This window comes from Wolbachia endosymbiont (group B) of Longitarsus flavicornis (genome assembly GCF_964028135.1).
In the GTDB taxonomy this organism is placed as follows: Bacteria; Pseudomonadota; Alphaproteobacteria; order Rickettsiales; family Anaplasmataceae; genus Wolbachia.
This window is the reverse complement of the sequence record NZ_OZ034758.1, coordinates 57,448-172,790: the sequence shown is the minus strand read 5'-3', so window position 1 is coordinate 172,790 and position 115,343 is coordinate 57,448. Positions and strand designations below refer to the sequence as shown.

The window sequence follows — 115,343 nt, the reverse complement described above, 5'->3', positions numbered from 1 at the left end:
CCGGCTTAAACATAGCGTTTATTTCATTGAAAGACGAACTTGAACAGCGAATTATATAATTGATTTTCCTTCCTGTAAGCTCAGCAAGAAATCGATAAGATACGTATCCTCTATCACAGATTAACAAATCGTCTGATTTTATGGATTCAAGCATACCGATTGCTAAATCAACCTCATAGCTGTCACCTCTACTTAGCACAGATTTTATTGCAATATTATTTAGCACATCGTAACAAACTTCAAAGGTTGCACTTGTATAGTCTTCAAATCTCTGGATTCCATTCCATACTGCTCTTGAGCTAAACTCACCTATTATTTTGTCGCTCTTTGGCAGAATCAGTATTGAAGCATCAAATGCAAGTACTCTGAAGCCATGGTGGGTTTTAAATTCCTGATCTTGGTAGTATAGGGAAACTATATCATCATTTAACTCTGAAAACGCAGTATGTTTTAGCTTCTTTCTTGCTTGAGTAAATGCACTTGCCGTAATTGTATAATCTTTTCTTGTATGCAGAACAAACTCATTAAGCATCACTTGTAATGACTTTACACTCTTTCTAAAAATCAGGAGAAATACATTAACGAAGGGCAGCTTTCTTTTTCGTGAGAAGTCTTTTGAGGATGCTCTGTGTGCGTTTATAAAGTTTAAACTCATCAATTTATTTTTTATAAACATGATTATTCTTTTTTTTACTCATGTCATTACTTCTTTTAATTTGTGAATCTTACCTGATTTTATAATACAGTTCATCACTTTTCCTTAACTTAATGGCAGTGGGTCTGATCTTACCCCCTCCGTTAAATTAAGTTGGTCTATTATCTGATTCATGTAGTCGAAAACTAATTGTAACTTTATTCCATACTTAGTATTGCTTTCATAGCCACTGTAGCTAGTACCATAACCTTTATACATCTCTTCCATACTGTTAGGTAGAGTAATATAGCTACTGTCCAATAATTTAACACTATTAAATTGCTGTAAGATTTTGCAATCAACTTGCAAGATATTTTTAAAGAGAATCACAGATTCATTATACATCCTTTTCATAAATTCCACTGCTTCTTCAGTAAATCTAAAATCCAAACCTTGTTTTGTTATATCTATCGAGTCCTCGTTTAGTAATTGACACATTGTTTCTACGCTACAATTATCAACTCCTATATTACCCAAGACCATGGCTTTTACGAATGATGAACCTTTTAGCTTTCTCTTTCTTTTTATAAACCTTGTTGTAATTGAGATTTTCTCTGCTTTTTCATTAAAAAATTCTTTGAGCTTTTTTGATAAGCTAGTTATTTTATTCATTGGTTCTCTCACTAAAAGTATATCTGGGAGAACTTATACCTTATTATTCTATCTCTTTCATACCTTTATTTCCTTAACTTGACGCGTATGATCTCAGTTACAGTCTTAAGCTGACAAAACAGTTTCACCATTGGCACTACATATAGATTCAGTAATAGATTTGGTATATCTTTTTTTAGAGTGATGAGAACTGTAGGGTGGACTCTAAGTTTATCTATAGTTAAAAATATCGCATCAGTACAAAAATCAAGGATTATTAGATTTACAATACGACCTTGATTACAAATATAATAAACTCCTTGTTCCACTTTTTCCCACATAAGTCTTGAATCATTCAACTTTGTTTCAAACCAGTCTATGACCTTTTCTGTATTTAAGTATATGGATAAGAGATGAAATCTCTGTTTTTGATAAGTGTTAGGTAAAATATGACGAGAACAGTTTTCACAAATAGCGTCATCACATGCTTCATCAAAGTCTGAATCAATAAAAATCTCATTACTACAACTTGGATCAACTACATTTGGCCAATCAAGACGATCTTCCTCACGAGAACAAACAATATAATACCTTTCTTGAATTTTTATCCATCCAAGATCAAATAAGTATCTTGCTGCTTTAATATGATTTTGGCTTGGATTTACCCAAGAACTATTTGAACTTAAAAGATCAGCAATTTGCTCGTGAAAGAATTTTAAGACCATAAGATTGTTCCATATGTTTCTTCAGGTCCTCTCTTTCTTTTTTATTGAGTGGATGCTCTGAATAATAAACTTCCCCACTTATTTTGAAAGAAAATGTTACCTTTTTGTTTTGGAACATTACTTTAGCTGATTGAATAGATTGTAGTATGTTGCCAATAGCTGGCTTTAAAATATGTAACTCTGGTGCAATAGGATCATATGGCTTTACACTCAAAGTAAGATATGTATTACTATTTTTAAAATAATCTGACTTAAAATTTAACTCAAATATACAAATGTCAGAGTCAGAACCATCTATACATGCTTGAAGAAATTTGTGCACTTGTAATGGAAAGTTCTTATCTTGTATACTTACAAAAGTACATTCGCAGTCAAAATACCCACTTACAATGCTATTTGCTATTTCCACAGCCTTGTTAGTATTTTTAGCACAGAGATTAACCTGAGTGCCATCAAGAGAAAAGTCTAAAATCATCCACTCAGGTTTATGACCATGAACAACTTTGTTTGAATTAAGCAGTAAATCCATGTCACTTCCTCGACGTACAAACATATATATTCGATCTTGATGATGGAAAAAACCCTGCAACTGGTCATCATCCTTAAGTATCTGCTCTACGGCTTCTCGTGACATAAATTCCTTAAATGAAGTATGTATTTGTCTTGGTGATTTCTGTAAAGCAAATGATACGAAACCTTTCTTTTGTACTTTATCAAAGTGATAGACAGATTTTAGAAGTTCACAATTTATGTGAAATAGTAAAAACAATAAGGATCTTTTATCATACTTGGTATTGTTTTTTACCAGGTACGATCTCATTAACTTCTCAGTCAGAGCAAATCTTGCTACTTCACTAACTGTAGCCTCAAGTTTTGTACGATCAAAGTAGCTAATGAGATAATAGTCAAAAAGAGAGTCAGAGTAACTGGTAAGTATCTTACGTTTTTGTTGAGTGGATCTATCGTCATAATTTCCGTCCTGAAAAAGTTGCCCATTTAAATGATTTTTAAAGCAATGCTGAAAAATGATGCTAAGTTGTTTACCAGAAAGGGAATCTAACCAAGATTGACGTACATTAGAATCCTGAAAACGTTCTAGTAAGAGGTTAACAGGAACTTCTAAATCACTCTCCCAGAATTCATTACTTGGATAAACATTCATGATACTTTAAATAAGCTATATCATATATAATATGATAATTTAAGCAAAGATTTTTTGGACATAATTTTTTCAAATCTTGTATATTTATTAGGGAGAATTTGTGTGAACTAGACAGCTACCTTGAATAAGGTATCCATTGGTTTAGTCTAAAATGGTAAAAGTTTTCTTTTAGCTGTTGATAAGAATTCTCCCAACCTATTAGAAAATTCACAGGAAGAAAAACATGCAAAAAGGGGATTTAACTATTTATTGCCGTTATGAACCTCATAGGTTAGCGGGTACATATTTGGCAGATGCTTATGAACAATTATTGAAATATAGAACTAAGGAGGTGAAAGAAAATGACAACGGTAAGCTTGTATGCAAGAGTTTCATCAAGACAACAAGCACAAGAGAATACGATAGAGAGTCAGATTGTAGAATTGGAGCGTCGCATTAGTAGCGATGAACATGAGTTATTAGATGAGCATAGGTTCATCGATAATGGCTACAGTGGATCAAACTTAGAACGTCCTGGCTTAGAGAGTTTACGTGATAGAGTAGCAGAAGGTAAGATTGATAAGATATACATTCATTCACCTGATCGGCTATCACGGAAATTTTCATATCAAATGATCTTACTCGAAGAGTTTAAAAAGGCTGGATCTGAAATAGTATTTTTGAATCATAAGTTTGATGATAATCCTGATTCCCATTTATTTCTACAGATTCAGGGAGCAATAGCAGAGTATGAACGTGCAAAGATTATGGAACGAAACCGTAGAGGTAAACTTCATGCGGCCAAAGCTGGGTGTATAAGTGTGATGGGTAGGGCGCCTTACGGTTATCGCTACATAGCAAAACACGTAGGTGAAGGAAGTGCTAAATTTGAGGTTGATGAAGAAGAGGCAAATATAGTGCGTAAAATATTTAGTTGGGTTGGCCAAGAAAGAGCAAGTATAGGAGAAGTTGTACATGAACTGAATAAGATACCGGTAATAACACGAACAGGAAAAAGGTATTGGAAAAGGAGCACTATTTGGAACATGTTAAAAAATCCTGCTTATATAGGACAAGCAGCTTATGGTAAAACTAGGACATGCTCAAAACCACAAGTAAAAAAGTCAAAAAAAGGAACTTGTGGTAAACTTAAAAGTGGTCGCTTTAACAGTGATAAAGAGAACTGGACTTATATTCCAGTACCAAAAATAATCAATGAAAATTTATTTGATTCAGTGCAAACACAATTAGCTGAAAATAGACAAAGAGCAAGAGTACGACAAAGAAGAGAAACATATTTATTGCAAGGTTTAATGGTATGTCAACGTTGTCAATATACTTATTGTGGTACAAACCACGTTCATAAAAAGTCGACATATTATTACTATCGTTGCTCTGGTACAAACTCTAGCAAATTCAATGGCAATAAAATCTGCGATAATAAATCAATACGCACTGATGTATTAGATGGAGTGATATGGGAAGAAGTCAAGAGTATCTTGAAAAAGCCAGATAGGATTGCAAATGAATATCAACGTAGATTATCAGAGAACAAAAAACCTTTACATAATCAAACACGTGAAAAGCAAGAAAGTAAGCTAAGATTAAGTATCAAAAAATTTATTGATAGCTATGCCAAAGGGTTTATAAGCCAAGAAGAATTTGAACCAAGAATCACAACAATGAAACAGCATTTGAAAGAAATTGAAGAAGAGAAAGAAAGAACGATTGATCAAAAAAAACTACAACAAGAATTGAGCCTTGTTACAGATAGCTTGAAAAACTTTTCCTCAAGCGTTGAGTCAAAGCTTGATCAAGTGGATTGGCAGACTAAACAAAATATTATTAGAATGTTGATTCATCAAATTGAAATCAATCACAATCACTTGTATATAGTATTTCGCATAAAAAATCTTGCACATTTTGATCAAAATAGCCATAATAGAATTATGCAATGTTGTACTAGTAGTCAATATTGTTGGACTGCCGGATAAAACTGTTGCAGAATCCAGAGAGCGCATCAGAGCAGCGTTAAATTCAATCAATCTTCTGTTACCTCCAAAAAGGATTACGGTTAATCTTTCCCCTGCGGATTTGCTTAAAGAAGGTAGTCATTATGACTTAGCTATTGCTGTTGGATTACTTGTTGTAATGAATGTGATACCAGTTGAAAAAGTTCAGTCTTATATAATTATGGGCGAGCTTGCACTAGACAGCAGAGTCATACCAATCTCAGGAGTACTTCCAACAGCAATCAGTGCAAAACAGGTAAATAAAGGAGTAATTTGCCCAAGGGGAAATGGAGTACTTTATGGGTAAAGAATGTTTCTATTCTGGCTATAGAGAAATTAACCGATATTATCAGACATTTTAAGGGTGAGCAGTTAATTCAGCCGGTAACTTTTAACTATAGCGCTGCACCCAAAGAAAAAAATTCAGTTCCAGATATAAAGGATATTAAAGGTCAAGTTGTTGCAAAAAGAGCAGCTGAAATTGCAGCAGCAGGTGGACACAATATGCTTCTTGTTGGACCTCCTGGTACTGGAAAATCAATGCTTGCTAAGCGATTTATAGGGCTATTACCCGATTTGACTGAACAAGAGATGATTGATGTTAATATTATCTCTAGCATAACAAAAGCCGGTAACGAAACATTTAAAGTAACTCGTCCCTTTCGTGAACCTCATCACTCATGCTCGATGTCAGCGATGATAGGAGGAGGGAAAAATGCAAAGCCTGGGGAAATCACCATGGCTCACAATGGTGTGTTATTTCTTGATGAGCTACCTGAATTTCCAAGGCTTGTGCTTGATTCTCTACGTCAACCACTTGAAGATAGAAAAGTTACTATTGCACGTGCAAATGCTCACATTACTTATCCAGCTAATTTTCAACTTATAGCTGCAATGAATCCCTGCAGGTGCGGTTACTTAGGTGATGCAAGTAGATCGTGCAACAAAGCTCCAAAATGCGGCACAGATTATAGAAATAAAATATCAGGACCTTTGCTTGATAGAATAGACATATGCATTGAAATGCCAAACGTTAGCATACTTTCTCCTGAAATCTCTGTGGAGGGAGAAAGTACCGAGGTTATAAGAGGAAGGGTGATAGCAGCGAGAAAAATTCAAACTGAGCGTTATAGTAAATTTAATATTCGTTGCAATGCAGAAGTCAGTGGTGAAGCATTAAATAAATTCACTGAACCAGATCAGGAAGGGTTAGAATTGCTAAAATACGTACTGAAAGAAAATTACATTTCCAATCGAGGCTATACACGTGTATTAAGAGTCGCAAGAACCATTGCAGATCTTGCGAAAAGTGAAGAGGTAAAGAAAGCACACATTGCAGAAGCGCTGAATTACAGAATAAGAATGTATAAATAAATTAATTTACTTGACAGGTAACTCTTTTTTGCCACATACTATCCCCTTAGTGAAATTTTAATATTTTAGGAGTATAGTTATGCCGATAGTAGAAAAAATCAAAAGTAAAGCTCAAGACGTTTATGGTAAGGGTCGTGATTTTGTAAAAGAACATCCGTATAAAACAGCTGCTACTTTTGCAGCAATTGCAGCAGTAGCTTCGCTTACGGCTGCTTATTTCTTAAGTCCAGCTTATGCAACTTTTGTTGGTACAGTTGGAACAAAGGCTGCAACACTTGTTAGTCCTGCTATTACTGCAATGTCTGCATTTGCAGTTGCTCATCCACTTGTTGCTAGTTTGGTAGTTCTTGCTGCATTAGCAGCTTTAATAACTGCACCTGTGTATGCATATAAAAACAGTAATAAGGCAAGTCAAATTGAGGAAGTAAAGCAAAGTGTACTTAATGCTTGTGAAAAAAATAGTGATGGTAATCCTATAATGAGTAATGAGGGTAATCTAACACTTGTTAGTAATAAAGATCCATCAACAATATTGAACGAAGTTGCGAAAGCAGTTAGATTGGTAACAGCACCAGCAAGATAAGTAATTTCAACAAAGAAAAAGGGATAGGCTTCTATCACTGCCATTAAGTTAAGGAAAAGTGATGAACTGTATTATAAAATCAGGTAAGATTCACAAATTAAAAGAAGTAATGACATGAGTAAAAAAAAGAATAATCATGTTTATAAAAAATAAATTGATGAGTTTAAACTTTATAAACGCACACAGAGCATCCTCAAAAGACTTCTCACGAAAAAGAAAGCTGCCCTTCGTTAATGTATTTCTCCTGATTTTTAGAAAGAGTGTAAAGTCATTACAAGTGATGCTTAATGAGTTTGTTCTGCATACAAGAAAAGATTATACAATTACGGCAAGTGCATTTACTCAAGCAAGAAAGAAGCTAAAACATACTGCGTTTTCAGAGTTAAATGATGATATAGTTTCCCTATACTACCAAGATCAGGAATTTAAAACCCACCATGGCTTCAGAGTACTTGCATTTGATGCTTCAATACTGATTCTGCCAAAGAGCGACAAAATAATAGGTGAGTTTAGCTCAAGAGCAGTATGGAATGGAATCCAGAGATTTGAAGACTATACAAGTGCAACCTTTGAAGTTTGCTACGATATGCTAAATAATATTGCAATAAAATCTGTGCTAAGTAGAGGTGACAGCTATGAGGTTGATTTAGCAATCGGTATGCTTGAATCCATAAAATCAGACGATTTGTTAATCTGTGATAGAGGATACGTATCTTATCGATTTCTTGCTGAGCTTACAGGAAGGAAAATCAATTATATAATTCGCTGTTCAAGTTCGTCTTTCAATGAAATAAACGCTATGTTTAAGCCGGAAAGCCCATCTAGTACGGTGGTAGTGTCTACCGCACCTATTAAAGTAGCAAGACAGCTACGAAAGCTAGGATTACCTGATGAGATGAAATTCAGGTTAGTCAAAATAATACTTTCTTCTGGCGAAGTTGAAGTGTTAGTAACATCTCTGTTAGATGAGAAACGTTTTACAGTTGAAGAGTTTGAGAGATTATATTACTTGCGCTGGGGAGTAGAAACATTTTTTTCTAGGCTGAAGGGAAGATTAAATTTAGAGAATTTCACAGGAAAAAGTATTGAAACTATCAAGCAGGATTTTTGGTCAACTATCTTCATCAGTAATCTAGAAAGTATCATGATAGAAGATGATGAAGAGACATTGAGCTCACAGAATAGTAAACTAAAAAAAAGCATCAATAAATCTGTCTCATTTAATGCGATTAAAAACTTAGCCTTTGATATTTTTTCTACAGAGTCAGACATAGACTGCATTATGGATCGACTATCACAGTTATTTTTGATGAACACTTTAGTGGTGAGAAAAGGGAGAAGAGTTGATCGTCATAAGATATCTGATATTCGTTCACTCAACTACCAGAAAAGAGCTAGAAAACATGTGTTTTAAATTCAAGATATCTTTTCAGTATCATTGCATTAGTACATTCTTTGCAAAATAACCTGCAATTATTACTTTTTTAAATAACTTGCACTTTTCAGACTCCCTTTTCTTAAAAATTCACCCTAGTATTTACCATAATTATCAATCACTTCAAATTTTTTGTCCAATCTTAACTTCTCTTTCCCTTAACTTAATGGCAGTGGGTCTGATCTTACCCCCTCCGTTAAATTAAGTTGGTCTATTATCTGATTCATGTAGTCGAAAACTAATTGTAACTTTATTCCATACTTAGTATTGCTTTCATAGCCACTGTAGCTAGTACCATAACCTTTATACATCTCTTCCATACTGTTAGGTAGAGTAATATAGCTACTGTCCAATAATTTAACACTATTAAATTGCTGTAAGATTTTGCAATCAACTTGCAAGATATTTTTAAAGAGAATCACAGATTCATTATACATCCTTTTCATAAATTCCACTGCTTCTTCAGTAAATCTAAAATCCAAACCTTGTTTTGTTATATCTATCGAGTCCTCGTTTAGTAATTGACACATTGTTTCTACGCTACAATTATCAACTCCTATATTACCCAAGACCATGGCTTTTACGAATGATGAACCTTTTAGCTTTCTCTTTCTTTTTATAAACCTTGTTGTAATTGAGATTTTCTCTGCTTTTTCATTAAAAAATTCTTTGAGCTTTTTTGATAAGCTAGTTATTTTATTCATTGGTTCTCTCACTAAAAGTATATCTGGGAGAACTTATACCTTATTATTCTATCTCTTTCATACCTTTATTTCCTTAACTTGACGCGTATGGTTTTCCTTACTGTGGCCAGGAGTGTTACTGTAAATTTGTTCTATCTATGATAATTTCAATATTTTCCATGTTGCTTTTATCAATCCTGCAATCATTTATCTTAATATTAAGTTTTTTTTGATGCTTGTGAATAGCTGCAAATTTTTTCCTATTTGTTGCAGATATCCTTTTACAAACCCTACCGTTTGTCTTAAGCCAATTCTAAAAAGATTAACGATTATATGCACCAAAATCACAACTTTATCACTATAAATATAGTTGCCGCCCTGCATTTTTGGACTATTTTCATACCAATTTTCGATAGCTTCATCGATGTAACAAAAAATATTCCCCCTTTTTTCAAGGAATTTGTTATATTCGTTTTGGTTACTGACTTTCATTTTCTGTGGCATATTTTTTCTTCAACAGTTAAAAAGCCCACTGGGATCCAACTAAGTTACTTTACAACGTTTTTCGCACAAAAGGACTGGATTCTAGCGTCACGCGCTAGAATGACATCAACTTTTGAATTCCAGTTATGCAAGAAATCTATTCATTTGAAACTTGTTTGAGAAACGTAGCTATAAAAACCGCAGGTACCAGTTGGTTTTTATTAGCTAAAGTAAAGGTCAAATATCTGGAATTCTGGACATAAAATCCCCCTGTAAAAAAGATTAGAAAAAAATGCAGTGCACATATGACAGAAATTAAGTATACACTGAAGAGGATACGCTACATTTTTTATGAGTTTAATAAAAAAGGTCTGCAGACGGAGATAGATTTTTGAGCTCAATAAATATCTCTAATTGTAATTATAATTGGATTCAAAATACGCGGAAGTAATTTTTTTAGCTATAAAATAATTCTGTCTTGTAAAAGTTTAACAAGAGAACCAAAAAGTTAGTGTCGTAAATATTTTTATCAAAAACTATTTTAAAAAAATTTAAATAGAGTTGAAAAATTTTAAAGATGAGATACCCTACCTGAAATGCAATCCATGTAAAATAAAGAAATATGAAAGGTGAAATAAACACTGCAGCAAATTTTCAAGCAGAAGACCTTGAGTCTAAAAATGCTACAGATCTTGATTGTTTAGCTAACTCTCTAAATTCTTTGAATGCAAAGAGTGCTGAGATTAAAGATAAAAAGAACGATGTGCCTTTTTCCAGTAGAAGAAGCAGCTCGCATGTTTTAGAACTTTTTTCTAGTGAAAATGTTGAGATTAACATTCCAGATGAAACACCTTGTGCCACTCGGAGTGAATCAGGTATAGCTGAACTGTTTAGAGGTATAGCTGGGTTGTTTAAAGGCAGGGGTAGTATGAACATAAACCTTTATCAATCTAAAGTGAAACGTAGCTCTGCAATTGATTACAGTACTACAGAAAGTATAGGGTCACGGCTATTAAATATCTGTGAAGGAGAAGAAGAAGAAGATATCTATTTTGACCAAGAGATTGATTCTCTATATAAAGAGGGCTGTTTGTATGATGCCTTATTGTTGCAAGATAAGAAAAATCAGGACACACCTTTACATTTGGCCATAAAAAAAAATCGTGCTGATTTTGTAAAAAAGCTTTTGTCTATTCTTAAGGAACCATACTGTTCAAATGAGTTTTACAAGCACAAATATTTTGAACGTAAGCAAGAGAATGAAAAGCCGCTTTCTAAAGTTATTAATACTAAGAACAAAGACGAAAAAGATGTAATTACTCTGGCTATTGAAGGTAATAATTCAAAATGCGTTTCAGTTCTTTTCGACTACTTAACTCGTGAACATATTAACAGAAGGAAAGATGTTGAAAGTGAGTACACACCTCTACACGAAGCTGTGCTTCTTGGCAAGAATGAAGTAATCAAAGAGCTTCTAAAATCAAGAGATATAGATACTGAATTTATGGATAAGGAATCTTACAAAGCATATAATTATGCTAATAACAAAGAGTCAATAGAATTGTTTATTAAGCACTATAGTAGTAAAATTAGTGAGTTGCGTATAAAATTAGAAGATAATAATAAAAAACTAGCGCGAATTAAGTGCGTCCTAAACAAAACAAAACTTACTTGCGTATGCTTAGCAGCCTTCGGCTCTTGTTTTAGAATGTATAGAAATTCTCATGACATAATAAATGAAGAAGTGAGTGAAGATATGTTATATTATTCTCTTGCATTGCTCTCCAACACTACAGGTCTAATATTATTTTTTAATTATTTGATAGATACAATACTTTCCAAGTATGAAGAAAAAAATTCTAGTTTGAATAAAGAATCGGACAGTTATGTGGAAGAAAGAAATATGTTGAAAAATAAATTACGTCATTTTCAAAAAGGAAGTACCGTAGTAACTACGCAAATGTGTGAGATAACTTCAGTTATACCTGAATCAGAGTTAGGTTACAGTAGATTGTAATTACATTAATTTTTTCAAGACAGTTCTAAAAAAAAGTGGGAAATCTTTTTCATAGCCAATCAAACTAAGCTTTCTTTACGAAAGGTTTGATGTTATCATTTTATAAGCTATATCCTGAATTTGTTAAATGAACATTAATATAAAGAATTTAGTTCATGCTTTTTCTAAATTGCCAAGTTTAGGGCCATCGTCATCAAGAAGGTTAGTTATACATTTGCTCCAAAATAAAGAGAAAGTCATGCTACCACTTGCATCTTTGATTAGAGAGCTAGCAGATCTTATAATAGAGTGTAAGATTTGTGGAAACCTAGATACTAAATCACCATGTTCTATTTGTATTAACCCCAAACGTGATACCAAATTAATGTGTGTAGTAGAAGAATTGGGTGATTTATGGGCATTTGAAAAAGGAAATATATATTCAGGTATGTATCATGTTTTGGGTGGAAGGCTATCAGCAATAAATGGCATAGGTCCAAAAGAACTCAATCTTGATAACATTCTCAAAAGAGTTACAGAATTTAAAATTGAAGAAGTCATTGTTGCAATTAATCCGACATTAGAAGGCCAAGTTACTGCGCAATATATAATTGAATTGCTAAAAAACTTGAATGTCAAAATATCGCGCCTTGCTTGCGGCATACCGATAGGTGGAGAAATTGACTACCTAGATGAAGGGACGCTGAGGATAGCACTTACTTCAAGACAGGATATTAAATAATATTCCATTTCTTTTTAGCAACATACTTTAAAAATACTGCAACATACTTCAGCCTAGAAACTTGCTTACTAATTGAAAATATTATACATTTAAATATGGTATTTTAAAATGAGGGGTTATGTTAACTTTTGTACTAGATGAAGTACGTAATAATTATAATTGGTTAATTACAAAATTAAGATCAACAGCTCTTGATTTCATTGCGCTATTTAACAAAGAATACGCAGATAGTAAACGAATTGGATATATAATAGAAGATCATCCGGAGATTGAGCCTAAATTTGAAATTAAAAATAACTTAATATTATTAGACCTAAAAAAAATGATTGAAGTATCTCAACAAAAACAAGAACAAGAACATAGATCTGTTACAAATCTGGAAAATGTGATTCGAGTAAGAATTGATGATCAAATTACGTCGAGGTTTAGTTATTCTTATGATGGCCAAGATCCTTATTTTTATGCAATCGTTCAGGCACGTAAAATAAGGGGGATAACAAAAGGTAATACGGACTTAGTTCTTCTTTTGTGGCTAATGTATGTTGATGTGCCTATAGATGGACATGGAGAACTGTTAGAAAATCTTGTAAAGAATCACTCCGGTAATAGAGCTGAGATGATAGAAAAGTTATATCTACTTCAAGAAGAAGGTAAATTATCAATAAAAAGTCGTAAAAGCCTAGATTTGATAATTAAAATATCCCCACTGATAGAGAAGGAGTATATTTCAAATGGGAAATTTTCTGTTATGGGAATGATAAGTTCTGGCAATGTAGATGGTTTAACACAAAGGTTAACAAAAGATACAGAAGGAAGGGTAAAAGAATTAACCGGCATAGATATTCAATATAGTCCCGAAAGCAGCTTGAAGAACCTTTCCATTTCTGCAGTGATAGAAAATTATGGATTATTTAAGTAAACTGATTCTTAACTTATAAAATACTATAGTAAAATATAGTGTAAGAGTCTTATGTGCTTAAAAAAACTTACATCCCTAATAACCTTCAGAAAAAAAGAAACGGAACATCTACCCAAGGTAACAACTTGGGAAGGTGATTGCTTAGGCTATAAGCAAGTTGCAAGTAAATTTAGTTCTATAATTAAGACAATTGATAAGTCTTTTTCAATCCTATCATTAGAAGGATATGATAAGTGGGGTAAGACATTTTTTTTGAAAGAATGGGTAAAGGATCTAGGGCAGCAAAATGAAATTGCAGCTTATTACAGCGCATGGGATATTAGTGCGCTAGATCAACCATTGCCTTCTTTTTTGCATTTCCTGTTTGAGGATCTATTCGCATCATACAAAGTAAAAAGGAGTGTTATACAGCAGTTCAAAAACATAAACCAAGAACTATTTTCTCTCAATACATTGGGAAAGCTAATCAGTAAATCTCCACTTGCTATGCTTTCAGTATTTCTCGATGCTGCAAAAGAGGCTGATAAGAAAGACATTGGTTTTGTCTTGGGTGAATTAAATCTTCTCCAAAGGAGAAAAGAGAACATTAGAGACTTTAAGATACAACTAGCAGATGTGGTTAATAAAATCAGGAAAGACAAAAACATTTATATAATGGTCGATAATCTTGATATATGCCGTCCTAAATTCATTGTCGATTTTTTAGAATCCATAAAGTACATGCTTGATGTTGAGGGACTGGTTTTCATTATCTCTGTTAGTCAAGATAAAAGTAACGTGCAAAGAGCAATCAGCACAATACTTGGACCAAATTTCAGCCTAAAATCTTTTACTGATCTCTCTTTGCATTTGCCAAAACAGCCAATAGAGAAATTTACAAGAAAGCTGTTTCAAAATATTGAATTGCCGAAAAAATCAAAGAGCTTAATTATAGATAGCTTTATATTTTATGCAGAAAGCTTCTCATTATCATTGCAGGCAATAGAATACTGCGTAAAGAAAATAAAGCTATGTTATGCGAAAATTGATCCGAATTTATTTACATTTTTAGTAATACTACAGTCAGTAAACACTAATTTGTATGAGGAATTATATTCATCACCTCAGAAAGCACTGGAGAAGATTGAGAGCGCTTTGATTCTAAACGGTCAGGAAGAATGGGAAAAGCTTAAAACTTCTCTTGAGACTACTTTTAAAGAAAAAGAATCAAAGACTCACAAATCTTTGAAGCAAATAAGAGATATCTTATTCTAAGAATAAAGAGAATTGTGGAACAGAACCCTCTTCTTATCATTTCAGCTTGCATGACAAATTGGCTCACATAAATTTTAGCATATATGACCTTGAAAGATCGCTGTGCAATACTTAAATTATTAGAATAGCAGGCTAATAATGGAGCTCAAAATGCACAACATACAAGAAACTGAAAGTTTAAAATTTGACGCTGAAGTAGGCAAAGTACTAAATATAGTAATTCATTCACTTTATACTAATAAGGATATTTTCTTGCGTGAGTTAATATCAAATGCATCAGATGCATGTGATAAATTGCGCTATGAATCACAATTAAATGCTGATTTATTAGATTCAAGTGATGAGTTGAAGATTACTATTAGCTCCAGTAAAGATAAGAATGAGCTGTATATAACCGACAATGGAATTGGCATGAACAGGCAAGATTTAATAGATAATCTTGGCACGATTGCAAGTTCTGGTACGCAAAAATTCTTGGATGCAATTAAGAATAATAAAGATTCGAGCCAAGCTGTAGAGCTGATTGGAAAGTTTGGTGTTGGTTTTTATTCAAGCTTCATGGTTGCTTCAGAAGTTATAGTAGAATCAAGGAAAGCCGGAGAAGAAGAGTCTTGGGTGTGGAAATCTAAAGGAGATGGAGAGTATTCAATCAGCAAATTAGATGGTCAAATCTCTCGTGGCACAAAAATTACGCTCATCATGCGTCCTGAAGAAAGCGAATTTTTAGACAAATTCCGTATTGAAAACATTGTTACTACTTACTCTGACCACATAAATTTTCCCGTTGAGTTTGTAAATGAAGAGGGAAAAAGTGAAAAATTAAACAGCAAAGCTGCAATTTGGACTAAGCCAAAAAATGACGTTACTCAAGAAGAGCACAACGACTTCTTCCGCGGTGTTGCGCATGTAGGTGGTGAGCCTTGGATGATACTGCATAATAAAAATGAAGGTGCAATAGAATATACGAATTTGCTTTATATTCCTTCTATCAAGCCTTATGATTTGTTTCATCCAGATAGACGCTGCTCTGTAAAGTTATATGTCAATAAAGTATTTATTACTGAAGATAATGTACAAATTATACCACAATACCTGCGTTTCTTGAAAGGTGTGGTTGATTCACCAGATTTGCCTCTCAATATCAGCAGAGAAACACTGCAAAATAATCGTGTAGTTGAGCAGATTAGGAAATCTTTAACTAAGCGCATAATATCAGAGCTCGGCAAAAAAGCAAAAGAGAATTTAGAGGAATATACAAAATTCTGGGGCAATTTTGGTGCGGTGTTAAAAGAAGGTCTTTGCGAAGCTATGCCAACTGATGAAAGAGAAGCATTGCTTTCCATTTGCAGATTTCATAGCACCAGTGATGGTAAGCTAGTTAGCATTGATGATTATATAAGCAGAATGAAGCCTGAACAGGAACATATCTACTATCTCACAGGTAATAGTCTCGATTCAGTGAAAAACAGTCCACAACTTGAAGGATTTGTCAGTAAGGGATTGGAGGTGCTTCTATTTGTTGATCCAGTTGATGATTTCTGGACTAGCGTAATTCATGAATATAAAGATCAAAAATTTAAGTCTGTAACTCGTGCAGATGTTGATTTAGAAAAATTCTCTTCAGAAGAAGGTAAGAAAGATGAAGAAAATAAATCAGATGAAAACAAAAGCGAAGAAAACGCGGATTCTATACTCGAATACTTCACCAAGGTTCTTGGAAGCTTAGTAAAAAGTGTAAAGATCTCTAAGAAATTAACCGATAGTCCTGTGTGTCTAGCAGTTGATGAAGGAACTATGGATCTCCGTATGGAGCGTTTTTTACGTGAACAGAAGCAGCTAAATTACCGCACGCCAAAAGTACTTGAAATTAACATTAAGCATCCTTTGATAAGAAACATAATGGAATCTCACGCTGAAAATGGTGAAAATCCAACACTTGGAGATATGATTTACTTATTGTTCTATCAAGCTTGTATAGTGGAAGGTGAAGAGATGGAAGACGTAAGTCTGTTTGCTAAAAGACTCAATAATTTGCTTGGCAAAATTTCTGTTTAATGCTATAATTAACTTAGCTAATAATTAGGGGGTAAAACATGGGGTGGAATTTACTTGGTGGGCTCATGCCGCCAGCAGTAGATACTGCAGGAGAAAGTGAGCGACGCCATTCTGGAGATTCAGGCACTGAAGAGGAGTTTGAAATTTTAGGGCGAGAAGAAATTAAGGAGCGTCGCTACTCTGGAGATTCAGGTGATGAGAGTCAAGAAGAAGCTGATGTGAGGGATTCTGATGTTGAACCTAGTGTACCAATTACGTTACAGTTTCAACTAACACAATCTCTGCTAAGTCAAGTAAAGGCAAGTGAGAATAATAGGGATGCAAATTCTGGCAAGCAAGCTTACAAAGACCTACCCAGGATGGATTTTGTAATTAATAGTCAAGTTATAGACAAGAATTTCGTTAGCCAGCTTCGTGATAAATGTAATCAAAATGACCAATGCCAAATCGCAAAACATGTTTTTACAAAAATGTTTGAACATGCTAAAGCAGAAATTCCAAATGATAATCTATTAGAAGAATTAATTACTAGTTGCAATCAGGCTGGTTATGATGGCTCTTTGTTAATGCAGCTCTCTCCTATATTCTCTAAGCATAAACTAAGCTTGCCTCATGCCAACGATAGAAAGATAAGTATTGTATATAATAGCCAAGGTTCTCTCAATATTCAGTATTGTCCAAGTATGCCTGTTAGAGAACTTGATACGAATAAGGAAATATGCAGGGTTGATGCTATTTTAGAGTTCACCCTTAAGTTTCGAGATAGTAAGGTAGAGTATGAAAACGGCAAAGTAACATTTGCCATTCCTGAACAATTAGAGAATTACAAAGCTGATGGCAAAAGTTTGTTAGATGAAATAAATAGGCATTTCGAAGATGAGGATAATAGAATTACAGAGACTCTTGAGAAAAATATGAATGAAGGACCTAAGTCATTTGCTGCTGAAGACTTGTCTATTACTGAGAGTTCATCTGATAGTAGTGAAGTAGCAAACAAAGTAGTTACTGATCCAGGCATTTTAGGTAATGTTGCGAATGTATTGGTAGGTGTTGCAGAAGTTACAGCAGTTGTAGCAACAGAGTTATTTTGGCCTCAAGATCAGGTTAATATAGAACCAAGGCATAATGAAGAAGAATTTACCATTATCCCTGAAAATTTAACCTTTGATGGATTAATAGACGTTATAAATAAAGCAAAAAATTATGGTGATTACACAGGTTTAGATAAAACTATAAATAATATAGAGGAAAGCGATAGATTTATTACTGATTTGAATTGTGGTAATTTGAAGGATTTTTGCTCTCAACAGCTTAATTTGACTGATCATATGCACAATGTGCTGTTGAATAATAGCTATGATGAAACAAATGGTTATTATAATTATTCAGTAAAAGAGCTTTCACTACTAGCCATTGCAGCTGATGACACACTTGTGGAAAGGTATGCAGAAAAGCATAAAAGTATATTATTTACGCAAGATGAAGGTCTCGATAGGCTACTTATTGGTGTTGGTGGACAGCGCTATACTAAGCTTTTATTAGAAGATTTGGAAAAAAATCGAAGTACTATTCTACCTTGGCATAGCATATGTGAAAAACTTCGAAGGGCGTTGTCTATTCGTAATCAAGAATGCGTGAAAGCGGTATTAGATAAATTTAAAGATACTGAAGCCAGGTCTAGAGTTTCTGATATGTCAGAAAAATTTTTGCACTATGCTATACAACAAGATTTTATAGATGTAGCAAAGACTATTATTAATCATAAAATTGCTGATATTAATAGTATAGACAATTCAGGGCATGCACCTTTGCATTGGGCTGTGGAACGTAATAATTTAGAATTAATGGGCTTGCTTATTGGAAATGGCGCTGAGATTGATATTCAAGATGAGAGGCATGGCAGAACAGCTTTACATTGGGCTGCTTACCATGATAAATTTGAAATAGTAAAATTACTTGTAAACAAGGGAGCTGATTGGAACATTCAAGATAGAGATGGCAAAACAGCTTTAGATCTGGTAGGAACAAAAAGTTTATATTTGGTAAGGAAAGAAAACAGGGAAAAATCTTCTAGTGAATCAAAAATCACAAAATTTCTTGAAGGTTTAGATGATAAAACACCTTTGCATTTAAATATTAAAAAAGATCCAGAATCCAAAAATATTGATAATCAACGGCCACAAAGGAGTATTGTTGATAAAGAAGAAAATATTATGAATAATAAAAAGGTTTCAATAGAAGAAACTATAGATAATAATAATTATAGGAGGGGTAAAATGCCTAAAAATATAGAAGAGAAATTGTCTAATGCTATCTTCGCTCTTAATTATGAAGAAGTAATGTCTTTAGTGGAAAAGGTAAGGAAAGAGGACAATAGTGTAGACACAAAGCAAATCTTGAATAAAGCCTTAGAAGACGCTAATAAGAAGGAAGTTGGTAAGAAAGATAAACTATCTCAAAGCAAGCTCGCAAAAATTAAAATATTTCTTGAAAAAGAGTTCGAGCATGTTGCTGCATTATCAGTGAGTGGTAATATAGCTGCTACTGCAAGTAGCCAAGAAATTCCTGTAGTGGAGCGTAAAGAAAGCGAGCCGGATTCACCATCACTGAGTTCTGAAGATGATGATTTTTCTAAACTTGAAAGTGACGATTCTCCTAGAATTTCTTCAGATTCTCCTTCGTTTGATATTATTTCTGAAACAGAAGTACCTGAAACTGCAGCAGAAATGCCTTCAATGGTCACTGAGGGAAAGTCTGATGATCTAAATGACGAAAAAGATAATCAGAATTTGACAATACCTACAGCTGTAGATGAGGGTACATCGCCTATTCCCGAAAGTCAATGTGGTACTGCACACAATGAAGAAGATTTTACTGTTCTACCTCAATCATCATCATTAGGTTTTGCAAATGAAAGTGTTAATACCGTAATATCAATTGATAATAACAGAAAAGAGCAAACTTCTAATAAACCCGCCAAGCATGTAGAACAAGTTGCTAACGAAAATATACAACCAAAATCAGTAGCTAATAAGCAAGCTAGTAATAGCAACAAAATTTACACAAAAGAGAATAGCGTTAAATGGCCTACTGTGGCTACATGGATGTTTGCAGTAACTGGAGTACTTTCATTAGCTGCTGCACCAGTTGCATATTTTGTTCTCGGTACTAGTTTGCTGGTAGCAGGAGTAGCGGCAGGCATTGGAGCTTTCTGTATAGTCGCTGCTATAGCTGTACATTATTATAATAAGGCACCTCCAGGTCCACTTAAAGGACCAGATGTTGAGGAGGTTGTTCGTAATGCTGCTGTAGAAGCAAGTTAAGAAATAGTAGTCTATCATTTAATAATTTATTATAATTATATTGATTGTTAATAGATAAAAACTTGGTAGACTACGAAGAGATGCTTGCTAAGTTGACAAAATTGCCATTTAATGCTACACTTAGCTTAGCTACTAATTAGTGAGGAAAAACATGTTAGGTTCAGATTTTGTATCACAGGAATCAAACAAAATTTTAAAGAAATCAGATTCTAGGGATTCGGGAACTGAAGAAGAGTTTGAAATTTTAGAACGAGAGGAAAAAGAGCGCCGTCGTTCTGAGGATTCAGGTAATGAAAGTCAAGAGGAATCTGGCGTTAATAATTCTGATACTAAATCTAGTGCAGTAACTACGTTAGAATTTCAGCTAACACAATCTCTGCTGGGTCAAGTAAAGGCAGATGAGAATAATGAAGATGTAAAGTCTGGTAACACAGCTTATCAAGACCTATATAGAACGGATTTTTTTGTAATCAATGATCGCACTATAGATAATAGTTTCATTAAAGGGTTATATGATAAATATAATGAGGGAGATGATAAACGTCTGTTTGCAAAGTATGTTTTTACGGAAATTTTTAAACATGCTAAAGTAGAGGTTCCGAATGATTCCCTCATAGAGGAATTAACTACAAGTTGTAATCAAGCGGGGTATATGGCTTTCCTTGCTATCCGAATGCATAGTATATTAATAAAATATCAGGTACTTTCTAGCGATTCTGATAAGAAGACTATGTACATCGATTGTTCTAATGAGAATTATGTACGCATTAACTATAAGTCATCAATGGTGGCACGCAATTATGATGAGCCAGAGAAGGAGATATGTGAATTAGACAGTTTACTTAGATTCACACTTAAATTTCATAATGGTGAAGTAGAGTATGAAAATGGTAAAGTAACACTTATCATTCCTGAGGAATTAAAAGCTGGTAGGGAAAGTTTACTAGACGATATTAATGAACGTTTCACAGATTATGATAATGATGGATTTATTCGTTTACACGTTGCAGCACAAAAAGGTGATGTTGAGCTTGGCAGGCGTTTACTAGAATGTGGTGCAAATATTGAGATTAAATCAAAAACAAAAGTAGGTGGTTACACTGCACTTCATTTAGCTGCCAAGAGTGGTCATAAAGATTTTGTGAAGCTTTTACTTGATAATGACGCAAATGTTAATTCAGTAAGCAGTACAGGCAGCAGAGTAACTCCTTTACATGAAGCAGCATATAGTGGACATTTAGATGTTGCAGAATTGCTAATAGAGCGTAGTGCAACAGTTGATGCTAAAGACCGGCATAACTTTACTCCTTTGATGTACGCTTCTGCAGAAGGTAATTCGGCAATGGTGGAATTACTTTTACAAAAAAAGGCAGATCTTTATTTACAGAATAATAATGGTGAAACTGCACTGCACTTAGCTGCTGATAATGGTCATTCTGATGTAGTTGCCATTTTGATAGGTGCAGCAAAAGATAAAAAAAAGTATACTAATACACAAAGTAGGGATATTGGTACTGCGTTGCATGTTATAGCTTATAATCAAGAAATAAATGAAGGGCATAAAAAATCTGCAAAATTGCTACTAGACAACGGTACAAGTCCATATTTAGAAAATAATCCAATTATTAATAATCCACTAGATGCTTTTTGGAAAGGAAACTCTTTAGATATAGCAAAAAAACGAGGAAATAAGGAATTTTTGGAACTTATGGAATCTTGGGGTTATTCAGCAACCGTACCAAGCAATTCAAAGAATGGTCCACAAAACACAAAAAAGTATGTCGTAGCTGCTTCTGCGCTTGCAATAACTGTTACTGCCTTAGGAGCAGCTGTTGCAGTTTACTTGGAAATGTTAGCAATAGGAATAGCAGTTGCAGTTTGTTGTCTTATTGCAGCTACAATTACGTACTGCTATAGACCTAAAAGCTTAGTTGAGGATAATCAGGTCAAAAAGGTTATGCAGACAGAAGAATGTCAGTCTAAGTAATAAATATAGTAGTCTATCATTTAATAATTTATTATAATTATATTGATTGTTAATAGATAAAAACTTGGTAGACTACGAAAAAATATTCTTAAATAAAATCAAAGATATAAAAGAAGAAGGGCGCTATCGTGAATTTACGCATTTTGCGTCATTACCTGGCAAACTTCCCTATATTATGGATTATGAAAGAAATAGAGAGGTTATTGTCTGGTGCAGTAATAATTATCTGGGAATGTCACAAAACGATAGTGTCATTGCTGCTATTCAAAATTCATCTGTTGGTGCTGGAGGAACAAGAAATATATCAGGTACAACAAAGGAAGTTGTTGAGCTCGAGAAGTCTTTGGCTGACTTGCATCAAAAAGAAGCTGCTTTAACTTTTGCTTGTGGCTATCTTGCCAACCAAACTACACTTAGTACTTTATCGTCTGTTATTCCGGGCGTGGTAATTTTTTCAGATGAGAAAAATCACTCTTCAATGATAGAAGGTATAAAATCAGGAAAAAGACCGAAGCACATATTTAGGCATAATGATGTTGATCACTTAGAGCAGTTGCTAAAGTCTATAGATATAAAAACGCCGAAAATAATAGCACTTGAATCTGTATACTCAATGGATGGTGATGTAGCACCGCTTGAAGCGATATGTGATCTAGCAGATCAGTATAATGCAATTACCTATTTGGATGAGGTACACGCAGTTGGCATGTATGGACCGCGCGGTGGCGGAATTGCAGAAAGAGAAGGTTTGATGGATAGAATAACTGTTATTCAGGGTACATTATCAAAGGCTTTTGGAGTGATGGGTGGATATATAGCGTCTTCAAAGAGCTTGGTGGATGTAATAAGAAGTTCAGCCCCAGGATTTATTTTTACTACTGCTATGTCACCCGTTTTAGCAGCAGCAGCAAAGGCAAGCGTTGAGCATTTAAAATCGAGCAATGTTGAAAGAGAGAAGCAAAAGCAGTCTGTTGAAAAGGTAAAAGACTCACTGAGAAACGCAGGAGTGAATTTTATGCAAACAGAAACTCATATAATTCCAATCATAATTGGCGATCCTGAGTTGTCCAAAAAAGCATCAAAATTGTTATTTGATGAGTATGGAATATATGTACAACATATAAATTACCCAACAGTTTCAAAGGGGACTGAGCGCTTCCGTATTACTCCTACGCCTTACCATACAAATGAAATGATAGAGCATTTAACAAAATCTCTTGTAAAAGTTTTTGAGAAATTGTCTGTTTGTGTCTGTTGTTGAGTTTAAAGTTGCCAAGAATAAGGTATCTATTTAAAAGCATGGTTAATGTACAAAATCAGTGCTTTATTTCTTGTCATGAAAGTAGCTAACACTGGGATCTATAGCTCACACAGGTAAAGTTTACTCTTTTGTCATCCTATGGCTTGACCATAGGATCCAGTCTAAACAATCTGGATTCTAGTGTCACGTGCTGGAATGACACCTATTTGTTCCTATAGTTGTCTTTTCTCGTCTATCTTATTTTGCCACCCTGCTGCAATGAGGGGTAGGTAAGACCATTTATTATTTTCACTACGTGACTTTTGCTCTTTTGAATGAACTTTAGTTTATATCTCCAGCAATGACAAGCGCGTTATCTTCCCTTAATCTCCCACCGCTTTCTTGCAGAAAAAGCCTACCGAGTGAAGTTTTATATTTATTAATTCCAGAGTAAATTATTCCATTGTATCTTCCGGCAGCAAGATATGCAAAACCTAGTACCGTTGAGCCAAGGGAGCGTAGATTATTATTGTCAAGTGGTAATTTATTTAACAAATTACCACTTATGTCTATTATTCCCCCTTCACGAGCTTTCATCCGCATTTTTACATGGCGAGATTTGAAATCTTCAAGAAAAGCTCCTTTCTTTTCCTCTGCCCAGAAAGTTTCTCTAAGGGCTGGAGCATCAATCACAGCTGCTACAACTCTGTTTTTATGAATGAGACAAACTGATACTGCAAAATAAACCATACAACTAAAAAGGTTTTCCTTGCCTTCTATAGGCATAATAAACCAAGTATAACTGCCTTCTTTTAGATCTTGGCCTACATTGTCTTCAAAAATAAAGTCATAGTTCTGGTTATAGTTTTTCAAGCAATCGTACATAAGTTGCTTGGATTTCGAATAAGTTTTATTGATAAAGTCTGCTGACTTAACGCTTGAAATTTGCAATTCATTAAAATCACGTATAAGCTGCTTGGAGGCACTGCGTACAGAATCAAGCATCACATTGATTCGTGGTGATGAAATTGCCATTTACTCTTTCACTCTTTCGTAATAGCTGTTATCAGGAGTATGTACTACAATTTTATCACCTTCTTTTATAAATTGAGGCACGTTAACGCGTATTCCGTTTTCCAAAATTGCAGGCTTATAAGAAGCAGTAACAGTCTGCCCTTTGATAACAGACTCTGTTTCTTTTACAGTTAGTGTAACGTGATCAGGCACATGTGCAGAAATTATTTTATCTTGATAAGTTACTAATTTAATTTTCATATTATCTTGCAAATAAGACTTCTTTTCTCCTAATAAGTCTAAATTTATAACAATCTGCTCGTAATTACTTGGATGCATAAGATTTACGATATTCCCTTCAGTAAAGAGATAAACATATTCCTCTTCATCTAAAATTGCCCTTCTGATTGTTGCATCAGAGCAGAATCTTTCATAGTGCTTTGCTCCAGTTTTGATATTTTTCATTTCGGCTTGTATGTAAGCACCACCCTTACCAGGTTGAGTATGCATAATACTTATAACCGAAAATAAACCACCGTTATGTTCTAGTACCTGACCTGGCCTGATATCATTAGCCCTTTCTGCCATAATTACACTTTTAATTTGGTCTGATTATTATAAATAACTTTATACAAATATCAAAATTTTTATTGGCCAATGAATTCTGGCATGTTGATTACTATATATCTTTCCTTCATGTTGATGTATGGAAATATTTCTTTAGTGAAAGATAGCATAATGTTTTTTTTTGTGCTGATAACCAAAATTTCTAATATATCCCCTGAGCCAAAATTATGTACAGACTTCACATAGCCATATAATTCATTACTTTCTAATCTTACTTCCATATTCACAAGATCATTTTGGTAAAATTCATCCTCATCATTTAATTGTGGTAGCTTATTTCTCTCTATATATAACTTTTTATTTCTTAAAAGTTCTGCTTCATTACGGGAGTTCACACCGCTAATTGTTGCTATTACTAAATTATTACTGACAACAGACACCAAGCTTATTTTATAATTTTCACTTCCGCTTATTAGTTCACCATATAGGAAAATATTTTCGGGCTTTTCAGTAAAGGTTTTTATCTTAACAGCTCCTTTGATTCCATGGGGAGAAGTAATTATTCCGAGGCATATATTCATATTAATATGATAGTTGAAATCAGCTTTTTGTCTATAGAATTGACAATTTACTGAATTAACATACAATTAATATTGTGATAATTATAGTGGATAATGTGTGAGTTCTATCAGCAATCAAGAAAAGCAAAGTATTATAAGTGGCTTAGAAGAAATCAACTGTAAGTTGCAAGGTGAATCTATAAAACTTGATGATACAAAGGAATCTATAATAGTAGCACGTCGTAAACCTGTTGTTGAAGGGGTATTAGAACATCTACGCAACCCTTCTACTACTAACTGTAATGTTATGATCGATGCAGAAACTGGGTTTGGCAAGACTTACGATATTGGAATACTGAGTCATGTACTAACCCAAGCAGGGTTTCATCATCTGGTTGCAGTACCAAGTAGTGACCTAGTGAATCAAGCTAAAAAAATGATGAGTAGTGCATTTACTGTAAACATTAGAACACCTAAAACTGCTGAGGAAATTAAAAATGCACTGCAGTCAACTGAACCTATGACAATTATAGTGACACATGACCTGCTTTTACATGATCAAAAGTTTGAAGACAAAAATGCTAAGTTGTGGATTAGTGTTGATGAAGCAGACAGTATTAACAAGCAGCAAGCTTTTGAGAACATGTGCAAACTTGATGAGAAGCATCCTACAACTTACCTCACTGCAACACCAAAGAGAAGGATTTTAAATAGATGCGGAAAAGTTATCAGCCCGACAAGATTGAGTAGACGTTGTATTGCAAACGCCATCGAAACAGCAAGTGTTATTGCAAAAACCAATAGGAGAACAAATTTCACTCTAGCATTTGTAGTGAATATTGCTGTTACTATAATACCTATGATTACATTATTTCCTGTTATAAATAGTAATGTTGCTGCAATAATTGGTATAACTTCAAATTATTGGCTGTATTCTGCTTTGATTGGGCAGCTATACTATACAATTTCTATGTTTATATTTGGTATGGTAATGTTGCCAGTTTGGTGGGTGCTAACTAAAGCAACTGGAGTAGAATCAAGAGAACTACTCTCTAGGTTTCTTGCTAACGTGCGTAGCTTGTTCACTAGAGAAAAATCCAGTCCAGCTCATGAGTATGTTGAAGAGAGCGAAGAAGTTTTTAATTACAATAAGCTTGTTGATACCAATGATTTATTAACTTCTATAAGATGGAATGTGCAAAGCCCAATTGGAGAAAGTGCTCTGCTTTTAGCTGATGATGTAAATAGTATAGTTAATCTTAACTTTGCGTTGCAGGGTAGAGATAATTTAGTATATGAAGGTAGTACACGTTATGAAGTGTATAATAAATTTCAGCCTGAAGGGATATCTTATCAAGACTATAGGCTCAAGTTACGCGAAGCGAACTTTATAAGCTGCGTTAAAAAGCAACATCCTAGTCTGACAGAAGAGCAGATATCTGAATTAAAAGAAAAGGTGGATTTCAGTAGTACTGCTGAATATCTAAAATATAGAGTAATGCATTCAATGATCGATCTTACTCTCTCATATTTAATGAAGTGTGATAATATTACTTTAGATAAAAAAAGAAGAGAAGGTTTGAGTGAATTGATAGAAGATGTTAAAAAGAATGTTAGCACCACTAATGATAACAATATTATAAGCTACCTAGAGAGAAAAGGCTTTAGTGAGCAATTTGCTAGAGATGAGCTCTTACCGCAAATAAAGACAGTAATTGAAGCATTGAGTAAAAGTGATAATGAGCAATGCAGCTTAATAGTTGATAATTGGCGCTTAAGCAAAGAGCTCCATGACCTCATGGAAAGAGAGGAAGGTATACTACATAGTCTCATTGATTTCTGCAAACAAAATAAATGTATCTTTGCAGGAATTGGGAAAAATGATCTTGGTATTGGAGAAAACAGACTCTTTTCAGCGATAATACGTAATCAGATAGGTGGATATCGAACTCTTTATTGTGATTATGAAAAAAGAGATTTTGATTCATTGGCTAAATATGCGTTGACAACGGTTATAGATGGATCGAAAGGTCGTGGATTTGATAGTGAATATAATCATGTTGCATCAATATTTGCAGATTCGGTTAGTCAGTTCAATAATCCATCTGAAGCCCTACAGAATCTTGGAAGAAATAGAGAGCGTAATGAGAGCAGACAATCATGGTTTTTCGCTGCTGCAGGTGAAAAAGTTGAGCTATTTGTGAATAAGATCTTAGCAAATTTTCAAAACGAACCACAGAAATTTTGTCAGAAAGTTTTGTTTCCAGCTACTAATAAATACAATAAGTTGCTAAAAAATAGAATGGGAGAAGAACTTGGAAGAAAAATAGAAATCTATATTAGTAAAAATATTGATGCATTAGGAAATATTGATGATTCAGCTCTGAAGAAGTTTTCTAGTGATTTGATAAAAGAAACGTATGAAAAAGTTCATGATATAAATGATTTTGATGTCAAAAAGACAGAACAAGATTTACATAGGATTTTAAAAAGTACAGAGGCATACCTTCGTTCATATGAGAACAGAATTAAAAACAACGGTAAATTATCTTGCACACGCTCAGCTTTATTTTCTGTGGGGAGTGCTATAACAAAGGTAATGTATTATCTTTGGGCAGGGTTTGACTATTTAGTCTTTTTGGCTAAAGCGTACAATATAGATAAATCTGGAGATACCAGTGCAAGAGCGTATGTACACATAATCAGAAACTGTCACTGTGAAAGTAGTGTGAAGGCGCAAAATGTATTGGTTCATGCATTAGAAATTGCCAAAGAACATGACAGCAGTTTCAAAAGAAATAGTTTGTACGAAGGCAATGAGGATAGATGTAAAGAAAAAATCATCTCATATTTTCAATCCAAGCAATATATATGTGCATTAGATAGAACAATTGCTCAAATTGAAAATAAACACTTGGTAACAATTTTGAAAGCTGTAGGCTACGAAGATGATGCTAATAAAATGGCACAAGAAATCAAAGATTTTTTATGTGATTTAAAGAATTTAAATTGTGTAGACTTGAGAGAAAAATATTATCAAGGCAACTTATATCAAGAAAGCAAATTATACAAAATCAATAATCAAGTTAGTACGATAATTGATGAAATTGTAAGGTGTCATAAGTGGCATCATGGAATAGAGGACTTAGAGCTAAAATTAAAAATCAACCATAATATTTTTGAAGTCAGAGTTAACAATGATTTTTCTAAGTTACGTGAGAAAAACTTTAACAAACGCTTTAAAGAAAGGACATATCTAGGTAGAGCTATGTTACTTATTGGGTTTATAATTTCAATGGAGCTTATAGGTAGAATATCATCAGGTCAGACCATGCCATTGCCTTTACTTTGCGGTTTTATAGTATTTGGACCACTGGCACTCTTGTGTGGTGCATTGTTATATGAAATAACAACCTATTTAGTGAGAGGAGCATTTTTTACTTTTGGAGTGCCAGTTGTGTTAGAGGAGCTATTTAAATTCATTGTTAAAAACAGTTTAATGCAGAAGTTATTAGATGTGGCATTATCGTTTGGTAATGGTGCTTTCTTAGGTGTTGAGAAGAGTGCCGTGCAATCTTTTATATTTGAAGATGCAACAAAATTTGACTCACTAAGTGATATAAATGAGCTTACACTGATAAGAGAACAGGAAAAGGCAAAGTGTACAAATGAAGTAGCTGATAAAGTTGTAGCTACTGCTTTATCTGCAATTTTGATACAGCCAACAACTAGTGAGCAGGAAGGTTTAGTTTTTAACTAGAACTTTTCAGATAAATACTGAGTGAGAATTTCAATGCCTTCATCAATCTCTTTTTCAGTGATAATGAGTGGAGGCAAGATTCTTAGAACATTATCTGATGTTACTCCAACAGTAAGTAAACCACGGTGACTTAGCTCTTCTGCAAATTTTTGGTTATTCATTTTTACTTTTATTCCTAGCATCAACCCTTTCCCTCTCACTTCTTCTATCATTGGAAACTTGCTTGCTAAGTCCTCTAGTTTGTTTTTTAAAGACTTACCTCTAACTTCAACATTTTCTAAGAAGCCAGGGCTGAGCAATTCATCCAATACAGCATTACCTACTGAAGTTGCAAGTGGATTACCACCAAAAGTAGAACCATGCATACCGATCGCCATGTACTTAGCAACCTTTTCAGTTGCAAGACAAGCCCCCAGAGGGAAACCTCCTCCTATTCCTTTTGCAAGAGCACATATGTCAGGCTTAATTCCTATGTGTTCATATGCAAATAACTTTCCTGTCCTGCCAGCACCGCACTGAACGCAATCAAAAAATAGCAGTATGTCGTTTTCGTTACATAGTTCTCTTAGCTCTTTCATGAAGACTTCACTCATTACTTTAATACCACCTTGTCCCTGTATTGGTTCTATTAATATAACACCTATGCCATTAGAAATTGCTTTCTTTACACTCTCAATATTGGGCTCTATGTTATCACACCAGTCAATATAAGGATTCAGTAATTCAGAAAATTTCTGTCTATCGTTTGTTGCACAAGTTAAAAATGTCCTTCCATGAAATGCACCATGAAATGTTAGAATTCTATAGCGATTTTTATTACCTTTTCCATTTTGATAGGCCCTAGCGATTTTAAGTCCACATTCCACTGCTTCTGATCCAGAATTTGCAAAAAATACAGTATTAGCAAAGCTGTTGTTTATTAAATTTTCTGCAAATTTGTTGGCAGTAGATATATTATAGGTATTTGATATATGCCATAGTTTTTCTCCTTGTAATTTTAGGACATCAGTTAATCGTGGGTTGGCATGACCTAAACTGCTAACAGCTATTCCAGAGTGAAAATCTATATAGCGCTTATTATCGATATCATACAAGTAAATACCTTTGCCATAAGAAAAATTTATGTTAATAGGGGAATAAACTGGCAAGATAGGAGAAATTGTCATAAAAGTATGATATGCTAATTTTTTATTAATACCATAAAAGACGTTATTTCACAATGAGAAGAATATGTATAAATTAAGTAAATTAATGTTTACTACACTAAAAACAAATAGATATACAAAAATTATCTCGCTATTCTTATTAATTTTTGTGGTTTTATTGGGCACAATATACCGCAATTATTCACTAAAGAATAATTTTCTTTCTTTTTACCGTAATTCAAATGCAAACTTAAAAGATCTATTGGAAAATAGTATAATAAAAAAATATCATTATTTACTAATAGAAAAACATCATATTAAATATAACAGTTTTGATTACATAAACCAGTTGGTAAAATTGCGTGCTGAATTGTTACAATCAGTAAGCAAAGTAAGAAATTTTAGCTTAATACTGTATGATCAAAATGCCAGAGTAATTTTCAGTAATTTTAATACTCAAGGTCATGACTATGAGCAGTTGCTTACAAATGATGAAATTGATAAATTGCTAAGCAATCAAGAAATATTTTACGCTACAGGAAATACATTAACTTCTACTTTCCCTATATTTCATGAAGATGACATTAAGCCTTCATTTTTTTTGAAGATCATTCAAAGCTATAATGACTCTTATATTATGGTATATAGTCTATTTTCAATATTAATTGGCTTATTACTGGTTATCTTAATACTAATAATGCTTTATTTGCACTTTTCCAACACCCAAATGCTAGCCAAGCAGCATAAAACTAATATTGAATTACAAAGGGTTAAAGAGGCATTAGAGCAAGAAAATGCAAATAAGATAAAATTTTTTGCAAGTGTTACACATGAGTTGCGTACACCTCTTAATGCTATTATTGGATTTGCAAAGTTGATCAAAAATGAAACTTTAGGTTCGGTAGATCACTATAAATACAAGGAATACGTAGACGATATATATAATGCTGGTACACATTTACTTGCTTTGATTAATGATGTGCTCGATTTTTCTAAAGCTGAATCAAGTAGTTTAACAGTAGAGAAAGTGAAGTTTAATCTGAATAAGATAATAGATTCGTGCTTAAAAATGTTATCACCTAAACTAAAAGAAACAGGTATTAGTTTAAAGAAAGAGATATCTGATAAACAATTATTAGTTATCGCCGATCCCAAAAGAATGAAGCAAGTTATAATAAATTTGTTATCAAATGCAATCAAGTTCACTCCTCAAGGTGGTTTAATAAGAATGATTATTAAAGAGAATATAGAAAAAAATTTATTAACTATTGAGTTTCATGATAATGGAATAGGGATAATGCAGCAGGACATATATAAAGTTATGTCCGTTTTTGGCCAAGCAGATTCGGGATATAGAAACGAAGGCACAGGTATCGGATTACCTCTAAGCAAGAAATTAGTAGAGTTAATGGGTGGGACTTTCAACATTCAAAGTGAAGCAAAACTTGGTACTACGATAACATTGAGCTTCTTTTATGAAGAGCAAACATGTGAAAAGTTGATTGATTTTTAGTAAAATATATTTGATATTGCACTTTTATATCTAGTACATTCCTAAGTCATACTGACGTGATACCTCTTGGCTAATAATAAGTAGCGGAATGTAAGTAAATTAAACTTTTTTAGCTATACTTCCTGAAAACACTTTATAATTCTTGAGCATAAAGAAAATTCCTTTAATAATGAAGCATGCTAATCAGGAACTTAATAAAACAAGCAACTCAAGTAGGAAATAGTGAAAACGTAATACAATATGTCAAATATCTCTATCAATTTGAGAAGTTTAGAAATACATTAAACCTCACTTTGTCACTAATAAAGCAAAATAGACTCTCATTTGAAATATACCAAGAAGGATTATTGGATATGGAAGAGGGAGTGTGTAAGACCATTCGATCCTTTGGTTTAAATAAGTATGTTATTGTGCTAAGAAGGTCAAATCCTTACATAATAGTACATGAACTTTCACATATGGTTGAAAATGAGCTGAACTTAAGCTTAGAGCAGGAATTTCTCCATAAAGTTTATCAGGATATTGAGCAGAACTTAAAGCAGTCAAATATTCTTGTACAGAAAATTATCGGTCAAGTCATATTTAAAGAGATACAAGCTTATCAAACTGCAAAATCACGCGCATCTGAATTATTTGCACGCTATTTTGAGCTGTTCGCTTGGGCTCAGGAGGTTTATCCTAAAGACAGAGAATACCTAATTCGTACTCAAGATTTAAACAAAGTGTTCCTTGCTACTGACAAATGGAAAAGAAGTTATCTTGATTCACAAATAATGAACAAAGTCGATCAGAAAGTGAAAGAACACAGCAAAAAAACTGTACTTAAAGATGTAACCACAATACAAAGCAGCTGGACTAATAAAAATTCCCTAAGAGGCAAAAGAATTGGTTCTATATTTGAAGATGATAATTAGTTTATAGTTTTCTACATTTACTATTACAGGTGAACCCATTAATAAGCAGTGGTATTTTGATTTTCATTGACAAGGCAATTTTAGCATTTTAGAATATCAAGTAATGAAATATAATAAAGAGATGCATGCAACTATAGGCTTTCCACTTGAGGTAAGTATCAGAGATCTTATAATGAATATCCTAAGAAGTTCAACAAGCTCTGCTGTAGGGCGGTATAAACAATCAACAACATCTCTTAATGGTCTAAAAGTAACAGAAGAGGTAAAATTATCTGATGATTTTATTGATGTATTGATGGGAAGGGAAGTACAAATATCCCGCAATGCTGTCATAGCAAAGTGTAGCAGGATAATAACGCGTGCAAATGGGGAAGAAATATCAGAAGAAAAAGAAATAAAATCCCAGGGATTTGTTACAGAACTTAAGGAAAAAATTCGAATATCTGGTAGAGAAAGTATTGCAGAATGGGCTGCTGATTGGTTAACAGAAGGGTTTAAACAACAATTATCGCCACTATCTGATCTGGAGGATGTTACTGTAGCTACAAGTCAGCGGAGTAGACAACAATAGTAGAGTTAGGTATTTTTACTCACTGTGTATAATAAAGCAGGTTGTTTTTAGCTTAAGTTATATACGTTTTGCAGCTACAACATTTCAAGTTATAGTTCTCGCAATTTAAAGAGTGCAAATATATATGAAAACCATTTTAGCGGTTGAAACAAGTTGCGATGAAACTGCAGTTGCGATTGTAAATAGTGATAAGCAAGTGCTTGTTCACGAAATTCTTTCTCAAACAGAGCATAAAAAATGTGGCGGAGTAATACCTGAAATAGCATCACGTGCTCATATGAAGCATTTAAGCGGTCTAATAAAAAATGCTATGGAAAAATCCAACCTTAACTTTTGTAATCTAGATGCAATTGCAGCAACATCAGGACCAGGACTCATAGGTGGATTAATAGTTGGTACAATGATGGCTAAAGCAATTGCACATGCAGCACAAAAACCGTTTATTGCAGTTAATCACTTAGAAGCACATGCGTTAGTTGTTAGGCTACTGTATGAGGTTGAATTTCCGTTTTTAGTCCTGCTGATATCAGGTGGTCACTGCCAATTTTTAATTGCACAGGATGTAGGTAAATACATCAAACTTGGAGAAACGCTTGATGACTCATTAGGAGAAGCATTTGACAAAGTCGCTAAGACACTGGGTCTAAGCTATCCAGGAGGTCCGTTGATTGAAAAATTAGCTAAAAAAGGTGATGGTATGAGATTTAAGCTGCCAAGAGCAATGATAAAACGTTCTGGATGTGACTTTTCATTTTCTGGAATTAAAACAGCGGTAAAAAACTTAGCACGAGAATTTGTAATGAGTGAACAGGATGTGTGTGATATGTGTGCTTCGTTTCAAGAGTGTATTAGCGACATATTACTCGATAGAGTCAGAAATGCTATTGGTATCGCTGTATCTTTAAATATTAAAATCAATGATTTTGTAATTACTGGTGGAGTTGCAGCAAATAATTTCCTGAAAGAGAGATTAAAAAAGCACATAGACTTGAACGTGCTTTCTCCTCCAAGCAATTTATGTACAGACAATGCGGTAATGGTTGGATGGACAGGAATTGAAAGGTTACAGAAAAATTATATAGACTCTCTTGACTTTGCACCAAGGCCAAAGTGGGAATTAGAAAAATATTACTAGCACAAAAAATTATCTACTATATAATGCGGCCGCTGGTGAATTTTTGTAAGCTTAAAAATTACAGTGGAAAGCCTTATTCACTACCGGCATTATTATTTATGAGGTACAGTATGTTCAAAAATAAATTTGACACAGTTACTAATGTTTTCAAAGCTAAATCTAGTACAAGCGCAAAGACACTCAGGTCGGGTTTATTTGTTGCGGGAACCATTGGTATGGCCAGAGCAATGAGTGAGATAGACCTCTCTTTATTACAAGGCAATTCAGAAGATAAAGTCAATAAGCAAGACCTAATAATCATATATGATTATATTAATAAAGTAACTCAAGAAGAAAACTATAATATATGTACTAATAATCTTGATTATATAAAAAGCAGGATTTTAGAAGAAAATATAAGTGATTCATTAGCTGAAAAATTTTGTCAAGATGGATGGAATATAATAAGTAATGATGGTTCTTCGCTATTAACAGTGGCTATTGAAAGAATTAGGAAAGAACAAAAGAAAAATAGGAATTATGATATTCATGTTGAAATAGCTGTATATCTAATTCTTGGTATGGACAGAGAATTGATTATAAAATTGGAGAATTTTGCAGATAGTAATGATAAAACACTTCTACATTATTTAGCTGAGTCGGGTAAAGAAGATATTTTACGTTTTGTGATAGAAAATTCTAATTTTAACATTGAAGAAGCAGTAAGGAATAAAGATAGAGATAGTAAAACACCACTACACTATGCGGCTAAATCTGGCAATAAAGAATGCTTGAAAATTCTCATAGAAAATGAAGCAGATTTTAGTCGCACTACCAATAATAAAACTGAGTTACACTATGCTGCCAGAAGCGGAAGTCCTAACCTCCTAGAATATTTAAAAGAAATATTGACAGCAAAAGGAATTTTTGATAGGGAGAAAATTAAAACAGATAAATATGGAAATAACGCATTACACTATGCTGTGCAATCTGGAAATGCTGAGTGCATAAAATTCTTCATTGATAATCAAGTACAATTTTTAAAAAATAAATATAATGAGAATCCTTTTCATAAGATTGCAGGTAACTCAGAAACTCAAGAAAATGCTATAAATTTTCTTATAAAGCATCTAAGACTGTTAGGTAGACTAAAAAGTGAAACTAATCGAGAAGATGTAGATGGTAACACCCCATTGCATATAGCTGCAAAACATGGAAATAAACAGCTAATAGAATTGTTTACTAAATCAGGTGCAAAAATTGTTCAGAATAAACAAGGTAATACCCCCTTACATATTGCTGTTATACATGGCAATACATGTTGTGTAGAGCTATTTTATGAATATATAGAAAATAGCATACCTCAATCCAAAGGTGAGTATGGAAGAGATCTTGTACATTTAGCTGCAATGTACGGGAAGTATGATTGTCTAACATCTTTACTCAATAAATTTCCTGATTACGATTTAAGCACAGAAACACGCAAAGGAAATATGGCCCTACACTTAGCTCTATCGAGTAATACAGAAACAGAACTAAGAAAAAAATGTGTGAGTCTATTAATAGACAGAAGCATGCAAGTAAATAAGAGTAATAATGAAGGAAACACCCCTTTACATTTTGCTGCCCAACTTGATTTATCGTTTTTAAGCATGATAGAAAAAAAGTTGGAAGAGAAGAAATTTGACGTTTATCAAGAGGTTTTGCGTGAGAATAGCAACGGTGACACCGTCTTTCATATGGCAGCACGTGTTGGTAATAAATCATGCCTTGAGCACCTTTTTAAAAAAGAGAGAGTGGGAGAAATATTAAGTAAGGAAAATGAGGATGGACAAACTTTACTACACTTATCTATTCTCAGTGGAAGAGTAGAATGCGTTAAGTATTTGGTAAAAAAAATCCCAATTAGTATTTTTTCAGAAGAAAATACACAAAAAAAGTTGTTATTTGCAGCTATTTTGAGCGGCAATAAGGAATGTCTTGAATTTGTGGCAAAAGAACTTGTAGGTAAAAAGGTGGCTGCTAGCATCAAAGTGTTATATGATGAAAACGACAATACACCGTTACACATGGCTGCTCTTGCCGACGGCATAGGATGCTCTCAGTATGTTATTGAAAGTATTGCTAAGTCAACTATTAGGAACACAGTACCACTTTTTAACACAAACAGTCAAGGGCTTATACCTCTACATTTAGCTGCCATGAGCCTTAATGCTGAGTTAATAGAATATTTTATGACAGATAATCATTACCCCTATAATAAGAAAATGTTAAATGTTGTATCTAAATCTGGAAGAACAGCATTACACTATCTTGTAATGAGTGATAATGATTTTGAAAAAACTATAAATGAGGATTTTAAGCAAGGTCAATTTTTGAAAAAGTTGGTTTTAGAAAAGCGTAAACAAAATGAGCACTTAAGGGAAAAAGCTATTAAAGCCTTATTCTACCTAACAATCAGCACCGGAGAGAAAACTGTAAATAAGAAGATAAATTTTGATATAAAGGATAATGCAAAAAAAACAGCTTTAGATTATGCTTTTAAACATGGCGACACAAATATCTTGAGGTTATTTTTAGATTTCTTTTATGAAATAAGGGAAAACAAAAAAAGGAAATATGATAAACTTAATATGGAAGATCAAGAAAGAAGCAAAAAGCTTCTAGACTACTATAATCTGGCCATGTCAATATCAAGTGTGATTATTTCTGTTTGCGTTAAGTATAATCATGCAGAATCTGAAAAGGAAGAAACTCTTACCTGGATTTCCATTGCATTTTCTTCGATATCATTTTTACTTATCTTATACAACTTAGTGATTGGCCTTCAAAAAGAACCTGTTAAACGTAAGATAGAAAACTATACTGAAAAAATGAACAGAATTGAAGAGGCTACAGGAAAGTTAGCTAAGACGAAAGTAGGGGATCATGATTTGGAGGAATACAACTCAATATTGGAACTATTAATAAAGAATGCAGAAGATATTTCACGATTGGAAAATGAACTTTACAAGTTTACGCATAAAACTAGATTAGAGAGTAAAGACAAACTCAATATTTCTCCTCAGAAAATGAGTAGGGGTGGTAGTGCAGTACCATGTTCGAATAAGTCTTTAGAAGGTAGAAAAAGTTCACCTGTTTTGAATGATTTAACAGCAAAACTTAGTCTGTGTTCAAGACGCAACAGTAGAGTACAAAATACAATGGACAAGTTAGATAATCCATCATGTGTAATTACTATAAATGAGCATCCAGAAATTAAACCAAAAGCTCCGAAAAACAAATTCAAGAATGTTGCAACCAAGCTAAAAATAGTCAATATCTTTAGTAAGAAAAAAGAAGATCTTATTGCTTCATCAAGCTTATCAGAAGGTGCTAATCAAGAGAATATTACAAAAATGAATGAAGAAAACTGTGGGTTGATAAAACGATTTGGTGATACCAATGGGTATTCAACATTTTTGACTCCTTTTAATCCAAGCGATTCAACCTCAAGAGAAGAGTGTGGTAACAATCATAGTGCAGCGCGTCATGTGAGTTATGGTAGTGCAAATAATCCTGTAAGTGATAAGGAAGTTAGTAAATCTCCATCTCTAATACTTTCTAACTTTGAGGAGGGGATTACTGTTGACTGTTTTAAATTCGAAAGATATAGACCAAGGGTATATTCAAGTCCATCTTGTGTGATAAAAAGAGCAATTACAGCTAGATCATTGGAATATGTAATACTTCCTGATCATATAGAAAGAGGAAAATAGATGCAGATTGTAATCACTGACTCTGATAGCATCAACTTTCAGAGGAGTGATAGTAAGCATTCTAGTAAACTGTCATTGAGTAGTAGATAAGGAAAACATAGAACAATTGGCAAGGCTATCGTATAAGATTATAGTAGAGAAGGAATTAGATAGTCTTGCTATAAAAAAGTTTATGTTTTCCTATTCGCATATGTTAACATTTTATTATATTAACGATAGGGTAAGGCAATAGCTGTTAATACTTTTGAAATAAAAGTTATATATGGTGCATATAGTTAAGTTAAAAGGAAGATTGTGGAAATTACTCCATCAATAAAAAAAGAATTAAAGCAAAGTATACTATACACTTGTCTAGAGAAATGCAAGAGTGCGTTTTGGTTCATTTTCTGGTTTAGTTCAGGGATTAATGCGTTGATGTTATTTTTGCCACTCTATACTTCTCAGGTACTTGATCGAGTGATATCGAGCGAGAGTGTATCAACATTAGTTATGCTGACGATTATTACTTTATCTGCGTTTGCATGTTCTGCAATGCTTGAAACTTGTCGATATTTAGCCATGGCAAAAATTGGCGACTGGATTGATAAAACTGCAACACCAGACCTAATAGTAAGGTCAATTAGGCTAACATCAGTGCAGAGCTCAACTTCCAGCGGTGAAGCAATACGAGATCTTGGGGTAATAAAAAATTTCATTACAGGAAATGGTATATTTTCACTATTTGATACTCCATGGTCGTTAATTTACCTTGTTTTCATCTTTATGATACATACCTCTACAGGGTTTATAGCTATTGCCGGAATTATTATATTAGTTTCAATGGCAGTATGGAATGAACTTGCTACTAAGCGTATATTGAGAGAAACCAATGAAGAAACTATACGTAATATTAATGCTATAGATGTTGCAACACGAAATGCAGAGGTGGTTGAAGCTATGGGTATGTCAGAATTTATAGTTTCTGATTGGTGTAAACGGAATGATCAAAATCGTGCAATGCAAGTCACAGCACAGAATCGTTCTAATGTAATTACTGGTATTACTAAATTTTTACGTTCAACTCTCCAAATTTCAGTAATTGGAACAGGTGCATTACTCGCAATCACAGCTCACAAAACTGCTGGTAGTATCATTGCTGCCTCAATTTTGATGGGTAGAGTATTGGCTCCATTTGATGCAGCAGTTCATACTTGGAAATTTTTAAATCAAGCCAAAATGTCATATGGCAGGCTGCAAAGACTTATCCTAACATCACCAAAAAGAGAGCAAACTATGGCTCTACCAGAGCCTGAAGGGAAGTTGGAATTTGATAGAGTATTCTTTACTCCTTATGGGAGTAATAAGCCAACAGTAAAAGGAATCTCATTTGTAATAGAACCAGGGGATGTTGTTGGTGTTATTGGTGCAAGTGCTTCTGGTAAGTCGACCATTGCAAAACTAACCGTTGGTGTTTGGAAACCCATATCAGGTGTAGTCAGACTAGATGGTGCTGATGTATATACTTGGAATCGAGAAAACTTTGGTAATTATGTTGGTTACTTACCTCAAGATATTGAGTTATTTAACACGAGCGTTAAAGCTAATATTGCCCGCATGAGACCAGATCCAAATCCTGAAGAAATAATCAAAGCAGCAAAAATTGCAGGAATACATGAATTAATACTGAGCTTACCAAATGGGTATGATACAACAATAGGAGGACCTGGAGGAGTAATACTCTCTGGTGGCCAAAAACAGCTTCTTGGACTTGCAAGGGCTTTTTATGGTAATACTAAGCTTTTAGTGCTTGATGAACCGAATGCTAACTTAGACAGTAATGGAGAGGCGCGCTTGATTAATGCAATCAATGTTGCAAGAGAGCAAAATACTACCACTGTTATCATCACTCATAAGCTACCGTTACTATCCGTAGTTGATAAAGTGATTATCATGTCAGATGGTGTTATTTATGATATGGGACCAAAAGATGAGATTTTGAGCAGATTAGTTGCTCCATCACCAGATGCCACAGAAGATAAACGTTCTTCAGCAAGTGGTTAAGAAAGAGAGAAGCTGTCACACTTCTCTTTCTCTTATAGAGTACTATATGCACAGTTTATAAAATCTTAAGCAATGGTTATTAGAAAAATCCAATAATGATTAGCCGCGGAACCTATTTGCTAATTCTCTCACATTGACCTTAGAAATTTCTGATATAGGCTCTTGTGTATATGAGACATCAGATTTAACGCCTTTTTTGTCATGACCTTTAGTAATAGAACATACTACAGTATCAGCCTTTACATGCTTAACACTTGGATCTGATTGAAACCCATGCTTTCTTTCCATTTGTGCTTCAAGCTTACTGCTATCATGTGTAACCCTACACCTTTCTAGATTACGGTCACGTTTGTCAGGAGCTACATATCCATCTATATCACTACATAAGAACGGGCGCACTTTGAACCTGTCTGAACTAACACCATTTTCAACACTTGCAGAATTATGAGCTTTTCTATTATTGCGCATTTTATCTACAGCTTCCTTTATTTTTTCTTTTGATGGTTTTGGCAGCAGTGCTGGCTTATATGCACATGCTGGTAGTTCTGGAAATGAGTCCTCCTGAAACAGCAAATGACTTTGGTTTCTCTTACTATCTGATTCTTCAATATTCTTTATTGGTGTCTTGAAAGAGTTTTCATTTTTCTTTCTTAGATCTAACTCATTTAATCCGCTTCCAACATTATTTTTTCTTGTTGTAGTGTGAATAACACCTGGAAGTTTCACTTCATACTTAAATTTTTTACCAATGGTATCTATTGACTCATTAGATGAGGAATCTATTTGAAACCTATCGTTTGAAAATTTTGATTTTGTAGCATCAAAAGATATACTACGTTTTTCTATCTTTTTATCAGTCATATTTTACCTCTAAACCTATTAACTAACAAAAGTATAAACTAAGAGGTATTAATTTTATTATAATAATAAAGGCTCAAGAAGCATCACCGTAGGGTTTTCTATATAGTACTTAAAGGCATTTAAAAATTTTGCTCCGAGTGCTCCATCAACTGCTCTGTGGTCAACAGAGAGAGTAACTGTCATTACCTCTGCTATCTCTATTTTTTCACTTATGACAACTGGTTGTTTTTTAGATGCGCCGACAGCCATAATGCAAGACTGTGGTGGATTGATTATAGCACTGAAAGTTTTTATACCAAACATGCCTAAATTAGAAATGGTAAACCCTCCTCCTTGAAATTCTTCAGGCCTTAATTTTCCAGATCGTGCTCTATTTACTAAATCTTTCACTTCTTTTGATATAGATAAAACACTTTTTTCATCAGCATTTTTTACTATAGGAGTAATAAGTCCATCCTCAAGCGCTACAGCAATTGAGATATCTATATTTGAATATTTTACTATCTTAGTATCTATCCACGATGAGTTTATGTCAGGAAATTTTTTCATGCTGAAAGCCACAGCTTTTATAATTAAGTCATTAATTGTTACTTTATTGTTCTCATTTGCTGAATTAACCTCATTTTTGAGCGATATTAGCTTATCAACGTGGCAGTCTACAGTTAAATAAAAGTGTGGAATATTTTGCTTAGATTCAACTAGGCGCTGCGCTATCACTTGGCGCATATTACTTACTTCAACTGTTGTATTTTCCTCAAATCTCTCATAGCTTTTAGTTTGATCTAAAAATTCTAATACATCAGCTTTGATGATACGACCATATGGACCTGTACCTTTTAATCGCTTTATATCAACACCTTCATTTTGAGCTATTTTTTTAGCTAAGGGGCTTACTTTTGTTCTATTTTCTGTTGCTCTATCCTCTTTTTTAGATCCCAGTGTCACGCACTGGGATGACATTGAAGAGCTAGATGAAATCGAAGGGTTGGATGATACTGAAAAATCGGCTTCAACCTCCTTCTCAACCTTGGTATTGATGGCAGAAGCTAAATCAAGTGCGCTTTTATCTTCCCCTTCCTCTAACATTAGAGCTATCAGTTGATTTACAGGCACGCCACTTGTTCCTTCCGACACTAAAATTTTTGCCAAAACTCCTTCATCGACAGATTCAAACTCCATTATGGCTTTATCAGTCTCAATTTCAGCGATTACATCACCTATTTCAACTTTATCTTGTTCTTTTTTACACCACTTTACAATTTTCCCTCCAGTTTTACTCATTGTTGGGGAAAGAGCGGGCATCAATATTTCTATAGGCATTTATTCTGCATTAAAAGATCTATTTAATTTTTAATTTACTCTTTACCCTATGTCAATCTAATCGTAAATCATGATACTTATATCATCCTAGTACGTGATGCTGGAATCTTGGTTGACTACTGTTATCCTACTATTTCTATTGCTTAGTCCTAGACAGAGTACAAATAGTAAGATCATCATGAAAATAGACGAATCTGTTATAATGGAAATAGAAAAATGTAGTGCTTACTATCTTCTCACAAACATATAGCTTGGGTACAGAAAAAATTTATATGAGGAGCTGGTTAAATTGATAAAAGATCAGAATTAATAGTAGTTTCTGAATCTTCTGTAGCAGGCTCTTCATGTGAAGCAGAGGACAGACTAACTTCTTTATCCTCTGTTCTCTGTATAGAACTACCACAAAAACTCCTTAACATCTCTTCAGCAGATGAATTTAAAATCTGTATAATAGACTTTTCACTTTGTTCTTTCAGCGATTGATCCATTCTAGAAATCAACTCGGAAAATTCACTACCTTCTTTTCTAGCTTCACTTTCTATCTTATTTTTTATGCTTTCTATATTACTTTGGTTAATTTCTTCTTTCGTTATGTTAAATGAATTAGCAATACCTTGATACTTAATCTCACAATCGCCACAGCCAACTATGCAAAGAGCAATAGAATCGGATATTTCACCTGCAGCCGAATTATGGATAGTGTAAGCTAAGCAATTGTCATGATATTTAATGCCAAGCTGTTGCTCTATCAATTCAGAAATTTCATTTTTTAAAGACATAAAGTACCTCCTTCTTACATTACTGTACCTTCTGATTAAAGTACAACAGCTGCTCCTAAATAGCAATCCATATATGGTTTACTTTAATAAATTATTAAAGTAAGAAGCTTTTACATCCTAAAACATAACTGAGATAAGCCAATGTAAAAAAATTTTTAAACGAGAATTATTGTATATATATTACTTATTTGGTAAAATTATTTTGGCAAAATAGCATATAAAAGTTGAGGCTAATTATGAATATTAAAGAACGAAAGGATTTACAACAGGAGTTATTAGGAATTGTTTTCAATATACTCATAGAAAGTGAAGATAGCGCCATAGAAGCTATGGAAACAAGAGCAGTAGAGATAATTAAAAAACTAAAGGAACACATTAATGATTATATAGAGTATGGTGGTCAAAAAAAGCCAATTTTAGATTGGGTTATTGTTTGTGATTCTCAGAATAATGTCAGGCTAAATAACAAGTCGCTATTAAAATTTGAGAAGGCAATTAAGGATATTGGAGGAAGAGCACCGCTAAATGAAATAAAAAGTACAATAAGGTTATTAGTAGAACAAGCACAGCTAAATCATGTTAGAATTAGAGGTGAAAGAGAAGTACCACTAAACCTCTTTGAGGAAAACATAATAATGAGAGAACGAAGAAGGGCAAGAGAACAACAAATGCGGCCAAATTTTGTTAGAGAAAGAGAAGCGTCATTGAATCTCTCTGGAAACAGGAGTGAAAATATAAGAAGACCAGGAGAACAAATGCAGCCAAGTGAAGTATCACTAAATCTCTCCGAAAATAGGGATGAATATACAATAATGAGAGAACGAAGAAGAGCGGGAAGGCGAATGCGGCCAAATTTTGTTAGACGTGAAAGAGAAGTACCACTTAGTTCAAAAATAGGACAATTAATTGGTGTAGTTTCATCCATAATTGTAGGTGCTTTCATTGGTATAATGGTTGGTATGGTCATTGCTGGTTTATGTATTGAGCTTTGTGTAATCACCACTGCAGAACCGATTCTTCTCATCATGGGTGCTACTGCTGTTATAGGAGCTATTGTAGCAGGAACTGCTCCTGTATTAAAGCTAATAGAGATGTTTAAAGGTCAAGAACCTAATCTTTCTCCTAGTAGCGGTCTGGAAAGCTCTAATACTGAACATACTTATTTAAATAGGCAAAGAGTGTATCCGTTCAGAGGTATGGTAAGGATAAAAAAGAATTGACATAACATATCAAAGTAATAATAACAGAAAATGTTGATAGTAAGGTAAGGCTAGATGCTTCAATTGTTGATCAGTATTGTAGAGTTATGTAAAAACTTAGAGCAAAAAGTAGCAAAGCTTGAAGAAAAAAATAAAATCTTAGAAATAGAGAATGCTGAACTAAGAGAGAGACTTGGCTTGAACTCAAGGAATTCATCTTTACCAAGTTCAAAAGAGCTGTACAAAATAAAAAAAGACACACCAGAAGATAAGTCAGAGGGTGGCAGGAAGATAGGGGGTCAAGTTGGTCATAAAGGAAATTATCGGATAAAAATGGAAGCAGATGAAGTAATTAGAGTAAGATTACATGATACTTGTGAATGTGGTGGAGAAATTGCAGTATGCAACAAACCCTATATTCACCAGAATGTTGATCTCCCAAAAATTAAGCCTTACGTAGTGGAATACCAACTAGAACATGGGCGCTGTCGTAAATGCGGAAAAAGAAGGAGTAGCAAATTACCAGAAGGAGTTACACCTGATACCTTTGGTCCTAGAGTTAAGTCAGTAGTTGCATCACTAAGTGGGTTTTATAAGAATTCAAAGCGAGAAATAGCGAATATCATGAAAGACATCTTTAACATGAGTATAAGTGTTGGTAGTGTGTCCAATAGCGAAGCAAGGGTCTCGTCAAAATGTAAAGAAGCCTATGAACAAATAGAGGAAGAAATGAAAGCAAGCGAAATTTTGCATATTGATGAAACCAGTCACTATAACAAAGGTAAATTGGAATGGTGCTGGATGTTTGCCAACAATAAAGCAAGTCTTATGAAGTTAGCAGATACAAGAGGAATGAAGTTTTTAAAGAATAGTGCATTTTGTGATTACAAAAATCGGGTAATTACCGACAGATATGGAGTTTACAACCACTTCAGTGATGAAAAACGACAAATTTGTTGGGCTCACTTATTGAGAAATTTCGAGAGGTTATCTCATAGCTGGAATAGTGAAGTAATGAGACTTGGCCATTGTTTAAAAGATGCAGCTAATGGATTATTTACATTAAAAAACGCTTTGTCAGAAAATGAAATTAGTATTTCAAAGTTCACTAAGCAAGCTAAAGAGTTACGAAGATTTATGCAGTACTGCATGATAAAAATATCTTATATACTTGAAGCAAAAGGAGCTTCACGAACGGTAAAGGGTATTATAAAATCCGAGCCAATGATGTGGACATTTTTGGATGATCCAGAGAATATTCCATTAACGAATAATCATGTTGAGCGACAAATACGGCATTATGTTGTCTATCGTAAGAATTCATATTTTGCACAGTCAGAGCGAGGGAATAGATTCCTTGAGCGGATAATTTCGTTGTATCTCACTTGGAGGCAAAAAAAGTTAAATCCATTTCAAAACCTTCTATCTATTGTCTCTTAAGCCACACCTCTGAACGGATACCAAAGAGTTATTTAGAAAAAAATTGGAAGAATGTTCAAAAAAGTCCATTTATAAAATACATCGGCTTAACTATGATCTTATAACTTAAGCTAATTAATTAAAAATTTTTGTTTTAGCGGTTAAATAAAGCCAGATCTTATTAGAGAGAGGATCTTCTTATCTCTTCTTTACCTTCATTTTCATTTCTAACAATTTTTTTTCCACTTAATATGTCTCTTATTTCATCTCCTGTTAAAGTTTCAAACTCCAGTAGATTTTCAGCAATGAGCTCCAAGTCTTTCCTACGCTTGGTTAAAATGTCTTTTGCTTTTTCATAGCAAGAAAATACGACTTTCTTTACTTCCTCATCTATAAGTCTTAACGTATCTTCAGAAATTGTCCCAGAATCATGTGTGATTTGTTCGCGATTATGATAGATCGGACCTATTTTGTCGCTCATTCCCCATTTTGTCACCATAGAACGTGATAAATCTGATGCTAGTTTTATATCTGAAGATGCACCGCTTGTGACTTTATCATAGCCAAAAATTAGCTCTTCTGCCACACGTCCACCCATTGCAACAGTTATATCTGCTAGCATCTTTTCTCTTGTGAGGGACACTCTATCTGTTTCTGGTAGTCTCATAACTAAACCGAGTGCTCTACCACGTGGAATAATTGTTGCTTTGTGTATAGGATCAGAAGCAGGCATATTAACTGCAACTACTGCATGACCAGCTTCATGGTAAGCAGTAAGCTTTTTTTCTTCTTCTGTAATGACTAAGGACCTTCTTTCCATGCCCATCATCACTTTATCACGTGCATACTCAAAATCATCCATGGTAACAATTTTCTTATTTCTTCTTGCAGCAATAAGCGCAGACTCATTCACTAAATTTGCTAGATCAGCCCCTGAAAAACCTGGCGTTCCCCTCGCAACTGTTTTTACGTTTACATCTGGTGCTATCGATATTTTCTTTATATGCGTATTTAATATTCTCTCACGCCCATTTATATCAGGTAAAGAAATAGTAATCTGTCGGTCAAAACGACCAGGTCTAAGTAGTGCTGGATCTAGGACGTCTGGACGGTTAGTTGCAGCAATTATTATCACACCTTCATTAGACTCGAAACCATCCATCTCAACCAGTAACTGGTTTAATGTTTGTTCCCTTTCGTCGTTACCGCCACCAAGACCGATGCCGCGATGCCTACCTACTGCATCTATTTCGTCTATGAAAATTATACAAGGAGCATTTTTCTTACCTTGATCAAACATATCCCGGACACGGCTTGCACCAACGCCGACAAACATTTCAACGAAATCAGATCCAGAAATACTAAAAAACGGTACATTAGCTTCACCTGCAATTGCACGAGCAAGTAGAGTTTTACCAGTTCCAGGGGAACCAATTAAAAGGCATCCTTTTGGTATCTTCCCACCTAACACTTGAAATTTTTGCCTTTGTTTAAGAAAATCAACAATTTCAACCAACTCTTCTTTTGCTTCATCAATCCCAGCAACATCATCAAATGTCACTTTTTTTCCAGTAGTCATAAGCCTAGCTTTTGATTTGCCAAAGCTTATAGTTCTATTACCTCCTGCTTGCGTTTGTTTAAAAAGGAAAAGTAATAAACCGATAAAGATAAGCGTCGGAACCCATTGAATAAGTAATCCACCAATTATACCCATTGCAGAGTCTCCAATTGAAAAGGAGAACTTCACTTTCCTATCATGCAAACTTTTTATTAAGTCACTATATATAACACCACTTGAGTTAAAGGCTGACCCATCCCTAAACTTCCCTTCGATGCTTTGGTTTCTTATTGTAATATTTTCTATATCATTATCTTCTAGTCTAGTTAAAAATTCTGAAAAAGGTATGGTTGTTTTACTCTTACCTATACTTCCGCTAAATTGAATATAAGCAACTGAAATAAGAACAATAATCACTAACCAGATCAATAAGCCTTCTAAAAATTTTTTCATTTACATTTCTAATTAAATACTAATCAAGCTTACCAAATTTTGTTTTATCGTGCTATTAATAATGAATCGAATCTTATCATCACCGTATTTTTTCGTTATAATTTACATCAGGATAAGCAACCACCTTTCCATTTTTTTCACTGTTGGAAAAGAGTAGTAAACTTTAGAAAAATAATTACAAATTTAAAAAATTGTTTTTCACTGCAATAAGTATATGTGTTATGTACTGGTAAGATGCTGCTGCATATAATTTTCTACAGCAGGTTGTAGTAATGCACTTATTACATTATTACCTGTATTGCTCGCTTTTCTATTCTTGAATTTTTTATGTGTACTATTAAACTCTTCAAGTGCTTTTGTAAAATCACCCATGCTAACAACAGGTTCTTCTATTTTTTGCTCTTGAGTACGCCTTACGGCATTATGCTTGGCCTCATTTACTAAATTAGATAACTCAGCGCCTGAATAGCCTTCAGTTTTTTCTGCAATTTCTTCAAGGTTTAGATCTGATCCAACTGGCACATTCTTCATATAAAGATCTAATATCTTTTCTCGTGAGCCCAATTCTGGTAGGGAAATATAGATATGCTTAGAAAAACGGCCAGGCCTAAGAAGCGCTTCATCTAAAACTTCACGACGATTAGTTGCAGCAATTACTATTATACCCTTGCTAACATTAAAACCATCCATTTCAATCAATAATTGGTTTAAAGTTTTGTTATAGTCCTCGTTTATAGCTCTATTAGATTGGCTCCTAGAGTCAATACGTTCTGAACCGATAGAATCTATCTCATCTATAAAAATTACACAAGGAGCCTTTTTTCTTGCTGTTTGAAAAAGTTCTTGTATATTGTGTGCACCTTGATTAGCAAATCGACCAGCAATACTAGCTCCGGAAATGGAAAAAAACGGAAGCTTAGCTTCACCTGCAACAGCGCGAGCAAGAAGTGTTTTACCACTTCCTGGTGGACCGTGTAAAAGGTAACCTTGTGGTGGCTTAAAGCCAACTTTTTCAAACATTACCTTCTTCTCTTGTGATATATCATTACAAATCATGCGTAGCTCTTCTTTTATTTTATCTGATAAGATGACATCATCAAGTGTTACTTTTTGCTCACCTTGCTCAACTTCTATTACTTTAGATGGTTTCATTAAATAAATAGCAAAACAAATAGCAAAACCTAATACAAACGCAGTGCATATTACTGAACATGTCACTACAGCAGATGTTATAATAATAGGCATGAAGGATATAGTGGCCGCAGCAGCTTTAATTTTAAAAAAAAGAACATACATAAGATAAATAAAAGCAGCGATTGTTAGACATAATAAAACAAATTTAAAAAACCTTGCCCCACTCATTGTAATCCTTAATTAAACATCAATTAACTTTAGCAAATTTTCCTTTATTATGCTAGTGATAAAATATTTAATCTCATCATCACCAATATGCTTGCTATCATGTTTTATACATGGATAAGCAAGCATCTTTCCATCTTTTTGTACTGTAGGCAAAGAATAGTAAACTTCAGAGCAATAATCATAATTTTTTAGAAATTCAGGGATTTTTTGTGTTTTCTTTAGCGGAGCAATAGTTACTGAACACTCCTGATCTCCAAATATTGTGCAGCTAAACCTGTTATCCCATTCAATAGAACCATTTAATGGTAAGTGTACAGTAATTTCCTGTATCTTTGACGATTCTCTCATTATCAAAATACTTTCTCCATATTTTCTTATTTTGCATCCATAGAGTGTGCAATTAACATCACTATTTTGTTGCAATATTCTATTAAATATTGCGATAAGGCTACGGTACCTTGGTTTATAGTGCTTGTTGACAATTGCCATTATAGAATAAAGAAGAAGCCTTAAAGCTATTTCCTCTGGCAGTTTATAAAGTTCATCTAGTTTAATTTCAATATAACCAAGATCATGAATATTAACGCAGTCATTAAATGCAAGGCGTGTGTAGTGCATCAACGCTTTTGCAGCTCTTTTCATATGAAGGGCTGTAAGGCATATTCGCTCTGTTAGAACATCTTGATTATCACTTGCTTTAAGCAAGTTACGGTATAAAGTTCGCCTGTATTTCAAGTCATAATTGCTTCTATCTTCGATCCATCTTAACTGGTGAAGCTGAGCATACCTTTCTATTTTACTACGACTGAAATTTAACAATGGCCTAAATACATAAATACCATTGAAGAAAGATTTGTAGTCCATTGATGATAATCCATCTACGCCACTACCTCGCTCTAATCTCAACAAGAACGTTTCTGCTTGATCATTTTCGTGGTGAGCAACAAATAAATATTTAACATTATTGTTTTTACACCATTCTATTAATAACTTGTATCGTGCTTTTCGTGCCTGTAACTGAATATTGCCTTTAATATTTTTTTTCTCCCAATTTAATACGAATGACTCCCTTGCTCCAAGTTCTTTTGCGTAACTTATAGCAAAATGAGCTTCTTTTTGAGATTCTAAACGTAACCCATGATTTACTGTTAATGCTATAGGGGCTAAAAGCTTACTTTTTTTTGCCCAGTTAATCATTAAGTGCAATAAAACTACGCTATCTATACCACCTGATACTGCAACCGCAACTTTATTATCATGAAAAGCAAAGTTATTAACTATATTTTGAAATGACAGCTCCAATTGCATTATGTCTCGGTTAGGTAGTTTATATCTCTCTACATTATACCGCCCACAGGACTTCAATACAAGTTCAACTAACAATCAGTGGAAGCAACGGATTTGCACGTTGTATCATCCCAGTGCTAAACACTGGGATCCAGGTTTTAACGCAAGAAACTATTTCTTTATTCCAGAAAATGAAAATTCTACTCTACGATTTTTAGCATGGTCTTTTTCGTACTTAGAATTTTTAGAATCATCTTTTACGTCAACCAAAGGCTCAGTTTCACCTTTAGAAGCAGTTTTGATTCTATTTTCTAGGTAAGGAGTACAGCTGACCATAAACTTTTTAGCTGCATCTGCTCTTCTAGCACCTAATGCAAGATTATATTCATGAGAACCACGATTATCAGTATGACCAGTTAAAGTAACCTTCGCATCAGGGTTATCTTGTAACACTTCCATTGCATCAAGCAATGCATCTGCACTTATTTCAGTAATACTAGATTCATCGTAACCAAAGAAAACTCTTTTATCACCTATCTGCTTAACAACGGAATTCATTTTATTTGTTGCATTTACTCCTTTTTTAGGGCAAGAGCTTACGCCAGTAAGCAGTAAACAAAAACAACACATTATAACCAATCTACTCCACATTACTAAACCTCCATAAATTTTAAATATAGCGCATAATTTTAACTTTAGCACTAATGATCACTCTATACTATAATGTAGTCAAGAAAAATAAAATACTAAATATTTCACTTACAATACAATCTGACAATTAATTTTCTGATAAGATGCTCGATTTTTGTCGAAAAGTTCAATGAAGGAGTAAAAATACAATTTTTTATTGTACTTTAAGCAAATATACTTTTAACTTTATTATTAATCTATTACGATATTAAACAGATGTTTTCAAAACAATGAATAAAAATGAGATCTTATAAGTTTTTAGAGGAAGTATTACATAAGGTAAGGAATATCGAAAACACACTAAAACTACTAAGCAAAAGCCAATTGAATGTAGAGGACAAAGTTGAACAAATGTGTCTTCTAGAGGAAATCAGACATGAAATTATCTCTCATGATGCAATAAAAGAATCATTAGCTGACGCTCTTAGCAATAATAAGAGTGCAGACACTCCGCAGCTAAAGTTAATAGAGGGAATACATAAAAGCAATAGTGCTATTCCTGTTGATTTAGTAAAATCTTTGTCCAAAGCTAAGATTGAATGCCAAAACTTATGGAGGCTAACTAATTCTGAAATTAGTAACTTAGAAAAGCTGAAAGAATGCTTTACTAACCTAATTAAGCTTACTCGTGAAGCAGCTTCTATAAAATCGCAGCAATTAAAGCGCTCAAACTATGAGTCATTGCTTGCTGACTATGACTCTAATATCACAGAAAAGAACATAAAGGAAATATTTCCTAAGCTAGGTAAATTTTTTAGTGAAAATGTAGAGAAAGTAACTCAAAAGCAGAAGAAGGATAAGGTTACTAATATACAAAAAGTTACGGTTCAGAGACAGATTGAACTTGGTTCCTTATTCTTACAGCAAATGAGTGTTACACCAAATGAGATTTCCATTTCTTATTACGATTCTATCGATTATGATGAATCTGACCTTTGTTATGGTTTATTTTTACTTTTACGGCATACTGGTTATGCAATTCATCAAAAATGTTTAGCGCAAAATTCTATAAAGAGCTTAATTACAAAACATATTATGTATGAAACTCAAGGGTTATTCATGGAAAGGATCATTGGAACATCCAGAGAATTTATTGAGTTCATTCAACCACACATAAAGGAGAAACTTTCTACAAAAGGCAAAATTAATAGTAGTGTTGAAAATTTGTATTTGATTTTCAATAAAGTAAATCTTTCATCTTTTTTGAAGAATGCGGATGAATTTAGTTTATTGGCTCACATTATGCTAAGAACTAAATTAGAACAAGATCTAATAAATGGTACGTTAGAAGTTAAAGATCTACACGATAAATGGTTGGAAGGTATGAAGCATTACAAGATTTCAGTAAAAGCTAAAAATGAGCTAGACACTTATTTTCAAGATGAGTATTGGATAAGTGGTGTTATAGGCTACTTTCCTATTAAAGTCATAGCGTTAATCGCTGCTGTGCAGTTTTTTTCTTTCATTAAGAAAAATCATTACGAATTTTTAGATTCTATAGTAAAAGGAGATTTCAGTTTACTTATCGATTGGTTCTCTAAAAATGTATATAGTGCAAATTATGGCTTTTTGGAACAGCTAAAAAAGGTAACAGGTAGGGATTTAGATATTGAGTGCTACACTAGTTACTTATCTGAAAAGTATAATTTGTCTCAATAAATGGTTTTCTTGAGTTGTGTATGAGTTTTGTTCAGAATTTAATCAGAAATTTTTTTACTTTCAAAGGTTTATTTGCTAGCGATATTGCTATAGATCTTGGTACTGCAAATACTTTAGTTTATCAGAAAAGTCAGGGGATAGTGCTTGATGAACCCTCAGTTGTAGCAAGAGTAAAAGAAAAAGGAAGTTACGTTCCTTATGCTTTTGGCAAAAAAGCTAAGATGATGCTCGGAAAAACACCTGGAGAAATAGAAGCGATAAGGCCCTTGAAAGACGGAGTTATTGCTGATTTTAAAAGCGCGGAAGAAATGTTAAAATATTTCATACGCAGCGCAAACACAAGATTCACTGTTAATAAGCCTAATATTATCATATGTGTTCCATCTGGATCTACCCCAGTTGAAAGGCGTGCTATACAAGATGCAGCAGAAAGTGCTGGTGCAAATGAAGTATTCTTAATTGAAGAACCAATGGCTGCAGCAATTGGGGCTGGACTTCCAGTTACCGAACCTGAAGGTTCTATGATTGTTGACATAGGAGGTGGTACAACTGAAGTTGCAATTATTTCTTTAGGTGGAATTGTTTATTCACGTTCTGCCAGAGTAGGTGGCGATATTATGGATGAGGCAATAAAGTCATACATTCGTGAAAATCATAAGTTATTGATTGGCGAAACAACTGCTGAAAAAATTAAGAAAAACGTCGGTTCAGCCAGTCTGCCAGTTGAAAACAACAAAGAGGGAATGATAATTAAAGGCAGGGATTTAGTGAGTGGTATGCCAAAAGAAATGCTTTTATCAGAATATCAAGTTGCAGAGAGCCTAATAGAGCCTGTACATCAGATAATTTCTGCTATTAGAACTGCACTGGAGAGTACTCCACCTGAACTTTCTTCTGATATAGTTGATAGAGGAATAATTTTATCTGGTGGAGGTGGGTTATTGCGCAACTTGAGTAAAGTTATTAGTGAAACAACAAAATTACCAGTTCGTGTTGCAGATGATCCACTTTGTTGTGTTGCCCTGGGTAGCGGAAAAGTACTTGAAAACATGGACTATTTTGGCCATGTTTTATTCAAGCAAGATTAAATTGTTTTTGAAGGCAGTTTATCGAATTGTTTTGATGGAATTATGTAATATAAATGAGATCCCAGTGTCACGCACCAAGTAATTTAAAAGCAACTTCCAGCAGGAAGGGGTGTCATCCCAGCGCTTGACACTGGAACTTGACTACAAATAAGTACGCTGTTTCGATGAAATTGTGTAATAGAAACTGGATTCCAGTGCTTGACACCAGGTTTGTGTTTATAAATTATATGCTAAAAGAATTTGAAATTGAACCTTTATTAAAAGATAAAGCTCCGCATCAAACTAAGGCTATTGTTGCAATGTCCGGGGGAGTTGATAGCTCCGTTGCTGCAGCACTGCTGTATAACCTTGGGTACGAAGTGATAGGTGTGACTCTTCAGCTATATGGCACTGATGGCAATGCTAATGCAAGAAAAGGTGCATGCTGCGCTGGACAAGATATTTATGACGCCAAACGCGTAGCTGAAAGTGTTGGCTTTCCTCATTATATTTTAAATTACGAAGAAACATTTAAAAAGGAAGTAATAGAAGATTTTGCGAATACTTACATGCGTGGGGAAACCCCCATACCATGTGTAAGATGTAACCAAACAGTAAAATTCCGTGATCTATTGCAAGTCACAAAAAATCTTGGTGCGGATGTGCTCGTAACAGGACATTACGTAAGAAGATTAGAAGAAAATGGTGAGGTAAAGTTGTGCAGAAGTATTGATAAAAGTAAAGATCAAAGTTATTTTTTGTTTGCTACAACTGAGGAGCAGTTAAAGCTTTTGCGATTTCCACTAGGTGAGTTCTATAAAAGTGATATAAGAAAATTAGCAAAATATTTTAGCTTACAAATCTCTGAAAAGCCGGATAGTCAAGATATATGCTTTGTTTCCGAAAGCTATAGTAAAACAATAGCTAAATTAGCTCCACAATCTGTACAGAAAGGTAAAATAGTAGATATTCATGGAAAAGTGCTAGGTGAGCACAGCGGCATAGTAAATTTTACAGTGGGCCAGAGAAGAGGCCTCTGCATTGCACACAGTGAGCCTCTTTATGTAGTAAGAATTAATACAGAAAATAATGAAGTTGTAGTAGGCCCGATCAATGCTCTAATGCAAAAAAAGATATTGGTCAAAGAGTTAAATTGGTTAGAACAACCAAAAGAAGGCATGGAAGTAACTGTGAAGCTTAGGTCATCACATGCAGGAAGCTTAGCGACAATATATTCAACTGACGAAAAGAACAAAGCCTGTGTAATTTTAAACGACGATTACTTTGGCATCAGTCCAGGTCAAGCCTGTGTAGCATATAAGGGCGAACAAGTTATCGGTGGAGGGTGGATATGCTCCTAACTTGGTGGTTTAATTTTTTAATGCAGAATGTAAATATACAATAAAATTTATTGCTGTTTTATTCTATATTCTTTATACTATAAATATAATTATTATATTGTAGATTAGAGGGATGGTTAAGGAAGTTGAAGAGTTAATAAAAATTGTTGGTAAGGGCAATTTATTAGAGGCCTTGTTTATTTTTTTAGGCAATTTTCAACATGCTAACTTAACTGGTAAAATAGACCACAGAAACCATATTGGTTTGTCTTCATTCGTTAGAAAAAAAGAGGAATCATTAGATAAATATTTTAACTTACAATTTAGTCTACAAGGGTTGTTCCTAATTTATACTCAAGCTTATAAAATTTTAAGCGGAAGTAATAATCTGAGCACTCAAGATATCATAGATGAAATATATAAAGTTATTAAGGAGTCTGAGTTAGGTAAAGACATATACGAAATAGTAGATGGAAGAAAATTAGATTTACTTAACGTTTTGGCAAATCCAAAGAGAGAATCAATATTTAAAACAGCAGAAGATTTTGAAAATAAGGTGCTTATTGATGTTAGAAGGTTGTTAAGTGAAGAAAATGCATTAAACGAATATGATAGAGAATTTACCTTAAATAAATGCATTATTGACTTCTATTATTCTATTCATCAAGACATAAAAGTAGACAGTGGTGTAGTATTGTTATTTTCTATACTTGGCGACTATCATAAACTTTCTGAATATCACAAAGAGTCTATAAAAAAGGAAAATTTACCAATAATAGATAACATGGTTGTTCTCAAATATATAGCGAATTTAGCTGGATTACTGCAAAGTATTAATTTGAAAGATCAAAATAGAGCCATTAAATATACGCTGGATTGTAAAAAGATAGGCACTCTAAACAGAACATTCAATATATCGGCGTCTGCAGGTTATAATAATCAAGGTTTTTTATTCTTGAAAAGAGTTGGACCAATTTTGAAACAGCTGTTAAAGGAGCAAAATAGCAATAAATTTGAAGAGAGGATAATAAACAACACACATTATTCAGCACCGCAAGAAGAGAATGAATGTAGGCCAAATCTCACTATCAGTAAGAAAAAAAACAAAGACCATAAAAACACGTTCTGCAAACTAGCTTTAGGCATGTTTATATTGTCTGTTGGATTATATGCTGCTGATTATTTCTTTATGGAGCAAAAGTTATTCAACTCAATAACAAATATTTTGCCACAAAATAATCTCATCAATTTCATAGTTGCTGCAGTACTTACTATCGTAATAGTATATGCTTTATTTCAACTACTAAAATCACCTCAAGAACCGCCACATTCAGCAGTCAATGGTGCAATTATTAATGATCTTACAAATGGTCCTATACAGTCCAGGCGTTCATGAATCTCTACTTATAAATGATAAATGTAGCACTTTTAAAGCGTATGCTATATAATCTTTTCTCTTGAATAAAGAGGTAATTTTATGGATTTAAGTAAAATAACGATAAGGCCAGATGCAATAGATGTAATAATTGAAATCAGTGCAAATGCTGAGCCTGTAAAGTATGAATTTAATAAAGAGCTCGGATTATTACAAGTTGACAGATTTTTGTCTACTTCAATGACTTATCCTTGCAATTATGGATTTGTACCAAACACCTGTGCAGGTGATGGTGATCCTGTGGATGTTTTGGTGCTCACTCAATTTCCTTTAGCGTCTGAAGTTTTGATATCAGTGCGTCCAGTAGGTGCATTACTTACCAAAGACGAGAAAGGAGAGGATGAAAAAATATTAGCTGTACCTATCTCCAGTGTTGATAGCTATTATGACAATATAAAGAACTATTCTGACTTACCTAAAAATCTACTAGATAAAATTGCTCATTTCTTTTCTCATTATAAAGATTTAGAAAAGGGAAAAACGGTGACAGTTGGAGAATGGGCTGATGTAGAAGAAGCAAAAGAAATCATTGAAAAAAGTAGAAATTAGTTTGCATTAGAGCTGCTTAGAAAAATATTGTTGTTTTTAACATTGCGTTTAAAAGCATTAGACAGGCAGTAAAGGTCTTGATATTATATAATCTTAAGTTCTAAACTTGGAAGGGTGGCCGAGCGGCTGAAGGCGGCGGTTTGCTAAACCGTTATACGATTGAAAAGTCGTATCGAGGGTTCGAATCCCTCTCCTTCCGTATATTATTGTTTAGGTATTCATTACAGTAATTTCACCCTCTTTTTTAATTATTAAAAAGTTAGCTAGCGTTTATTCAGTATTTATTATAGAATTAGTTATTAGCTAAATAATTTTATATGCATAAAATACTAATTTTGATATTAATAATGCTGCCGCTTAGGTTACTTGCAACTGAGATTGAAATTGTTGCAGATGTAAATGGTGAGCCAATTTCAAATTTAGATATCGAAAGACGTATAAACTTCATAAATTCATTGCTTGGCACTCAGAAGATTAATCAAAAAGAGGTAAAATCTCAAATTCTAAGACAGTTAATAGACGAAATTATCATTGTCAGCGAAGCACAGAAGATGAATATAGAATTGAGTAACGAGGAGTTAAATAATGCTGTCACGTTATTCTTAACTCAAAGTTTAAAACTTGAGGCTGATGAAGTTGATCAATACGTAAAAAAGCATAATATAGATCTCAATACCCTAAAAAAACAAGTAAAGTGTCAGCTACTGTGGAACAAGATTATTGAAGTAGGAATTGTGCCACTTGTCAATATCAGCGATAAAGAAGTGGACGATGTAAGAAAACAAAAAGAGAAACCTGACTACCTTATTACATTTCAGGAGTTTGTAATTCCTGATCAGAAGATGGCTGAAGATTTAATAAAACAATTACGTAGCAGTAATAATCCAGAATCTTCAATAAAGATGAGCAAAGCAACCGTTAATTTAAGTCAGCTAAAAGGTAAACTCAAGGACGTTTTGGAAGGATTAGAAATCAGTGATGTAGCAGGTCCGGTTAGTTTAAGCGAAGGTTACTCTGTTATAAAAGTCATAGATAAAGTACAGCTTAATCATACAATGCTGAAAAGTACTTTAAAACTGAAACAGGTTGTAGTTGAAGGTTCAGAAAGTTTACTCTCTAGTTTTAAGGAGCAAAAGGTCAGTTGTTTAAATTTTGACAAGTTAGCAGATGATTTCAAGTTGCCAAGCGTAAAAGAGTTTGAAATAAAAATGCGAAATTTAAATCCTGATTTACAGATTTTATTTAGTAAAACAAATATGAATGAAATAGTAGAATTAAGAGAAAATAGCACTGCAAAGTTGATGATGTTATGTGATATCAAAAATAATGCAATGGATATAGAAGCAATCAAACAGGAAATGTATCAACAAAAGATTATGATACAAAGCAACCTGTTATTGGATAATATGCGTAAAAATGCAGCTGTTAGTTATCAGTTTAATTGAAGTTAGAGAGGTTTTCTACTCCATAAAAAGTTTATGAAGAATATAATGCTCATTGGCGGTGGAGTTGGAAATGCAGTGTTATTTTCGATAGGGAAGGCATGTCTTGAAAACAATCATAAGGTTTTATATTTCGCTGGCTATAAAAAATTAAGTGATGTATTTAAACGAGCACTGATAGAACGTGCATCAAGTGCAGTAATTTGGGCATGTGAAGAAGGATTGATAGAAACAAGTAGAGATCAGGATAAATCCTTTCATGGTAATATAGTTAATGCAATAAGCTCATATCAGCAAGGAAAGTTAGGTAAAATTACTATTAGTTTAAACACTATAGATAAAATCATCACTATTGGTTCTGATAAAATGATGAAAGCTGTAAATGAAGCTAGAAAAACAATTTTAAAGCCATATCTGAAACCAAAACACATAGCAATATCATCAGTTAACTCTCCTATGCAGTGCATGATGAAAGAAATCTGCGCTCAATGTATTCAGCAACACATAAATAAGGAAACAGGAGAAATAAGTTTTGTTTATAGTTGCAGTAATCAAGACCAGGATATGGAGCTTGTTGACTTTGATTTTTTAAGTGAGCGCTTGAAGCAAAATAGTTTACAAGAAAAGCTCACTGCAAAATGGATAGAACATGTTCAAAGACACTAAACAGCACAAAGAGGAACTAAGGAAGCAATATAGAACCATAAGAAAAGATGTTGATGAAAGTTATTCTAGTTATGCAGCAAATTCTCTTATTAATCTCTTTAACAAAAACTTAAGTTGCGTTAAAGGTAAAACAATAGCAGCGTACATTCCAACAGACGGAGAAATTAATGTTGTGCCTTTGATGCATCATTTACTCGATTTAGGATATAAAGTAGCAATTCCTAATAAAAATAAGTTATTAAAATTTGAGGAATGGAATAAAGCAGATGAAGATATAATTCCCGACACAATCATTACCCCTATTGTTGCTTTTGATGATCATTTTAATAGGTTAGGTTTTGGCGGTGGTTGGTATGATGAAATGATAAAAAAATTACGGCCACTTGGAAAAATATTTATAGGTGTAGCCTATGAGAAGCAATATTGTAAAAATTTACCTGTAGAAAAACATGATCAAAAATTGGATATTATAATCACTGAGATGTGTGTTAGATGTAGAAGTGGATTGCTCAAAAAAGTGGATAGAAAGGAGTAGCATAGTCACTGCCATTAAGTTAAGGAAAAGTGATGAACTGTATTATAAAATCAGGTAAGATTCACAAATTAAAAGAAGTAATGACATGAGTAAAAAAAAGAATAATCATGTTTATAAAAAATAAATTGATGAGTTTAAACTTTATAAACGCACACAGAGCATCCTCAAAAGACTTCTCACGAAAAAGAAAGCTGCCCTTCGTTAATGTATTTCTCCTGATTTTTAGAAAGAGTGTAAAGTCATTACAAGTGATGCTTAATGAGTTTGTTCTGCATACAAGAAAAGATTATACAATTACGGCAAGTGCATTTACTCAAGCAAGAAAGAAGCTAAAACATACTGCGTTTTCAGAGTTAAATGATGATATAGTTTCCCTATACTACCAAGATCAGGAATTTAAAACCCACCATGGCTTCAGAGTACTTGCATTTGATGCTTCAATACTGATTCTGCCAAAGAGCGACAAAATAATAGGTGAGTTTAGCTCAAGAGCAGTATGGAATGGAATCCAGAGATTTGAAGACTATACAAGTGCAACCTTTGAAGTTTGTTACGATGTGCTAAATAATATTGCAATAAAATCTGTGCTAAGTAGAGGTGACAGCTATGAGGTTGATTTAGCAATCGGTATGCTTGAATCCATAAAATCAGACGATTTGTTAATCTGTGATAGAGGATACGTATCTTATCGATTTCTTGCTGAGCTTACAGGAAGGAAAATCAATTATATAATTCGCTGTTCAAGTTCGTCTTTCAATGAAATAAACGCTATGTTTAAGCCGGAAAGCCCATCTAGTACGGTGGTAGTGTCTACCGCACCTATTAAAGTAGCAAGACAGCTACGAAAGCTAGGATTACCTGATGAGATGAAATTCAGGTTAGTCAAAATAATACTTTCTTCTGGCGAAGTTGAAGTGTTAGTAACATCTCTGTTAGATGAGAAACGTTTTACAGTTGAAGAGTTTGAGAGATTATATTACTTGCGCTGGGGAGTAGAAACATTTTTTTCTAGGCTGAAGGGAAGATTAAATTTAGAGAATTTCACAGGAAAAAGTATTGAAACTATCAAGCAGGATTTTTGGTCAACTATCTTCATCAGTAATCTAGAAAGTATCATGATAGAAGATGATGAAGAGACATTGAGCTCACAGAATAGTAAACTAAAAAAAAGCATCAATAAATCTGTCTCATTTAATGCGATTAAAAACTTAGCCTTTGATATTTTTTCTACAGAGTCAGACATAGACTGCATTATGGATCGACTATCACAGTTATTTTTGATGAACACTTTAGTGGTGAGAAAAGGGAGAAGAGTTGATCGTCATAAGATATCTGATATTCGTTCACTCAACTACCAGAAAAGAGCTAGAAAACATGTGTTTTAAATTCAAGATATCTTTTCAGTATCATTGCATTAGTACATTCTTTGCAAAATAACCTGCAATTATTACTTTTTTAAATAACTTGCACTTTTCAGACTCCCTTTTCTTAAAAATTCACCCTAGTATTTACCATAATTATCAATCACTTCAAATTTTTTGTCCAATCTTAACTTCTCTTTCCCTTAACTTAATGGCAGTGGTAGCATAGTCTCCCTCTTTCTGATAGTAATTGCTTATCTGTTCAGATGCATGCAAATATTGAAACCTGTACTCCCTTTCTTGTCATCCGAGTAGCTGACACTGGGATGGCTTTATTGCATCACACTTTATGAGATGGTGATTTATGGTAAATTCATGTAACTATCTCAAATTTAGCCATACCAATATCAGTGAATTTATTAAGCAAATAGCATTTAGTTCTTTTTCTCGATTTATCTCAGATTTATTCCTAAAACTAAATCCGAATATTTGCTTTAATCTTGAGAAAAACCCTTCAATATAAGATCTTTTCCCATAATTTACTTCTTTTTCTATTCTTTCATGCCATCTTCACCGTATAATTTTATTAACCTAATAGCAGCATTCCTGTCAGACATATAATCTATTTCTGGATGTTCTGCCGCATTGTTTATTGGTGGAATTTTTGTCTTTATATCATATTCGTTACACAACTTATAAAACTTGTGCCTATCACATGCTCTATCTGCATATAGTGCTTTTATGGCATGCTGAAAATCAACTTCTTTTAGCAAATCACAAGTGATCAGAGTAGACACCGTTACTGTATTTTACAGCTATGGCTTTTTTGTTGTTTATATTCAACATTACGTGCAATTTTCTCGTTTGCTCATAGCCACTCTGTCAGTGCTATTTTCCTTGCTGTGTGTTGTTGTATATACTAATTCCTGTACTGTCTATAGCAATTTCGATATCTTCTATATTATTTTCTGCAATCATTTATCTTAATATTAAGTTTTTTTTGATGCTTGTGAATAGCTGCAAATTTTTTCCTATTTGTTGCAGATATCCTTTTACAAACCCTACCGTTTGTCTTAAGCCAATTCTAAAAAGATTAACGATTATATGCACTAAAATCACAACTTTATCACTATAAATATAGTTGCCGCCCTGCATTTTTGGACAATTCTCGTACCAATTTTCTATGGCGTCATTGATATAACAAAAAATGCTTCCTCTTTCTTGGAGAAATTTGTTATATTCATGGCAGTTACTGACTCTCATTTTTTGTGGCATATTTTTTCTTCAACAGTTAAATGGCTATTTATAATGAATTTTGTCAGTAACTGCCAGTTCTTTTCACTTGAGCGATTCAACAAAGCCCACTGGGATCCAGCCTGTTTTATCTTTTATCATAGAATGAGACGTTCAGCATATTCATCTTTTTCCATTACCATATCATAAACAATCATTCCATGGGAGCGCATAATTTCAGGTGTATGATCACGAATCAATTTATCAATCTTGAAATAATTTTCTTTATACTTCCTTTGACGGATATCAAAACTTTATTTGGTAAAATCAAACCGTGACTTTCGATTTAACCCAATTATACAATTTACTCATTTTACCATCTTGACCGAGCATTCCAGAGTTATTTTTATAAAAAGTGTCAACTATTAGCTTGATAGAGCCTATGGCAGCAGAAAATACGGGATTTTTATCATACTCGCCATCAAGGCCACTGAGAGACTCAGGGCATCCAATGCGGACTTGTTTGTTGAATATATAGCTTGCAATCTCTTTCATGCTTGTGAGTTGACTGGTTCCACCTGTGAGCACTACTTTATTGATTGGATCTTTTTGTTCTTGAAATTGTTCTCTTACCAGTTCAAATATCTCCTCAACTCTAGGTCTTATGATGTCAATAAGTTCGGACTTGGGTACTCGAGTCGGTTCATCATTTTCACTGTTTTGCAGTGTAATATATTCGTTCTCATCTATTGAAGTTACGACAGTGCTACCGTATAGTATTTTTATGCGTTCAGCATGCTCTATACTTGTGCATAGTCCATAAGCTATATCTCGAGTGATGTGAATGCCGCCAATTGGAATGCTGCTTGTGTATATAAGCTTTCCTCTCTTAAAAATTCCAATTGCAGTACACCCACCCCCTATGTCAACAATGGCAGTTCCTAGCTCTTTTTCATCTTCACTTAGACAGGCAAGGCCTGCAGAATATGCGGAAGCAATACAACCAGCCATACTTATCCCGCTATTATTAGTTATACAATTTTCAATGTTGGTAAGCGCTGGACGCGAAGCAGTGACGACATTAACATCAGCAGATAGTCTTTTTCCGTACAATCCACCAACCTCTTTTATATCAGTCATGTCATCCAAGTGATATTTCAGTGGTATATTGTGAATGATAACATTTTCTTCGATATATTTCTCAAACGTCTGAAAGACTACACGTTTTATATCTCGGTCTGAAATTTCGTGATTAGCTGCAATAATTTCGTTATATACGTTAAAAGATGAGACTCCACATCCGGCTACATTCACATATATCTGGTCTATAGTCTCTTCTGATACTTGCTCAGCTAAACCTATAGTTGATGAAATAGAGTAACTTGCATGCTTTGCATCAGTTATTGATCCACCGCTTATACCTTCTGCACTTTTATAACCCGTTCCTATTATTTTATAGCTGAAGTTGCTATTGATCTTAACAATGAGACAGATAATTTTTGTTGTACCTACGTCTAAAACGGCAAAAACATTTCGCTTTGGTTTTATTATTACTGCAGAGTACATTAGTTGACCTTATGACACAATTCCATTCAAATTGAAGCTTCCTTTAATAATTTATATTTCTATTAAAAATACAGCAACATTTTAATATACCCAAAATACTGTACAAAGGAAAAAATAAAACATAAAATTTTAATTTTATGTCTAAATTGCCAATTGTAATTGCCCCTGATGAAAGGTTAACTACACGTGCCAGTGAAGTAATAGATATAACCGATAAAATTAAAGAATTAGTAAACGACATGTTCGAAACTATGTACTATGCAGAAGGTCTTGGTCTTGCTGCAGTACAAGTTGGAGTGCTGAAGAGAATTTTTATCATGGACGTTCAGCCAGAAAAGGTTGGAGATGAGCTAGCAGGGTATGACTCAGTTGGCAAGTTTTGTATGATTAACCCTGAAATTACAGAATTATCGGGTGAACAAGTAATTCTCAAAGAAGGGTGCCTTTCAATTCCAGAGCAAAGCCATGAAATTAAGCGTCCAAAATATTTAACTGTGAAATATAAAAATTTAAATAACGAAGAACAGACGCTAAAAGCTAGTGGTTGGCTTGCAAGGTGTATTCAGCATGAGTTAGATCATTTAAATGGTATATTATACGTTAGACATTTGTCTAAATTGAAGTACGATATGGCTATGAAAAAAGCTCAAAAGGTTAAGAGGCACTATGAACAATGAAGATCTAGAATTGTTGAAGTTCTATCATGAAGTGGGTGTTGACTGCACGCTAACTGAAGGTGAAGAGGAAAAAAAAGTGGAAAATGAGAGAGCTGCACAGTCTTCTGTCATCGAGCAGAAAAAAGCCATGTTCCCAAGTGACTGGATCATTGAAGCAAGGAAGCTTGCAAGTGAATGTGGTAGTGTAGATGAACTAAGAAGTGCAGTTAAGTCATTTGAGGGTTGTGAAATAAAAAAAACTGCAACTAATACTGTTTTTTCCGATGGTAATCCAAATGCAAAAATCATGCTTGTTGGTGAAGCACCAGGAGCAAATGAAGACCTGAAAGGCATACCATTTTGTGGTGCAAGCGGAATGCTGCTCGATAAGATGCTCGGTGCAATTAATCTGGACCGCACTAAGGTATATATAAGCAACACCGTGTTTTGGCGTCCACCAGGTAATAGAAAACCAACTGATCTAGAGCTTGATATGTGCAGACCATTTGTTGAGAAGCATATTGCTCTTGTTTTACCGCAGATTCTGATTTTTGTTGGAGGAATCGCATGTTATAGCCTTCTTGATAACACAAAGACTATATCGAACTTGCGTGGCAAATTTCATACTTATACTAACCAATATTTATCTCATGCAATTACCACAGCCGCTATATTTCATCCAGCCTATCTACTTCGTCAACCAGCACAAAAACGCTTAGCTTGGGAAGATTTAAAGAAGATTAGAGAATATCTTGATAATACCAATAACCACACGGACGTTTAGCTCACTACTCGTTGTCATCCCAGTGCCGGCTAATTGCATTAAATATTGAAAAATTTACTAAACAGAGAAAAAGGCAAAAGAAAATCTATCAGCTACTACCTATTTTTTTAATTGGCGTTTTTCATTGTATTAAATGCTTTGATAAGCGCATTTTAGCTTATGTGGGTAAAAGTTTTATAAAGACATAGAGTGCACATAGTGCAAAAAATTAAACATCAAGTATATTGAGCTTTTTGTCTTTTTATCTGCACAGACTGAAGATAAATAATATATCTTCACCCTTATTTTAAGGAGAATGGCGGAGTCCGTCAAGTAACTCTTGCCGTTGCTATAGCTGCTTGAGTTCCTGTAATCACAATGTTGGTGCAATGCATGCATGGAATTTTATTTACTCTATAATATGTTGGTTTATAGTAGTACTAATGCAGAAATAAAGGGAGGAGACATTGGAAAGCAATATAAAAAAATTGAAAGGAAATTTTTTAGAACAAGCAATTAGAGTAAATCATGCTGGCGAATATGGAGCCATTTGCATTTATTCCGGTCAAAAATTTATTCTTAAAAAATCTTCCATAATTGACAAAATAATTGAAATGGAGGAGCAGGAAAAAAAACATTTCCACTATTTTAATGAGAAAATCAAGGAGCAAAGAGTTCGTCCTACTGTTTTGTTGCCAGTTTGGGGTGCTTTAGGGGTATCACTTGGTGTTGTAACTGCCATGATGGGTAAAAAAGCCGCTATGGCTTGCACTGCTGCAGTTGAAGAAGTGATCGGAGAGCACTACAAGGAGCAAGTCTTACATTTAGAAGATGGGGAATTAAGAGAAACTATAAGTAAATTTCGCGATGAGGAATTAGAGCACAGAGATATTGCAATTCAGCACAATGCCGAAAGCGCACTTGGCTACAACGTTTTATCTTTGTTCATAAAAACAAGCTGCAAAGCTGCTATTTACCTCTCTAAATTGATTTAATCAATCACTATTTGACAACCAACCACATTTGCCTTTAGTTCTTGTGCTAATTGCTGCCCCATATCCTCTACTACAATCGAATGCGTATGAATGTTTATAATTAATTTCTTAATTATTATCCTAAAAATACATTAATTTAATTCCCTATTAGAGTTTTCTTGTTGTTGTAAACATGTTTGCATAAGACTAGTAGATGGAACGTTTTTAATAGTCTGAGTTAACTCCTCAGGAATATTTTCAAAACTCTTGCCCATAACTTCTAAAACACTTTTCCCCTGTATAAGACAATTCCCTCCAAAGCTTGATTTGTTTTCTAACTTGCTAAACCTTATTTTGCTTTTCTCATCAATTTCTACTACCATTTTGTTACCATCTTTCCGTAGATAAATACTAATCTCTCCTATTTTAGTAGTAAAAAATATTTCAATACCACCTTTTAAGATATCTGTGTAATTTCTTTTTCCATCTTCTGTAATTTCAACTTTTACTATACTTTCCTCAATCTGAAATATGCCAACTTCTAAATCCTTAGCTTTTTCATTATTTAAAGTTCTCGCAGTTTCAACAATACTACCTTGTGGATACTTAATATAAAAATATTTATTATCTACTTCTACTTCAAGATCATATTTATCAATTTGCTTGTTATTTTCTTTCACAATACCTTCATATGCTAGACCCTCTAGCATTTTTTTCTTACTCTTACATTGTTCGTTAAGATCATTTAAATAATTAGAGCCGTAATATCCGCCTTCAATATCGCTATAAAAAGATAATCCTTTTTCTACCCCACCTTTTAACACTAAATTACGAGTGATCTTTTGTATGATATTTTTTGTAGTTGAATTGTGTGGATTTGCATGAAAGCGATTAATTAATTCTTCCATTTTTTCAAATATAAAATTTGTTACAGTCTTATTATCCTTACCGTAATATGAGTTTAATCTTATTCCTTGATTTAAATAACCCTCTATTATGCGTTCCATGTACTTTAAAACGCTTTCTTGCTCATCGTGTTCTGTTATACCTTTTATCATCTCATCACAAAATTTTTTAACTAGAATTTGTTCATCCGTAGTCAATAGTATTTGCAATTTCGTAGAAGATGAGTCTCGCTCAAAAAGATAAATTATTGACAATTCTTCTGCTCTTTTAATAAAGTCATAACTTCTTAGATATTCTGCAACATCTTTGTTTTTTGCGTACCTTTTCTTGATTAAATCCATATGCCTATCTTTACGACTTATAGTCGGTAATTTTGGATTTGATGAACTACTCTGTTGACTATTGAAGAAGCTGTTAGAGAACTGTTCAGGCTCTAAAATAAGATTACTTTCACCTTGTTTACCCACTTGCTTAGACATATTATATACCATAACCACTAAAACTTTTTAGTGATTACTTCAATACATAGATAAGTCAATAAAAATATCTTTTTCTCTTCAGTGCTAAAAAATTGTCAAAAATCTCAAAATTGGTTAATTGCATATAACCTACTTTCTGGTATACATCAAAACTACCGTAGAAAGCTTCAACTTTGAAAGGGATTAACAAATAAAATTCTTGTACTTTGCCTCTACTAAAGTACAATCAGGCTTTATTTAATATTTTTCATGCTTGATGAAGTACATGAGGAGTGCGGGGTATTTGGCATAAGTTACAACCAAAGTGCTGCATTTAACTCTATACTTGCTCTCCACGCTTTGCAGCATAGAGGTCAAGAGTCTTTTGGCGTAGTAACCAGTAACAACGATAAGCTGCACTCTTATCACTTTCAAGGCCAAGTGAGCAGTGTATTTGATGATATAGATGAAATAAAGAAATCCTTACCTGGAGATTGTGCAATAGGTCATGTTCGATACTCAACAAGTGGTAGTAAATTTGGAGTGCAGCCCATGTTTGGCAAAAGTGGCAAATTTGGGGATTTTGCCATAGCACATAATGGTAATTTAATTAATATTTCTCCGATACGCGAACAATTAATTAAACAAGAGTGCGTTTTTCAGTCAGATATTGATACAGAAGTAGTAGTGCATCTGACAGCAAGCAGTGAAAAAGATAGCTTTTTAGAGAGTTTTATATATGCATTAAAGCAAATACAAGGTGCTTATTCTTTTGTGGCAATCAATCAAGAAGTAGTTATTGGAGTACGTGATCCATCTGGAATCAGGCCTCTTGTTTTAGGAAAGTTAAACGGTTCTTACGTTCTTGCATCTGAAACTTGTGCTCTTGATATAATAAATGCAGAGTTTATTAGAGAAATAGAACCAGGCGAATTAGTTACCATCAGTTCGGATAGTAAGCTAGCCTCAATGTTTCCTTTCCCACAGCAAAAATCAAGTTTTTGTATTTTTGAATACGTTTACTTCTCGAGACCAGACAGCATAATGGAGAAGAGGTCCATATATGATATAAGAAAAGAAATAGGAAGAATACTTGCAGAAGAGAGCCCACCAAAAAACAATGTAGATATGGTTGTACCAATACCTGATTCTGGAATACCTGCAGCTATTGGATATGCAAAGCATTCAGGATTACCTATGGAACTGGGGATAATTCGTAATCATTACATAGGAAGAACTTTTATACAACCCACCGCTGAAGTACGTAAAGTTAGAATAAAATTAAAATTCAATGCTAATAAGCACACTTTGAAAGGCAAAAACATAATTTTAATAGATGATAGTATAGTGCGTGGTAGTACGCTCAGAAATATAATAGTTATGCTAAAGGATGCAGAAGTAAAAGAGATTCACCTCAAAATTTCAAGTCCACCAATTAAGCACTCTTGTTTTTATGGAATAGATACACCAGATTGCAAAGATTTAATTGCTGCGACTCAATCTATAGAAGAGATAAAGGAAAGTATAGGAGTAGATAGCTTAGCCTTTTTGAGTATTGATGGGCTATACAGAGCTGTTAAAGCAGAAAAACGTAACAATGCTACACCGCAATATTGTGATGCTTGTTTCACTGGTGACTACCCAATTGGTAAGTAATCTATTATTAATGAAGGTGAGGTTTTTTCTATGTTATATTAACAGTTTTAAAAATAGATTTTTTGCATAACCATATAGTTTTTGCCTGGGCGTCATTTGAGTGAAAACTACTTTACAAATTTCGTCATTCCCTTTACTATGATACTAAGAGTATTTATCCTTATTTTTGACCTGCAGGCTCAATCACAAAATCAGTAAAAAACTCAAATATTTATTGGCAAATTACACAAAAATTATAGCGGCTTTTTTTATTTTTTCTACATTCAGCCAAAACGCGCTTGTTAGAACATTATTATAGCACCAATTTACATTATAAAACTCGTCACACGGGGATTCTTCTGCCTTTTTTCTTCGTTTGGTAAATTTCTTAATATTTATAGCTAAAGCTTCAGGCTAGCACTTGATGCTGGGATCCAGCTTTCATTAGAAACGTTGATTACTTTTATGCTAATAATTTTACTACTCTGCTGAACGGATACAATTGAATATAGTATAGTCTTCTGTTCTGACGAGAATAGTTTTATTCCATCCATCAAAAAATGCTAAATTGAGGTATGTATCACCCTTATAGGGCTTGTGAATTTCAGTTATAATAAATTCTGAGATTAGGTTATGCTCTAAAAAAAGGTGTGCTATTTGTGCCCCACCAATCACAAAGACTTGAGAACTACTTTGAATTGACAGAAATTCTTGCATGGAAGAGACAACAGTACATTTTGGACCTCTATTAAAACACTTGTTACGGGAGAAAACAATAGGTGTACGATTCTTTAGTATGCTTTGAGGCACGGTTTCAAATGTCTTTCTTCCCATCACAATAATTTGTTTGTCGGTCACTTGACAAAAATGTTTAAACTCACTTGGATAACGCCAGGGCAAATCATCATTTATTCCAATTACCCCATTAGGGTCAACAGCCATAATTCCAATAATCTTCATCCCTGTAAGGCAGCTTGGGCTACAAAAAATCTCATGTGGTCACGTACATTATGCACTCTAAGGAAATCAACCTTATTGTGCAGTATAGCAGATGTAGCAATTGTTTCTAAATCTCTATTAGAGGCAGGCTCTGTGGAAAAAGAAGAAATAAATGACTTTCTAGAATGGCCAACTAAAACCTTGCAGCCAAAATTTTGTAAAGTTTCTATACTGCGTAAAATCTGAATATTCTGATACATAGATTTGCCAAAACCAATACCAGGATCAATAATTATTGAATTTTCATCAAAACCAAGGTCAAGTAACCTATTAATGCTCTTCTCTGCCCAATTATTTATGATATCAATTGGGTCAGTGTCATGTGGAATAATATTGTCCTTATGTGGTGGTATCGAAAGTGAATGCATAATAACGACACTACACCCACTGCTAGCAACTTCTTTTAAGGTATTACTACTCAGATCTCCCTTCTGATAATTTACCCAGGCAATATTGTAGTGCTTCAAAACGTTTAAAATAACGTCTGGCCAAAAACTATCAATGCTGACTTCAATATCACCATTTTTCATATAGTCGCTAAGATTATCAAGTACTGGTTTTAGACGTTCATACTCTTCCTCTGGCGTCTTTATTGAAGCTCCAGGCCTTGTTGATTGAGCACCAAGATCAACTATGCTTGCACCATCTGATACCAACTGCAATGCCTGCTTGGTTGCTCGATTCGCATCATAATAAAGACCACCATCTGAAAATGAATCAGGGGTAATATTGACGATACCCATAAGCTTTGGTGAAAGCGTAAAACTCTTTGAAAAACATTCTTGAACATTGAAAGCAAAAGTTTTGTTAACCATTGCCATCAAGTGGAGCAAAAATGGTCTATTTACTAATTCTGGGTGAGGAATTTTAAGGTCAGGTATATCAAGCGTTAGATCATCCCATAACAAAATATCTAAATCAATAACACGAGGTGCCCATTTTTCGTAGACTTGTGGACGACCAATATCACATTCGATTTGTTTTAAGCCTTTTAGTAGCTCCTCAGGAGAAGAAGAACAACTTCCATAGACAATCATGTTAAGAAATGGCTTATTCCACTCAGGTGGAGCACCATTTGGTAAAATAGCCTCAGTTTCTAGAATGATCGAAGACTTTAAGCCTTTTAAATAGCGCTTCTTTAGTAACTCAGTAGCTCTTTGTAAATGGGAAAGGCGATTCCCTATATTTGATCCAATAGAAATATAGATCATTCTTGCAATTCATTACAGTAAGTAAAAAAAACGCCCCCATGCACACCAGGAACTGGTGGTGCGATTTTGTGAGTAGTCACCCTGACAGAAGAAATAATATGCTTCTTTCGCAGCAAAAGGTTATTAATGGCTCTGTATATCTCATGAGTTAAATGCTCGATTAAATTAAATTGCTTGCTCTGAACGAGAGATTGAATGTTCTTCACTACCTCGAAATAGCAGATAGTATCTTTAAGTTGATCAGTTGTAAGCCCTAAAGGAGGAGATTTAAAAGTGAAATCAACGTCAATACTCACCAATTGGGGAGAAGACTTCTCTTCTGCACTACATCCCAAATGAACCCAAAGCCGTAAATCAGATATAAGAAGATTACATGCTACCACTGAATTTAGTATCTACTTATAATTAATGACAAACATCAACATTCATCATGCCATCAAGAAAACCCCATAAGAGTTTTGCTCCTTTTTCAGCGCCTTGCATAACTTTCTCTTGTTCTTCTTCGTTTAAATCTGCAATAAGGTTTGCACATTCTTCAGAATGCCACTCATCAGCTTCCATATGAACGGTAAAAAATTTGAGAGAACGCTCATCATTTATTGAATAGTGTTTTTTCAGACCTTCAATTTTAGACTTAGAAACCTCTGGAGTTTGACGTTCATAAGCGTACAGAGCTCCAAGACCTGCTGCAAAATCTGATTTTACAATGTCAAAATAACCATCAACTAATTCTCGTGTCTCCTTAATTTGTGCATTTTCACAAAGTTCTGAACGTGCTACTCCCAGTCCTTCAGCAAAACGCTGCCATAATTCTGGGTGATTCTCGTCGCCTTGTTCTTCCTCTATTAAATTACCAAGTAAAACTTGCCGCATTTTCAAATTGGGACACAAGGAATGTATACCGCTGATATAACGAGGAAAAGCAGCAACATGGTGATAATATTCCTTAGCGTAGGTTTGCAGAGCCTGCAGGCTTAAGCTACCTTCATTCCATGACTCGTAAAACGGGTGTTTTAATAAGTGTAAACTATCTAATTGATTATTAAGTGATTGAACAAATGTCATAAATAAACAGTAAATTGTTTTAGGCTACGTTTAGGTTTATCAAATGTCAAGAGGCATTTCTCACTACTACTTTAATTCCAATAAATATAAAGATAGATACGCTATAAGTTAATTTTTTAGTAAAATTGATTTTTTCTAAAATTTCATGTATTATTAAATCAATATAGTGAAAAACGCAAAATGAAAGTAACAGAAGAAAATACAATAAAAATTAGGGAAGAGTTCGTAGAAGTTCAAAATGGAATGCGAATTCAAAAGATAGTGATGTCAAACTCGAAGAGCAGTGCAGATAGCAGAAAGAAAAAGCATATAGTTTACTTTCCAGGGCTTACATATACTTTTGAAAAAGAGCCAGATGAAGACAAAAGTGAATGGAATTGGGCAGCTGAAGCAGGTATGGATGTTCACCTTATTAATTTTCCTGGTTCTGGAAAAAGCAAAGGCCATTCTTTAAACGGTCGAAATCGAGTAAATGCAGGAATTGGAGTCATTTCAGATCTTCTAAAGCAAGGCATTCACCCAGACAATATAGTACTGTATGGAAGCTGTGCTGGAGGACCAATAGCTGCGGAGGTTTATAAAAAGTTTAAAAAAGATGACAATATTCATTTAAGATGCATTATCAATAAATCCTTTAGCTCATTCAAAAAACTTGTAGTGAAATTACTACACATATCAAAACCTAAATGGCTATTTCCTCCTATAATAAAATTCATACTCAAATGCTTTGGTTGGCACTTTAAGCCACACACAATAGTAAACGACATTACTCCATACACAATTTGTTTTAACTTAGAGAACGATGGCTTTATTAGTAAGCAGGCAAATATAGGTACTAAAATTGCTGACATAGAAAAAAGTCATAGGAAAAAAAACTACCAAAAAAAAGAAACTTTTGAAGGTTTTGAGCAATATAAAGAGTTTTTTATGGAGCATGCCAACTTAGCTAAAATAAAAAACCTTGAACCTGAAGTTGGAATAATGAAAAAATGCTGGAATAAGTTTCTATCGTTACTACCTATTAAGGCAGATGATATTCACTTTTCTTCGATTACAGAATTGTGCTCATCAAGTGAACACAAATACAATCTTCCTGAGCTGATTTCACTCTTTTTAGAATTCACAGATAATTATTTTGAAAAGAAGGGCTCTCTCAATCAAGAGAAACAACCAGAGATAAAAACAGAAGCGATATGTGGAAAGAATAGTGAAAAAGAAATAGAGGAAAAGAAACAGTATTTTACCAATTTAAAGAATTATTCAATAAGTCAGAATATATCTAAAAAGCTAACATCTCTGCAAATATTGAAATAAGTGTTTCTTTTGTGATTAAAAAAACATTGCATCTAGAGTATCTGCCATAAGTGATAATTCTGTGCTTTCATCATAGAGATTGTTTTCACTAGCTAATAATTTCTCACTAATTTGTGGATAAAGTTTAGAAACGTACTTCTCATAGCATTTATCTAGGCATTCTTGGTCTGTCCGTTTTGTTTTGTAGTAATGGCATTTCTGCTTACATTGATTATATCTAAATTCAATCCCTTTCTCTTTGTTTGATGCTTGTTGTTCCATAATATTCTTCAATTTAAATAATATTAATATTAGCATACAAATATGAACATTATGTTAATATCATTACTTTTTAGGTATACATGGCAAATTTATGCCTAGAAACAGTTTTTCCTACACTTTCTTTATAAAAATCACAGGCGCCTGTGATTAGCTAAAGTAAAGGTCAAGTATCTGGAATTCTGGACATAAAATCCTCCTGTATAAAAAGATTAGAAAAAAATGCAGCGCACACACGACAGATATAAGCTGAAGAGCACGCTTTTTATTGAAAGATTAATTGAAAGTCTGCAGACAAAGATAAATTTTTGAGCTCTTAAAATATCTCTAATTGTCATTATCATCAGATTCAAAATACGCGGAAGTAATTTTTTTTGACAATAGATTTCTTTCATAACCAGGCGTCATCCCAGCTGAGATCCAATAAGAAAACCGCTCTGGAACTTTTGAATTCCAGTTATGCAAGGAATCTAATATCATGGAGTTTTCAAACACTAACAACCAAGTACTTTAATAAGGCAAAAAGCTTATCTAAGAGAGTAGGCCTTGCAATTGTATCAATAGTGGTGGGATTGGTAGGACTCGAACCTACGACCAATTCGTTATGAGCGAACTGCTCTAACCGACTGAGCTACAATCCCTTTTATCAACACCTATAATACACGCAAAAGGAAATTTGTCTACTCGCTTATTTCACTATCAACCCAACTGTGTAAATCATTTATTGCGCCAATTTTGCGTGCAATTTCCTTACCATCTTGAAATATGATTAAAGTAGGTATAGATTGAACTCCATACTTACTTGGCACCTCAGTTTCTCCATCTATGTCAAACTTACAGATTTTGATCTTGTCTTTTCTATCCTTGGCTAACTGCTCGATACGTGGCATCAGACTTTTGCATGGTCCACACCATTCTGCCCAAAAATCTACCAGCACAAATCCTTTGTGGTTAGCAACTTCAGATTCGAAATTTTGATCATTTACCGCTTTAATATCATCACTCATAAAATACCTAAATTTTTATAAATATAGCGTATCAATTAACAGCTGATCAACTAAATTTTTCTGGATTCAAGTGAAGTGATTACATATGATGATTAAAGATATCTACACTCCCCCAACCCATTGAATCTAGCTCAATACGAGTAGGAAGAAATTCAAAGCACTTTTCGGCTAATTCTTTTCTATTTTCACGTTCTAGCATTAAATCTAGCTTTTCCTTTATTTTATGAAGATATAAAACATCAGATGCAGCATAACTTTTTTGCTTGTCTGTTAAATTTTCATTTCCCCAATCAGAAGATTGTTGTTGCTTATTTAATTTTATATCAAGTAGTTCTAAGCACAACTCTTTTAAGCTATGATTATCTGTGTAGGTGCGAACTAAACGTGAGGCTATTTTCGTGCAATAGCAAGGCAGTGCCCAAGTTTGCAGGTAGTAATGTATTATACTCACATCAAATCGCGCAAAGTGAAATATTTTGGTTATATTTTTATCCTCTAATATTTTTCTCAAATTTGGAGCTGTATAATCGTTTTTGAATTGAACTAAGTGAGCGTTGCCATCATTGAAAGAGAGCTGAACAAGGCATAATCTATCTCTGCTATGCAGTAGCCCCATTGCCTCTGTATCAACAGCTATAGATTTTATATCATTCGGTATTGCACTGGCTGGCAGGTCGTCTTTATATATAAATATTCTCATAAATTTAATATGTTTTATGACACATACAATAATCAAAAATGAGTTTTAAGTATACGAAAAGATCATAGAAGATTGGCTCCCATATTTTTCATATGCATGGGTTTACAAATTATGATATGCACCTATAATAAGAATAAGTAAATTTTCATTGCGGGAGTAGCTCAGTTGGTAGAGCGCAACCTTGCCAAGGTTGAGGTCGAGGGTTCGAACCCCTTCTCCCGCTCTTTAATTTTAACATAAAAAATTTCCTTCCCCTATTCAACTAGTTCAGCTATACTAAAAGTAGTTAAAAGTTTTTTAGAAAATAAGGGGATTATATGAAAAAAGATGTTGTTGTAGCCAGTTTAATAGTTTTAGGCATAGGAGCAGCAATAGGAGCACTTACAGGCTTAGCGCTCAGTTTTACAGCTTTATCACCATTGGTGATGGGTGGAATTATTGCTGCGGTTCCGGCAGCCTTACTTGCATGTATAATGATTTATAAAAAAAATTTTTCCAAAAAAAGTTTTTTTATTGGTGCTTGTTTATGTGCTGCAAGCTTTGCAACTGGAGTTGGTCTTGCTGCAGCTGCAACTGCTGTTTTCCCTGGTGCAATGCTTGGAATGGGATCTGCAGCTTTAGCAGGTGCAGTAATAGGAGTAATAGCACCAGTCGGCAGCTATATTTGCAACAAAGCATATTATACAACCAATAGCTCAGGAAGTGAATGAGTATATTATACCACGTATAGTTGAGCGTTTTTCTTCAAAAGAGGAAGAGTGCGATCTACCTGCAAAATAATCAATTGACGTTAGCATTTAGTTTTCTTTATAATTTCCTTTGTGAAAGAAGAAAAATGCTTATTTGTAACGATAGCTGGTTTGCCAAATGCTGGAAAGTCAACGCTGATTAACAGCATCGTAGGCAAGAAAATTGCTATTGTCACCCCTAAAGTGCAGACAACAAGGACGCAGGTAAGGGGTGTTGCTATATGCAACAATGCGCAAATTGTTTTTACTGACTCTCCGGGAGTGTTTTCAGCAGAAACAAATCTTGAAAAAGCTTTAGTCAAATCTGCATGGGGAGCAGTTAAGGATAGTGACATTACTTTATTGCTTGTTGATGTAAACAATTACCTAAAAAATATAGAAAGAATAAAAACGATATTTGCACGACTGGAGCGCACAAAAGGCAGATGCATTTTGGTTATCAATAAAACTGATTTAGTAAAGAAATCAGAGTTCAAGATGGCACATGAGCACCTAAATTTGCTTTATCAGTTTGAAAAAATTTTTACGATCTCGGCACTGAAGAATGATGGACTTTCTGATCTGACTAGTTACTTGTCTGAAATTGCACCGATAGGCCCTTGGTTTTATGAAAAAGATCAAATAACTGATTCCTCAGCTGATTTTTTATCAGCGGAAATTACGAGAGAAAAGTTATTCTTGAACCTACGTGAAGAATTGCCATACTCTACAGCTGTTATAACTGAACAATTTGAGGAAAAAAAAGATAAGAGTTTAGTCATAAAACAGATCATATTTGTATTGAAAGATAATCATAAGAAAATAGTGCTAGGAAAAGACGGCAGTAGCATAAAAAAAATTAATATCGAGGCGCGTACAGAATTGGAAAAGTTATTTGAGTGTAAAGTTCATCTCTTTTTGTTCGTAAAAGTGCGACCTTGGACTGATCGCCCTGAGGAATATATAAGTAATGCTTAATTCTTTGTTAGTATTTGATATTGAAACTATACCAGATGTAAATTCCTGCAAGAATTTACTAAATATTAGTGATGATAGCAGTGTAGAAGAAAAGAGGAACGCATTAACAAAATATCATCTTGAAATAACAAACGGGCAAAACTCTTTTCTGCGTCAGCCCTTCCACCTTGTTGTAGTCATTAGTTTTTTACTTTGTAATATAACACGCCAGAGCGGTTATGAAATGTTCACACTACAAGAAATAAGATCTGGAGGCACAGTAAACTCCAATGAAAAAGAGCTAGTAAAGGGATTTTTTAACTACATATCAGAGAAAAAGCCAAGACTAGTTTCGTTCAATGGACGCACTTTTGATATACCGGTACTGAAGTACCGTGCTATGGTTCATGGCATTCAAGCAGAATATTTTCACAAAGCTGGCGATAAGTGGAATAGTTACAATCAGAGGTACAGTAGTGATTGGCATTGTGATTTGCTTGAATCTCTCTCTGATTTTGGAGCTTCTGCAAGAATGAAGATGAACGAAGTTTGCGCAGCATTTAATCTTCCCGGTAAGATTGGAGTTGATGGTTCACAAGTTATGGATTTATACGATAGTGGAAAAATACAAGAGATTCGCGATTATTGTGAAACAGATGTGATTAACACTTATTTGATTTATTTGAGGTTTATGCATCATCAAGGAAGAATTACTACAGAAAGCTATAATAAGAGCATAGAAGAACTGCTTTTAGAATGCGAAAAAAAAGAACACCTAAAGAAATTTAAAGAAGAATGGAAAATAACTTCTGGTGAAAATTTTTATATTGAATTTAAATGAATAGATGCTTACAGAGCAATCTAATGATTGCTCTGTATAGTAGTTATAAACTCCTTGCAGTAGACAAGGAATCCTCATATCCTATCTGCTTAACTTCTGCTTGTTCAAGCTTAGAAAAATTTTCTAAGTTTTTATCTTGGTATTCCTTTTTTACTTTCTCGAAAAAATTTTGTCCACCAAGAATATAATTACCTAAATTAGCAGCATAATATTGAGCATTACCTAAAACTGCACAGTTAATTCGACTTAATATTCTCGAAGGGTAGTAAAAGAGAGAAACGTTATTGTTTGATCGGAAGTCATTTTCATCCATTATTTTAATGGCTTCATGATAACCATCCATTTGATGAACAAAATATCCTTCAGGTACTGATATTCTCAATTGTGCACCTACATGAGCATAACCACAAATACCAGGTGATACCGCTGGTACTGGGTCTTGTCTATGTTGAGTTACTCTAATGGTTTTTTCTTGAAGAACATCATTATAAAATTCACTAGCAGTAAGATCAAAAACTCGTGGATCACCAAAAGTTGCAACATGAATATCTTCTGCTCCTTCTGTTTTGTTTAGACACAAAGCAGCTATTTTAGCAATAGCTCCTCCCATACTGTGACCTGTGAAATTGATTTTAAAATCTTTGATTTCTGATTCTTGTTTTTCAGCATAAGATTTCAAAATGCCATAAAGATTAGACCATGAATCCGTAAATGAATTATAAAAACCACGATGAATTCTTCCACCTTCTGGTAAAAATTCTGAAGTAGTAAAAAGTACATTTGCATCAGTGATTCCATCATTGAGGCCACGAGTACCGTGGTAAGCTACCGTTATTTCTTTGCCTTTTATGAAAACATGACCAGCATCTTCCTCAAAACTATTACTAAATGGAATGATTTCATAACCTTCGCTGATAAGTTCAGCTCTAGTTTTATACATTTTTTCAGTAGATGGAATAATTTCAAAATCTTCTGCAGTTTCAAATTCAGTTTTGTATACTCCTTGAGCTAGGTTATTACATCTTTTTTTACTTAATTTATCATCATCCTCGCCATAGCTTATATTACAGAAATTACCCATTTCTAATAATTTCTCTTTATCAAATCCTGCAATTTTTACAATACTTTCATCTATTTTATAATCAGAAGGTAAAGAACATGGCTCATTTGGATCAGCACGATTTATAAATTCATAATCTTCAATGATCTCAAATTCATCATCATATCCTTTCATCTCACATTTTCCGTCATCTACTGAAATGGCTCTTGACTGTTCAGGTTTATCTAATTGTGAATCTATACCAGCACCTGTGGTGCTAAACCAATTGCGTAAAAAACTAAAATCCATAAATACCTTAATTATTAACAGCTAAACAATAATTTACTAACTATAATATAAACTAATATTATTGTCAACACTTTTTATTAATATTTTAATTTTCTCGCTTTGAGTAAATTTTACTTCCATAGAATAAATATAGAGTTACAATGTACTAACAAGCGACCTCTGTGCTAAATTTTGGTTAATATACACGTTGAGCGTATTAAGAAAGTTGCTTTTAAAGTATTGCATTTTACTTTTATTTTCGCTATAAGGTTGCTTTAAGTTGGATTTTCAACACCTTTATACTATTTATGTTATGATTTTAAAATTTTTTGGGGGCACTTCATGAAAAAATCTATTTATACTAGAACTGCTCTAGCTTCTCTATTGACTTTATGTTCTTTCAGTGGCTTTGCTGCTGACTTTTCTGACGAGAGTATGAAGGAAGTAAAAAAGCAAGAGAGTAACGAGTCAATCAAAACTTCTGGAAAGATGGAAGTGATGAAGACGTCAAATAAGAAACTAAAAGAAAAAATGGACAGGATATGTAATGCTGATCCAAGAAAAAAAGCTGAGGAGCTTAAGAAAAAAGAAGAATTAAGATTAGCAGCTGAGCAGAAGAAAAAAGAGGAGTTAAAATTAGCAGCTGAACAAAAGAAGAAAAAAGAAGAGTTAAAATTAGTAGCAAAACAAAAGAAAAAAGATGAAATTAGGCTAGCAAATGAGAAAAAAGCAAAACTTATAGGAGATTCAAAAGCGAAAGCCCTGAAAGTTAAAAATTCTAATGTAGAAAAGTCAAAAATTAAGGGTTCTAAAACTAAGAATGCTAAAATTGAAGCTAAAGATATAAAAAAGGATGTAAAAGTTGTTAACAGCAATACAGAGGAAAAAGGTAAGGCAAGTCCTGTTGTTTCAGTTGGTGGGGTTGATATTATCAATACCAATCAAGGGGATGGTTTAAGAATAACTTTCGGTGGCGTTGTTGATTCTCAAGGTTATGGTAACCATGGGCTAAGTGGCTATAATCATTATAATGTTATGCCAGGTAAATCTACAGATTATTTTAACAATACTCCAGATAGTATAAAAGGAGCAAATCCAATATTTCCTGAAGGGATAGGGAATATTGGTGATTACAGTGAAAACATGGGCATGATTTCAGATGCAATATTGCACTTAAGAGCCTCAAATAAAAATGAGGATATTGGTCTTCGTTATGGTGCCGATGTACAATTCCATGTTCCAGTTACTGAAGGTAAAGGAGCTTCACAAGGCGTGAATGCTGCAAGAGGTAGAAGTGCGCATGTATTCTTAAATTCACAATATGGTGATCTGAAACTTGGCTATCAGTTTGGTCCTGAGTCTCTGATGAGACTTGATGCAACAAGAATTGCAACTGTTGATGGAGCTGCAGATAGTGACTGGTTCAGAAAAGTAAACTTAGAAGGAAGTGCTGCAAACTTCCCATTTTACGTAACACCACGTCTTTACACTGAAAGCTTCTCGAGCGAGAGCGAAAAACTCTCCTTTCGTATGGCAGGAAAATACAACAAAGAGGTTATGACCACATTGCCATTTAGAGCTGCTTACTACTCGCCGAATTATATGGGTGCAAGATTTGGTATTAGCTACTCACCTCGCTACGATAGTGGTTTATCCGTTGTAAAAGAAATAGCTCCAGATTTCCTCAAAAATTCAAGTAATAAGGTAACAGGGGTAAAGAATGAGGAAACGTTAAGACATGTTGGACCAGATTACCAGCATATAATAAGTGCTGGTGCGTCATATGAATATGACTTTAGTAAACATAATGTAAAAGTTAAAACTTCCGTAGTTGGTGAATATGGGGTTTCAAAGCAACCGAGTAAAGATAAGCATCTTTATAAGGAATTTGTAGAGTACAATGACCTGATGGGTGTTAATTTGGGTGCAAGCGCTGATTATAAGATTGATGAAGGTCAAAATATAAAATTCGCTGCTTCTTTTGCATATTTAGGCAAATCTGGTCAACCGAAGGGTATTAAAAAATTAGTCGGTGATACCTATACAGAAATTGATGGTAACGGTACTACTGATGATGACAAAAGAGTAAAAGGGCTGAAAGCTCAGTTTGATGGGGACGGTAAAAACACTATGTATTGGACTGCAGGTGCTGGTTATCAATATGATAATATCTACACAAGCTTGACATACTTTGGTAGCAGAATGAGCGACAAAGATATGCTTCATGATGTTGCACTTGGTGTTCAGTATGATCTATCTTCTTGCAATAAGAGCAAGTTTGTTCCTTATGCAGCCTTACATTATTTTATGACTGATGAAAAAGGTGCGCTGAAAGACCAAAAAGGTACTGATGTACCTTCTAACCAAGGAATTCTTCTACTAACTGGTGTGAAGTTTTCTTTCTAATTTGTTCTAGTAATACACACCACAACTTGAATGTGGTGTGTGTCTTGTCTGTTAGTGTTTATTTGTCGATCAAATAAACATAAGCCAGTGCGTAACAAACTCTACGAGTATTTATTTTATTCACACAATAAGTAATGTCATCCCAGTCACAGCTGTACGAAAATTGTGGCAATTTGCATAGTAAATGGTGTCATCGCAGTGCTTGACACTGGGATCCATTTTTCCATCATCATCAGAAACGTTGTATTTTAACATTACTTTTATACTCGTAAATTTAACTGGATGCCAATGTCTGGGCGCTGGCATGACACCCTATGGCTACTCAGATAATGGATATAATCCCTTACCTATCGAACGCTTTCAAATTCAATCAATTAAGCAGTATGCAAACCAAACTAAAAAACCATTTAACTGGAGAATTACTTACCATCGCTACTTGCTGGAAATTAACACTTGTAAGTGGGGAGGTAATGGGATTCACTGACTATGATAAAGATTTAAATCTCAATAATATACTCTATAAATCTTCAAGCGGTTTTATAGCCAGCAGTATAATATTAAATAGCGATTTGAGAACTGATAATCTAGAAATTGAAGGAATATTAAATAGTGCTGATATTAAAGAAAAAGATGTTTTATCAGGAAGGCATGACTTTGCAAATATTGAAATATTTCTTGTGAATTATAAAGATTTGAGTCAGGGAATTATGAATTTGCATGCAGGAACTTTTGGTAAAGTAACATTAAATAGTGGGAGGTTTATCGCTGAAATTAGAGGTCTTGCGACAAAGCTTGAGAGAAGCATAACAGAGCTATATTCTCCTGTATGCAGGGCACAATTTTGCGATGATAGATGTAAAGCTGATGCTAAAAAGTTTAGTAGAATGAGCACAATTACTAAAATGATAGATGAAAGAAGATTTGAAGACACTAATTTAATCGAAAGCGATGGATATTATAAGCACGGAGTGGTAAAATTCTTTAGTTCAGCAACATTTGAAGTTGTAGTTAAAGAATACAAAAATAAAGTAGTTACATTATTTGCTTCTCCTCCATATCAAATTTCTACCGGAGATAAATATTCGATACTTGCAGGTTGTGATAAAGCGTTTTTAACGTGCAAAAACAAGTTTAACAATACTGTGAATTTCCGTGGCGAACCATATATACCAGTTGTTTAGCAGCATAATTTTTAATATTATGAATAAGTATGGAAAGGTGGCTGAGTGGTCTAAAGCACACGCTTGGAAAGCGTGCACATATGAAAATATGTCGGGGGTTCGAATCCCCCCTTTTCCGCACATTATTTCTAGTATAACATAGGATTTTCCGTTTTGTTCTTGAACGTAATAACCATATAGCATTAGCACTTCAGCTCCGCAATTTTTCAGAGTCATCTACGTCAATAAAAGAATAGAGTTATCAAGTTGCAGAGCCTTCTTGATTTTTGATGACGAAGAGTAGTTGTTATCATAGAAATACATCCAGTAGCCAGCATACCTTCCCTATTCCTAACAATATCTTGCAATACTATACTTAGTCTGTGTAATTTCTCACGAGCATCAGCAAACTCGTGTATACTCAACCTATCATAATCTGTTAATATAATTCTTTATTGAAAAATATAGCCTCACATTTTTTCAACCTGTATCTACTACAGAACAGAAACTGAATCTGCGAGAGCATGGAAATTGTCTCCAATACCTCTTAATGTATCACTTACATCAATAGATGCTGACTTTTGTGAATCAGATGGGGAAGCCTGTAAATCACACTTGAGTTTGCATAGTGCCTCACCGGGCACAGTCCATGAATTTTTTTCACAGTTATTGAGGCAATTGCGATGCCATGCGCTCACATACTGTACATCCAACTTTTGTTGTAAATCTACTCCTATTTTTTCACTCTGTAAATTTCCTAACATAATATTCTCCTTAATTAAAAAACTAATATAATTTTAACATATAAGCATTAATACTATACTAACAATAGTATGGTTGCTTTTATTGAAAATTTCAGAAAAATGTTGTATAATTATAGAGTAGTAGAACTTGGTAAAACCTATGGCAAACGCTAATTTAGCTTTCAGTAAAGAAACTTTACAGCATCTTGCTGAATTATCTGAACTTACTAAGCAACCTGCTCAAGCATTAGCAGAAAAACTACTTAAAGAAGCAATAGATAGTGAAATGGAAGATTTTTTACTATCTGTGGTTGCTGATCAATATGATGTCGAAGGTGCAGAAACAGTTGATTACAAAAATGTAAAGTGGAGATCAAGTGGACTACAAGATTAAATTTTTGAAGAATGTCACTGAAAAAGATCTTCCAGCTTTACCGATAAAAATAGAATCAAGAGTAAATAAAGCAATACAGGAACGCCTTACAGTCGATCCATTGGTGAGCCTTTATACCATAGCTTTAAAGGGTTTAGAAGACTAAGAGTCAGCGATTACCGTATTATGTATTGTGCAGACACCAAAAAACATGAAGTAACTATTATTACAATAGGACATAGGGATACCATTTACGAGAAAGCTTTGAAGGTACTTAAGAACTATGTTTTTCAATAATCGTTAAGTTACGTAAGTAAATTATAAATATTATATTATACACCTCTCCTTCCTCTTCACCTTAGGTGGCTTTGCTCAGCTCAAAAATAACTCATTTTTTGACTATACCCCTATAATTTTACTACTCTACAGACTATAAAATCGATGCTAATAACGGATTAGAGATAAACGTTGCAAAGAATCGCAGTGGCTCAACCGGAAAAGTCACAGTAAGTTAATACTGGAAGGATATTATTATGGAGCCTCAGATTCGTAAATGTCTTTTCTGTGTTTTATTGAAACACTTCATACTTTGCAGCATTTACATGATACGATAATCGCCAGTTCTCAGTCTTCTGTATCCTTTGAGTTTGTAACAAAACGATTCACCAAAATCAATTGGATTAACTGTAAGTCGCTCTTTTACTATCTCTTCAACTCTTAACTTTATTGTTTTTAGAAAAGCTCTTCTTACTAACATTTTTCAGGAATTTAATCTTACAGCGCTTTAGTCCCACCTATAGTGGTAAGATTATCTACTTATTCTTGTATGGGAATTTACCAATTGTTAAGATGCTCAGTGTAATAAGAACATATTCTAATAGTATGGAAAAATAAAATGACATTTGAACAATCTATAAAAAATGGCGTTATAAATTTACATAATTTGCGTAGCAAAACAATAGGTGAGCTTATCGATTGTTTAAAAACAAGAGACGATATCAAAGAATTTGCTTTTCAAGATGATGATACTGATCATAGTATACAATATAGGAAAGGTAGAAATATTAGTAATAATATGAAACTTAGGTGTATAGGTGCAGCAATTGGTTTAGTTGCTGGTCTAGTTGCAGCATGTTATTTAGGGCAAGAAACTTTAACTCTTATCGGTGTTTCTGGTGTAGTGTTGATTGCATTTGCTATAGTTGGTGCATTACTTGGAGCTGGAGCGGGCTATGTTGTAGGTAAATGCCTTGATAAAATTAAGGTTACAAATATGCAAAGAGAAATAAGTCGTTAAAGGTTCGTGTTGTATTCTGAATTTCTTTCAATACTTAAAGATTTACAATCAGAGCAAACTACCTGGCCACGTGAAACTGATTTCAGCTCATCAGTTGAAACTTTACTTGAGCAGAATATGCATTTTATTTTATCACTCGGGGCAAGTGAGTGATCAACAGCAATTCTATCATCAAAAACAAAACACTCGCCTTCCCAATTACCACTTTTGTTGTGAGTTTTTTCAAGGTAGGAAAGAATACCGCCTTTAAGGTGATAAACATCGTTAAATCCAAGGCTTTTCATATATGCTGTAGATTTCTCACATCTGATTCCACCAGTGCAGTACATAGCCACTTTCAGATTTTTACTCTCAGAGAAAGACTCTGCCCACTGAGGAAAATCTCGAAAACGCTGAGTATGTGGATTGATTGCATTTTTAAACTTGCCTAGTTTTACTTCGTAATCATTTCGTGTGTCTATCACTAAAACATCAGGTTGAGAGATAAAATCATCCCAATAATCTGGATCAATGTAATGACCTCTAACGGAAGTATCAAGATTACTTACACCAAGATTCACAATTTCTCTTTTTAATCTCACTTTCATCTTACTAAATGGTTGATATTCTGCTGCACTCTCTTTCCATGTAAGGTCCCTTAGTCTATAATCAGAACGTAGAAAATCTAATATTTTATCAATCGCGTTTCTTTCACCAGATACGGTTGCATTAATACCCTCTTCTGCAAGGAGTATAGTGCCTTTTAATTCAACGTTGTCGCATGCAACTTTTATTTCATCTTTCATGTCATAATAATTAGAGAGTTTTACAAAATGATAGAAAGTTGCAATGACAAAACTCATAATTAATTAGTTTATCGATTTAAAACATAATATATAAAATTATGAAGATATTCAATAGGACGGCTGTTAATTACTGGATATCTTTAGTTTTTGCATATAACATTTTAATATCAAATATAGATTCAAGTTAATGTTTCTGAGAGTATTTAAAAATATATTCTTGTTTTTAGTAAGTGTATTATTTGTCTGCCCTATACTATCGTTAATATCGATTCTATTTACAGAATCAGCAAACTCTGGATGGGTAATTAGTAGACTTTTTCCTGAATATATACTCAATACGTTAATTTTGATGGTAGGAGTAGGGTTAATATCCTTTATATTTGGAGTAATTCCAGCTTGGCTTACTACATTTTTTTCGTTTCCCGGAAGTAGAATTTTTGAGATTGCCTTATTCTTTCCGATATCAATTCCTGGATATATAGTATCGTTTGTTTATGTAAATACGCTAGAGTTTTCAGGTCCGATTCAGAGCTTGTTAAGAGATACTTTTCAATTGGGCAAAGGTGACTATTGGTTTCCCGAGATCAAATCCCTAGGTGGTGGAATATTAGTAATGGGATTTAGTCTATATCCATACGTTTATATGTTGGTCCGCTCAAGTCTAAAGAGCGTTAGTAACTCAGTCACTATTGCATCAACACTTGGGTTCTCCTCATTACAGAGTCTGTTTTCTGTCATCATACCCTCCATACGTCCATCAATTATAGCTGGGTTATCCTTGGTACTAATGGAAGTAATTACAGATTTCGGCACACCACAGTTTCTTGCTATCGATACTTTCACGACAGGAATATACCGTACTTGGTTTTTACTTCATGACAAATATTCAACTACTGTTTTAGCAGTTGCAGAACTGATTTTCGTTGCAACACTAATAGTTATCGAGAAAAAACTACAAAAAAGAGAAATATCTTACTCTTCAATCAATACTAATGCAGATTATCACAATAAACGTATTATAAACGGTTCTATATCGTTGATCTTTTCTTATCTTATGTGTTTATTGCCGATATTAATAGGCTTTATTTTACCAATGATTCCACTTATATATTGGAGCATAGAGAAAGGCTTTTTCATATACGAAGCAAGATTTTACAATATAATAGCAAATAGTGTTGGTTTATCATTTATTACCGCATTAATCTCAATTAGCATTGCGATAATTATTGGATATACAGCGCGTAGAAACAAGGTAATAAGCAACGTAGCACGTCTAATTTCTCTTGGATATGCAATTCCAAATGCAATTATTGCAATTAGCATAATAATGTTTTTAAGCAGAATATCTTCTTTCATTACTCAATATATTGTAGAAATTAGCTTAGTAGGAACTATTGGCGCATTAGTTTACTCATATTTATTTCGTTTTTTTGCTATATCTTTCAAGGCGATAGAGTCGGGACTCAAAAAAACACCAAATGAAATTGAATGGACTGCATATACTATGGGTCATGGGCCTATTTCCACGTGCCTGAATATTCATATTCCCCTTATCAAGAAAAGCATACTATCGGGATTTCTGCTCGTGTTTATGGATACGGTAAAAGAACTCACGGCAACACTAATTATCAGACCATTTAATTTTGAAACTATATCAACTAGAGTATATGAACTTGTCAGCGATGAGCGTTACAGAGAAGCTGCCCCATTTTCATTAATGATAGTTATTATAGGTTTAACCTCTACAATAATCTTATTCACACTTGATGATAAGAATCAAAAATAAACTATTTTGCATCTGTTCAGCAGAGTAACAAAATAAGATAGACGAAAAAAGACAACTATAGAAGCAAATGGTCAGTGCTTTCGTGTTTATCAACTTAGTTGAATCTCAGTATCAGCTACTCGGATGACATTATGGAAGCTCAAATGACAAAACAAGAAGCACTGGTTTCAGATGCACTTAAACAAATACACTATCTTGATGATCAATGAGGTCTAGTGTTAACGTATGGACTATCTAAGGAAAAGGGTGGTACCATAACATCAAAGGTTTTTATGCTCTCTTCGTTCAGAAATTCATATTTACCCTGCATTATTCCTGATGGTGTATTTAAGTATGTTCCACTTGTATATTTGAATACCTCTCCAGATTTTATTACAGGTTGTTCTCCAATAACACCAACTCCGGCAATTTCATTTATTTTGCCCTTATGATCTATTATTCGCCAATAGCGACTTAATAATTGAATGGTTGATGAGCTTTTATTTTTTATCTTAACATTATACATCCATACGTAACAATTTTCATAAGGAATGGATTGCTCTTCAATGTAAATTGGCAAAACTGTAACTTCAACAGAATTAGTAATAAGTGTGTATTTCATGGTCATCGTAAAGTGTTCATGATAAAAATTTAACACACTTCAATTATACACTTTTTTCATAGATTTTCCAAGCATATTATCGTACTCTAACTAGGAAATATTAATCTACATGATGAACAAAACAGATCCACTGGATAAAAAAGTGATAGGAATAATAGGAAGTGGGCAATTAGGTAAAATGACTGCTATCGCTGCAATAAAACTTGGGCACAAAACGCATATTTTTGCCAGTGCTAAAAACGATCCAGCTTGTTCTGTTGCTGATGATTTAACAATAGCAGACTTCTGTGATAAGAGGGCACTTGAATCTTTTGCACAGAGTGTGGATTTAGTCACTATTGAGTCTGAAAATATTCCATGTAGTGCAATTGATATTGTGTCGCAGCATACAGATTTTTATCCAGGCAAAAAGGCGTTACACATTTCGCAAAATAGGCTGAGAGAGAAAGATTTTATTAGAGATTTAAGCATAAAAACTGCTGATTACAAAAGTATACAAAATTATAATCAGCTAATAGAAAGTAGTGAAACTTTTAGCTATCCAGTGAGGCTAAAAACAACAGAAATGGGTTATGATGGAAAAGGACAATATGTGATTGAAAATGATTCTGAACTGAAGCAATTTGCTTCCTTCGATTGGAATAAAGAGTACATTCTTGAAGCAAGTGTTGATTTACTGAAAGAGGTTTCAATAGTCGTTGCAAGAAATAAAAACGGTAAAGTAGCTTTTTTTCCTATAGCAGAGAATCACCACGTTGACGGAATACTTAATACTTCAATAGCATCAGCTAAAATAGATAATAAATTAGCCCAAGAGGTACAAAAAACTGCAAAGAAAATAGCCACTGCGCTTGATGTAGTAGGAATTCTAGCTATTGAATTTTTCATCACTCAAAATCATGAATTACTAGTTAATGAACTGGCCCCAAGACCCCACAATTCTTGCCACTGGAGCTTGGATGCATGCAACGTTAGTCAATTCGAGCAGCTGGTGAGGGTAATATGCGGATTACCTATGCAGGAAGTAGTATTACGCTTTCCTTGCATGACAAAAAATATAATAGGTAATGATATATATAATTCTCACAAATATTTGAGCAACGAAAAAGCTAGTTTAACCATATATGGGAAAAAAGAGGTTAGGGACAAGCGTAAAATGGGACATGTCAATATAGATTTAAGTTATTGAGCTATAAATGCTCTTTGATCAAGATCTCCAAGATCTGCACTATATTTAGTGCTGCACCTTTGCGTAGATTATCAGCTACTATCCACATATTTAATCCGTGTTTAACGGTATCGTCTTGTCTAATACGCGATATGTATACGGCATCCTCTTGCACAACATCAATCTGAGTCATATATCCACCATCTTCGCGCTTATCTTGCACTAAAACTCCATCGTCTTCACTGAGCATTTCACGAGCTTCTTCTTCAGTTATATGCTGATCAAATTCTACATTTACTGCTATAGCATGACCAACAAGAACAGGTACTCGTACACAAGTTGCAGTTACTTTTATATCCTCTTCTAAAATTTTTTTTGTCTCCTCTTGCATTTTCCACTCCTCTTTTGTAGAACCATCTTCCATGAACTCTCCTATATGAGGAATGCAATTAAATGCTATTTGCTTAGGAAATATTTCAGGTTTTTTAGCTTCATTCATAAAGATTTTTTTTGTCTGATTGTAAAGCTCATCCATTGCTGCTTTACCTGCACCAGAAGTTGATTGATAAGTTGAAGCAACGATTCTCTTTATTTTTGCTTTTTGGTGCAATAAATGCAATGCCAACAACATCTGTATTGTAGTACAATTTGGGTTAGATATTATGTTGTGATTCTTATATTCCGTAATTTTATCTTTATTGATCTCTGGAATAACTAGTGGCACGCCTTCTTTCATCCTAAAACGAGAGGTATTATCTACGACAATACATCCAGCTTCAGTTGCAATCGGTACGTATCTCTCGGAAACATGAGACCCAGCACAGAAAATTGCTATATTAATTCCAACAAAATCGTAGTTCTCAAGGTCTAAGACAGTTAATTCTTCATCGCCGAAACTTACCTTTTTTCCCTCTGATTTTTTTGATGCAAATACAATAACAGAATCTATTGAAATTTTTCCTTCGTCTTGAAACTCGGCAAGCGCGCTTAATACCTCACGCCCTACTCTTCCTGTTGCTCCAATAACTGCAATCTTACATCCCATATAAATAAACCTCTGATTTTAAAGCTATATTATATTTTTACTGATAAAATTTACAATTACTTTAATATTTTTACCTTGCAATTAACCATAATTTAGTTATAATTATAAGACACTAGTAATATTGCATGGTAGAATGAAATGAGTAAAAAACATGATGACACTAAGGTCAAACCTGCAGTATCTGCATTTCAAAAGCCTGAAAAAATCAATAGATTAGAGATTCAAAATGTTCTTTCGAAAAAAAGCAAGCCAGCGATAAATTTTGATGATAAAAAGTATGGTGTGAAAATTTCTAAGATAGACCAGCATCTTTCAAACAAGAAGCAAGAATCTTTTGGATTAAGAGATTTTTTAAGTTCAATACCAATAATAGGAAGATTTTTAGTGAAAATTTTCACGCCTGAAAAAGAAGAGTATAAAAAACTGCAATCGCAAATAGGTCTTTCTAATAAAGCAAAAAATGAGATCTACATAGATAATAAACGCACAGAAGAAGTAGGTAGCAAACTTGAGAATGGTAATATTGAACAAGTAGATAAAGAGAAAAAAAATCTTGGCCCATAAATATTAACCATTTAAAGTGTATCTCTCACTACTGAATTTGTTGCACAGAAGTTTTGCAGTACCAAAATAAATAAATGGGTATGCCACTTGCAGTGAACAGGCTCGAAGTCAGCAGAGTACCTACAGGGGTTTCTAATATCACCCAACAACAAAAGGTTGTTGCTATGCTACCAATTAAAAGCTTATAACAACTCCTCTCCTGTATAATAACCTTTAGAAAGGCAAAACAGCACGCAAGATAAACGAACAAAAATGAAATTACAGAAAAGTCAATAATCGACGTAATCTGCTGGGCAAAATTGTTGTTTGAAGTGAGAATTAGTAAAATTGCAGTTCCAATTGAACTAACTGTTATTCCCCAAAAAGGAGAGCCATGCTTGTTCCTTTTAGCAAAGAATTTTGGCATTAGTCTATCTTCTGCAAGACCAAAAGCAACTTGTCCACTAGATAAAACCCAAGCGTTTAGACTGCCAACACAAAAAATGAATGCAACTATAGAAACAATTAAATGCCAATTACCAGAAAACATAATTTTTATCGCATCAACATATGGTGCTCTTGAACTTGCTAAATTGTTGCCATTGATCAATCCCATAATTGCAAAATTGTTGATAAAATATATAACAGCAACACAAACTGTGCCAAGCACCACAGCTTTTGGTATAGTTTTAGCTGGATTATCAACTGACCCTGCAGGTGCTGTTGCCAATTCAAGTCCAATAAAACACCATAAAGTAAGGAGTGTAGAGCGGGCAAGAATTTGCGATGTTGTAAGACTTAATATTTCTTCACTTATGATAAAATTATTTCTATCGAAAAAAAACAACGCTGCTACAGGTATTGCAAGCAATACAGCAACCTTCACAACCGTGAGCAGAAACTCAACGTGCCCTGCAGTAGCTATTCCCCTTAAATTTATTAATGTAATGATTGTAAATAACAACAGCTCTAAAAATAAACGCATACTTTTGATATCTTCATGGAAAAATGGTGTAAGATAGCCAACACCCACAACTATTAAAGCTGTTGTACTAACCCATGAGATTACCCAATATGTCCAACCAACAAAGAACGCTGCAGCAGGACCAAAAGTATGTTTCACATAAACGTGAGGACCTCCTGTTTCTGGAAACTTTGCACATAGCGTAGCAAAAACTAGCGCAAGAGACACAGCACCAGCTCCTGATATCATCCAACTTATAAGGCTATAAGCGCCATATGGAGCAAGGCTAATTGGAAGCATAAAAACCCCAGAGCCGATCTGACTACTAATGACTAAAGCAAAAACAGCCCAAAAACCTATTTTATTTGACACAATACCTCTTAATTCTATTAATGTAAGCCAGTAGTATAGCTTAAGAATTTTAGCAAATAAAAAATTTAAGTTAAGTTTTTAGTTTATGATACCAAAGTAGATAAATAAGTGTTCCGCTTAAAGGGAATAGACTTGATATTAACAATGTTTTTATAGAAGTCTCGTATATTATCCAACAGCAAAAAGATACAGCCACACCTCCAATTAAAAATTTGCAGTAGCTTTTGTCTTGTATATTAACTTTGAGAAAAGCAAGGCTACATGCTAAGTAGATAAACAAAAATGACACCACAGAGATATCAATTATTGAAGTTACTTGCTCAGCAAAACTTTTGTTTGACGTTAGGATAAGTAAAACTAACACCCCCAAAGTACTGAGTATTATTCCCCATAATGGAGCATCATGCTTATTTTTTTTGCCAAAAAATTGCGGCATTAACTTGTCTTTTGCAAGGCCTAAGGTGACCTGTCCATCAGCTAAAAACCAAGCATTTAAATTACTTACAGAAACGATAAAGGCAACAACAGAAATAATTAAATGCCAATTACCTGGAAACATAATTTTTATCGCATCAACATATGGTGCTTTTGAACTAGCTAGTTCATTACCACTTATCAATCCCATAATTGAAAGACTATTGATGAAATATATCACAGCAACACAGACTGTTCCAAGCACTATAGCTCTTGGTATTGTCTTAGCTGGATTATTGACGGATCCTGCAGGTGCTGTTGCTGATTCAAGTCCAATAAAACACCATAGAGTAAGGAGTGTAGAACGAGCAAAAGTTTGCGATATTGTAAAGTTTGATACTTCCTCGCTTACAATAAAATTATTTTTATCAAAGAAAAACAACCCTGCGATAGGTATTGCAAGAAGTGCGATAATTTTAACAATGGTTAGCAGAAGCTCAACACGACCAGCAGTAGTTACTCCTCTTAAGTTTATTAGCATAATAGCTAAAATTAATATTATTTCTAAAAGCAAACGTATATCTTGTATATCATTATGAAAAAGTGGAGCTAAATAACCGATACTTGCAATCGTTACAGCAGTTGAGCTAACCCACGAACTTACCCAATATGTCCAACCAACAAAAAAAGCTGCTGTAGAACCAAAAGCATGTTTCACATAAATATGAGGACCGCCCGTTTCTGGAAATTTTGCGCAGAGTGAAGCAAAAACCAAAGCTAGAGATATAGCACCAAATCCTGAGATTACCCAGCTTATAAGGCTATAAGCGCCATACGGAGCGAGGCTAATTGGAAGCATGAAAATTCCAGAGCCAATTTGGCTACTAATCACCAAGGCGAAAATAGCAAAAAAACCTATCTTATTTGACACAGTAATCTTTATCTTAATAGATTAATAATATAATTGAAGCTCAGAAATTTCAATCGATCTTTTTTATACAAAATTTGCATTTTTTTAATTTAAGCATATTTTTATTTATGCATATAATAAAAAAAGCTAAGAGAATTAATAACAGATGAAGTCATAGATGCAGCAATATCTTATAAGATAGACGAGATAGCAATCCCTGCAGAACCATCTACTTATCTTGAAAAGATGAAAGCATTTTTTGCAGGGCATACAAGATTCTCTGCTGCTTAGAGCTCTGAGACTTGCCTAAGCTTTAATCAAAGAAAGTTGCGGCAGCAACCTGGCCGCACTTCTAATTTTTCCTTATTGATTTGTAGCAAGTTCTTTGTTATGGTTATGAAAAGAAATTTAAAACCTCATCAGTATACCTTGATAGCTGAGTGTTGCATATGATAATATTGATAACAAATGATGATGGCTTTGAAAGTGAAGGAATAAAGTTACTCAAAAAGATTGCACATAATTTCGCATCAGAGGTATGGATAGTGGCACCAGATACTGATAGGAGTGGAGCTGCAAGGTCTCTTGATTATCCAGTGAAACAATCTATTAAAATAAACCAACACAACGAAAGGGAGTTTAGTGTATCTGGTACCCCTGCATACTGCGTCATTATTGCACTCAATAAGATTATGAATAAAAAACCAGACTTGATATTATCTGGAGTAAATATTGGATCAAATGTCGGCGATGATATTTGTTATTCAGGAACAATTGGTGCTGCAATGGAAGGTGCTGCAAGATTTATACCTTCTATCGCGCTAAGCCAAGTTTATCGTAATGAAATAAACTGGCATAATACAAAGATTTTTGCATCAAAGGTTATCAGCAAGCTAATGAAAGTTGGTTGGCCTAAAAATATAGTGATGAGTGCAAATTTTCCTGCTACAGAAAAAGTAAAAGGGGTAGAATTTGCTGAACAAGGTGAATACAATATTGATGGGGATTTAACTTTTACTGAAAACGCAAATGGTTCTTTGAGCTTAAATTGGTCTCGAGAACACTCAGGCAGTGGTAGTGTAGATAAAATAAAAGAGGGATTTATTACTATTACACCAGTAAAGTTAGATTTTACAGATTATGATACATTGAATGCTATGAAAAATTCTTTTGCAGACGAATTTTCTTCTATAGCTAACACTTGCATTACTCCTTAGAGGTTTTCTACGATTTTATCACGAGCGATTACTTTTTCTTCACCTGTATCCATGTTTTTAATTTTTAAAGTCTTACTGCTCAGTTCTTCATCACCAAAGATTAATGCAGCTTTTGCATTTGCTTGATTTGCTTTTTTCATTCGGGTTTTAAGAGTTCCGCTATACTCGTGAATCACATATAAATCATTTCTGCGCAGCTCATTTACAAGTGCTAGAGCATGTTCTTCAGCTTCTCCACCGATTGGAATTATATAAATAGGCCTCTCTTTTTTTTCAGCATAGTTGATTAATTCCGTTATACGCTCAATACCTCCTGCAAATCCTATTGCTGGAGTATGCTTTCCACCTACCGAAGAGACTAGATTATCATATCTTCCTCCTGCAAAAACCGCTCCTTGGCTACCTAAATCTTCCGTAACAAACTCAAACACTGTGTGACAATAATAATCCAAACCCCGAACTATTTTATTATTTACGATATAAGGTATCTTAAGAGTTGTTAATCCGTTTAATATTTGCTCAAAAAAATCTGAGGACTCTTTTGTATAATAATCACTGATTTTTGGTGCGTCAGAGATTATTTCTTTATCTGTCTTATCCTTAGAGTCTAGTATTCTGAGTGGATTTTTAATCAATCTATTTTGACTATCTTCTGATAGGTCATTTTGAAATTTTTTTAAATACGATATCAAAGCTTCTCTATATTTCGTTATTGTTTCACCGTCGCCCAAAGAGTTAATTTCCAGCCTTACGTTTTTATTGATGCCAAATTCAGTGAGTAATTGCTGAGCAAGTGATATCAATTCAATATCAGCTTTTGGATCTTCTATGCCAAAAACTTCAAAATTTATCTGATGAAATTGCCTTTGTCGTCCTTTTTGTGGTCTTTCGTAACGAAATGCAGGTCCTGTTGAGAATAATTTTATCGGTGTTTGCAATTTTTTTTCAATGAGTAGCCTAACAATCGCTGCAGTGAATTCAGGACGCAGAGTTATACTCTTTCCTCCTTTATCATTAAATGTATACATCTCTTTATTTATGATATCTGAGCTATCACCTAAAGTCTTTGTGAAAACTTCTGTGTATTCAAATATCGGAGTTTGAACAGGTAAAAAGCCGTATAAACTTGAGATTGTATTTGCTGTTTGCTCTATGTATTTAAATTTATACCATTCATCAAACAAAAGATCTTTCGTTCCTCTAACTGTTTGATTAGTCATAGCATAGTCTCTATACCTGAAACTTCTGGTATGTGATAGCTCAGCATATTCTGCACTCCTTGCCTCAAGGTAATTGCAGCACTTGGGCACCCAGAGCAAGCTCCTTGCAGTTCAACGTAAACTATTCCGTCTTTATAGCCACGGAACTTGATATCACCACCATCTTGAGCAACTGCAGGTTTGATATAACTTTCCATCAATTCTTTTATTCTATTTACAACTTCTATATCATTTTTATCAAAAAATTCTTCATTTGGTATGTCATTATCGTTTGCTCCTTCTTTATCCAGTGCTTTTCCACCAGAAGTAAAGTGATCCATAATTGTAGTTAAAATTTCTACTTTTAATACGTCCCAATTAATTCCATCTGATTTTGTTACTGAAATAAAATCATGACCGAAAAATACTCTTACCACATGCTCTATTTGAAAAAGACTTGCTGCCAGTTTAGAATTTTTTATTTCATCTGCATTTGAAAAATCAGCTGTTTCTCCTTCGCTTAAAATTTCAAACCCAGGAAGAAACTTTAGCGTATTTGGGTTTGGCGTTTCTTCAATTTGGATGAACATGTTATTTACCACAACAATTATAATTGTTACTATTTAATCATAAAATGATAAAAAAATATACATGTCATTCATCTTTTTGCTCTTTTTAGTATTCATAATAATCACGTTCGTTCTACCTAGCGTTGTCGTATTTTTTCTCTTTTTGGCAAAGAGAAATAACATAAGCTTTATGATGAACTCTATACTAAGTAAGTTTTTGAACGAATTTAATAGTGGTACAAGTTACAACAAAAATTACACTGGTGATAACATGTCTAAAGACGAAGCATTAAAAATACTGGGACTAAATCCTGAAGCAAGCCAAAATGAAATCAATAAAGCATACCAAAATTTAATGAAGCTAGTCCATCCAGATAAGGGAGGCTCAGAGTATTTTGCACAAAAGTTAAACGCGGCACGTGATAGATTGCTGAAGACCTAATTCTTAACTATTGAAACTTTTTCTCTGTAAATTTCACTTGCACATACTAAATTGTGTGATATAAAGCCGGGAACGTTGTCTTTTAGGAGGTATTTGATGGAAAGACAAGAAATAATTGAGAGCCTGAGAAAAAAATTATTTTCTGCTATAAACAGAGATGATTTTGAGAAAGTTAAAGAATATATTGAAGAGGCAGAACATAGACACATAAAAAATGAGATTTTGAATAATGAAAAATATAGTATGAAGCCTATGCATTCTGCTACTTACATAGGTAACTTAAAGGTATTACAGTTTTTGTGTGACAGTGGTGCTGATGTTAATACTACTATTAGCAGTCGATATTTGAGTACTCCCTTACACATTGCTGCTATTAATGGCAAACTAGAAATAGCACAGTTTTTACTTGATCGTGATGCTAACATCAATGCTACAAATTATAAAGGCTTTACACCTTTGTACTTAGCATTTAACCATTGTCATTTAGATATGGTAAAACTCCTACTCTGTAGAGGTGCTGATGCTAGTATTCAAAGTAAGTACGGCAAAACAGCATTAGATGTTGTTGGAGGTTATAGAAAAGATAGATGTAATAGCAATAGTAAAATTCAAGAGATAGAATCTGTATTGAGCAGTGCTACTGAAGATGACTGTGAAGCAAAATTAACTTCTATAAAAGCAGGTGTTAAGGTAGGGTTAGACGCTAATGACGCCACAGATTCTGTAAGTAGTGCAGCGAATCTTTCATTATTCCCTACCAAAGCAATCAAGATAGAATTGGAAGTTAGTAATACCACAGACTTGGCAAGTAGAACAGTGAATTCTTCCTTCACTCTTATCAGAGAAAATTTTGAAGAAGTTAGCAGCACTGCAAGCAATGCAGTAAAACCTTCTTCTTTTATTAATAGTATATTTAATGGGATAACTATCACCATCAGTGGCTTATTCAGCAGTGCTCCTGCTTTACCTTCTGCACATCAATCTGTTGCCTATTCGGCTGGAAGCCCTATTGGTTCTTCACAAATTGATTGTAATGGAATAGCTACGCTAATTGCTATGGCAATAAGTTATATTAAAGGAAAACAATATTTAAGGCCACTGGACAATTCACCTCTGACAATAGAAGAAATTAGAGTAAGAAAGCTTGACATTATAGAAAAAAACGTCAAAACAGCACATAGTGAGTGTAAAAAACGTTATCAGTGTCCTGAAAGTTCATTAAGCAATTCAACAGTTTCTAGATTTGCATCATCAAAAGTCCCTCTAAATCAGTCAAAATAAGCACTTAAATTTAAGTGCTTATTTTCTATCTCTTACTTCTCCTCCCTCAAGCATACTGGTGCTTATCAAGTACTAAAAAATTTGAATGAATAGCTTCGAATATCTTGCACGAAAGTTACTTGATAGATTGCTGAAGACCTAATTCTTAAATATTGAAATTTTTTCTTTGTAAATTTCACTTGTAAATACTGAATCATATGATACAAAGCCAAGAGAGTTATCTTTTAGGAGGTATTTGATGGGAAAACGAGAAATAATTGAGGATACGAGAAAAGAATTACTTGTTGCTATAGAGAAACATAATCTTAAAAAGGTTAAAGAATCTGTTGAACTTGCAGAGTGTATGAAGATAAAAGAAGATGTTCTTGATAATGCAAGATTTGGTATACTACCTATACATTTTGCTATTAGAAAAGATAGCATAGAGATATTGGAGTTTTTGCTTAAAGAAGGTGCTAATGTTGATGCTGGTTATGGTCAATATCTTTCAACTCCCTTGCACATTGCTGCTAGAGATGACAAAGTAGAAGTAGCAGAACTTCTACTTAAGTATAAGGCTTATATCAATGCAAAAGATACACAACGTCAGACACCTTTACACTTAGCGTCTTCCCATTGTAAATTAGATATGGTAGAGTTTCTGCTTGCAAATAAAGCTACTGTTAATATTCAAGATCGGAAAAACAAAATAGCATTGAATGTTGTTGGAGATGAAGTTACGTGTAAAAGTGATATAAGAAAAGAAATATCATTGATGTTGAAACGTGCTTCTAGAGTTGCCTCTAAAGTTAAGGTGTCAAAAATTGGTGTCATGGAAAGTAGTGCAGTAAAACCTTCCTCTTTTATTAATAGTATATTTAGTTGGATAACTGCTTCTACATTGGGTCGAAATACTCCTGCTTTACCTCCTGCACAGCAATCTGTTGCACATTTGACTGGAAGCCCAATTGATTTTTCGCAAGTTGATTTTAATGGAACAGCTCTGCTAGCTGACGTGGTAATCAGAAAGTTTATCGGGAGAAAATATTCAAGACCATTGGATGATTCACTTTTGACATTGGAGCAAATTAGAGAAAGAAAGGTTAGTGCTATAGAAAGGGATATCAAGATGGTAATTAGTGAGTTTGAAAAACTTGATCAATGTCCTCGAAGTTTATTAAGCAATTCAACAATATCTAAAGGTGTATGTCATCAAAAATCCCTCTAAATCAGTTAAAACAAGCACTCAAGTCTGAGTGCTTGTTTTCGTGAAATCTATTATTTAAATTAAACTTTTTATTGTGTGTTGTAGGTAAGTTGTTACAATAAAATGAGTTAAGATGAAAAAACTTTAAGTTATGGAAGATGATAGCAAGAAAGAAATAACAGAAGAAAAAGGTATATTAGGTTGGATAGAGTATAGACTGCCTATATTTTCTTTTCTAAAACATACTGCTTCTTATCAAGTACCAAAAAATTTAAATTATGCTTGGAATTTTGGTTCTTTGGCTGGTATAGCACTAATTTTGCAGATAATAACAGGTATATTTCTTGCCATGCACTACACTCCGCATGTTGATCATGCATTTAATAGTGTGGAGCGTATAATGCGTGACGTAAGTTATGGATGGCTGATACGTTATACTCATGCTGTTGGGGCGTCGCTCTTCTTTATGGTGGTCTATGTTCATATCATGCGTGGATTATATTACGGATCTTATAAGAGACCGCGAGAAATGGTGTGGTTTATTGGCATATTTATATTTTTTGCAATGATGGCAACTGCCTTTATGGGATATGTTCTTCCATGGGGACAAATGAGTTTTTGGGGTGCAACAGTTATAACTAATTTATTCTCGGCTATACCTTTAATTGGTGATAAAATAGTTATATGGCTATGGGGAAGTTTCTCTGTTGATAATCCAACGCTCAATCGTTTTTTTGCGCTGCATTATCTTATGCCTTTCATTATTATCGCTTTAGCTATGTTGCATGTTGTTGCTCTGCATAGGTTTGGCTCTAATAATCCAAGTGGAATAGAAGTCAGGTCAGATAAGGATACCATTCCTTTTTATCCTTACTATATAGCAAAGGACTGCATAACTTTTGGTTTATTTTTTATAATTTTATTTGCATTTGTTTTTTATGCCCCTAATTATCTTGGGCATCCTGATAATTATATAGAGGCTGATCCTATGGTAACTCCAGTACATATAGTGCCAGAGTGGTATTTCTTACCTTTTTATGCGATGCTGCGTTCAATTCCAAATAAACTTATTGGTGTACTTACCATGTTTGGATCTATTTTAGTGTGGTTTCTTTTGCCTTGGCTTGATAAATCAAAGGTTAAAAGTGGTTCCTACCGTCCATTATTTAAGAAATTTTTTTGGGTTTTTGCAATAAATTTTGCATTTCTTGCCTGGCTTGGGGGACAAGAAGTTAAGGAGCCTTACATTACTTTAAGTAGGCTCTCAACTCTTTATTATTTTTCATATTTTGTGATAGTTTTACCTTTACTTAGTAAGTATGAGAAACCAAAAAAATTACCAAAAACAATAAGCGATTCCGTTCCGGAGATGAAGTGATGCTGTTGGTTAAAGTTGCTGTATCTTGTATATTATTTCTCACTAATTCTTTGTCTGCAGAGGAGTTTAAACCTTTACCAAATAAGAAAATCGACTGGAGTTTTGATGGAATTACTGGATCTTTCGATAGAGAATCAATTCAGCGTGGCTATAAAGTATACAAGGAAGTCTGTGCTGCTTGCCATTCAATGAATAGAATAGCGTTTCGTAATTTGCAAGATGTTGGTTTTTCTGAAGAGGATGTAAAACAAATTGCAGCCTCTTACCAAGTTAAAGATGGTCCGAATGATTTGGGTGAAATGTTTGATAGGCCGGGAGTGTCTTCGGATTATTTTATTGCACCTTTTGATACAAAAGAAGCAGCTGCAGCAAGCAACAATGGAGCAATTCCACCGGACTTATCATTAATTGTCAAAGCAAGACATGATGGTGCAAATTATGTCTATTCACTACTAATTGGTTATCAAAACGGTGAACATGATGAGAACGGTTTATATTTTAATCCATATTTTTCAACAGGCAGGTTAGCTATGGCACCACCACTCTCTGAAGGAATGGTAGAATATGATGGTACAAGGCAAGCCACAGTTGAAAATATGGCATATGATGTGGTAAATTTCTTACAATGGGCAGCAGAGCCAGAACTGGAGCGCCGACATAAACTTGGGCTAAAAATAGTAACATATTTTATAATTTTGACGGTATTTTTTGTTCTCACTAACAATAGAGTTTGGAGCCAACTCTATAAAAAAGGAAAATAGAACTTCATTTACGCTCGTTTTTATACCTTACTCATAATATCATGTGTATTATGTAATGATAAATATATTATGAAAGTATAGGGATTATGGCATTTCAAATAGTTACAAATTTTCAGCCAGCTGGGGATCAACCACAAGCAATAGATAGTTTAGTTGAAGGACTAAATAACAAAAAAAGAGATCAGGTTTTACTTGGAGTAACTGGCTCTGGAAAAACTTTTACTATGGCAAATGTTATTGCAAGAACAAACAGGCCTGCGTTAATTATGGCACATAATAAAACTTTAGCGGCGCAGCTTTACGAGGAGATGAGAGGATTTTTCCCTCACAATGCTGTTGGATACTTCATTTCTTATTATGATTATTATCAGCCTGAGGCTTATTCACCACAAACAGACACTTATATTGAAAAAGACTCTTTAATAAATGAAAGAATTGATATGCTACGCTATTCTGCTATATGCTCTCTTTTGGAGCGTAGGGACACAATTGTAGTTGCGAGTGTTTCTTGTATATATGGTCTTGGTTCGCCTGAGAGCTATCTCAGCATGACCTTGACTTTAAGTGCTGGAGATAAGATTCATGTTAATGACTTTCTGAATAATTTAGTTAATCTCCAATATAAACGTTCTGATGTCAGATTTGAGCGAGGATATTTCAGAGTGCGCGGCGATATTATTGATATATTTCCTGCCTATTATGAAAATAAAGCTTGGCGTTTATCATTGTTTGGTGATGAAATAGAGGAAATTTCTGAGATTGATGCCATGAACAGCAATATTATCAGACGCATAGATACAGTCACCATTTTTCCAAATAGCTATTACACTACATCACGTGAGACTCTTTTGCAAGCAGTTCAATTGATTAAAAAAGAACTACATGAACGCCTGGATTATTACTATTCACAGAACAAAATTGTTGAAGCAAAACGCCTTGAGCAGCGTACTAATTTTGATATTGAAATGATGATGGCAACGGGAGTGTGTAAAGGTATTGAAAATTATTCGCGTTATCTTTACGGAATGAAAGCCGGAGATCCACCGCCTACATTGTTTGAGTATTTACCTAAAGATGTAATTTTATTTGTTGATGAAAGCCATGTAACCGTTCCCCAGATAGGTGCAATGTATAGCGGTAATGAAGCACGTAAAAAGAAATTGATAGATTATGGTTTTAGGCTACCTTCTGCTTTTGATAACCGTCCATTAAAATTGGAAGAGTGGGAGGCAATACGGCCACAGACTATTTACGTTTCGGCTACTCCAGGAAAATATGAATTAGAAAAGACTAATCACGCATTTATAGAGCAAGTTATCCGCCCAACAGGACTGACAGATCCCATCTGCATCATAAAACCAACAGGGAGTCAGGTTGATGATGTGATTCATGAGGCACAAGTGACGATAAAAAAAGGGTTTTGTATTCTAATTACCACATTGACAAAAAAAATGGCTGAAAAACTAGCTGAGCATATGAGTGAGCTCAGTATGAAAGTAACTTACCTACATTCAGATATTGGTGCACTGGAGAGAATTGAAATTATATGCAAATTAAGATCGAAAGAAATAGATGTTCTTGTTGGCGTTAACTTATTGCGGGAAGGTCTTGATATTCCCGAGTGTGGATTGGTTGCAATTTTAGATGCTGACAAAGAAGGGTTTTTACGATCAGAGACTTCGCTCATTCAAACGATAGGTCGTGCTGCACGAAATGTTGAAGGCAGAGTAATTTTATATGCAGACAAAATTACTAATTCTATGGATCGTGCACTGAAAGAAACTGAAAGGAGAAGAAAGAAACAGACAGAGCATAATACACTGCATAATATTGTACCAAAAACTATAATAAAGCCTATATCAAATACTCTACAGGAAAAAGTGGTAGTTGAGAATTTTAATAAGGATGATCTAAACAGTTTGAAAAAGCAAATGTTGAAGCATGCTGAAAATTTAGAGTTTGAAGAGGCAGCAAAAATAAAAAGTATTATTGAAAGGTTTAATAATAGATCCACTGCATAATTAGAAAAAAGATGAATAATTAATAGCTAAACTGACTTTGATTTATCAACAATTTGAAAAAACATCATCTAAGTGGAAGAAAAAAGACTCACTTTAATGTGTATTAAACAAGACTTATTATTTTGAAATATTACGCTCTAATTGTTTTTGCTTGTGCTGTTCAACCGTAACATCAACCATTACCTTCAATGAAAGATGATCTGACGGTATTTCTTCTCTTGGGACTATGTCCTCTTTACCTAGGCCTTCCATAGCATATGGTATATATTTCTTTATACTTGGTGATAAAAAGCAAAAATCTATTCTTTTTGGATTCTTCTTAGTGTTGCAAGTGTTATATGGACTATCAGCAAAAGCATCAATTAAGCCTTTTTCTTTCACACAAAGCTCGTATACCTTACCTTCTGAATTCGCATTAAAATCTCCGCATATAATCCAATTTTCATTTTTAATATCCACGTCATCCCTTTCTAGTAGAGACTTCATTTGATAATAGCCATCATATTCAGTTTTTTGCTTATCTTTCGGCACCCATTCAAGGTGAGTGTTAATTGTATTTATAGAGGTACCGTCATTGGTTTTGAATCTTGAGATTAACGCTACCCTTCCTTGAATTTTACCACGACATTCTTCTTCTTTAATTTCATCATGAGATTCTTTCAGCTTTATTTCTTCATGCGAAACACTAGAAAATTTGTCCTTCCTATAAAAAGTAGCTACCCCATCATTTTTTCCATCTTTTGCTCTTTTAAGAAAGTGAGAGTCGTATCCAGCATTAGCAAGTTCTTCACGCAAGAAATCATACATTTCTCCTTCTTCCATTTCCTGAAAGAGTAGAATATCAGAATTATATTTTTTAATATGATCAACCAAGTACTGCTTTCTATTCTCCCATTTTAAGAAATTAGAATCTGCTTCTGGAAAGTAATCTTTTATGTAAGAATTTGCTAAAATATTATAACTTAAGATTTCCATTTGCGCCTCCAGCATTTTAAGAAGTTTATCAAAAATTGAGTAATGCAACAAGTTATTTTAGTGTCCCTTTTAGAATTGTCTGACCTTGAGGCGAAAATAATAGTCGTATATGAAATGTTATGGGTATCTCTAAACTTGTTTCAGATAGCGAGTTTCTAAGGCACTGGGTAAAGTTGCAGTAGAACATGTTTATATCGTATCAACAATAGCAAAGTGTTAGCAAAATTTTACAACTTTTTCAGTGCAAATGCAAAATTTTACAAAAATAATTTTGGGAAAAGTACCTTTTAGCACGCAACCTGGCAATTATAGATAAGAAGACTTTTCAGAAAAATGAGCCAGTTCATGATAATTTCAAATTTTCACCTTTATCTTATAGATGATGATTGTTGAATTTATTCCTTTCTTGAGATTATGTACAGACTCTAACAAATTAAATCTCACAACAAATTTGTTGTTTCATAGCTTTTATATCATACTATAATTGCAACTGTTTTAACAATAATCAGAGCCTAAAAGAGGTTTATTATCAATGGACTATTTATAAAAAAATCTTATGGAAAATAAAGCTTGGTTCATTTGGCTAATCAGTAACTTGATTGTTGTATTCAGCAATATGCAGATAATCTACACCTTTATAAGCGTGAATCTTGAAAAAGAACTTGGGCTCACAATCGCGCAAGTTGCACTAGCTAATTCAGCATATACTTGGACTTTTGCTATCTCACAATTTTTTAGTGGGGCAATGTTTAATGTTTTTTCCAGCAAAAAAATTTATTTTTTCTCATTGTCAATCATGCTCTTTGGTTTTTTTGTCCTTATCAAGAGTGACAATTTTGCCCATTTAATTTTATCTCAATTTTTGATCGCAATTGGAGCATCGTTTGGTTTTATTGGCGCTGCTCATGTAAGTAGCACATATTTTCCCCTTACTCAATTTGGACTGATGTTCTCACTAGTGCAGACAATTTCAAGTCTTTCTGCTTTGATGATTCAAATGTGCTTCTCTAGCTTGCTTGCCGAAGGTGCAGATTGGAAAAATCTTATTGTATGCGTAATATTATTTGGCGTATCGATATTTGTACTTATGTTTTTTTATCCGAAAGGACTTTCAAAAAAAAATTTGGGGGAATACACAATAAAGAGCTCTATAAAAACAGTAATATGTTCTGTACTAACAGTGCTAAAATTAAGAGATATCTGGATAACCTCAATAGTGGGTGCTATCACTTTTGGAACATTTTTAGCGCTTAATATGCTGTGGGCACCAAGGTTACTAAGCAACTTAGAACTCAATACAATGGAGTTAGGTGTGGCAACTGCAATATTGTGGCTTGGTCTTGCAGTTGGTGCTCCAATTGCAGATCTAATCTCAAATCTATTTAAAAATAGAAGGCACGTAATCTCTGCTTTTGCCACATTGCAAAGTATTTCAGCTATTATTTTACTATGCGGTAATTTAACAGTTCATATTATATACTTTTGTATGTTAATGTTTGGTTTTTTTGCAGGAGGACATATGCTTAATTTTACTGTTGGTAGTGAGATTGTTGAGCAGAAGTATATTAGCACATCATCATCCATTATCAATGGATTTATGTTTGTTATGAGTGGAATTTTAGTGTCAATTTTAGCACTTTTTTCAGATCATCAAATGGCGCTTTTCACAATATTTGCAATGTTAACATTTGCTAGTATTTTTAATTATGCTACAAAAGAAACATACTATAAAAATAAAGTAGCTGAATCTTGAGTCGATTGTTATATTATATTAACATACTGTAATAAATTATGACAACAAAAGACACAACAGTAACTAAGGCAACAATAGCTGAATGTATAAACCAGGAAATTGGATTATCGAAAGAAGACTCTATTGCAATAATAGATGACATATTGGATGAGATAAAAACGAGCTTAGCAAAGGATGGAATAGTAAAAATATCTTCATTTGGAACATTTTTGGTTAAAAACAAGAAAGAAAGACCAGGAAATATACCAAAGACATCGGAAAGGGTAGTAATTAAAGCGAGAAAATCAATTTCTTTTAGACCTTCAAAAATGATGAAGAAATTAATAAATAACCGATGAATAAGGAAAAATTATTTTACACAATTGGAGAAGTAGCTGAAGAACTACATTTGGAGCAGCATGTTTTAAGATTCTGGGAAAGTCAATTCCATCAAATTAAACCCATAAAACGGAAGGGAAGAAGACTATATGATCATAAGTGTATAGAGGCAATAAAGAAAATAAAATATATGCTATATGACAAAGGATATACAATAAAAGGAGTACAAAAGGAATTTGGTAACGATGTAAGAATTGATCATTATTCAAGAAATTTGTTGAAAGAACTTACCGATTTAAGAGACTATTTGACTGATAAAATAAATGAAGAAAGTAATAAATAGACGAAAAACACTATAAAGTTTTGTGAAAGTTGATATATCTAGAGATAAGTGTATGTGTCGTATAGCCTTGTTCTTTATATTATCAGCAATACTGACAAGCTGTGGCCTGCAAAAACCTGCACCTGTACTACTTAAAGGCGAAGAATTTTATGGGAAAAGAGACCTAGAGTACACAAGGGAGTATCATTTGATTAAAGAAAATGTTGATTCTTCGCTGCGAAAAGAAAGTAGAAAAGCCTTTGTAGATAAGGTATATAACAATAATGCACAAAGCATGTGTAAATTTGTAATACCGGTTAAAGGTGCAGTTACCTCTTCTGATAAAATATGTCAAGATGGCATAAAAATTACTGCTCAAAGTGGAACAAAGGTTATTGCTTCTGCACCTGGCAAAGTAATATACGTAGGCAAAGGCCTGAGGTGGTACGGAAATTTAATTATAGTGGAACATAAAGATAATTACATGACTATGTACTCCTATTTAAAAAACATACAAGTTGAAATTGGTGATAAAGTAAAACAAGGTCAAGTAATTGGATCTGCAGGTAAATCAAGCACACAAGATAAAGATCCGCAGATGTGTTTCACAATAAGACATAATGGTCAAGCAGTCGATCCTTTAGTACATATAAACTGTGATTGAATTTATGAAATATGATTTTAAAAACGTTGAAAAATTCTACCAAAATAAGTGGGATTTTTCTGTAAGCAAAGATAGTAAAAAGAAGAAATGTTACGTGTTGGAAATGTTTCCATATCCATCTGGTAAGATTCATATGGGGCACCTGCGTAACTATGCAATAGGAGATGTTATAGCACGTTACAAGAGAGCTCGTGGATTTGAGGTTTTGCACCCAATTGGCTGGGATGCGTTTGGATTACCAGCTGAAAATGCAGCAAGGGACAATAACATTAACCCTGCAGCATGGACACAAGATAATATAGATAATATGCGCGCGCAGCTAAAATCTATAGGTCTTTCATACAATTGGGATCGTGAGCTCTCCACATGTGAGCCTGATTATTACAAACACGAACAGAAATTTTTTCTGGATTTTTTAAAGCATGGTCTTACCTATCGAAAAGAGTCGTGGGTTAATTGGGATCCAGTGGACCAAACAGTGCTTGCAAATGAGCAAGTGGTTGATGGAAAAGGATGGCGATCAGGTGCAGTTGTTGAAAAACGTAAGTTATTCCAATGGTTTTTAAAGATTACTGATTTTGCTGAAGATTTGCTTCATTGTTTGCAAAGTTTAAAAAATTGGCCAGAAAAAGTCAAAACTATGCAAGAGCGCTGGATAGGAAAATCTGAAGGTGTAATTATAGAATTTGAAATAGTTAGCCTGAATAAGAAATTAAAGATTTTTACAACTTCTCCTCATACTTTATTTGGAGCTTCTTTTCTTTCAGTAGGAGCAGAGCACCCTATTGTACAAGACCTTAAGGACAAAGAAATAAGAGACTTTATTGGTAATATGAAGGCAAAGGGGGAGAATGATGAAAAAATAGGAATTTACACTGGATTAAACGTAAAACACCCATTTCTTGATAAAGAATTACCACTTTATATAGCGAATTTTGTGTTGATGGAGTATGGAGAAGGTGCGATTTTTGGTTGCCCTGCACATGATCAGCGTGATTTTGAATTTGCACAGAAGTATGGTTTACCGATTATTCCTGTAGTTTGTGAAGAGAGCACAGAGATCTTAAAAGAACCGTACTTCGGTGATGGAGTGATGTTCAATTCTGAATTCTTAAACGGACTAATGATTAATGAGGCAAAAAAAGTAATCATAAAAAAACTTGAAGAAAAAGGAATAGGTAAGAAAACAATAAACTATCGTCTACACGATTGGGGAATTTCAAGGCAACGTTATTGGGGATGTCCTATACCTATTATACATTGTAAAGATTGTGGAATTGTTCCAGTTCCAGAAAAAGACCTCCCTGTTGTTCTACCAACGGATGTAGAATTTACAAGTGGTGGTAATCCCCTGTATAAGCACCCAACCTGGAAATTTGTTGATTGTCCAAAGTGCGGAAAGCAAGCAGAACGTGAAACTGATACATTTGACACTTTTTTTGAATCTTCTTGGTATTTTGCTGCATTTTGCAGTGAAAATAAATCGATTAATAAAGATACTTGTAATCGTTTTATGCCTGTTGATTATTACATAGGTGGAATAGAACATGCAATTCTACATTTGCTTTACTCAAGGTTTTTCTGCCGTGCTTTAACTAAATGTGGCTATTTTGACGTTAAAGAGCCTTTCTCTACTTTAATCACTCAAGGAATGGTCTGCCATATAACTTATAAAGATGAGAATGGCAAATGGCTCTTTCCCGAAGAAGCAAAAGAGTTGATTGCGAAGGGTGCTAAGATCCAAGTTGGAAAAGTCGAAAAGATGAGTAAGTCAAAGAAGAATACAGTTGACCCAAACTTTATCATAGAAAAATACGGTGCTGATACTGCTCGTTTGTTTGTATTATCCGATACCCCCCCAGAAAAAGATATGGAATGGTCTGATGATGGCGTGGAAGGTTGTTTTCGCTACATAAATAAATTGTGGCGTATTGTAGTGCAACTTAGGCCCGTAAACATACACTATGATAATGAAAACATTGTAGGTAAACTTCTAGAATATAGAAAAAAAATCCACAAACTCTTACACGGACTTACAGATGACTTGGAAAACTGCAGATTAAACTGTGTGGTAGCAAAGTTTCGTGAAATGACAAATTTAATAGCTGAAATAGACGTAAAAACTGGAAAATCTCTTATTGATGAAGGTATATGCATACTAATCAGAGTAATTGAGCCATTCATGCCACACTTAGCTGAAAATTTATGGCAAGAAATAGGAGGCAAAGGTATGCTATATCTAAAGCCTTGGCCAAAAGCTGATGAATCACTACTAATTGATAATATGGTAACTGTAGCAGTGCAGATCAATGGAAAGTTACGTGCGACCATTGAAGTGGCAACTGATTTACCTCAAGAAAAATTGAAGAAAATAGCAACATATTCTGTATCTAACAAAATCGATCAAAGCAAAATTCGCACTATATATGCTGTACCAAATAAGGTAGTAAACATAGTTATATAAAAATTTTGAGTAGCATGTCCCTAATTTCGTAGGTATACTTTTTTTGATATGAGATTATATCTTTTTTAATATAAAGGATATATACTTGTGCATTATATATTTTTTTGTATGGGTAGTTATATGAAAATAAAAGGATTGTGTGTTTTAGCTGTGTTGCTCACTTCATCTCTAGCAGGTGCAGCTAGTAATAAAGCAGCTAGTAATAGTGCAAAAGAGCAGTACTACGCAGGTTTAAACTTTGGTGGTGGATGGGGTACTGGATTAAAAATAAAACCTGGCTTAGTTTTTGGTTATAATTATGATAAAAGCTCTAAGTTTGAACTTGAGATTCTCACCGACGTAAGTGATATGTTTGGTGCAGCAGACAAGAAAATGGGAGCTAGTTTATTAGCAAATTACCGTTATTATCCTGACGTTGACATTGATCCTGTGAAACTATATGTCAGTGGAGGTTTAGGAGGACATCTACAAGTATATCCTTTTGACATTGTTGGCACTGAAACACTAGATAAAATACTGGGTGCTATTTCGTACAAACTGAAGGTTGGTGTTGATTATGAAGTTGCTCCACAGATAGTTGGTACAGCTGCTTTAACCGTAGGCGGGCAACTGAGTAGTTTAAAAGCAAAACAAATACCAGATGCGATGCTGGAAGTAGGAGTACGTTATAGTTTTTAATGCTGGATGGCATTGTGTACATGTTTAGGTGTAACCATAAGCAATGCTCAAAACTTGCTGCTAGCATGTTTGAACACTTATTTTAGTATGTTTTAAGGAATGTTACATATGAGTAATATGAAAATGAAAAAATTGTTTGCTATATTGCTTGCTTCATCTTTAGCAAGTACAGCTAGTAGTAGTGCAAGTGAGTTAGAAGATCGGTACGAAGATCATTACTATGTAGGTTTAAACTTTGGTGCTGGATGGGGTGATACTTTTAAAATGAAACCTAGCGTTGTTTTTGGTTATAATTATGACAAAAATTCTAAATTTGAACTTGAGGTTCTTGCCAACATAAGTGATATAACTGATAAACAAAAAAGGAAAGTAGGAGCTAGCTTGTTGGCGAATTACCGTTACTATCCTGATCTTGAAATTGATCCCATTAAATTATATGCCAGTATAGGACTGGGTGGATATATCCAAGTATTGCCTTCTTTTGGCTTAGGTGGCAGTAGTACAGGTGAAACTAAAGGCAAAAATGTTGCAAATAAAGATGATTCAGGTAGAATTACGAATGAAGATGTTACAGAAAACGATAATACAAAGAAAGAGGAAGAAAAGAGTCAAGAAGCTCCAGCTCTACTAGCTGCTGATGAAACGTCTGATCCATCTTTAGTAGACAAAATACTGAGTTCTATTTCCTATAAACTAAAGGTAGGTGTTGATTATGAATTTACTCCGCAGATAGTTGCTACAGTTGCTATTGCTGCAAGTGGGCAATTAAGTGCCTTCAAGCCACCAGTACAAATACCAGATGCAATCATAGAAGTAGGCATACGTTATAATTTTTAATGTTCTAAATTGCATATTTCTTGTAGTGAATAAGATAATCCTGCAAAGAGGTTTGCTATTTGGATAAAAATTCGATGTTATTATCTAGAGACGGGTATCTATTTTTCTTATGCCCTCAATTAATGAAATCAGAAGGATCAACTCCCTTCTGTAAGCAAGCAGCAACTAAAGTGTTGATCATAAGAAATGCTATTGTCATCGGGCCAACCCCCCCAGGTACTGGAGTAATTGCTTTGACTTTTTCTTTTACTCTTTCGAAGTCAACATCGCCTACAAGCTTTGTTTGCTCTCCTACATTCACACTATTTATGCCAACATCGATTACTATTGCACCTTCTTTTATCCAATCTGGTTGAACAAAATTTGGCTTTCCAACTGCTGCAACTACTATATCCGCCTTAGAGCAATAATCAGCTAAATCCCTACTTTGTGAATGCAAGATGGTAACAGTGCAATTTTCTTGCAACAATAGGTGAAACATTGGCTTACCCACAATATTTGATCTGCCAATGATTACCGCATTTTTACCGGACAGATTATTTTCAACTGACTTAATTAAATGCAAAGAACCTTTGGGAGTACAAGGTATCAGACAATTTTTTTCACCTTTAACTAACCTGCCAACATTCTCATCATGAAAGCCATCTACATCTTTTTCAACACTTACTGTATTAATTATTCTACTTGCACTGATGTGCTTTGGTAAAGGTAACTGAACTAAAATTCCATGCACAGATGAATCTTCATTTAATGTATTAACTTTTTCAATCAATTCATCTTCTGAGATACTATCAGGCAAAACAATAGTTTCAGAACTTATGCCTATTGATTCTGCTTTTCTTTGTTTATTACGAACGTAGACCTGACTTGCTGGATTGCTACCCACAAGAATTACTTTAAGACAAGGAAAACCATTATACTCTTTCTTTAAAATATCAATTTTTTTTGATAGCTCCTCACAGAGATCATTTGCTATTTTTTTACCGTTAATAATAATTGACATTTCCTTGCCACTCCTTGAAGTCAGGTAATGCAATACCAAATAAATTCAATACTTTACCAACAGCATGATTTACAATATCATCCAAAGATTTTGGTTTAATATAAAAAGCAGGCATCGGCGGAGCAATAATTGCTCCCATCTCCGTTAGTTTTAACATATTTCGGAGATGTCCAAGATGTAGTGGAGATTCTCGCACCATAAGAACTAATTTTCTTCTTTCTTTTAGAGTTACATCTGCAGCCCTTGTTAATAGATTGGAAGTCACCCCCGATGCTATTTCAGACATTGTTTTCATAGAACATGGAGCAATAACCATACCTGAGGTTTTAAATGAGCCGCTTGCTATTTTTTCTCCTATTTTTTCTTCAGAATAGTAAAAATCTGCAAGCGACATAATATCTTCAAGTTTTTCTTTAATCTCATGAGCTATAGTTATTTTTCCAGCACTGCTGATCACTAAATGAGTTTCATGATTGGTATTTTTTAGTGCCTCTAGAATCCGTACACCGTAAATAGAACCAGATGCTCCACTTATTCCAATTACAATCCTACTATTCACCTTCGTAATTCATTCCCAATGCACGTTTGTAGGTATCAAGTAATATTTCCTGTTCCTCCCTGTCATCATCATCCATCTTTCTTAGCCTAATAATCTGTTTCATCACTTTTATATCCCAACCTTCATCTGCAGCTTTTGCATATACATCACGAATGTGATCTTGCACATCCCTCTTTTCTTGTTCAAGTTTTTCGATTCTCTCTATATAGCTCTTCAAATCTTCAGCCGTTATTTTTACTGTATCTTCCATAGAACCCAACTAATTAATTGCTACTACAGTATTATCAGTTTTTACTTGTACTTCAATCATAGTAATAATATTTTTATCTTTTTTTAAAATCTTAAAGTAAAAACCGTACATGGAAAACTCTTCATTTTCTTCAGGAATGCGCTCTATCTCGTTTACAATCATACCTGCTAGAGTTGTAGCTTCTTCATCAGGAAGATCCCAATGTAACTGTCTATTAATATCCCTAATAGTAGATTTTCCTTCTATGTGATACATATTATCGGATATCTTTTTTATAAAATTCTCTGTGATCAAATCATGTTCATCTGAAATTTCTCCAACTATTTCTTCCAGTATATCCTCAAGAGTTACGATTCCCTGTAGTGCTCCATACTCATCAATAACAAATGCAAGGTGTTTCCTGTTTTTACGGAAGTTGTGAAGTTGTACACTGAGTGGCGTACTTTCTGGTATAAACCAAGGCTTTGACATAACTTTGGCAATCTCTATTTTATTATCCTTTTCACGCAAGGCATTTATTAGATTTTTCACGTGAACCACTCCAACAATATTATCTGGTTCTTTTTGCCATAAAGGTACTCTGCTATGGCTACTGGTTAAAATCTCTCTTATTAACTCTTCTTTGTTTCGATCTATATCAAGAGAAAATAAGTTTCTCCTGTGGGTCATAATTTGTGATATTTCTGTCTCAGCCAAATCAAGTATACTATTTAGCATATCTAAATCCTGTTGTAACATAGTGCCCTCACTGCGGTGAAGAGTAATCATATTACGCATTGCATCTGCTGCAGATATTACCTCCCTATTCTTATGAAGCCCACATAACTTCAGAATGATATTGACAATAAACTGAATGCCTAATGTCAATGGAGAAAGAACCTTGACAAAAAACAGCATAAAATAAGCAGAAAGTAATGTAAATTTTTCAGGATTTTGCATGGCGTAAGTTTTTGGTAAAACTTCACAAAATAGCAAAATACAAAACGTCATCATGAATGTTGAAAGAAATATGCCCTCACTCCCAAAAGAATTTATAAATATTACTGTAAATAAAGCAGAGCAAGTAATGTTAATAATTGTATTACACAGTAATATTGTTCCTATTGTTAATTCTTTTTTACCTAAC

At 34.0% G+C, this 115,343-nt stretch carries 101 protein-coding genes, 4 tRNA genes and 4 pseudogenes (2 of these 109 only partly in view); 64 read left to right on the top strand and 45 right to left on the bottom strand.

Features of this window, described 5'->3' with window-relative positions:
* From ABWU45_RS00855 to ABWU45_RS00840, 4 genes and pseudogenes are all read right to left on the bottom strand, one after another.
* Positions 1 to 676, bottom strand: partial view of an IS4 family transposase gene (locus tag ABWU45_RS00855; protein WP_353277994.1) — the 5' portion only. It extends 602 nt beyond the left edge of the window; 676 of the gene's 1,278 nt are visible here — the first part of the coding sequence; the start codon lies at positions 674 to 676; the stop codon falls past the left edge of the window.
* A 102-nt stretch (positions 677 to 778) separates the two neighbouring features.
* A pseudogene (locus ABWU45_RS00850) lies at positions 779 to 1,318 on the bottom strand (IS4 family transposase); the annotation flags it as partial.
* Positions 1,319 to 1,371: 53 nt separating this feature from the next.
* Positions 1,372 to 2,010 (bottom strand): hypothetical protein, encoded by a 639-nt coding sequence (locus ABWU45_RS00845; protein WP_353277993.1) that lies wholly within the window; start codon positions 2,008 to 2,010, stop codon positions 1,372 to 1,374.
* Positions 1,976 to 3,172 carry a hypothetical protein gene (locus ABWU45_RS00840; RefSeq protein WP_353277991.1) on the bottom strand — a complete coding sequence of 399 codons (1,197 nt, stop codon included), beginning with the start codon at positions 3,170 to 3,172 and terminating at the stop codon, positions 1,976 to 1,978. Before ABWU45_RS00840 ends, ABWU45_RS00845 begins: the two co-directional genes overlap by 35 nt.
* Positions 3,173 to 3,513: 341 nt before the next feature.
* Between ABWU45_RS00840 and ABWU45_RS00835 the strand changes: the two genes are divergently transcribed.
* From ABWU45_RS00835 to ABWU45_RS00820, 4 genes and pseudogenes are all read left to right on the top strand, one after another.
* Positions 3,514 to 5,145, top strand: a complete 1,632-nt coding sequence (locus ABWU45_RS00835) for a recombinase family protein (RefSeq protein WP_353278055.1) — start codon at positions 3,514 to 3,516, stop codon at positions 5,143 to 5,145.
* Positions 5,063 to 6,537, top strand: a pseudogene (locus ABWU45_RS00830) (YifB family Mg chelatase-like AAA ATPase). Before ABWU45_RS00835 ends, ABWU45_RS00830 begins: the two are co-directional and overlap by 83 nt.
* A gap of 79 nt (positions 6,538 to 6,616) precedes the next feature.
* Positions 6,617 to 7,120, top strand: coding sequence for a hypothetical protein (locus ABWU45_RS00825; protein WP_353278056.1), 504 nt, complete (start codon positions 6,617 to 6,619; stop codon positions 7,118 to 7,120).
* A gap of 136 nt (positions 7,121 to 7,256) precedes the next feature.
* Complete coding sequence (locus tag ABWU45_RS00820; protein WP_353277926.1) at positions 7,257 to 8,534, top strand: IS4 family transposase; 1,278 nt, start codon at positions 7,257 to 7,259, stop codon at positions 8,532 to 8,534.
* 197 nt (positions 8,535 to 8,731) lie between these two features.
* Here ABWU45_RS00820 and ABWU45_RS00815 read toward each other — a convergent pair.
* Positions 8,732 to 9,271: pseudogene (locus ABWU45_RS00815) on the bottom strand (IS4 family transposase); the annotation flags it as partial.
* Positions 9,272 to 9,445: 174 nt separating this feature from the next.
* Positions 9,446 to 9,742: a transposase gene (locus ABWU45_RS00810; protein ID WP_353278558.1), complete on the bottom strand. Its 297-nt coding sequence runs from the start codon at positions 9,740 to 9,742 to the stop codon at positions 9,446 to 9,448.
* 601 nt (positions 9,743 to 10,343) lie between these two features.
* Between ABWU45_RS00810 and ABWU45_RS00805 the strand changes: the two genes are divergently transcribed.
* The 8 genes from ABWU45_RS00805 to hemA all read left to right on the top strand — a co-directional run bounded on the left by ABWU45_RS00805 (position 10,344) and on the right by hemA (position 23,258).
* Positions 10,344 to 11,738: an ankyrin repeat domain-containing protein gene (locus ABWU45_RS00805; RefSeq protein WP_353278664.1), complete on the top strand. Its 1,395-nt coding sequence runs from the start codon at positions 10,344 to 10,346 to the stop codon at positions 11,736 to 11,738.
* A 133-nt stretch (positions 11,739 to 11,871) separates the two neighbouring features.
* Complete coding sequence (gene recR / locus ABWU45_RS00800) at positions 11,872 to 12,459, top strand: recombination mediator RecR (protein WP_264683454.1); 588 nt, start codon at positions 11,872 to 11,874, stop codon at positions 12,457 to 12,459.
* A 118-nt stretch (positions 12,460 to 12,577) separates the two neighbouring features.
* Positions 12,578 to 13,378, top strand: a complete 801-nt coding sequence (locus ABWU45_RS00795) for a hypothetical protein (RefSeq protein WP_353278662.1) — start codon at positions 12,578 to 12,580, stop codon at positions 13,376 to 13,378.
* 51 nt (positions 13,379 to 13,429) lie between these two features.
* Entirely contained in the window at positions 13,430 to 14,632 is a 1,203-nt protein-coding gene (locus ABWU45_RS00790) for a P-loop NTPase fold protein (RefSeq protein WP_353278661.1), read from the top strand.
* Positions 14,633 to 14,782: 150 nt separating this feature from the next.
* The gene (gene htpG, locus ABWU45_RS00785) at positions 14,783 to 16,687 is read left to right on the top strand and encodes a molecular chaperone HtpG (RefSeq protein WP_353278659.1); all 1,905 of its coding nucleotides are present in this window, start codon (positions 14,783 to 14,785) and stop codon (positions 16,685 to 16,687) included.
* Between the two features lie 38 nt (positions 16,688 to 16,725).
* On the top strand, positions 16,726 to 20,010 hold the full coding sequence (locus tag ABWU45_RS00780; RefSeq protein WP_353278657.1) for an ankyrin repeat domain-containing protein: 3,285 nt from the start codon (positions 16,726 to 16,728) through the stop codon (positions 20,008 to 20,010).
* Positions 20,011 to 20,161: 151 nt separating this feature from the next.
* A complete protein-coding gene (locus tag ABWU45_RS00775) occupies positions 20,162 to 21,997 on the top strand; it encodes an ankyrin repeat domain-containing protein (RefSeq protein WP_353278655.1) in 1,836 nt (611 codons plus the stop codon).
* 64 nt (positions 21,998 to 22,061) lie between these two features.
* Positions 22,062 to 23,258: a 5-aminolevulinate synthase gene (gene hemA / locus ABWU45_RS00770; protein WP_214303449.1), complete on the top strand. Its 1,197-nt coding sequence runs from the start codon at positions 22,062 to 22,064 to the stop codon at positions 23,256 to 23,258.
* Between the two features lie 321 nt (positions 23,259 to 23,579).
* On the opposite strand, the gene ABWU45_RS00765 is transcribed toward hemA, so the two are convergent.
* The 3 genes from ABWU45_RS00765 to rimM are packed head-to-tail and all read right to left on the bottom strand — an operon-like array spanning position 23,580 to position 25,399.
* Complete coding sequence (locus tag ABWU45_RS00765; protein WP_211907536.1) at positions 23,580 to 24,272, bottom strand: inositol monophosphatase family protein; 693 nt, start codon at positions 24,270 to 24,272, stop codon at positions 23,580 to 23,582.
* Positions 24,273 to 24,839 carry an elongation factor P gene (gene efp / locus ABWU45_RS00760; RefSeq protein WP_353278654.1) on the bottom strand — a complete coding sequence of 189 codons (567 nt, stop codon included), beginning with the start codon at positions 24,837 to 24,839 and terminating at the stop codon, positions 24,273 to 24,275. It lies immediately after the preceding gene.
* 59 nt (positions 24,840 to 24,898) lie between these two features.
* Positions 24,899 to 25,399: a ribosome maturation factor RimM gene (gene rimM, locus ABWU45_RS00755; protein WP_007302194.1), complete on the bottom strand. Its 501-nt coding sequence runs from the start codon at positions 25,397 to 25,399 to the stop codon at positions 24,899 to 24,901.
* A 97-nt stretch (positions 25,400 to 25,496) separates the two neighbouring features.
* Here rimM and ABWU45_RS00750 point away from each other — a divergent pair, with 97 nt between their 5' ends.
* On the top strand, positions 25,497 to 29,138 hold the full coding sequence (locus ABWU45_RS00750) for a DEAD/DEAH box helicase family protein (protein WP_353278653.1): 3,642 nt from the start codon (positions 25,497 to 25,499) through the stop codon (positions 29,136 to 29,138).
* On the opposite strand, the gene ABWU45_RS00745 is transcribed toward ABWU45_RS00750, so the two are convergent.
* Entirely contained in the window at positions 29,135 to 30,304 is a 1,170-nt protein-coding gene (locus ABWU45_RS00745; protein WP_353278651.1) for an aspartate aminotransferase family protein, read from the bottom strand. The two genes, ABWU45_RS00750 and ABWU45_RS00745, sit on opposite strands and share 4 nt — an antisense overlap.
* A 64-nt stretch (positions 30,305 to 30,368) precedes the next feature.
* Here ABWU45_RS00745 and ABWU45_RS00740 point away from each other — a divergent pair, with 64 nt between their 5' ends.
* From ABWU45_RS00740 to ABWU45_RS00715, 6 genes are all read left to right on the top strand, one after another.
* Positions 30,369 to 31,796 carry a sensor histidine kinase gene (locus ABWU45_RS00740; protein ID WP_353278649.1) on the top strand — a complete coding sequence of 476 codons (1,428 nt, stop codon included), beginning with the start codon at positions 30,369 to 30,371 and terminating at the stop codon, positions 31,794 to 31,796.
* Positions 31,797 to 31,972: 176 nt separating this feature from the next.
* Positions 31,973 to 32,710: a hypothetical protein gene (locus tag ABWU45_RS00735; RefSeq protein ID WP_353278648.1), complete on the top strand. Its 738-nt coding sequence runs from the start codon at positions 31,973 to 31,975 to the stop codon at positions 32,708 to 32,710.
* 103 nt (positions 32,711 to 32,813) lie between these two features.
* Complete coding sequence (locus tag ABWU45_RS00730; RefSeq protein ID WP_353278647.1) at positions 32,814 to 33,281, top strand: hypothetical protein; 468 nt, start codon at positions 32,814 to 32,816, stop codon at positions 33,279 to 33,281.
* 124 nt (positions 33,282 to 33,405) lie between these two features.
* On the top strand, positions 33,406 to 34,416 hold the full coding sequence (gene tsaD, locus ABWU45_RS00725; RefSeq protein WP_353278646.1) for a tRNA (adenosine(37)-N6)-threonylcarbamoyltransferase complex transferase subunit TsaD: 1,011 nt from the start codon (positions 33,406 to 33,408) through the stop codon (positions 34,414 to 34,416).
* A 110-nt stretch (positions 34,417 to 34,526) separates the two neighbouring features.
* The gene (locus ABWU45_RS00720; protein ID WP_353278644.1) at positions 34,527 to 38,153 is read left to right on the top strand and encodes an ankyrin repeat domain-containing protein; all 3,627 of its coding nucleotides are present in this window, start codon (positions 34,527 to 34,529) and stop codon (positions 38,151 to 38,153) included.
* Between the two features lie 294 nt (positions 38,154 to 38,447).
* Positions 38,448 to 40,193, top strand: coding sequence for a type I secretion system permease/ATPase (locus tag ABWU45_RS00715; RefSeq protein ID WP_264682904.1), 1,746 nt, complete (start codon positions 38,448 to 38,450; stop codon positions 40,191 to 40,193).
* A 99-nt stretch (positions 40,194 to 40,292) separates the two neighbouring features.
* Here ABWU45_RS00715 and ABWU45_RS00710 read toward each other — a convergent pair whose 3' ends face one another.
* The 3 genes from ABWU45_RS00710 to ABWU45_RS00700 all read right to left on the bottom strand — a co-directional run bounded on the left by ABWU45_RS00710 (position 40,293) and on the right by ABWU45_RS00700 (position 43,153).
* Positions 40,293 to 41,054 carry a hypothetical protein gene (locus ABWU45_RS00710; protein WP_353278642.1) on the bottom strand — a complete coding sequence of 254 codons (762 nt, stop codon included), beginning with the start codon at positions 41,052 to 41,054 and terminating at the stop codon, positions 40,293 to 40,295.
* Between the two features lie 57 nt (positions 41,055 to 41,111).
* Positions 41,112 to 42,374 carry a pyruvate dehydrogenase complex dihydrolipoamide acetyltransferase gene (locus ABWU45_RS00705; protein WP_353278641.1) on the bottom strand — a complete coding sequence of 421 codons (1,263 nt, stop codon included), beginning with the start codon at positions 42,372 to 42,374 and terminating at the stop codon, positions 41,112 to 41,114.
* Positions 42,375 to 42,658: 284 nt separating this feature from the next.
* Positions 42,659 to 43,153, bottom strand: coding sequence for a hypothetical protein (locus ABWU45_RS00700; RefSeq protein WP_149168710.1), 495 nt, complete (start codon positions 43,151 to 43,153; stop codon positions 42,659 to 42,661).
* Between the two features lie 236 nt (positions 43,154 to 43,389).
* Here ABWU45_RS00700 and ABWU45_RS00695 point away from each other — a divergent pair, with 236 nt between their 5' ends.
* Together ABWU45_RS00695 and tnpC are read left to right on the top strand one after the other, a co-directional pair.
* The gene (locus ABWU45_RS00695) at positions 43,390 to 44,373 is read left to right on the top strand and encodes a hypothetical protein (RefSeq protein WP_353278639.1); all 984 of its coding nucleotides are present in this window, start codon (positions 43,390 to 43,392) and stop codon (positions 44,371 to 44,373) included.
* 66 nt (positions 44,374 to 44,439) lie between these two features.
* Positions 44,440 to 45,792 carry an IS66 family transposase gene (gene tnpC / locus ABWU45_RS00690; RefSeq protein ID WP_353279066.1) on the top strand — a complete coding sequence of 451 codons (1,353 nt, stop codon included), beginning with the start codon at positions 44,440 to 44,442 and terminating at the stop codon, positions 45,790 to 45,792.
* 160 nt (positions 45,793 to 45,952) lie between these two features.
* On the opposite strand, the gene ftsH is transcribed toward tnpC, so the two are convergent.
* From ftsH to ABWU45_RS00665, 5 genes and pseudogenes are all read right to left on the bottom strand, one after another.
* Entirely contained in the window at positions 45,953 to 47,782 is a 1,830-nt protein-coding gene (ftsH, locus tag ABWU45_RS00685) for an ATP-dependent zinc metalloprotease FtsH (protein ID WP_353278638.1), read from the bottom strand.
* 12 nt (positions 47,783 to 47,794) lie between these two features.
* Positions 47,795 to 47,944 (bottom strand): annotated as a pseudogene (locus ABWU45_RS00680) (tRNA(Ile)-lysidine synthetase); the annotation flags it as partial.
* Positions 47,945 to 48,001: 57 nt separating this feature from the next.
* Positions 48,002 to 48,934, bottom strand: coding sequence for an ATP-binding protein (locus ABWU45_RS00675; RefSeq protein ID WP_353278636.1), 933 nt, complete (start codon positions 48,932 to 48,934; stop codon positions 48,002 to 48,004).
* A 222-nt stretch (positions 48,935 to 49,156) separates the two neighbouring features.
* Positions 49,157 to 50,452 (bottom strand): tRNA lysidine(34) synthetase TilS, encoded by a 1,296-nt coding sequence (gene tilS / locus ABWU45_RS00670; protein WP_353279110.1) that lies wholly within the window; start codon positions 50,450 to 50,452, stop codon positions 49,157 to 49,159.
* Between the two features lie 150 nt (positions 50,453 to 50,602).
* The gene (locus tag ABWU45_RS00665) at positions 50,603 to 51,082 is read right to left on the bottom strand and encodes an OmpA family protein (RefSeq protein WP_353278634.1); all 480 of its coding nucleotides are present in this window, start codon (positions 51,080 to 51,082) and stop codon (positions 50,603 to 50,605) included.
* 279 nt (positions 51,083 to 51,361) lie between these two features.
* On the opposite strand from ABWU45_RS00665, the gene ABWU45_RS00660 reads away from it, so the two are divergent.
* From ABWU45_RS00660 to ABWU45_RS00615, 10 genes are all read left to right on the top strand, one after another.
* Positions 51,362 to 52,780, top strand: a complete 1,419-nt coding sequence (locus ABWU45_RS00660; protein WP_353278632.1) for a carboxypeptidase — start codon at positions 51,362 to 51,364, stop codon at positions 52,778 to 52,780.
* A 20-nt stretch (positions 52,781 to 52,800) separates the two neighbouring features.
* Positions 52,801 to 53,868, top strand: coding sequence for a rod shape-determining protein (locus tag ABWU45_RS00655; RefSeq protein ID WP_064085834.1), 1,068 nt, complete (start codon positions 52,801 to 52,803; stop codon positions 53,866 to 53,868).
* A gap of 227 nt (positions 53,869 to 54,095) precedes the next feature.
* Complete coding sequence (gene mnmA / locus ABWU45_RS00650; protein WP_353279108.1) at positions 54,096 to 55,208, top strand: tRNA 2-thiouridine(34) synthase MnmA; 1,113 nt, start codon at positions 54,096 to 54,098, stop codon at positions 55,206 to 55,208.
* Between the two features lie 112 nt (positions 55,209 to 55,320).
* Positions 55,321 to 56,583, top strand: coding sequence for a hypothetical protein (locus ABWU45_RS00645; protein WP_353278630.1), 1,263 nt, complete (start codon positions 55,321 to 55,323; stop codon positions 56,581 to 56,583).
* 81 nt (positions 56,584 to 56,664) lie between these two features.
* On the top strand, positions 56,665 to 57,171 hold the full coding sequence (gene ppa / locus ABWU45_RS00640; protein ID WP_353278629.1) for an inorganic diphosphatase: 507 nt from the start codon (positions 56,665 to 56,667) through the stop codon (positions 57,169 to 57,171).
* Between the two features lie 108 nt (positions 57,172 to 57,279).
* A tRNA-Ser gene (locus ABWU45_RS00635) sits at positions 57,280 to 57,370 on the top strand.
* Positions 57,371 to 57,488: 118 nt separating this feature from the next.
* A complete protein-coding gene (locus ABWU45_RS00630) occupies positions 57,489 to 58,616 on the top strand; it encodes a SurA N-terminal domain-containing protein (RefSeq protein WP_264377468.1) in 1,128 nt (375 codons plus the stop codon).
* A gap of 33 nt (positions 58,617 to 58,649) precedes the next feature.
* Positions 58,650 to 59,279 carry an oxidoreductase gene (locus tag ABWU45_RS00625; RefSeq protein WP_139686783.1) on the top strand — a complete coding sequence of 210 codons (630 nt, stop codon included), beginning with the start codon at positions 58,650 to 58,652 and terminating at the stop codon, positions 59,277 to 59,279.
* Positions 59,263 to 59,814: a 5-formyltetrahydrofolate cyclo-ligase gene (locus ABWU45_RS00620; protein ID WP_010403418.1), complete on the top strand. Its 552-nt coding sequence runs from the start codon at positions 59,263 to 59,265 to the stop codon at positions 59,812 to 59,814. The genes ABWU45_RS00625 and ABWU45_RS00620 overlap by 17 nt, the downstream gene beginning before the upstream one ends.
* A gap of 107 nt (positions 59,815 to 59,921) precedes the next feature.
* Positions 59,922 to 61,199, top strand: coding sequence for an IS4 family transposase (locus ABWU45_RS00615; RefSeq protein ID WP_353277994.1), 1,278 nt, complete (start codon positions 59,922 to 59,924; stop codon positions 61,197 to 61,199).
* 527 nt (positions 61,200 to 61,726) lie between these two features.
* Here the strand turns inward: ABWU45_RS00615 and ABWU45_RS00610 are convergent.
* From ABWU45_RS00610 to ftsA, 3 genes are all read right to left on the bottom strand, one after another.
* On the bottom strand, positions 61,727 to 61,972 hold the full coding sequence (locus ABWU45_RS00610; protein WP_353278626.1) for a hypothetical protein: 246 nt from the start codon (positions 61,970 to 61,972) through the stop codon (positions 61,727 to 61,729).
* A 181-nt stretch (positions 61,973 to 62,153) separates the two neighbouring features.
* Entirely contained in the window at positions 62,154 to 62,450 is a 297-nt protein-coding gene (locus ABWU45_RS00605; RefSeq protein ID WP_264377470.1) for a transposase, read from the bottom strand.
* Positions 62,451 to 62,735: 285 nt separating this feature from the next.
* Entirely contained in the window at positions 62,736 to 63,974 is a 1,239-nt protein-coding gene (gene ftsA / locus ABWU45_RS00600; protein WP_010403853.1) for a cell division protein FtsA, read from the bottom strand.
* Positions 63,975 to 64,111: 137 nt separating this feature from the next.
* Here ftsA and def point away from each other — a divergent pair, with 137 nt between their 5' ends.
* The 3 genes from def to ABWU45_RS00585 all read left to right on the top strand — a co-directional run bounded on the left by def (position 64,112) and on the right by ABWU45_RS00585 (position 66,388).
* Positions 64,112 to 64,651, top strand: coding sequence for a peptide deformylase (gene def / locus ABWU45_RS00595; RefSeq protein WP_264375094.1), 540 nt, complete (start codon positions 64,112 to 64,114; stop codon positions 64,649 to 64,651).
* Positions 64,641 to 65,414, top strand: a complete 774-nt coding sequence (locus ABWU45_RS00590) for a uracil-DNA glycosylase family protein (protein WP_010403847.1) — start codon at positions 64,641 to 64,643, stop codon at positions 65,412 to 65,414. The genes def and ABWU45_RS00590 overlap by 11 nt, the downstream gene beginning before the upstream one ends.
* 446 nt (positions 65,415 to 65,860) lie before the next feature.
* A complete protein-coding gene (locus ABWU45_RS00585) occupies positions 65,861 to 66,388 on the top strand; it encodes a demethoxyubiquinone hydroxylase family protein (protein WP_007302313.1) in 528 nt (175 codons plus the stop codon).
* 131 nt (positions 66,389 to 66,519) lie between these two features.
* Here ABWU45_RS00585 and ABWU45_RS00580 read toward each other — a convergent pair whose 3' ends face one another.
* The gene (locus ABWU45_RS00580; protein ID WP_353278624.1) at positions 66,520 to 67,752 is read right to left on the bottom strand and encodes a hypothetical protein; all 1,233 of its coding nucleotides are present in this window, start codon (positions 67,750 to 67,752) and stop codon (positions 66,520 to 66,522) included.
* Positions 67,753 to 68,001: 249 nt separating this feature from the next.
* Here ABWU45_RS00580 and purF point away from each other — a divergent pair, with 249 nt between their 5' ends.
* Complete coding sequence (gene purF, locus ABWU45_RS00575) at positions 68,002 to 69,387, top strand: amidophosphoribosyltransferase (protein ID WP_264375095.1); 1,386 nt, start codon at positions 68,002 to 68,004, stop codon at positions 69,385 to 69,387.
* Between the two features lie 459 nt (positions 69,388 to 69,846).
* On the opposite strand, the gene ABWU45_RS00570 is transcribed toward purF, so the two are convergent.
* From ABWU45_RS00570 to ABWU45_RS00555, 4 genes are read right to left on the bottom strand one after another with little or no spacing between them, the layout of a single operon-like run.
* Entirely contained in the window at positions 69,847 to 70,326 is a 480-nt protein-coding gene (locus ABWU45_RS00570) for a dihydrofolate reductase (protein WP_353278622.1), read from the bottom strand.
* Complete coding sequence (folP, locus tag ABWU45_RS00565; RefSeq protein WP_353278620.1) at positions 70,323 to 71,576, bottom strand: dihydropteroate synthase; 1,254 nt, start codon at positions 71,574 to 71,576, stop codon at positions 70,323 to 70,325. The genes ABWU45_RS00570 and folP overlap by 4 nt, the downstream gene beginning before the upstream one ends.
* On the bottom strand, positions 71,573 to 71,959 hold the full coding sequence (locus ABWU45_RS00560; RefSeq protein WP_353278619.1) for a dihydroneopterin aldolase: 387 nt from the start codon (positions 71,957 to 71,959) through the stop codon (positions 71,573 to 71,575). The genes folP and ABWU45_RS00560 overlap by 4 nt, the downstream gene beginning before the upstream one ends.
* Before the next feature lie 22 nt (positions 71,960 to 71,981).
* Complete coding sequence (locus ABWU45_RS00555) at positions 71,982 to 72,641, bottom strand: CADD family putative folate metabolism protein (RefSeq protein WP_108784268.1); 660 nt, start codon at positions 72,639 to 72,641, stop codon at positions 71,982 to 71,984.
* Positions 72,642 to 72,821: 180 nt separating this feature from the next.
* On the opposite strand from ABWU45_RS00555, the gene ABWU45_RS00550 reads away from it, so the two are divergent.
* Positions 72,822 to 73,955 (top strand): alpha/beta hydrolase, encoded by a 1,134-nt coding sequence (locus ABWU45_RS00550; RefSeq protein ID WP_353278617.1) that lies wholly within the window; start codon positions 72,822 to 72,824, stop codon positions 73,953 to 73,955.
* A gap of 15 nt (positions 73,956 to 73,970) precedes the next feature.
* On the opposite strand, the gene ABWU45_RS00545 is transcribed toward ABWU45_RS00550, so the two are convergent.
* The 4 genes from ABWU45_RS00545 to ABWU45_RS00530 form a co-directional block, all read right to left on the bottom strand.
* Positions 73,971 to 74,216 (bottom strand): hypothetical protein, encoded by a 246-nt coding sequence (locus ABWU45_RS00545; RefSeq protein ID WP_353278616.1) that lies wholly within the window; start codon positions 74,214 to 74,216, stop codon positions 73,971 to 73,973.
* A 561-nt stretch (positions 74,217 to 74,777) separates the two neighbouring features.
* Positions 74,778 to 74,854 (bottom strand) — tRNA-Ile (locus ABWU45_RS00540).
* A 39-nt stretch (positions 74,855 to 74,893) separates the two neighbouring features.
* Positions 74,894 to 75,220 carry a thioredoxin gene (trxA, locus tag ABWU45_RS00535; protein WP_064085368.1) on the bottom strand — a complete coding sequence of 109 codons (327 nt, stop codon included), beginning with the start codon at positions 75,218 to 75,220 and terminating at the stop codon, positions 74,894 to 74,896.
* A gap of 79 nt (positions 75,221 to 75,299) precedes the next feature.
* A complete protein-coding gene (locus ABWU45_RS00530; protein ID WP_007302121.1) occupies positions 75,300 to 75,920 on the bottom strand; it encodes a ribonuclease D in 621 nt (206 codons plus the stop codon).
* Between the two features lie 150 nt (positions 75,921 to 76,070).
* Between ABWU45_RS00530 and ABWU45_RS00525 the strand changes: the two genes are divergently transcribed.
* The 4 genes from ABWU45_RS00525 to ABWU45_RS00510 all read left to right on the top strand — a co-directional run bounded on the left by ABWU45_RS00525 (position 76,071) and on the right by ABWU45_RS00510 (position 78,446).
* Positions 76,071 to 76,143 (top strand) — tRNA-Gly (locus ABWU45_RS00525).
* 94 nt (positions 76,144 to 76,237) lie between these two features.
* Positions 76,238 to 76,630 (top strand): hypothetical protein, encoded by a 393-nt coding sequence (locus ABWU45_RS00520; RefSeq protein WP_353278614.1) that lies wholly within the window; start codon positions 76,238 to 76,240, stop codon positions 76,628 to 76,630.
* 111 nt (positions 76,631 to 76,741) lie between these two features.
* On the top strand, positions 76,742 to 77,626 hold the full coding sequence (era, locus tag ABWU45_RS00515; protein WP_353278613.1) for a GTPase Era: 885 nt from the start codon (positions 76,742 to 76,744) through the stop codon (positions 77,624 to 77,626).
* Positions 77,619 to 78,446 carry a 3'-5' exonuclease gene (locus tag ABWU45_RS00510; protein WP_019236725.1) on the top strand — a complete coding sequence of 276 codons (828 nt, stop codon included), beginning with the start codon at positions 77,619 to 77,621 and terminating at the stop codon, positions 78,444 to 78,446. Before era ends, ABWU45_RS00510 begins: the two co-directional genes overlap by 8 nt.
* Before the next feature lie 43 nt (positions 78,447 to 78,489).
* Here the strand turns inward: ABWU45_RS00510 and ABWU45_RS00505 are convergent, their stop codons facing one another.
* Positions 78,490 to 79,794 carry a lipase family protein gene (locus ABWU45_RS00505; RefSeq protein ID WP_353278611.1) on the bottom strand — a complete coding sequence of 435 codons (1,305 nt, stop codon included), beginning with the start codon at positions 79,792 to 79,794 and terminating at the stop codon, positions 78,490 to 78,492.
* Positions 79,795 to 80,115: 321 nt separating this feature from the next.
* Between ABWU45_RS00505 and ABWU45_RS00500 the strand changes: the two genes are divergently transcribed.
* The 3 genes from ABWU45_RS00500 to ABWU45_RS00490 all read left to right on the top strand — a co-directional run bounded on the left by ABWU45_RS00500 (position 80,116) and on the right by ABWU45_RS00490 (position 83,478).
* Positions 80,116 to 82,179 carry a hypothetical protein gene (locus ABWU45_RS00500; RefSeq protein WP_353278609.1) on the top strand — a complete coding sequence of 688 codons (2,064 nt, stop codon included), beginning with the start codon at positions 80,116 to 80,118 and terminating at the stop codon, positions 82,177 to 82,179.
* Between the two features lie 383 nt (positions 82,180 to 82,562).
* Entirely contained in the window at positions 82,563 to 83,360 is a 798-nt protein-coding gene (locus ABWU45_RS00495) for a DUF2163 domain-containing protein (protein ID WP_353278608.1), read from the top strand.
* A 31-nt stretch (positions 83,361 to 83,391) separates the two neighbouring features.
* A tRNA-Ser gene (locus ABWU45_RS00490) sits at positions 83,392 to 83,478 on the top strand.
* A gap of 355 nt (positions 83,479 to 83,833) precedes the next feature.
* Here ABWU45_RS00490 and ABWU45_RS00485 read toward each other — a convergent pair.
* A complete protein-coding gene (locus tag ABWU45_RS00485; protein ID WP_353278607.1) occupies positions 83,834 to 84,103 on the bottom strand; it encodes a hypothetical protein in 270 nt (89 codons plus the stop codon).
* Between the two features lie 139 nt (positions 84,104 to 84,242).
* Here ABWU45_RS00485 and ABWU45_RS00480 point away from each other — a divergent pair, with 139 nt between their 5' ends.
* Genes ABWU45_RS00480 through ABWU45_RS00470 form a run of 3 tightly spaced genes read left to right on the top strand, consistent with a single transcriptional unit; the run spans position 84,243 to position 84,752 of the window.
* The gene (locus ABWU45_RS00480) at positions 84,243 to 84,476 is read left to right on the top strand and encodes a hypothetical protein (RefSeq protein ID WP_353278605.1); all 234 of its coding nucleotides are present in this window, start codon (positions 84,243 to 84,245) and stop codon (positions 84,474 to 84,476) included.
* The gene (locus ABWU45_RS00475) at positions 84,460 to 84,621 is read left to right on the top strand and encodes a hypothetical protein (protein WP_265015004.1); all 162 of its coding nucleotides are present in this window, start codon (positions 84,460 to 84,462) and stop codon (positions 84,619 to 84,621) included. Before ABWU45_RS00480 ends, ABWU45_RS00475 begins: the two co-directional genes overlap by 17 nt.
* Before the next feature lie 20 nt (positions 84,622 to 84,641).
* Positions 84,642 to 84,752, top strand: coding sequence for a hypothetical protein (locus ABWU45_RS00470; RefSeq protein WP_264375108.1), 111 nt, complete (start codon positions 84,642 to 84,644; stop codon positions 84,750 to 84,752).
* 301 nt (positions 84,753 to 85,053) lie between these two features.
* Here ABWU45_RS00470 and ABWU45_RS00465 read toward each other — a convergent pair whose 3' ends face one another.
* On the bottom strand, positions 85,054 to 85,212 hold the full coding sequence (locus ABWU45_RS00465; protein WP_353278604.1) for a hypothetical protein: 159 nt from the start codon (positions 85,210 to 85,212) through the stop codon (positions 85,054 to 85,056).
* A 138-nt stretch (positions 85,213 to 85,350) separates the two neighbouring features.
* Between ABWU45_RS00465 and ABWU45_RS00460 the strand changes: the two genes are divergently transcribed.
* The gene (locus tag ABWU45_RS00460) at positions 85,351 to 85,752 is read left to right on the top strand and encodes a hypothetical protein (protein ID WP_353278602.1); all 402 of its coding nucleotides are present in this window, start codon (positions 85,351 to 85,353) and stop codon (positions 85,750 to 85,752) included.
* On the opposite strand, the gene ABWU45_RS00455 is transcribed toward ABWU45_RS00460, so the two are convergent.
* Positions 85,749 to 86,594 carry a rhodanese-related sulfurtransferase gene (locus ABWU45_RS00455; protein ID WP_254229390.1) on the bottom strand — a complete coding sequence of 282 codons (846 nt, stop codon included), beginning with the start codon at positions 86,592 to 86,594 and terminating at the stop codon, positions 85,749 to 85,751. The genes ABWU45_RS00460 and ABWU45_RS00455 overlap by 4 nt on opposite strands.
* A gap of 130 nt (positions 86,595 to 86,724) precedes the next feature.
* Here ABWU45_RS00455 and ABWU45_RS00450 point away from each other — a divergent pair, with 130 nt between their 5' ends.
* The gene (locus ABWU45_RS00450; RefSeq protein ID WP_353278600.1) at positions 86,725 to 88,323 is read left to right on the top strand and encodes an ABC transporter permease; all 1,599 of its coding nucleotides are present in this window, start codon (positions 86,725 to 86,727) and stop codon (positions 88,321 to 88,323) included.
* Positions 88,324 to 88,525: 202 nt separating this feature from the next.
* Here the strand turns inward: ABWU45_RS00450 and apaG are convergent, their stop codons facing one another.
* Positions 88,526 to 88,930 (bottom strand): Co2+/Mg2+ efflux protein ApaG, encoded by a 405-nt coding sequence (gene apaG, locus ABWU45_RS00445; RefSeq protein WP_010402892.1) that lies wholly within the window; start codon positions 88,928 to 88,930, stop codon positions 88,526 to 88,528.
* A gap of 106 nt (positions 88,931 to 89,036) precedes the next feature.
* Here apaG and ABWU45_RS00440 point away from each other — a divergent pair, with 106 nt between their 5' ends.
* Positions 89,037 to 90,113 carry a 5-(carboxyamino)imidazole ribonucleotide synthase gene (locus ABWU45_RS00440; protein WP_353278599.1) on the top strand — a complete coding sequence of 359 codons (1,077 nt, stop codon included), beginning with the start codon at positions 89,037 to 89,039 and terminating at the stop codon, positions 90,111 to 90,113.
* Position 90,114: 1 nt separating this feature from the next.
* On the opposite strand, the gene ABWU45_RS00435 is transcribed toward ABWU45_RS00440, so the two are convergent.
* Positions 90,115 to 91,137: an aspartate-semialdehyde dehydrogenase gene (locus ABWU45_RS00435; RefSeq protein WP_353278597.1), complete on the bottom strand. Its 1,023-nt coding sequence runs from the start codon at positions 91,135 to 91,137 to the stop codon at positions 90,115 to 90,117.
* A gap of 138 nt (positions 91,138 to 91,275) precedes the next feature.
* On the opposite strand from ABWU45_RS00435, the gene ABWU45_RS00430 reads away from it, so the two are divergent.
* Positions 91,276 to 91,701, top strand: a complete 426-nt coding sequence (locus tag ABWU45_RS00430; RefSeq protein ID WP_353278596.1) for a hypothetical protein — start codon at positions 91,276 to 91,278, stop codon at positions 91,699 to 91,701.
* A gap of 28 nt (positions 91,702 to 91,729) precedes the next feature.
* On the opposite strand, the gene ABWU45_RS00425 is transcribed toward ABWU45_RS00430, so the two are convergent.
* Both ABWU45_RS00425 and ABWU45_RS00420 read right to left on the bottom strand, forming a co-directional pair.
* A complete protein-coding gene (locus tag ABWU45_RS00425; RefSeq protein ID WP_264377489.1) occupies positions 91,730 to 93,016 on the bottom strand; it encodes an APC family permease in 1,287 nt (428 codons plus the stop codon).
* A 70-nt stretch (positions 93,017 to 93,086) separates the two neighbouring features.
* Positions 93,087 to 94,361, bottom strand: a complete 1,275-nt coding sequence (locus tag ABWU45_RS00420) for an APC family permease (protein ID WP_264682873.1) — start codon at positions 94,359 to 94,361, stop codon at positions 93,087 to 93,089.
* A 428-nt stretch (positions 94,362 to 94,789) separates the two neighbouring features.
* Between ABWU45_RS00420 and surE the strand changes: the two genes are divergently transcribed.
* Positions 94,790 to 95,557, top strand: a complete 768-nt coding sequence (gene surE / locus ABWU45_RS00415) for a 5'/3'-nucleotidase SurE (protein WP_353278594.1) — start codon at positions 94,790 to 94,792, stop codon at positions 95,555 to 95,557.
* On the opposite strand, the gene hisS is transcribed toward surE, so the two are convergent.
* Positions 95,554 to 96,777, bottom strand: coding sequence for a histidine--tRNA ligase (hisS, locus tag ABWU45_RS00410; protein WP_353278593.1), 1,224 nt, complete (start codon positions 96,775 to 96,777; stop codon positions 95,554 to 95,556). The genes surE and hisS overlap by 4 nt on opposite strands.
* Positions 96,774 to 97,346, bottom strand: coding sequence for a NifU family protein (locus tag ABWU45_RS00405; protein WP_353278592.1), 573 nt, complete (start codon positions 97,344 to 97,346; stop codon positions 96,774 to 96,776). The genes hisS and ABWU45_RS00405 overlap by 4 nt, the downstream gene beginning before the upstream one ends.
* Positions 97,347 to 97,515: 169 nt before the next feature.
* Between ABWU45_RS00405 and ABWU45_RS00400 the strand changes: the two genes are divergently transcribed.
* The 6 genes from ABWU45_RS00400 to uvrB all read left to right on the top strand — a co-directional run bounded on the left by ABWU45_RS00400 (position 97,516) and on the right by uvrB (position 104,394).
* Entirely contained in the window at positions 97,516 to 97,767 is a 252-nt protein-coding gene (locus tag ABWU45_RS00400) for a DnaJ domain-containing protein (RefSeq protein WP_264682869.1), read from the top strand.
* Positions 97,768 to 97,863: 96 nt separating this feature from the next.
* Entirely contained in the window at positions 97,864 to 99,048 is a 1,185-nt protein-coding gene (locus tag ABWU45_RS00395) for an ankyrin repeat domain-containing protein (RefSeq protein ID WP_353278591.1), read from the top strand.
* A 238-nt stretch (positions 99,049 to 99,286) separates the two neighbouring features.
* On the top strand, positions 99,287 to 100,255 hold the full coding sequence (locus ABWU45_RS00390; RefSeq protein ID WP_353278590.1) for an ankyrin repeat domain-containing protein: 969 nt from the start codon (positions 99,287 to 99,289) through the stop codon (positions 100,253 to 100,255).
* 130 nt (positions 100,256 to 100,385) lie between these two features.
* Positions 100,386 to 101,612 (top strand): cytochrome b, encoded by a 1,227-nt coding sequence (locus ABWU45_RS00385; RefSeq protein WP_264682865.1) that lies wholly within the window; start codon positions 100,386 to 100,388, stop codon positions 101,610 to 101,612.
* Positions 101,612 to 102,373 carry a cytochrome c1 gene (locus ABWU45_RS00380; RefSeq protein ID WP_353278589.1) on the top strand — a complete coding sequence of 254 codons (762 nt, stop codon included), beginning with the start codon at positions 101,612 to 101,614 and terminating at the stop codon, positions 102,371 to 102,373. Before ABWU45_RS00385 ends, ABWU45_RS00380 begins: the two co-directional genes overlap by 1 nt.
* Before the next feature lie 86 nt (positions 102,374 to 102,459).
* Complete coding sequence (uvrB, locus tag ABWU45_RS00375; protein ID WP_264682863.1) at positions 102,460 to 104,394, top strand: excinuclease ABC subunit UvrB; 1,935 nt, start codon at positions 102,460 to 102,462, stop codon at positions 104,392 to 104,394.
* A gap of 117 nt (positions 104,395 to 104,511) precedes the next feature.
* Here the strand turns inward: uvrB and ABWU45_RS00370 are convergent, their stop codons facing one another.
* A complete protein-coding gene (locus ABWU45_RS00370; RefSeq protein WP_353278588.1) occupies positions 104,512 to 105,369 on the bottom strand; it encodes an endonuclease/exonuclease/phosphatase family protein in 858 nt (285 codons plus the stop codon).
* Between the two features lie 556 nt (positions 105,370 to 105,925).
* On the opposite strand from ABWU45_RS00370, the gene ABWU45_RS00365 reads away from it, so the two are divergent.
* The 7 genes from ABWU45_RS00365 to ABWU45_RS00335 all read left to right on the top strand — a co-directional run bounded on the left by ABWU45_RS00365 (position 105,926) and on the right by ABWU45_RS00335 (position 112,405).
* On the top strand, positions 105,926 to 107,122 hold the full coding sequence (locus tag ABWU45_RS00365; RefSeq protein ID WP_264376050.1) for an MFS transporter: 1,197 nt from the start codon (positions 105,926 to 105,928) through the stop codon (positions 107,120 to 107,122).
* 38 nt (positions 107,123 to 107,160) lie between these two features.
* A complete protein-coding gene (locus ABWU45_RS00360; protein WP_007302154.1) occupies positions 107,161 to 107,460 on the top strand; it encodes an integration host factor subunit alpha in 300 nt (99 codons plus the stop codon).
* Positions 107,457 to 107,783, top strand: coding sequence for a MerR family transcriptional regulator (locus ABWU45_RS00355; RefSeq protein ID WP_012481900.1), 327 nt, complete (start codon positions 107,457 to 107,459; stop codon positions 107,781 to 107,783). Before ABWU45_RS00360 ends, ABWU45_RS00355 begins: the two co-directional genes overlap by 4 nt.
* Positions 107,784 to 107,835: 52 nt before the next feature.
* On the top strand, positions 107,836 to 108,426 hold the full coding sequence (locus ABWU45_RS00350; protein WP_264682861.1) for a murein hydrolase activator EnvC family protein: 591 nt from the start codon (positions 107,836 to 107,838) through the stop codon (positions 108,424 to 108,426).
* A 4-nt stretch (positions 108,427 to 108,430) separates the two neighbouring features.
* Complete coding sequence (gene leuS / locus ABWU45_RS00345) at positions 108,431 to 110,890, top strand: leucine--tRNA ligase (RefSeq protein ID WP_353278587.1); 2,460 nt, start codon at positions 108,431 to 108,433, stop codon at positions 110,888 to 110,890.
* Between the two features lie 120 nt (positions 110,891 to 111,010).
* The gene (locus ABWU45_RS00340; protein WP_353278586.1) at positions 111,011 to 111,568 is read left to right on the top strand and encodes a hypothetical protein; all 558 of its coding nucleotides are present in this window, start codon (positions 111,011 to 111,013) and stop codon (positions 111,566 to 111,568) included.
* Between the two features lie 117 nt (positions 111,569 to 111,685).
* Positions 111,686 to 112,405, top strand: coding sequence for a hypothetical protein (locus ABWU45_RS00335; protein WP_353279107.1), 720 nt, complete (start codon positions 111,686 to 111,688; stop codon positions 112,403 to 112,405).
* Positions 112,406 to 112,520: 115 nt separating this feature from the next.
* On the opposite strand, the gene folD is transcribed toward ABWU45_RS00335, so the two are convergent.
* The 4 genes in view from folD to ABWU45_RS00315 are tightly spaced (at most 9 nt apart) and all read right to left on the bottom strand, a layout consistent with a single transcriptional unit that may run on beyond the window.
* Positions 112,521 to 113,408, bottom strand: a complete 888-nt coding sequence (folD, locus tag ABWU45_RS00330) for a bifunctional methylenetetrahydrofolate dehydrogenase/methenyltetrahydrofolate cyclohydrolase FolD (RefSeq protein WP_353278584.1) — start codon at positions 113,406 to 113,408, stop codon at positions 112,521 to 112,523.
* The gene (locus tag ABWU45_RS00325; RefSeq protein WP_353278582.1) at positions 113,392 to 113,967 is read right to left on the bottom strand and encodes a UbiX family flavin prenyltransferase; all 576 of its coding nucleotides are present in this window, start codon (positions 113,965 to 113,967) and stop codon (positions 113,392 to 113,394) included. Before ABWU45_RS00325 ends, folD begins: the two co-directional genes overlap by 17 nt.
* A complete protein-coding gene (locus ABWU45_RS00320; protein WP_006014634.1) occupies positions 113,960 to 114,217 on the bottom strand; it encodes a DUF2312 domain-containing protein in 258 nt (85 codons plus the stop codon). The genes ABWU45_RS00325 and ABWU45_RS00320 overlap by 8 nt, the downstream gene beginning before the upstream one ends.
* A gap of 9 nt (positions 114,218 to 114,226) precedes the next feature.
* On the bottom strand, positions 114,227 to 115,343 hold the 3' portion of the coding sequence (locus ABWU45_RS00315; RefSeq protein WP_029237684.1) for an HlyC/CorC family transporter. The gene runs 161 nt beyond the window's last position; 1,117 of the gene's 1,278 nt are visible here — the last part of the coding sequence; its start codon lies off the right edge, out of view; it ends in the stop codon at positions 114,227 to 114,229.

Excerpts from the sequence above, each read along its gene's own strand:
- ABWU45_RS00845 (WP_353277993.1), bottom strand. The coding sequence starts at position 2,010 with ATGGTCTTAAAATTCTTTCACGAGCAAATTGCTGATCTTTTAAGTTCA.
- ABWU45_RS00840 (WP_353277991.1), bottom strand. The coding sequence starts at position 3,172 with ATGAATGTTTATCCAAGTAATGAATTCTGGGAGAGTGATTTAGAAGTT.
- ABWU45_RS00835 (WP_353278055.1), top strand. The coding sequence starts at position 3,514 with ATGACAACGGTAAGCTTGTATGCAAGAGTTTCATCAAGACAACAAGCA.
- ABWU45_RS00825 (WP_353278056.1), top strand. The coding sequence starts at position 6,617 with ATGCCGATAGTAGAAAAAATCAAAAGTAAAGCTCAAGACGTTTATGGT.
- ABWU45_RS00820 (WP_353277926.1), top strand. The coding sequence starts at position 7,257 with ATGTTTATAAAAAATAAATTGATGAGTTTAAACTTTATAAACGCACAC.
- ABWU45_RS00810 (WP_353278558.1), bottom strand. The coding sequence starts at position 9,742 with ATGCCACAGAAAATGAAAGTCAGTAACCAAAACGAATATAACAAATTC.
- ABWU45_RS00805 (WP_353278664.1), top strand. The coding sequence starts at position 10,344 with ATGAAAGGTGAAATAAACACTGCAGCAAATTTTCAAGCAGAAGACCTT.
- ABWU45_RS00795 (WP_353278662.1), top strand. The coding sequence starts at position 12,578 with ATGTTAACTTTTGTACTAGATGAAGTACGTAATAATTATAATTGGTTA.
- ABWU45_RS00790 (WP_353278661.1), top strand. The coding sequence starts at position 13,430 with ATGTGCTTAAAAAAACTTACATCCCTAATAACCTTCAGAAAAAAAGAA.
- htpG (WP_353278659.1), top strand. The coding sequence starts at position 14,783 with ATGCACAACATACAAGAAACTGAAAGTTTAAAATTTGACGCTGAAGTA.
- ABWU45_RS00780 (WP_353278657.1), top strand. The coding sequence starts at position 16,726 with ATGGGGTGGAATTTACTTGGTGGGCTCATGCCGCCAGCAGTAGATACT.
- ABWU45_RS00775 (WP_353278655.1), top strand. The coding sequence starts at position 20,162 with ATGTTAGGTTCAGATTTTGTATCACAGGAATCAAACAAAATTTTAAAG.
- ABWU45_RS00765 (WP_211907536.1), bottom strand. The coding sequence starts at position 24,272 with ATGGCAATTTCATCACCACGAATCAATGTGATGCTTGATTCTGTACGC.
- efp (WP_353278654.1), bottom strand. The coding sequence starts at position 24,839 with ATGGCAGAAAGGGCTAATGATATCAGGCCAGGTCAGGTACTAGAACAT.
- rimM (WP_007302194.1), bottom strand. The coding sequence starts at position 25,399 with ATGAATATATGCCTCGGAATAATTACTTCTCCCCATGGAATCAAAGGA.
- ABWU45_RS00745 (WP_353278651.1), bottom strand. The coding sequence starts at position 30,304 with ATGACAATTTCTCCTATCTTGCCAGTTTATTCCCCTATTAACATAAAT.
- ABWU45_RS00740 (WP_353278649.1), top strand. The coding sequence starts at position 30,369 with ATGTATAAATTAAGTAAATTAATGTTTACTACACTAAAAACAAATAGA.
- ABWU45_RS00735 (WP_353278648.1), top strand. The coding sequence starts at position 31,973 with ATGCTAATCAGGAACTTAATAAAACAAGCAACTCAAGTAGGAAATAGT.
- ABWU45_RS00730 (WP_353278647.1), top strand. The coding sequence starts at position 32,814 with ATGAAATATAATAAAGAGATGCATGCAACTATAGGCTTTCCACTTGAG.
- tsaD (WP_353278646.1), top strand. The coding sequence starts at position 33,406 with ATGAAAACCATTTTAGCGGTTGAAACAAGTTGCGATGAAACTGCAGTT.
- ABWU45_RS00720 (WP_353278644.1), top strand. The coding sequence starts at position 34,527 with ATGTTCAAAAATAAATTTGACACAGTTACTAATGTTTTCAAAGCTAAA.
- ABWU45_RS00710 (WP_353278642.1), bottom strand. The coding sequence starts at position 41,054 with ATGACTGATAAAAAGATAGAAAAACGTAGTATATCTTTTGATGCTACA.
- ABWU45_RS00705 (WP_353278641.1), bottom strand. The coding sequence starts at position 42,374 with ATGCCTATAGAAATATTGATGCCCGCTCTTTCCCCAACAATGAGTAAA.
- ABWU45_RS00700 (WP_149168710.1), bottom strand. The coding sequence starts at position 43,153 with ATGTCTTTAAAAAATGAAATTTCTGAATTGATAGAGCAACAGCTTGGC.
- ABWU45_RS00695 (WP_353278639.1), top strand. The coding sequence starts at position 43,390 with ATGAATATTAAAGAACGAAAGGATTTACAACAGGAGTTATTAGGAATT.
- ftsH (WP_353278638.1), bottom strand. The coding sequence starts at position 47,782 with ATGAAAAAATTTTTAGAAGGCTTATTGATCTGGTTAGTGATTATTGTT.
- ABWU45_RS00675 (WP_353278636.1), bottom strand. The coding sequence starts at position 48,934 with ATGAAACCATCTAAAGTAATAGAAGTTGAGCAAGGTGAGCAAAAAGTA.
- tilS (WP_353279110.1), bottom strand. The coding sequence starts at position 50,452 with ATGCAATTGGAGCTGTCATTTCAAAATATAGTTAATAACTTTGCTTTT.
- ABWU45_RS00665 (WP_353278634.1), bottom strand. The coding sequence starts at position 51,082 with ATGTGGAGTAGATTGGTTATAATGTGTTGTTTTTGTTTACTGCTTACT.
- ABWU45_RS00660 (WP_353278632.1), top strand. The coding sequence starts at position 51,362 with ATGAGATCTTATAAGTTTTTAGAGGAAGTATTACATAAGGTAAGGAAT.
- ABWU45_RS00655 (WP_064085834.1), top strand. The coding sequence starts at position 52,801 with ATGAGTTTTGTTCAGAATTTAATCAGAAATTTTTTTACTTTCAAAGGT.
- mnmA (WP_353279108.1), top strand. The coding sequence starts at position 54,096 with ATGCTAAAAGAATTTGAAATTGAACCTTTATTAAAAGATAAAGCTCCG.
- ABWU45_RS00645 (WP_353278630.1), top strand. The coding sequence starts at position 55,321 with ATGGTTAAGGAAGTTGAAGAGTTAATAAAAATTGTTGGTAAGGGCAAT.
- ppa (WP_353278629.1), top strand. The coding sequence starts at position 56,665 with ATGGATTTAAGTAAAATAACGATAAGGCCAGATGCAATAGATGTAATA.
- ABWU45_RS00630 (WP_264377468.1), top strand. The coding sequence starts at position 57,489 with ATGCATAAAATACTAATTTTGATATTAATAATGCTGCCGCTTAGGTTA.
- ABWU45_RS00625 (WP_139686783.1), top strand. The coding sequence starts at position 58,650 with ATGAAGAATATAATGCTCATTGGCGGTGGAGTTGGAAATGCAGTGTTA.
- ABWU45_RS00620 (WP_010403418.1), top strand. The coding sequence starts at position 59,263 with ATGTTCAAAGACACTAAACAGCACAAAGAGGAACTAAGGAAGCAATAT.
- ABWU45_RS00615 (WP_353277994.1), top strand. The coding sequence starts at position 59,922 with ATGTTTATAAAAAATAAATTGATGAGTTTAAACTTTATAAACGCACAC.
- ABWU45_RS00605 (WP_264377470.1), bottom strand. The coding sequence starts at position 62,450 with ATGCCACAAAAAATGAGAGTCAGTAACTGCCATGAATATAACAAATTT.
- ftsA (WP_010403853.1), bottom strand. The coding sequence starts at position 63,974 with ATGTACTCTGCAGTAATAATAAAACCAAAGCGAAATGTTTTTGCCGTT.
- def (WP_264375094.1), top strand. The coding sequence starts at position 64,112 with ATGTCTAAATTGCCAATTGTAATTGCCCCTGATGAAAGGTTAACTACA.
- ABWU45_RS00590 (WP_010403847.1), top strand. The coding sequence starts at position 64,641 with ATGAACAATGAAGATCTAGAATTGTTGAAGTTCTATCATGAAGTGGGT.
- ABWU45_RS00580 (WP_353278624.1), bottom strand. The coding sequence starts at position 67,752 with ATGTCTAAGCAAGTGGGTAAACAAGGTGAAAGTAATCTTATTTTAGAG.
- purF (WP_264375095.1), top strand. The coding sequence starts at position 68,002 with ATGCTTGATGAAGTACATGAGGAGTGCGGGGTATTTGGCATAAGTTAC.
- ABWU45_RS00570 (WP_353278622.1), bottom strand. The coding sequence starts at position 70,326 with ATGAAGATTATTGGAATTATGGCTGTTGACCCTAATGGGGTAATTGGA.
- folP (WP_353278620.1), bottom strand. The coding sequence starts at position 71,576 with ATGATCTATATTTCTATTGGATCAAATATAGGGAATCGCCTTTCCCAT.
- ABWU45_RS00555 (WP_108784268.1), bottom strand. The coding sequence starts at position 72,641 with ATGACATTTGTTCAATCACTTAATAATCAATTAGATAGTTTACACTTA.
- ABWU45_RS00550 (WP_353278617.1), top strand. The coding sequence starts at position 72,822 with ATGAAAGTAACAGAAGAAAATACAATAAAAATTAGGGAAGAGTTCGTA.
- ABWU45_RS00545 (WP_353278616.1), bottom strand. The coding sequence starts at position 74,216 with ATGGAACAACAAGCATCAAACAAAGAGAAAGGGATTGAATTTAGATAT.
- trxA (WP_064085368.1), bottom strand. The coding sequence starts at position 75,220 with ATGAGTGATGATATTAAAGCGGTAAATGATCAAAATTTCGAATCTGAA.
- ABWU45_RS00530 (WP_007302121.1), bottom strand. The coding sequence starts at position 75,920 with ATGAGAATATTTATATATAAAGACGACCTGCCAGCCAGTGCAATACCG.
- ABWU45_RS00520 (WP_353278614.1), top strand. The coding sequence starts at position 76,238 with ATGAAAAAAGATGTTGTTGTAGCCAGTTTAATAGTTTTAGGCATAGGA.
- ABWU45_RS00510 (WP_019236725.1), top strand. The coding sequence starts at position 77,619 with ATGCTTAATTCTTTGTTAGTATTTGATATTGAAACTATACCAGATGTA.
- ABWU45_RS00505 (WP_353278611.1), bottom strand. The coding sequence starts at position 79,794 with ATGGATTTTAGTTTTTTACGCAATTGGTTTAGCACCACAGGTGCTGGT.
- ABWU45_RS00500 (WP_353278609.1), top strand. The coding sequence starts at position 80,116 with ATGAAAAAATCTATTTATACTAGAACTGCTCTAGCTTCTCTATTGACT.
- ABWU45_RS00495 (WP_353278608.1), top strand. The coding sequence starts at position 82,563 with ATGCAAACCAAACTAAAAAACCATTTAACTGGAGAATTACTTACCATC.
- ABWU45_RS00485 (WP_353278607.1), bottom strand. The coding sequence starts at position 84,103 with ATGTTAGGAAATTTACAGAGTGAAAAAATAGGAGTAGATTTACAACAA.
- ABWU45_RS00480 (WP_353278605.1), top strand. The coding sequence starts at position 84,243 with ATGGCAAACGCTAATTTAGCTTTCAGTAAAGAAACTTTACAGCATCTT.
- ABWU45_RS00470 (WP_264375108.1), top strand. The coding sequence starts at position 84,642 with ATGTATTGTGCAGACACCAAAAAACATGAAGTAACTATTATTACAATA.
- ABWU45_RS00465 (WP_353278604.1), bottom strand. The coding sequence starts at position 85,212 with ATGTTAGTAAGAAGAGCTTTTCTAAAAACAATAAAGTTAAGAGTTGAA.
- ABWU45_RS00460 (WP_353278602.1), top strand. The coding sequence starts at position 85,351 with ATGACATTTGAACAATCTATAAAAAATGGCGTTATAAATTTACATAAT.
- ABWU45_RS00455 (WP_254229390.1), bottom strand. The coding sequence starts at position 86,594 with ATGAGTTTTGTCATTGCAACTTTCTATCATTTTGTAAAACTCTCTAAT.
- ABWU45_RS00450 (WP_353278600.1), top strand. The coding sequence starts at position 86,725 with ATGTTTCTGAGAGTATTTAAAAATATATTCTTGTTTTTAGTAAGTGTA.
- apaG (WP_010402892.1), bottom strand. The coding sequence starts at position 88,930 with ATGACCATGAAATACACACTTATTACTAATTCTGTTGAAGTTACAGTT.
- ABWU45_RS00440 (WP_353278599.1), top strand. The coding sequence starts at position 89,037 with ATGAACAAAACAGATCCACTGGATAAAAAAGTGATAGGAATAATAGGA.
- ABWU45_RS00435 (WP_353278597.1), bottom strand. The coding sequence starts at position 91,137 with ATGGGATGTAAGATTGCAGTTATTGGAGCAACAGGAAGAGTAGGGCGT.
- ABWU45_RS00430 (WP_353278596.1), top strand. The coding sequence starts at position 91,276 with ATGAGTAAAAAACATGATGACACTAAGGTCAAACCTGCAGTATCTGCA.
- surE (WP_353278594.1), top strand. The coding sequence starts at position 94,790 with ATGATAATATTGATAACAAATGATGATGGCTTTGAAAGTGAAGGAATA.
- hisS (WP_353278593.1), bottom strand. The coding sequence starts at position 96,777 with ATGACTAATCAAACAGTTAGAGGAACGAAAGATCTTTTGTTTGATGAA.
- ABWU45_RS00405 (WP_353278592.1), bottom strand. The coding sequence starts at position 97,346 with ATGTTCATCCAAATTGAAGAAACGCCAAACCCAAATACGCTAAAGTTT.
- ABWU45_RS00400 (WP_264682869.1), top strand. The coding sequence starts at position 97,516 with ATGATGAACTCTATACTAAGTAAGTTTTTGAACGAATTTAATAGTGGT.
- ABWU45_RS00395 (WP_353278591.1), top strand. The coding sequence starts at position 97,864 with ATGGAAAGACAAGAAATAATTGAGAGCCTGAGAAAAAAATTATTTTCT.
- ABWU45_RS00390 (WP_353278590.1), top strand. The coding sequence starts at position 99,287 with ATGGGAAAACGAGAAATAATTGAGGATACGAGAAAAGAATTACTTGTT.
- ABWU45_RS00385 (WP_264682865.1), top strand. The coding sequence starts at position 100,386 with ATGGAAGATGATAGCAAGAAAGAAATAACAGAAGAAAAAGGTATATTA.
- ABWU45_RS00380 (WP_353278589.1), top strand. The coding sequence starts at position 101,612 with ATGCTGTTGGTTAAAGTTGCTGTATCTTGTATATTATTTCTCACTAAT.
- uvrB (WP_264682863.1), top strand. The coding sequence starts at position 102,460 with ATGGCATTTCAAATAGTTACAAATTTTCAGCCAGCTGGGGATCAACCA.
- ABWU45_RS00370 (WP_353278588.1), bottom strand. The coding sequence starts at position 105,369 with ATGGAAATCTTAAGTTATAATATTTTAGCAAATTCTTACATAAAAGAT.
- ABWU45_RS00365 (WP_264376050.1), top strand. The coding sequence starts at position 105,926 with ATGGAAAATAAAGCTTGGTTCATTTGGCTAATCAGTAACTTGATTGTT.
- ABWU45_RS00360 (WP_007302154.1), top strand. The coding sequence starts at position 107,161 with ATGACAACAAAAGACACAACAGTAACTAAGGCAACAATAGCTGAATGT.
- ABWU45_RS00355 (WP_012481900.1), top strand. The coding sequence starts at position 107,457 with ATGAATAAGGAAAAATTATTTTACACAATTGGAGAAGTAGCTGAAGAA.
- ABWU45_RS00350 (WP_264682861.1), top strand. The coding sequence starts at position 107,836 with ATGTGTCGTATAGCCTTGTTCTTTATATTATCAGCAATACTGACAAGC.
- leuS (WP_353278587.1), top strand. The coding sequence starts at position 108,431 with ATGAAATATGATTTTAAAAACGTTGAAAAATTCTACCAAAATAAGTGG.
- ABWU45_RS00340 (WP_353278586.1), top strand. The coding sequence starts at position 111,011 with ATGAAAATAAAAGGATTGTGTGTTTTAGCTGTGTTGCTCACTTCATCT.
- ABWU45_RS00335 (WP_353279107.1), top strand. The coding sequence starts at position 111,686 with ATGAAAATGAAAAAATTGTTTGCTATATTGCTTGCTTCATCTTTAGCA.
- folD (WP_353278584.1), bottom strand. The coding sequence starts at position 113,408 with ATGTCAATTATTATTAACGGTAAAAAAATAGCAAATGATCTCTGTGAG.
- ABWU45_RS00320 (WP_006014634.1), bottom strand. The coding sequence starts at position 114,217 with ATGGAAGATACAGTAAAAATAACGGCTGAAGATTTGAAGAGCTATATA.